General features: G+C 61.0%; 108 protein-coding genes, 3 tRNA genes and 2 pseudogenes. 49 read left to right on the top strand and 64 right to left on the bottom strand.

Annotated elements, in window-relative coordinates; all coding sequences use genetic code 11:
• Positions 1-39: 39 nt before the first annotated feature.
• A complete protein-coding gene (locus EN859_RS11670; protein WP_189501879.1) occupies positions 40-324 on the bottom strand; it encodes a hypothetical protein in 285 nt (94 codons plus the stop codon).
• Between the two features lie 262 nt (positions 325-586).
• On the opposite strand from EN859_RS11670, the gene EN859_RS11665 reads away from it, so the two are divergent.
• Positions 587-1600, top strand: coding sequence for a ribonuclease Z (locus EN859_RS11665; RefSeq protein WP_127851414.1), 1014 nt, complete (start codon positions 587-589; stop codon positions 1598-1600).
• Here EN859_RS11665 and EN859_RS11660 read toward each other — a convergent pair.
• Positions 1588-2062 (bottom strand): annotated as a pseudogene (locus EN859_RS11660) (metallophosphoesterase). The gene EN859_RS11665 and the pseudogene EN859_RS11660 sit on opposite strands and share 13 nt — an antisense overlap.
• A gap of 605 nt (positions 2063-2667) precedes the next feature.
• Positions 2668-2916 (bottom strand): hypothetical protein, encoded by a 249-nt coding sequence (locus EN859_RS11655; RefSeq protein WP_127851415.1) that lies wholly within the window; start codon positions 2914-2916, stop codon positions 2668-2670.
• A gap of 235 nt (positions 2917-3151) precedes the next feature.
• On the opposite strand from EN859_RS11655, the gene EN859_RS38075 reads away from it, so the two are divergent.
• On the top strand, positions 3152-3313 hold the full coding sequence (locus EN859_RS38075) for a hypothetical protein (protein WP_189501876.1): 162 nt from the start codon (positions 3152-3154) through the stop codon (positions 3311-3313).
• A gap of 59 nt (positions 3314-3372) precedes the next feature.
• On the opposite strand, the gene cysN is transcribed toward EN859_RS38075, so the two are convergent.
• The 4 genes from cysN to EN859_RS11635 all read right to left on the bottom strand — a co-directional run bounded on the left by cysN (position 3373) and on the right by EN859_RS11635 (position 9730).
• Complete coding sequence (gene cysN, locus EN859_RS11650; protein WP_127851416.1) at positions 3373-5280, bottom strand: sulfate adenylyltransferase subunit CysN; 1908 nt, start codon at positions 5278-5280, stop codon at positions 3373-3375.
• Positions 5280-6185, bottom strand: coding sequence for a sulfate adenylyltransferase subunit CysD (cysD, locus tag EN859_RS11645; RefSeq protein WP_127851417.1), 906 nt, complete (start codon positions 6183-6185; stop codon positions 5280-5282). Before cysD ends, cysN begins: the two co-directional genes overlap by 1 nt.
• A gap of 135 nt (positions 6186-6320) precedes the next feature.
• On the bottom strand, positions 6321-8141 hold the full coding sequence (locus EN859_RS11640; protein ID WP_245525539.1) for a nucleoside-diphosphate sugar epimerase/dehydratase: 1821 nt from the start codon (positions 8139-8141) through the stop codon (positions 6321-6323).
• Between the two features lie 641 nt (positions 8142-8782).
• Positions 8783-9730, bottom strand: a complete 948-nt coding sequence (locus tag EN859_RS11635) for a glycosyltransferase family 4 protein (protein ID WP_189501874.1) — start codon at positions 9728-9730, stop codon at positions 8783-8785.
• Positions 9731-9739: 9 nt separating this feature from the next.
• On the opposite strand from EN859_RS11635, the gene EN859_RS11630 reads away from it, so the two are divergent.
• A complete protein-coding gene (locus EN859_RS11630; RefSeq protein WP_245525538.1) occupies positions 9740-11446 on the top strand; it encodes a glycosyltransferase family 4 protein in 1707 nt (568 codons plus the stop codon).
• Positions 11447-11622: 176 nt separating this feature from the next.
• Positions 11623-13098: a pectate lyase gene (locus tag EN859_RS11625; protein ID WP_189501872.1), complete on the top strand. Its 1476-nt coding sequence runs from the start codon at positions 11623-11625 to the stop codon at positions 13096-13098.
• A 169-nt stretch (positions 13099-13267) separates the two neighbouring features.
• Here the strand turns inward: EN859_RS11625 and EN859_RS11620 are convergent, their stop codons facing one another.
• The 8 genes from EN859_RS11620 to rfbF form a co-directional block, all read right to left on the bottom strand.
• Positions 13268-14629 carry a UDP-glucose/GDP-mannose dehydrogenase family protein gene (locus EN859_RS11620; RefSeq protein WP_127851421.1) on the bottom strand — a complete coding sequence of 454 codons (1362 nt, stop codon included), beginning with the start codon at positions 14627-14629 and terminating at the stop codon, positions 13268-13270.
• A gap of 72 nt (positions 14630-14701) precedes the next feature.
• The gene (locus EN859_RS11615) at positions 14702-15142 is read right to left on the bottom strand and encodes a GtrA family protein (protein ID WP_189501870.1); all 441 of its coding nucleotides are present in this window, start codon (positions 15140-15142) and stop codon (positions 14702-14704) included.
• Complete coding sequence (locus EN859_RS11610; protein WP_127851792.1) at positions 15142-16134, bottom strand: glycosyltransferase family 2 protein; 993 nt, start codon at positions 16132-16134, stop codon at positions 15142-15144. The genes EN859_RS11615 and EN859_RS11610 overlap by 1 nt, the downstream gene beginning before the upstream one ends.
• A complete protein-coding gene (locus EN859_RS11605; protein WP_127851423.1) occupies positions 16134-17141 on the bottom strand; it encodes an NAD(P)-dependent oxidoreductase in 1008 nt (335 codons plus the stop codon). The genes EN859_RS11610 and EN859_RS11605 overlap by 1 nt, the downstream gene beginning before the upstream one ends.
• Positions 17142-17238: 97 nt before the next feature.
• Complete coding sequence (locus EN859_RS11600) at positions 17239-18465, bottom strand: class I SAM-dependent methyltransferase (RefSeq protein ID WP_127851424.1); 1227 nt, start codon at positions 18463-18465, stop codon at positions 17239-17241.
• Between the two features lies 1 nt (position 18466).
• Positions 18467-19720, bottom strand: a complete 1254-nt coding sequence (locus EN859_RS11595; RefSeq protein ID WP_127851425.1) for an aminotransferase class I/II-fold pyridoxal phosphate-dependent enzyme — start codon at positions 19718-19720, stop codon at positions 18467-18469.
• Entirely contained in the window at positions 19711-20859 is a 1149-nt protein-coding gene (gene rfbG, locus EN859_RS11590) for a CDP-glucose 4,6-dehydratase (RefSeq protein ID WP_127851426.1), read from the bottom strand. The genes EN859_RS11595 and rfbG overlap by 10 nt, the downstream gene beginning before the upstream one ends.
• Positions 20840-21682 (bottom strand): glucose-1-phosphate cytidylyltransferase, encoded by an 843-nt coding sequence (gene rfbF / locus EN859_RS11585; RefSeq protein ID WP_127851427.1) that lies wholly within the window; start codon positions 21680-21682, stop codon positions 20840-20842. Before rfbF ends, rfbG begins: the two co-directional genes overlap by 20 nt.
• A gap of 526 nt (positions 21683-22208) precedes the next feature.
• Here rfbF and EN859_RS11580 point away from each other — a divergent pair.
• Positions 22209-23813, top strand: coding sequence for a hypothetical protein (locus EN859_RS11580; RefSeq protein WP_127851428.1), 1605 nt, complete (start codon positions 22209-22211; stop codon positions 23811-23813).
• Positions 23814-23898: 85 nt separating this feature from the next.
• On the opposite strand, the gene EN859_RS11575 is transcribed toward EN859_RS11580, so the two are convergent.
• From EN859_RS11575 to EN859_RS11560, 4 genes are read right to left on the bottom strand one after another with little or no spacing between them, the layout of a single operon-like run.
• Positions 23899-24972, bottom strand: a complete 1074-nt coding sequence (locus EN859_RS11575; RefSeq protein WP_245525536.1) for a sulfotransferase domain-containing protein — start codon at positions 24970-24972, stop codon at positions 23899-23901.
• A gap of 25 nt (positions 24973-24997) precedes the next feature.
• A complete protein-coding gene (locus EN859_RS11570; protein ID WP_127851429.1) occupies positions 24998-26104 on the bottom strand; it encodes a glycosyltransferase family 4 protein in 1107 nt (368 codons plus the stop codon).
• Between the two features lie 26 nt (positions 26105-26130).
• The gene (locus EN859_RS11565) at positions 26131-26808 is read right to left on the bottom strand and encodes a response regulator transcription factor (RefSeq protein ID WP_127851430.1); all 678 of its coding nucleotides are present in this window, start codon (positions 26806-26808) and stop codon (positions 26131-26133) included.
• Positions 26805-27512: a sensor histidine kinase gene (locus EN859_RS11560; RefSeq protein ID WP_189501868.1), complete on the bottom strand. Its 708-nt coding sequence runs from the start codon at positions 27510-27512 to the stop codon at positions 26805-26807. Before EN859_RS11560 ends, EN859_RS11565 begins: the two co-directional genes overlap by 4 nt.
• A 575-nt stretch (positions 27513-28087) precedes the next feature.
• On the opposite strand from EN859_RS11560, the gene EN859_RS11555 reads away from it, so the two are divergent.
• Genes EN859_RS11555 through EN859_RS11545 form a run of 3 tightly spaced genes read left to right on the top strand, consistent with a single transcriptional unit; the run spans position 28088 to position 31601 of the window.
• Positions 28088-29227 carry a glycosyltransferase gene (locus EN859_RS11555; RefSeq protein WP_245525535.1) on the top strand — a complete coding sequence of 380 codons (1140 nt, stop codon included), beginning with the start codon at positions 28088-28090 and terminating at the stop codon, positions 29225-29227.
• Positions 29227-30087 (top strand): ATP-binding protein, encoded by an 861-nt coding sequence (locus EN859_RS11550; RefSeq protein ID WP_127851795.1) that lies wholly within the window; start codon positions 29227-29229, stop codon positions 30085-30087. The genes EN859_RS11555 and EN859_RS11550 overlap by 1 nt, the downstream gene beginning before the upstream one ends.
• Positions 30084-31601 carry a pectate lyase gene (locus EN859_RS11545; RefSeq protein WP_245525534.1) on the top strand — a complete coding sequence of 506 codons (1518 nt, stop codon included), beginning with the start codon at positions 30084-30086 and terminating at the stop codon, positions 31599-31601. The genes EN859_RS11550 and EN859_RS11545 overlap by 4 nt, the downstream gene beginning before the upstream one ends.
• A 40-nt stretch (positions 31602-31641) precedes the next feature.
• Here the strand turns inward: EN859_RS11545 and EN859_RS11540 are convergent, their stop codons facing one another.
• Positions 31642-32931, bottom strand: coding sequence for an O-antigen ligase family protein (locus tag EN859_RS11540; RefSeq protein WP_127851432.1), 1290 nt, complete (start codon positions 32929-32931; stop codon positions 31642-31644).
• Positions 32932-33242: 311 nt separating this feature from the next.
• Here EN859_RS11540 and EN859_RS11535 point away from each other — a divergent pair, with 311 nt between their 5' ends.
• Entirely contained in the window at positions 33243-35354 is a 2112-nt protein-coding gene (locus EN859_RS11535; RefSeq protein ID WP_189501866.1) for a hypothetical protein, read from the top strand.
• 43 nt (positions 35355-35397) lie between these two features.
• Here the strand turns inward: EN859_RS11535 and EN859_RS11530 are convergent, their stop codons facing one another.
• Positions 35398-36585: a glycosyltransferase family 4 protein gene (locus EN859_RS11530; protein ID WP_245525533.1), complete on the bottom strand. Its 1188-nt coding sequence runs from the start codon at positions 36583-36585 to the stop codon at positions 35398-35400.
• A 176-nt stretch (positions 36586-36761) separates the two neighbouring features.
• Between EN859_RS11530 and EN859_RS11525 the strand changes: the two genes are divergently transcribed.
• The 9 genes from EN859_RS11525 (at position 36762) to EN859_RS11485 (ending at position 46430) form a co-directional block, all read left to right on the top strand.
• Positions 36762-38039 (top strand): polysaccharide biosynthesis/export family protein, encoded by a 1278-nt coding sequence (locus EN859_RS11525; protein WP_189501863.1) that lies wholly within the window; start codon positions 36762-36764, stop codon positions 38037-38039.
• A gap of 122 nt (positions 38040-38161) precedes the next feature.
• A complete protein-coding gene (locus tag EN859_RS11520) occupies positions 38162-38788 on the top strand; it encodes a sugar transferase (protein WP_245525532.1) in 627 nt (208 codons plus the stop codon).
• Positions 38785-39702, top strand: a complete 918-nt coding sequence (locus tag EN859_RS11515) for a formyltransferase family protein (protein WP_127851436.1) — start codon at positions 38785-38787, stop codon at positions 39700-39702. Before EN859_RS11520 ends, EN859_RS11515 begins: the two co-directional genes overlap by 4 nt.
• Before the next feature lie 155 nt (positions 39703-39857).
• Entirely contained in the window at positions 39858-40736 is an 879-nt protein-coding gene (locus EN859_RS11510; RefSeq protein ID WP_348632921.1) for a sulfotransferase, read from the top strand.
• Positions 40737-41083: 347 nt separating this feature from the next.
• Positions 41084-41803 carry a PIG-L deacetylase family protein gene (locus EN859_RS11505; protein WP_127851438.1) on the top strand — a complete coding sequence of 240 codons (720 nt, stop codon included), beginning with the start codon at positions 41084-41086 and terminating at the stop codon, positions 41801-41803.
• 23 nt (positions 41804-41826) lie between these two features.
• Positions 41827-43131: a DegT/DnrJ/EryC1/StrS aminotransferase family protein gene (locus EN859_RS11500; protein WP_127851439.1), complete on the top strand. Its 1305-nt coding sequence runs from the start codon at positions 41827-41829 to the stop codon at positions 43129-43131.
• Positions 43079-44041 (top strand): ATP-grasp domain-containing protein, encoded by a 963-nt coding sequence (locus EN859_RS11495; protein ID WP_127851440.1) that lies wholly within the window; start codon positions 43079-43081, stop codon positions 44039-44041. The genes EN859_RS11500 and EN859_RS11495 overlap by 53 nt, the downstream gene beginning before the upstream one ends.
• Before the next feature lie 17 nt (positions 44042-44058).
• A complete protein-coding gene (locus EN859_RS11490) occupies positions 44059-44802 on the top strand; it encodes an HAD family hydrolase (RefSeq protein ID WP_127851441.1) in 744 nt (247 codons plus the stop codon).
• 347 nt (positions 44803-45149) lie between these two features.
• Entirely contained in the window at positions 45150-46430 is a 1281-nt protein-coding gene (locus EN859_RS11485; RefSeq protein ID WP_245525531.1) for an oligosaccharide flippase family protein, read from the top strand.
• A 79-nt stretch (positions 46431-46509) separates the two neighbouring features.
• Here the strand turns inward: EN859_RS11485 and EN859_RS11480 are convergent, their stop codons facing one another.
• Positions 46510-47637, bottom strand: a complete 1128-nt coding sequence (locus tag EN859_RS11480) for a glycosyltransferase (protein WP_281015608.1) — start codon at positions 47635-47637, stop codon at positions 46510-46512.
• Between the two features lie 509 nt (positions 47638-48146).
• Between EN859_RS11480 and EN859_RS39200 the strand changes: the two are divergent.
• Positions 48147-48256: pseudogene (locus EN859_RS39200) on the top strand (four-carbon acid sugar kinase family protein); the annotation flags it as partial.
• Between the two features lie 19 nt (positions 48257-48275).
• Here the strand turns inward: EN859_RS39200 and EN859_RS11470 are convergent.
• Positions 48276-49244 carry an aldo/keto reductase gene (locus EN859_RS11470; RefSeq protein WP_189501861.1) on the bottom strand — a complete coding sequence of 323 codons (969 nt, stop codon included), beginning with the start codon at positions 49242-49244 and terminating at the stop codon, positions 48276-48278.
• A gap of 329 nt (positions 49245-49573) precedes the next feature.
• On the opposite strand from EN859_RS11470, the gene coxB reads away from it, so the two are divergent.
• From coxB to EN859_RS11440, 6 genes are all read left to right on the top strand, one after another.
• On the top strand, positions 49574-50389 hold the full coding sequence (gene coxB, locus EN859_RS11465) for a cytochrome c oxidase subunit II (RefSeq protein ID WP_127851445.1): 816 nt from the start codon (positions 49574-49576) through the stop codon (positions 50387-50389).
• A 104-nt stretch (positions 50390-50493) separates the two neighbouring features.
• Positions 50494-52263, top strand: a complete 1770-nt coding sequence (gene ctaD, locus EN859_RS11460; RefSeq protein ID WP_127851446.1) for a cytochrome c oxidase subunit I — start codon at positions 50494-50496, stop codon at positions 52261-52263.
• Complete coding sequence (locus EN859_RS11455; protein WP_127851447.1) at positions 52260-52964, top strand: cytochrome c oxidase subunit 3; 705 nt, start codon at positions 52260-52262, stop codon at positions 52962-52964. The genes ctaD and EN859_RS11455 overlap by 4 nt, the downstream gene beginning before the upstream one ends.
• A 13-nt stretch (positions 52965-52977) precedes the next feature.
• Positions 52978-53700 (top strand): heme-copper oxidase subunit III family protein, encoded by a 723-nt coding sequence (locus EN859_RS11450; protein ID WP_127851448.1) that lies wholly within the window; start codon positions 52978-52980, stop codon positions 53698-53700.
• 9 nt (positions 53701-53709) lie between these two features.
• Complete coding sequence (locus EN859_RS11445; RefSeq protein WP_127851449.1) at positions 53710-54111, top strand: cytochrome C oxidase subunit IV family protein; 402 nt, start codon at positions 53710-53712, stop codon at positions 54109-54111.
• Positions 54112-54231: 120 nt separating this feature from the next.
• Positions 54232-54705, top strand: a complete 474-nt coding sequence (locus EN859_RS11440; RefSeq protein ID WP_127851450.1) for an aminoacyl-tRNA deacylase — start codon at positions 54232-54234, stop codon at positions 54703-54705.
• 54 nt (positions 54706-54759) lie between these two features.
• On the opposite strand, the gene EN859_RS11435 is transcribed toward EN859_RS11440, so the two are convergent.
• The 5 genes from EN859_RS11435 to tig all read right to left on the bottom strand — a co-directional run bounded on the left by EN859_RS11435 (position 54760) and on the right by tig (position 59835).
• Entirely contained in the window at positions 54760-55572 is an 813-nt protein-coding gene (locus EN859_RS11435) for a DUF2189 domain-containing protein (protein WP_127851451.1), read from the bottom strand.
• A 377-nt stretch (positions 55573-55949) separates the two neighbouring features.
• Entirely contained in the window at positions 55950-56885 is a 936-nt protein-coding gene (locus tag EN859_RS11430; RefSeq protein WP_127851452.1) for a heme o synthase, read from the bottom strand.
• A 220-nt stretch (positions 56886-57105) separates the two neighbouring features.
• Complete coding sequence (locus EN859_RS11425; RefSeq protein ID WP_127851453.1) at positions 57106-57486, bottom strand: cytochrome c family protein; 381 nt, start codon at positions 57484-57486, stop codon at positions 57106-57108.
• Between the two features lie 187 nt (positions 57487-57673).
• Positions 57674-58198: a hypothetical protein gene (locus EN859_RS11420; protein WP_127851454.1), complete on the bottom strand. Its 525-nt coding sequence runs from the start codon at positions 58196-58198 to the stop codon at positions 57674-57676.
• A 164-nt stretch (positions 58199-58362) separates the two neighbouring features.
• A complete protein-coding gene (gene tig, locus EN859_RS11415) occupies positions 58363-59835 on the bottom strand; it encodes a trigger factor (RefSeq protein ID WP_127851455.1) in 1473 nt (490 codons plus the stop codon).
• Between the two features lie 342 nt (positions 59836-60177).
• On the opposite strand from tig, the gene EN859_RS11410 reads away from it, so the two are divergent.
• Positions 60178-60262 (top strand) — tRNA-Leu (locus EN859_RS11410).
• Positions 60263-60270: 8 nt separating this feature from the next.
• Here EN859_RS11410 and EN859_RS11405 read toward each other — a convergent pair.
• Together EN859_RS11405 and EN859_RS11400 are read right to left on the bottom strand one after the other, a co-directional pair.
• Positions 60271-60852, bottom strand: coding sequence for a GDYXXLXY domain-containing protein (locus EN859_RS11405; protein ID WP_127851456.1), 582 nt, complete (start codon positions 60850-60852; stop codon positions 60271-60273).
• Positions 60849-61967 carry a DUF2157 domain-containing protein gene (locus EN859_RS11400; RefSeq protein ID WP_127851457.1) on the bottom strand — a complete coding sequence of 373 codons (1119 nt, stop codon included), beginning with the start codon at positions 61965-61967 and terminating at the stop codon, positions 60849-60851. The genes EN859_RS11405 and EN859_RS11400 overlap by 4 nt, the downstream gene beginning before the upstream one ends.
• Before the next feature lie 236 nt (positions 61968-62203).
• Here EN859_RS11400 and EN859_RS11395 point away from each other — a divergent pair, with 236 nt between their 5' ends.
• The 8 genes from EN859_RS11395 to EN859_RS11360 all read left to right on the top strand — a co-directional run bounded on the left by EN859_RS11395 (position 62204) and on the right by EN859_RS11360 (position 65340).
• On the top strand, positions 62204-62344 hold the full coding sequence (locus EN859_RS11395) for a DUF1127 domain-containing protein (RefSeq protein WP_006335194.1): 141 nt from the start codon (positions 62204-62206) through the stop codon (positions 62342-62344).
• A 49-nt stretch (positions 62345-62393) separates the two neighbouring features.
• A complete protein-coding gene (locus tag EN859_RS11390; protein ID WP_127851458.1) occupies positions 62394-62534 on the top strand; it encodes a DUF1127 domain-containing protein in 141 nt (46 codons plus the stop codon).
• A 594-nt stretch (positions 62535-63128) separates the two neighbouring features.
• A complete protein-coding gene (locus EN859_RS11385) occupies positions 63129-63398 on the top strand; it encodes a hypothetical protein (RefSeq protein WP_135913529.1) in 270 nt (89 codons plus the stop codon).
• A gap of 193 nt (positions 63399-63591) precedes the next feature.
• A complete protein-coding gene (locus EN859_RS40245; RefSeq protein ID WP_135913528.1) occupies positions 63592-63720 on the top strand; it encodes a quinolinate synthase NadA in 129 nt (42 codons plus the stop codon).
• Between the two features lie 145 nt (positions 63721-63865).
• Positions 63866-64192: a hypothetical protein gene (locus tag EN859_RS11375; protein ID WP_127856087.1), complete on the top strand. Its 327-nt coding sequence runs from the start codon at positions 63866-63868 to the stop codon at positions 64190-64192.
• A gap of 70 nt (positions 64193-64262) precedes the next feature.
• Entirely contained in the window at positions 64263-64508 is a 246-nt protein-coding gene (locus EN859_RS11370) for a hypothetical protein (protein WP_127856088.1), read from the top strand.
• 135 nt (positions 64509-64643) lie between these two features.
• Complete coding sequence (locus tag EN859_RS11365) at positions 64644-64925, top strand: hypothetical protein (protein WP_127856089.1); 282 nt, start codon at positions 64644-64646, stop codon at positions 64923-64925.
• Positions 64926-64965: 40 nt separating this feature from the next.
• The gene (locus tag EN859_RS11360; protein WP_127856090.1) at positions 64966-65340 is read left to right on the top strand and encodes a hypothetical protein; all 375 of its coding nucleotides are present in this window, start codon (positions 64966-64968) and stop codon (positions 65338-65340) included.
• A 165-nt stretch (positions 65341-65505) separates the two neighbouring features.
• On the opposite strand, the gene EN859_RS11355 is transcribed toward EN859_RS11360, so the two are convergent.
• Positions 65506-66198, bottom strand: a complete 693-nt coding sequence (locus EN859_RS11355) for a TylF/MycF/NovP-related O-methyltransferase (RefSeq protein WP_127856091.1) — start codon at positions 66196-66198, stop codon at positions 65506-65508.
• Between the two features lie 254 nt (positions 66199-66452).
• Here EN859_RS11355 and EN859_RS11350 point away from each other — a divergent pair, with 254 nt between their 5' ends.
• The 5 genes from EN859_RS11350 to EN859_RS11330 all read left to right on the top strand — a co-directional run bounded on the left by EN859_RS11350 (position 66453) and on the right by EN859_RS11330 (position 69624).
• Positions 66453-66743, top strand: coding sequence for a hypothetical protein (locus EN859_RS11350; protein ID WP_127856092.1), 291 nt, complete (start codon positions 66453-66455; stop codon positions 66741-66743).
• A gap of 9 nt (positions 66744-66752) precedes the next feature.
• Entirely contained in the window at positions 66753-67388 is a 636-nt protein-coding gene (locus tag EN859_RS11345; RefSeq protein ID WP_127856093.1) for a site-specific integrase, read from the top strand.
• 147 nt (positions 67389-67535) lie between these two features.
• Positions 67536-68945 carry a methylenetetrahydrofolate--tRNA-(uracil(54)-C(5))-methyltransferase (FADH(2)-oxidizing) TrmFO gene (gene trmFO, locus EN859_RS11340; protein WP_127856094.1) on the top strand — a complete coding sequence of 470 codons (1410 nt, stop codon included), beginning with the start codon at positions 67536-67538 and terminating at the stop codon, positions 68943-68945.
• Between the two features lie 72 nt (positions 68946-69017).
• Positions 69018-69320 carry a type II toxin-antitoxin system ParD family antitoxin gene (locus EN859_RS11335; protein ID WP_189501859.1) on the top strand — a complete coding sequence of 101 codons (303 nt, stop codon included), beginning with the start codon at positions 69018-69020 and terminating at the stop codon, positions 69318-69320.
• On the top strand, positions 69292-69624 hold the full coding sequence (locus EN859_RS11330; RefSeq protein ID WP_127856095.1) for a type II toxin-antitoxin system RelE/ParE family toxin: 333 nt from the start codon (positions 69292-69294) through the stop codon (positions 69622-69624). The genes EN859_RS11335 and EN859_RS11330 overlap by 29 nt, the downstream gene beginning before the upstream one ends.
• An 8-nt stretch (positions 69625-69632) precedes the next feature.
• Here EN859_RS11330 and EN859_RS11325 read toward each other — a convergent pair whose 3' ends face one another.
• From EN859_RS11325 to yajC, 6 genes are all read right to left on the bottom strand, one after another.
• Positions 69633-70580: a sterol desaturase family protein gene (locus tag EN859_RS11325; RefSeq protein ID WP_189501858.1), complete on the bottom strand. Its 948-nt coding sequence runs from the start codon at positions 70578-70580 to the stop codon at positions 69633-69635.
• Positions 70580-71008, bottom strand: a complete 429-nt coding sequence (locus EN859_RS11320) for a hypothetical protein (RefSeq protein WP_127856097.1) — start codon at positions 71006-71008, stop codon at positions 70580-70582. The genes EN859_RS11325 and EN859_RS11320 overlap by 1 nt, the downstream gene beginning before the upstream one ends.
• An 85-nt stretch (positions 71009-71093) precedes the next feature.
• The gene (locus EN859_RS11315) at positions 71094-72002 is read right to left on the bottom strand and encodes a phytoene/squalene synthase family protein (protein ID WP_189501856.1); all 909 of its coding nucleotides are present in this window, start codon (positions 72000-72002) and stop codon (positions 71094-71096) included.
• A gap of 2 nt (positions 72003-72004) precedes the next feature.
• A complete protein-coding gene (locus EN859_RS11310) occupies positions 72005-72394 on the bottom strand; it encodes an Mth938-like domain-containing protein (RefSeq protein ID WP_189501854.1) in 390 nt (129 codons plus the stop codon).
• A gap of 10 nt (positions 72395-72404) precedes the next feature.
• Complete coding sequence (gene secDF / locus EN859_RS11305; RefSeq protein ID WP_127856099.1) at positions 72405-74957, bottom strand: protein translocase subunit SecDF; 2553 nt, start codon at positions 74955-74957, stop codon at positions 72405-72407.
• Positions 74958-75008: 51 nt separating this feature from the next.
• Complete coding sequence (gene yajC / locus EN859_RS11300) at positions 75009-75347, bottom strand: preprotein translocase subunit YajC (protein WP_127856100.1); 339 nt, start codon at positions 75345-75347, stop codon at positions 75009-75011.
• Between the two features lie 273 nt (positions 75348-75620).
• Here yajC and EN859_RS11295 point away from each other — a divergent pair, with 273 nt between their 5' ends.
• Positions 75621-76496, top strand: a complete 876-nt coding sequence (locus EN859_RS11295; protein WP_127856101.1) for an ATP-binding protein — start codon at positions 75621-75623, stop codon at positions 76494-76496.
• Between the two features lie 175 nt (positions 76497-76671).
• Here EN859_RS11295 and EN859_RS11290 read toward each other — a convergent pair whose 3' ends face one another.
• From EN859_RS11290 to EN859_RS11230, 13 genes are all read right to left on the bottom strand, one after another.
• Positions 76672-78231: a peptidoglycan DD-metalloendopeptidase family protein gene (locus EN859_RS11290; RefSeq protein ID WP_127856102.1), complete on the bottom strand. Its 1560-nt coding sequence runs from the start codon at positions 78229-78231 to the stop codon at positions 76672-76674.
• Between the two features lie 177 nt (positions 78232-78408).
• Positions 78409-79056, bottom strand: coding sequence for a protein-L-isoaspartate(D-aspartate) O-methyltransferase (locus EN859_RS11285; protein WP_127856103.1), 648 nt, complete (start codon positions 79054-79056; stop codon positions 78409-78411).
• Entirely contained in the window at positions 79053-79811 is a 759-nt protein-coding gene (gene surE / locus EN859_RS11280) for a 5'/3'-nucleotidase SurE (RefSeq protein WP_127856104.1), read from the bottom strand. The genes EN859_RS11285 and surE overlap by 4 nt, the downstream gene beginning before the upstream one ends.
• Positions 79811-81115, bottom strand: a complete 1305-nt coding sequence (gene serS / locus EN859_RS11275; RefSeq protein WP_127856105.1) for a serine--tRNA ligase — start codon at positions 81113-81115, stop codon at positions 79811-79813. Before serS ends, surE begins: the two co-directional genes overlap by 1 nt.
• 108 nt (positions 81116-81223) lie before the next feature.
• The gene (gene tatC / locus EN859_RS11270) at positions 81224-82099 is read right to left on the bottom strand and encodes a twin-arginine translocase subunit TatC (protein WP_127856106.1); all 876 of its coding nucleotides are present in this window, start codon (positions 82097-82099) and stop codon (positions 81224-81226) included.
• Positions 82096-82833 carry a Sec-independent protein translocase protein TatB gene (gene tatB / locus EN859_RS11265; protein ID WP_127856107.1) on the bottom strand — a complete coding sequence of 246 codons (738 nt, stop codon included), beginning with the start codon at positions 82831-82833 and terminating at the stop codon, positions 82096-82098. The genes tatC and tatB overlap by 4 nt, the downstream gene beginning before the upstream one ends.
• A 29-nt stretch (positions 82834-82862) precedes the next feature.
• On the bottom strand, positions 82863-83084 hold the full coding sequence (locus tag EN859_RS11260) for a twin-arginine translocase TatA/TatE family subunit (protein WP_095087696.1): 222 nt from the start codon (positions 83082-83084) through the stop codon (positions 82863-82865).
• A 180-nt stretch (positions 83085-83264) separates the two neighbouring features.
• Positions 83265-84032, bottom strand: a complete 768-nt coding sequence (scpB, locus tag EN859_RS11255) for an SMC-Scp complex subunit ScpB (RefSeq protein WP_127856108.1) — start codon at positions 84030-84032, stop codon at positions 83265-83267.
• The gene (locus EN859_RS11250) at positions 84029-84829 is read right to left on the bottom strand and encodes a ScpA family protein (protein ID WP_127856136.1); all 801 of its coding nucleotides are present in this window, start codon (positions 84827-84829) and stop codon (positions 84029-84031) included. Before EN859_RS11250 ends, scpB begins: the two co-directional genes overlap by 4 nt.
• A gap of 60 nt (positions 84830-84889) precedes the next feature.
• A complete protein-coding gene (gene nagZ / locus EN859_RS11245) occupies positions 84890-85909 on the bottom strand; it encodes a beta-N-acetylhexosaminidase (protein WP_127856109.1) in 1020 nt (339 codons plus the stop codon).
• A gap of 129 nt (positions 85910-86038) precedes the next feature.
• The gene (locus EN859_RS11240) at positions 86039-89569 is read right to left on the bottom strand and encodes an SPOR domain-containing protein (RefSeq protein WP_127856110.1); all 3531 of its coding nucleotides are present in this window, start codon (positions 89567-89569) and stop codon (positions 86039-86041) included.
• 103 nt (positions 89570-89672) lie between these two features.
• Positions 89673-91430, bottom strand: coding sequence for an arginine--tRNA ligase (gene argS, locus EN859_RS11235; protein WP_127856111.1), 1758 nt, complete (start codon positions 91428-91430; stop codon positions 89673-89675).
• A gap of 61 nt (positions 91431-91491) precedes the next feature.
• Complete coding sequence (locus EN859_RS11230) at positions 91492-92706, bottom strand: deoxyguanosinetriphosphate triphosphohydrolase (RefSeq protein WP_127856112.1); 1215 nt, start codon at positions 92704-92706, stop codon at positions 91492-91494.
• 73 nt (positions 92707-92779) lie between these two features.
• Here EN859_RS11230 and erpA point away from each other — a divergent pair, with 73 nt between their 5' ends.
• From erpA to EN859_RS11210, 4 genes are read left to right on the top strand one after another with little or no spacing between them, the layout of a single operon-like run.
• On the top strand, positions 92780-93127 hold the full coding sequence (gene erpA / locus EN859_RS11225) for an iron-sulfur cluster insertion protein ErpA (protein ID WP_127856113.1): 348 nt from the start codon (positions 92780-92782) through the stop codon (positions 93125-93127).
• A gap of 2 nt (positions 93128-93129) precedes the next feature.
• Complete coding sequence (locus tag EN859_RS11220) at positions 93130-93519, top strand: VOC family protein (protein WP_127856114.1); 390 nt, start codon at positions 93130-93132, stop codon at positions 93517-93519.
• Positions 93520-93526: 7 nt separating this feature from the next.
• A complete protein-coding gene (xth, locus tag EN859_RS11215; protein ID WP_127856115.1) occupies positions 93527-94321 on the top strand; it encodes an exodeoxyribonuclease III in 795 nt (264 codons plus the stop codon).
• Positions 94322-94378: 57 nt separating this feature from the next.
• The gene (locus tag EN859_RS11210) at positions 94379-94681 is read left to right on the top strand and encodes a hypothetical protein (protein ID WP_127856116.1); all 303 of its coding nucleotides are present in this window, start codon (positions 94379-94381) and stop codon (positions 94679-94681) included.
• 188 nt (positions 94682-94869) lie between these two features.
• On the opposite strand, the gene EN859_RS11205 is transcribed toward EN859_RS11210, so the two are convergent.
• From EN859_RS11205 to EN859_RS11165, 9 genes are all read right to left on the bottom strand, one after another.
• Entirely contained in the window at positions 94870-95706 is an 837-nt protein-coding gene (locus EN859_RS11205) for a tetratricopeptide repeat protein (protein ID WP_127856117.1), read from the bottom strand.
• The gene (gene ilvD, locus EN859_RS11200; RefSeq protein ID WP_127856118.1) at positions 95693-97417 is read right to left on the bottom strand and encodes a dihydroxy-acid dehydratase; all 1725 of its coding nucleotides are present in this window, start codon (positions 97415-97417) and stop codon (positions 95693-95695) included. Before ilvD ends, EN859_RS11205 begins: the two co-directional genes overlap by 14 nt.
• 294 nt (positions 97418-97711) lie before the next feature.
• Positions 97712-98947: an OmpP1/FadL family transporter gene (locus EN859_RS11195; protein WP_127856119.1), complete on the bottom strand. Its 1236-nt coding sequence runs from the start codon at positions 98945-98947 to the stop codon at positions 97712-97714.
• A gap of 358 nt (positions 98948-99305) precedes the next feature.
• Entirely contained in the window at positions 99306-102089 is a 2784-nt protein-coding gene (locus EN859_RS11190; RefSeq protein ID WP_127856120.1) for a valine--tRNA ligase, read from the bottom strand.
• 268 nt (positions 102090-102357) lie between these two features.
• Positions 102358-103197 carry a PopZ family protein gene (locus EN859_RS11185; RefSeq protein ID WP_127856121.1) on the bottom strand — a complete coding sequence of 280 codons (840 nt, stop codon included), beginning with the start codon at positions 103195-103197 and terminating at the stop codon, positions 102358-102360.
• 312 nt (positions 103198-103509) lie between these two features.
• Positions 103510-104895: a TolC family outer membrane protein gene (locus tag EN859_RS11180; RefSeq protein ID WP_127856122.1), complete on the bottom strand. Its 1386-nt coding sequence runs from the start codon at positions 104893-104895 to the stop codon at positions 103510-103512.
• 182 nt (positions 104896-105077) lie between these two features.
• The gene (locus tag EN859_RS11175; protein ID WP_127856123.1) at positions 105078-105752 is read right to left on the bottom strand and encodes a protein-L-isoaspartate O-methyltransferase; all 675 of its coding nucleotides are present in this window, start codon (positions 105750-105752) and stop codon (positions 105078-105080) included.
• Positions 105753-105840: 88 nt separating this feature from the next.
• A tRNA-Cys gene (locus EN859_RS11170) sits at positions 105841-105914 on the bottom strand.
• 425 nt (positions 105915-106339) lie between these two features.
• Positions 106340-106609, bottom strand: a complete 270-nt coding sequence (locus EN859_RS11165) for a hypothetical protein (RefSeq protein ID WP_127856124.1) — start codon at positions 106607-106609, stop codon at positions 106340-106342.
• A 222-nt stretch (positions 106610-106831) separates the two neighbouring features.
• On the opposite strand from EN859_RS11165, the gene EN859_RS11160 reads away from it, so the two are divergent.
• Positions 106832-106906: transfer RNA gene (locus tag EN859_RS11160), tRNA-Asn, on the top strand.
• A 554-nt stretch (positions 106907-107460) separates the two neighbouring features.
• Here the strand turns inward: EN859_RS11160 and EN859_RS11155 are convergent.
• On the bottom strand, positions 107461-107820 hold the full coding sequence (locus EN859_RS11155) for a hypothetical protein (RefSeq protein ID WP_127856125.1): 360 nt from the start codon (positions 107818-107820) through the stop codon (positions 107461-107463).
• 567 nt (positions 107821-108387) lie between these two features.
• On the bottom strand, positions 108388-109053 hold the full coding sequence (locus EN859_RS11150) for a metalloregulator ArsR/SmtB family transcription factor (protein WP_127856126.1): 666 nt from the start codon (positions 109051-109053) through the stop codon (positions 108388-108390).
• A gap of 121 nt (positions 109054-109174) precedes the next feature.
• Between EN859_RS11150 and EN859_RS11145 the strand changes: the two genes are divergently transcribed.
• From EN859_RS11145 to EN859_RS11135, 3 genes are read left to right on the top strand one after another with little or no spacing between them, the layout of a single operon-like run.
• Positions 109175-109906, top strand: a complete 732-nt coding sequence (locus tag EN859_RS11145; protein ID WP_127856127.1) for an MBL fold metallo-hydrolase — start codon at positions 109175-109177, stop codon at positions 109904-109906.
• On the top strand, positions 109903-111183 hold the full coding sequence (locus tag EN859_RS11140) for an MFS transporter (protein WP_127856128.1): 1281 nt from the start codon (positions 109903-109905) through the stop codon (positions 111181-111183). The genes EN859_RS11145 and EN859_RS11140 overlap by 4 nt, the downstream gene beginning before the upstream one ends.
• Before the next feature lie 16 nt (positions 111184-111199).
• Positions 111200-112003 (top strand): nucleoside phosphorylase, encoded by an 804-nt coding sequence (locus tag EN859_RS11135; RefSeq protein ID WP_127856129.1) that lies wholly within the window; start codon positions 111200-111202, stop codon positions 112001-112003.
• A 301-nt stretch (positions 112004-112304) separates the two neighbouring features.
• Here EN859_RS11135 and EN859_RS11130 read toward each other — a convergent pair whose 3' ends face one another.
• From EN859_RS11130 to EN859_RS11120, 3 genes are read right to left on the bottom strand one after another with little or no spacing between them, the layout of a single operon-like run.
• Positions 112305-112790: an SRPBCC family protein gene (locus tag EN859_RS11130; protein WP_127856130.1), complete on the bottom strand. Its 486-nt coding sequence runs from the start codon at positions 112788-112790 to the stop codon at positions 112305-112307.
• The gene (locus EN859_RS11125; protein WP_127856131.1) at positions 112787-113110 is read right to left on the bottom strand and encodes a metalloregulator ArsR/SmtB family transcription factor; all 324 of its coding nucleotides are present in this window, start codon (positions 113108-113110) and stop codon (positions 112787-112789) included. The genes EN859_RS11130 and EN859_RS11125 overlap by 4 nt, the downstream gene beginning before the upstream one ends.
• A 26-nt stretch (positions 113111-113136) precedes the next feature.
• Entirely contained in the window at positions 113137-113613 is a 477-nt protein-coding gene (locus EN859_RS11120) for an NUDIX domain-containing protein (RefSeq protein ID WP_127856132.1), read from the bottom strand.
• Positions 113614-113930: 317 nt separating this feature from the next.
• Here EN859_RS11120 and EN859_RS11115 point away from each other — a divergent pair.
• On the top strand, positions 113931-114168 hold a 238-nt coding region (locus EN859_RS11115; RefSeq protein WP_281015604.1), incomplete at its 3' end, for a phosphoribosyltransferase family protein.

The following is a 114168-nucleotide window of genomic DNA, read 5'->3' as shown; positions in this document are numbered from 1 at the left end:
GACAACGGCCTACGTGGTTCGCGGTCTTGCAACACTGAATCAATCCGCTCTCGAATTCGAAACCGACGGAAACGTGAGATCAGGAGACATCGGACCGTCAAAGTCCATCAGTAGACGGAGGCCACCCGGATTGGGCTGTCGGGGGACATTATCCGACGTCAGTTCACCCCGATTGAGTCTTGCGATGGCTTCGTCGGCTTCGCTTTCGTCAAGGCCGGAAAGCGGCAAGCCGTCAATCATGACGGCTTCCTCGCTGTCGCCGTCATAGACCTCCCAGAGGCCGTCCGGATCCTGCCGTTTGTCGTAAGTGGTTGGCATGGTCACTCCGCAAGGCGATCTAATCTGGCTTCACCGGTTGCCCCAAACAACTCAGACCGCCAGCGGTTGTTCCCGATCACAAGTGCGTTGTGAGAGAACGCAGAGGATGAAGAAGCGTTCAGACTGGCTTGGCTCACTCGCCACTTCCTCCGTCATTTCGACGAAATCCGCCGGAACTCTTATCGGCAGCGTGCGGTTAGAGGGGATCGACGGAAGGTCCAGGTCGCGTCCAAGTGGCGAAATTCCAAAATAGCATTGGGTGGCTTCAATGACGTTGCTGGTTCAGCCACGTCTGGTAAACGAACCCTTCTCGGATGCGGGGCTTCTTCTGGACTTCCGGTTCGGCAGCCGGGCGGTGCTCTTCGATATTGGCGATCTGTCGCCGCTCTCGCCACGTGAAATCCTACGCCTCAGCCACGTGTTCGTATCACACATGCACATGGATCACTTCGCCGGCTTCGATCGGCTTCTGCGGTTATTTTTATACAGGAACAGCACGGTGCATTTCTTCGGCCCGCCTGGGTTGACCGCGGCCGTTGAAGCCAAGCTCAACGCATACACTTGGAATCTCCTCGACGATCATTCCCACGACTTCACGATAATCGCCTCCGACTGGGCGCCGGCCGGATTTCTTCATTCTCGCCTCTTTCGCGCGCAATCAGGCTTCGCTCCGAAGGACTTGCCGCCGATCCCGGCTGAAGGAAATATCCTGCTCGATGATCCCGATTTCCAAATTGAAGCAGCAATGCTCGAACACGGCGTTCCATGCCTCGCATTCGCGTTTCAGGAAAAGATCCGGGTCAATGTGCAAAAACGGCAACTGGAGGCATTGGGTTTGCCTGTCGGACCTTGGTTGAGCGAAGCCAAGCGCGCGATCCGGCGCGGAGCCGATCCGGAAACGACGCTCGCCCCAACGGCGGATCAACGTATCTCGGTCGGCGAACTCCTCGCTGCGGAGGCTTTGAGGACTGGCCCTGGACAGCGGATCGTCTATGCGACCGATCTCGCATTCAATGAAGCAAATCTTGAGCGTGTGGTTGCACTTGCGCGCGGTGCGGGCCAATTGTTCATCGAAGCAGGCTTCCTGCACGAAGATCGCCGGCTGGCTGACGCGAAGCGGCATCTCACGGCAGCCGAAGCCGGCACAATCGCCAGGCTTGCCGATGTTGGGCATGCCGTGCCGATGCACTTTTCGCCCCGCTATATCGGACGCGAGAATGAGCTACACGCGGAGTTCAGGGCAAATCTTATCGCCGAAAGCGCTCCTGATCACTCGCCTTGAATATCTTGGCGAGCCGTCCGTCGACGTCGGCTTGCAAGGATGGCGGAAAGGGTGATCGGACGAAAATCCCAGCGATCGACGCCCACGTCATACTGGCGTGTAAGCGGGCTCAGTCTGCCGTGGGAATGGCCATGCAGATTGATCGATCTCTTGCCAATCTGGTGTCAGTTCCTTGTAATGTTGTGTACTGGTCCAGCCTGACGCGTCGATTGTCGCAGCGCTATCATTGTTGCCGATGATCAAATGCTTCCGGCCCTGAAGAGACGACAATAGCGAAGAAACAAACTCGGCCGATCCCTTGGCAAAATCGCCGAGGTGCCAGATCTCGTCGTCCGGGCTCACAGTTTCGTTCCAGAACGAAATCAGCGTTCGATCGTGCTCTGCCAGCGAGCCGAACGGGCGGCGATCGATACGCAGAATGCGGGGATCGTTGAAATGCGTATCGGCCGTGAAATAGATCATGATCAGGAACACGAAAATCACCACCGGCGCAAATGACAGGCCGCGAGATCAGCATAGTAGGTCTCCGTCAGGGTTGCATCGCTCCATTGCGATAGTGATCCCAACGAGAGTTTTTTGGAGAGTTCCGTTGGACAGAAATCGTGATCAATGGGTGCCAATGAGGAGGCATCACCTACCTCCTGATGGATGCGGTCGATGGCAACGCTGCAGCAATACTGATGCGAGTCCGCCAATAGCCGCAGTTTCTTGACTCTTCCTTGGAACAATATCCGCTGGTGAGGGTTGGAATGCAGTCGTTCTACTCGACGACTGGAAAGCCGTTCGCTCGGCTTTCGGATCAGAGGCCCCGCGCTTCCTCCCCGCGGGGCCTTTTCTTCCGCTGCTACGACTTTCACGGATTCGTGCATTCCGCTTTCGATCCTCCGTGGATCAACTCGGATCAAAGTCGCTCGCGGCCGAAGCCGATGGGTTTCTCTCATCGATGTCACTGGCTTATGGCAAGACGGCTTGCGCCTGATATTCGCCGACGCTGATTTAACGCGTGGGGAAGCCACCAGCGCTAGGGACGTTCGTCACCGTCTGGCTCGGCTGCAGAACGTCGTCGCTCATGGCTCGTCGATATCTTGCTTCGAGGGGTTGCGCGAAATAGCGCGTTCCTCGTCGTCGTCAGGCAGCGCTTCGTCGCTATCCTGGTAGGCATTGTCGTCGTTTTCCTCGGGCAGGTCACCGCCCTTCTCGTCGCCATTTCCCGGCCCGCCATCGGGCAGAATCTTGGCGCCTTTGACTGCGTCCCAATCCTGCTGTTCGATTGTCGGACATTCGGAGGTATCGTCCGGTTTTTTGCGCGGTGCCATCAGTTCCTCCTATGCGTCGGTCGCATCGCCCGATGCCTAAACTCTATGGACCGTCGCGTAGTTCCTCCACCGAGCCGCCAGATCGTTTCTTGGGCCGATCGAATGCAGCTCGACCCTGCCCCGCTGCCGGAATTCACCCCGATCCGGCCGCCACTGCGGTCTGCTGCTCTGCCCGGCAGCGGGCTATCACTATGTTAGGGCAAGCTGCGACGAGCATTTGCATAGCCGCAGCAGCATGCGTGTGCAGAAGCGAAATTTACTCGATCACTTCGTCGGCGAGGCGCATTTTGCCGAGGTGCTCGGCCGTCAGTTACCCGAGATCCAGAAGCCGCCCGATGAAACGGACGTGTTCTGCCGAGCTTTGAGGAGCATCATCCTAAGCCGGCGCTGCCGGTGATGAGGACCCCGTATGTCAGCCAACAGTCCGCGTTCGGTCGATGCCTATGGCAGCGGCGTTCAGGAATAGCCGCCCCTGCGCAGCCGGACTTCAAGCACTTCGACCAGGTCTTGCGGCGAATGGCCGGCAGTCTTCAGGTGGATGTCGGCGTTCTGCGGCGCTTCATAGGGAGAGTCCACGCCGGTGAAGTTCTTGATCTCGCCATTCAGCGCTCGCGCGTAGAGGCCCTTCGGATCGCGCTTCGCACACTCCTCGAACGGCGTATCGACGAAGACTTCGACAAACTCGCCCGGCTCCATCAGCTCACGCGCCATTTGCCGCTCGGCACGGAACGGCGAGATGAATGAGACCAGCACTATCAGCCCGGCATCCGCCATCAGCCGCGCCACCTCGGCGACACGTCTGATGTTTTCGACGCGATCGGCCTCAGTGAAACCAAGATCGCGATTCAGCCCGTGGCGGACATTGTCGCCGTCGAGGATATAGGTGTGCTTGCCAGCGTCATACAGCTTCTTCTCGAGCAGATTGGCAATGGTGGACTTGCCTGAGCCCGACAGCCCGGTGAACCACAATACCGCCGGCTTCTGACCCTTTAACACAGCGCGCGACTTCCGATCGATGTCGAGTACCTGCCAGTGCACATTCGTGGCTCGGCGCAGCGGATGCAGGATCATGCCGGCCGCGACCGTCGCATTGGTCATACGGTCGATCAGGATGAATGAGCCGGTGTTGCGGTTCTCGCCGTAGGCGTCGAAAGGGATCGGCGCTTGCGTTGAAATGTTGCAGACGCCCACCTCGTTCAGTTCCAGGCCTTTCGCCGCCTGATGCGAGAATGTGTTCACGTCGATGCGATACTTGAGCTCCGTCACTGTGGCGCCCGCCTGGCCGGTCTCGGTGTGCAGAATGTAAGAGCGACCGGGCAGCAGCGCATGTTCATCGAACCAGATGATATTTGCCGCGAATTGGTCGGCGACATTTGGGCGCGCCATCGGTGCAACCAGCATGTTGCCGCGCGATACCTCGACCTCGTCCTCCAGCACCACGGTCACCGCCTGACCTTCGACCGCACGCGCAAGATCGCCGTCATGCGTGACGATGCGTTTGATGCGCGAAACCTTGCCGGACTGGGCGACGACGACCTCGTCGCCCTGCCCTATCGAACCCGCGGCGATCGTGCCGGCGAAGCCACGGAAGTCGAGGTTGGGCCGGTTCACATACTGGACCGGGAAGCGGAAAGGCGCGCTCTGCGGGATCGCGTCGACGACGATCGATTCGAGATGATCGAGCAGCGTCGGCCCGCAATACCAGCGCATCCGGTCCGAGCGCTTGGTGACATTGTCGCCGTAGCGCGCCGACATCGGGATTGGCGTAATCGAGGCAAAGCCGAGGCTCGAGGCGAAGGCAGCGTATGTCGAGGCAATCTGCTCGAACACCTTCCGGTCGAAGCCGACGAGATCGATCTTGTTGACGGCAAGCACGACGTGGCGGATGCCAAGCAGAGAGGCGATGATCGAATGCCGCCTGGTCTGCACAAGCACGCCCTGACGCGCATCGATCAGCACGACCGCGACATCGGCCGTCGAGGCGCCGGTCGCCATGTTGCGGGTATATTGCTCATGCCCCGGTGCATCGGCTGCAATGAATTTGCGTTTCGGCGTCGCGAAGAAACGGTAGGCGACGTCGATGGTGATACCCTGTTCGCGCTCGGCCTCGAGCCCGTCGACCAGCAGCGCGAAATCGATGCCGCTGCCGTCCGTGCCGTGCTTTTTGGAGTCGCGTTCGAGCGCCGCAAGCTGATCGTCGAAGATCAGCTTGGTGTCGTAGAGCAGCCGACCGATCAGTGTCGACTTGCCGTCGTCGACCGAGCCGCAGGTGAGAAAGCGCAGTAGCGACTTCTTCTCCTGCGCGGCAAGATAGTCGCGGATGCCATCCGAGCCGGTGATTTCGTTTGCTCTGATGTGCCGCATCAGAAATACCCCTCGCGCTTCTTCTTTTCCATCGAGCCGGCCTCGTCGCGGTCGATGAGCCGGCCCTGCCGTTCGGACGTGCGCGCGGTCAGCATCTCGCCGACGATATCCTCGAGGCTTGTCGCGTCGGAATCGATCGCACCGGTCAGCGGATAGCAGCCAAGCGTGCGAAAGCGCACCATGCGGTTCTGGATAACTTCGTCCTGTCGCAGCTTCAGGCGATCGTCATCGACCAGGATCAGCATGCCGTCACGCTCGACCACCGGCCGTTGCTTGGCGAAATACAGCGGAACGATTGGGATGTTCTCCTGCAGGATGTATTGCCAGATATCGAGCTCGGTCCAGTTGGAAAGCGGGAAGACGCGGATCGATTCGCCTGATGCGATGCGGGTGTTGTAGATCTTCCACATTTCCGGTCGTTGGTGCTTCGGATCCCAGGCGTGCTGGGCGTTGCGGAAGGAGAAGATGCGCTCCTTGGCGCGCGATTTCTCTTCGTCGCGTCGCGCCCCGCCGAAGGCGGCGTCGAAGCGATATTTATCGAGAGCCTCGCGTAACGCGACGGTCTTCATGATATGGGTGTAGTTGTTGGAGCCGTGGTCGAACGGGTTGATGTTGCGGCGCACGCCGTCCTGATTGGTATGAACGAGCAGCTCGAAACCGAGCTTTGCCGCCATCTCGTCGCGAAAGACGATCATCTCGCGGAACTTCCAGGTCGTATCGATGTGCAGGAACGGAAACGGTGGCCTGGCGGGATAAAAAGCCTTCATCGCCAGATGCATCAGCACGGACGAATCCTTGCCCACCGAATAGAGCATGACCGGATTGGCGAAGTTGGCGGCAACCTCGCGGAAAATGTGGATAGCCTCGGCCTCCAGGCGTTGAAGATGGGTGAGGAGAACTGACACGGTCACTCTTCTTCAAATTGCCTGATCCTTCAGGCAAGCTGCGATGCGATTTGCCAATACCGGATACCCGAAGCTGCCGCGTGCAATCCTGCGCCGATGTTCGGCTCGGCCCAATGTACCCCGTCGCGTTCGGGCTTACGTTTGAAATTCCCTGTCGGTCGTCGACTTGTCGATCGTCGCCCCCTGCAACTGGCTTTCTCCGGCACGAAAGCCCGGCAGAATGCGACGCATCGTGTCGACGACAGCCGCCGTGTTGCCGTCCGAAGCGAAGGTGTGCAGCCGTTCGAATGTATCGTAGAGCACAGGCAGCGGCACAGGCTTCGGCACGGCGCCGAAGACTCCCGGGACCGGTGGCGCGACGCGCTCTTCGCTCTCGTCAAAAAGCTCCTCGAACAGCTTCTCCCCGGGCCGGCGGCCGATGATCTGGATCTGCACGTCGCGGTCAGGTGTGAAACCGGCGAGGCGTATCATGCGTCGGGCAATGTCGATGACCTTGATCGGCTCACCCATATCGAGAACAAAGATTTCGCCGCTTCCGAGTTTCTTCTCAACCGCGTAGGCGGAGGCTTGCAGCGTTAGCTCGACGGCCTCACGGATGGTCATAAAAAAGCGCTTCATTTCCGGGTGAGTGATCGTGAGCGGCCCACCGCGCGCAAGCTGACGCTTGAACAAGGGGATGAGTGAGCCGCTCGAGCCGAGCACGTTGCCGAAACGCACCGTCACAAACCGTGGGCCAGCGATCTCGTTTGCGCATTCCAGGTCGAGCGACTGGCAAAAGAGCTCGGCCAGCCGTTTGGTGGCCCCCATCATGTTCGGCGAATTCACCACCTTGTCAGTGGAAATCTGCACCATGCCGACAGCGCCCCAGCGCCTGACCGCCTCTGCAACATTCATCGTGCCGCAAACGTTGGTGAGTACCCCTTCGCACGGATTGAGTTCCACCATCGGCACATGCTTCAGCGCTGCGGCGTGGAACACAAGCTCCGGTTTATGCTGAGCAAATATGCTGTCGAGCCGCCGCACGTCGCGTATGTCGCATAGATGCGCCGACCGTGGCACGGCGGAAAATTTTTCGGCGAGATCAAGGTCGATCGAGTAGAGGTTGAATTCGCTGTTGTCGACGACGACCAGTCGTGACGGGCCCAGCGCTGCTACCTGTCTTGTCAGCTCGCTGCCAATCGATCCGCCGGCACCAGTGACGAGCACGCGCCGATCGCGGATGAATCGTTGCAGTGCTGCGATATCGAGCGCCGCCTGGGGCCGCTCAAGAAGATCGGTGAGTTCGATCGGCCGCAATTCGAACGCGCTCGCGGCGTGGGTTTTGCGCAACTCCGTGGCAGGGTTCAGCCGGGAGACGACCATGCCCATTCTGTCGGCCTGCTCGATGAGCCGCTCTGCCGTCTCGCCTTTGAACGATGACAGCGGCGCGGTGAAAATGAGATGCCGCGGCTTTTGCTTACGACTCTCGAGACCGGCGATTACCGCCTCGAACTCATCGGTGGTGCCAAGCACCGGCACGCCTCGGAGCATTGCACCGGTCTCGGCAGGTGAATCGTCGAGAAAGCCCACGGGGAGGTATGTGGAAGTGCGATCGCGCTGGAGCGCGCGCAGGTAGAGATCGGCTTCCTGGCCGGGCCCGACCAGTAGGACCGGAACCTGCGAACTCGGATCAGCCACTGTTCCGCGTGATGTCGGCGCTAGAGCCTTGAGGTCCTCCTGGCGGAAGGTGATGCGGACGCCGGCCAGCAGGGATGTGAGAACCATGATCTCGATCGCGATAATCGAGTGGGGAATGATCGCAAAGCCGGAGTACAGGAAAATGGCAGTCATGAACGTCAGCGAGGCGATCAGGATCGCCTGCAGCAGAACGATGTAGTCCGGTATGGAGGCAAATTTCCATTTGCGTTTGTAAAGACCGGCCGTCGGAAACGTGACGGCGCAGATCGCCACGAACACAGGGATCGATCCGGCGAGAGACTTGGCCGCTTCGAGATCGGAAAAGAGCACCTGGGGTCCGAGGCGAAGCCAAGCAGCAAGCAGCAGCGCAAACGCGCTGAGTACGAGGTCCACGGCAAACAGATTTCGATTGCGGATCGTCGATCTCACAATCGCTGCGATCCTTGATCGTATCTCTCGATAGGAGAATCTGCTGCCCCGTTCTCCGATCGGGTGCGCCCCTGGCGCCAAACGCGCGTCACCAACCAAGGTTGAGCTGCGGGACCATTTTGACACCAGATTGCTGTCCGTCATTGTCAGCCCATCGCCAGTTTGCTCGAGATTGGTCGACGCTCGAAACTGGTCGACCCCGCCTGCTCCGGTGAGAAGCACCGTCGCCGAGGCCTGTCCGCCAGCCTCGCAATCATCCTGGGATAATGGTCGGCTCTTGCAAAGAAGCGCGAACCGCAGCGCGTGTCAGTTAAACCCCTCGACCGCTTCCGACTGTGCGCATAGGGCCCTCTCCCGGGCGACGCCGCTTGTCGGGCCTCACCTCCCTTGCCGGCATCCGACGCAGTCAGTGCCAAAGATTGGTCTTAAGGGAATCCGCGCCAGAGGTGGAAGGGCATCGCAAGCCCAACTGCCAGGGGCATCGAGTCCGCTCAACTCATGAACGGCTCTTGCTCCATTTTGTCGCGCAGGTAGCCTCGAGGCCTGACGAGCCGCTGATAGATCGCCGTCAATTCCCCGACATGGGTTTCAACACCATAAGTCGCAAAGGCACGATCGCTGGCAGCTGCGGTAATTCTGCTGCGGAGTTCGGCATCGGTCAGCATCGAGTAGACTGGTTCCACGAAACATTCGGGCCGGTCCGGCGGCACGAGGAAGCCTGTGACGCCATTCTCGATTGCCTCACGATTTCCTCCATCATCTGTCGCCACAACCGGCGTTCCAAGGAACATCGCTTCGATCAAGGTCCTGCCGAACGGCTCGCGGACGGCCGTCACAAGCAGCACGTCCACGGCCTGCATCCAGGGCTCGATCGGATGACGAAACCCCATAAGCCGGATGTGCTTTCCAATGTTGAGTTCCTCGGCGCGCTGCATCACCATCTGATCGAGCTGCGGCGTCTCCATTCCGGGCACGCCGAAGAGCAGGCCCATTACCGGCAGGTCCGGATAGCGTCTGATGAGGGCAGCAACCGCTTCGACGAAGCCGATCGGTCGTTTGCGGTCAATCAACAGCCCGAAATAGGCCAGGAACCGGGTCTCCGCGGCACAGCCGAGTGTCTCGACAAGCATTGCGCGCGCGCGCGTCCTGCCGGTCGCGGTTGGCCGGTCAAAGGGACTGTAAACAACGGAGAGCTTTTGCCCGACACCGACAATCGGCTTTCGTGGCCTGGAGAAGCGTGACACCGTTACAATGTGGCTTGCCGCCAACGGTGCCAGCAGATTTATGCCAAACGCGTCAGGATCGCCGCGATGATGCCAAACCTGACGGGCTCCCGCGAGCCGGGTTGGTAGCGCCCAGACAGCATGGATCCTGCCGTCATTGGTGTGGACGAGGTCCACACCGTGCTTTCTTAGCAACCGGCAGATCGGCGCCGCCATGCGGAAGGCGTGGCCCAGCACGCGCAACCTGATTCCGCCAGACGCGGCGTCTGGATCTCGGAGCAGAAACGCAGCGTCCGGAGCCCTGACGAACGGAACGCCGCGATCTGCGAGATAGGCTGCGACGGGCCCGTCGACGACATGGAGCGCAACGATTGGCGTGACAAGTCTCGGGTCCAACCCTTCGATCAGCTTGATCGCGGAGATGTGGCTGCCACCGAGTTCGTCGCCGATGAAGGGGAAGCAGACGACGATTGGTGCGCTACGCATAAGAAATTGTCCGGTGGGTCGGCCGCCTGCCCGCGTCTTCAGCCCGAACGCCTTCCGAAGGCGAACAGATATCAGCATCACATCACCAATGGGCTTTTGTTGCACGGTTTTCAGGTCAGGAAAATCAGCACTTCCATCACGCGGAGCTCATATGATAGCCATTTCAATGGGAAGGGGTTGCTGTGCTGGCTAAATTCACAGTCATTCGCCGACGTGCTGCGTCGGCTTAGGGGTTTCGAGCCGACGCGCCCATTGCACAGGCCGGAAATGGCGTATTGTGTCGATGGGCTTCCGTCGGGCGACGCACCAGCAGGCCAATTGGAGGAGCAGCCGGCAGGTCGGCGGGTTCGCGTTGCCATCGTTCTTCCGGGCCTGGGCGTAGCGGGGGGCAGCGAACGTGCCGCAAGTCTTATTGCCAACAGTTGGGCCGAGCGTGGCTGGCATGTGACGATCATTACGCTCGAGCGGACCGGCACACCTGCCTACCACGCAATCGCGCCCAATGTGGAAATCGCGCGTCTCGGCCTTCCCCCTGATCGCACCGTTTGGTTCCGCGCCGCATCGTCCTTTGCCGATCGCGTGCGGCTCCTTCGCAGAGAATTCCTTCGTCTTTCTCCTGATGTTGTTATCAGCTTTCTCACCCGCACGAACGTCCTGTCCGTTTTGGCAGCACTCGGCACAAACATCCCGGTCGTGGTGTCGGAACGCAACAACGCTGAGATGCAAGCTTTCGGTCCGGTCTGGACAGTATTACGCAGATATCTCTACCCACGAGCTTTCGGCCTCGTGACAATGACCAAGGGAGCGATGGAACAATTCCCATCCGAACAGCGCGCCCGCAGCTGGGTTATCCCTAACGAAGCCAACCTGCCTACCAGTCTCCGCAAAAAATCTGGACAGAAGATTCTGGCCGCCGTTGGACGCTTGGTGCCTCAGAAGGGATTCGATCTCCTTCTTGAGGCTTTTGCCGGGATAAGCGGATCCCACCCCGATTGGAGTTTGGTGATCTGGGGTGATGGGCCAGAACGCGCACGGCTTGAGGCGAAGCGCGATGAACTCGGCCTTCACGGCCGTGTGCATTTGCCCGGGGTCACGGAGCGGCCAGGTCTTTGGATCGAATCCGCCGGCGTTTTTGTTCTCTCCTCGCGCTACGAGGGCTGGGGAATCGTACTTCTGGAAGCCATGGCGGCGGGATTGCCGGTTGTGTCCTTCGACTGTCGCTTTGGTCCGCGTGAGATGATCACCGACGAAGAAGACGGACTTCTGGTGGCGAACGGCGATATCAATGCCTTGTCCGTCGCGCTTTCCCGGCTATTGGATGACGGGTCCCTGCGCCGGCGACTTGGCGGTGCCGCAGCAATTTCAGCCCGTCGCTTCACGCACCCGCGTGTAATGGCCGGGTGGGACCAAGTCGTTCAGTCCGCCCTTGAATACAACAAGCAGTAAGCCGAACGCGTGCTGCAGACGCGCCGGTGCCGGACTGCCATTCGGAATTCCTGCAAGGAATTTCCTACAAGCGGGGACGACGGGGCATAAATGCCCACTACCTGCCCAGGCTTCTCATGATCCATGGCGTCGGCTAAGATCACAGTCGCCGGGTGGTGATGCCACAGAGCGCGAAGATGAGATTTTTCGGCTGGGCTTCGATGGCGCCCGATAAGGGCCTACGTGCAGTCGGCCTGGCAGCGGGGATAGCGCTGTTCGTCCTGCCAACCAGGGTGGAACCTGCATCCGCAGCCGCCGGCCCCGATCCCAACTCGGTCGCCGCGGTGGAGAAGATAGCCGATCTTTTCGCCAAGCATTTGGCGATCGGCGGCGGTTTCGTTTACGCATACTCGCCCGATTTTTCAATTCACCGTGGCGAAAGCGGGAAGGTCGAAGACGGCGTGGTCTGGAACCAGCCGCCCGGCACCCCGGGAGTTGGCGGCGCGTTCCTTCGGCTCTACGAGTTCACGAAGGATCCGCGCTGGATGGCGGCAGCAGCTGCCGCTGCCCGCGTCACGATGGACGGGCAACTGCTCTCGGGCGGCTGGTACAACTTCACCGACACGGCGGCCAGCGCTCGCGCAAGATGGTGTTACCGAACCACGGTCGCAAACGACGATGCATGTGAGCGGATCGATGGTAACAAGGAGCGCAACAACGGCACGCTCGACGACAACATTACCCAGAGCAATCTCGGCTTCCTGATATGGTACGACGAGGCTTCGCAGGGCCGCGACCCGGCTGTGAAGGACGCGATCAAATATGGCCTCGATCGGCTCCTGGAAGCGCAATATCCCAATGGAGCATGGCCGGTCTTCCTGGGCCGTGTGTTTCCTCACCGGCTATTCGCAGCGGCTTGGCGTGCGCGGCTGCCTGCGACCTGGTCGCGAGAATGGGTCAAGCCACCAGGCTCCGCTTTGGTTGTGAATGACCAGCTCATCAGGGACGTGATACGCCTTCTGCTCACGGCTGAGCGGTACACGAAGCGCCAGGATCTGCTGGCTGCCGCGATGCGAAGCGGTGAATTCCTGCTGGCATCGCAGCTGCCTGGCCCGCAACGCGGCTGGGCGCAGACCTACAATCTCGATCTCGAGCCCATATGGGGGCGAAAGTTCGAGCCGCCGGCGGTTGCGTCGCGTGAGACAGCCGGCGCGATCCAGGCGCTTCTGCAACTCTATCTCAGAACTGGAGAACAGCGCTACCTCACGGGTGCGACCGAAGCGGCGGAGTGGCTGCGCAAGAGCCGGCGCCCGTCGGGCGACTGGACGCGCTTCTACGAGCTTGGATCCAACCGGCCGCTGTTTGTCGGGCGCGACAACAAACTGACATATGACGACCGTGACCTGCACAAGGGATATGGTCTGGCTGGAGAGTTCGGCATTCCGGAAGTGCTCAATCTGGTGGACAAGGTGGTCGCAGGCGAGAGGCCCGATGTGTTCAATGGTTGGGATTGGGTTTTCGAACCGACCCCCTCCCATGGCGATGAATTGCGTCTCGCTACCAGTCAAGCAGACAAGGATGGGCGCATCATCGAGGACGGCTGGATCCAGAGCAGCACGTTGGTCCAGGCCGTTCGGGCACTAGGGCGACCAGTTGATGAGAGAGGCGAGTGAAGGTGGCAACGAGGCTCTCTCCGACTGCCGGCCGGCGCCCTCCCCTGGTTGCCTGGATGCAAGCGAAGCCGCTCACCGGTTGATGGTTGGGAGCTGATACCGCCAAAGCTCGGTAGAGGACGGCTCGCGTGGCGGCGGCACACGCCATGTCCCGCCGATCGTTATCAGTTCACGCAACCGCTTCCTGCTCGGAGGGCGAAACGTTCGTAGGTGCAGGACCCGTCCTGGATGCAGCACCTATCCTGAAATAGGCGAAACCGTGACTGGTGACTTCGTCCGCCGAATAGATGTTGCGGAAATCGAGCATGATCGGCGTGGCGACGAGTTTGGCCAAACGTTTGAAATCCAACGCGCGGAACTGTTCCCACTCGGTGAGGATGCAGATCGCGCTTGCATTCTCTGCAGCGTCGTAAGGGTTCGAGCGAAATGCGACATCGGACCAGAGCATCCGGGCCTGCTCCATCCCCTTTGGGTCATAAGCCTGAATATGCGCCCCCGCGTCCTGAAGCGCTTGAATGATGGAGATCGATGGAGCCTCCCTCATGTCGTCCGTGTTTGGCTTGAAGGTCAAACCGAAAATGGCGATCGTCTTTCCGCGAACGTTACCGCCCACGGCCTCGATGATACGGCGCGCCATTGCCCGTTTGCGAGCATCATTGATGGCGACGGTCGTTTCAACAAGCCTCACGGAGCTGCCGTAATCCTGGGCGGATTTGATCAATGCAACAGTGTCCTTGGGAAAGCATGAACCACCGAATCCTGGTCCGGCATGCAGGAACTTCGATCCGATCCGGTTGTCCGACCCAATGCCCAGCGCCACCTCCTGGATGTCGGCGTTCACCTTTTCACAGAGGTCTGCAATCTCGTTGATGAAAGTGATCTTCATGGCGAGAAAAGCGTTCGCTGCATATTTGATCAGCTCCGCAGACCGGCGAGAGGTGAACAGCACGGGCGACTTGTTGAGGAACAATGGTCGGTAGACTTGCATGAGGACCTGGCGGGCCAGGTCGCTCTCCACTCCGATGACGATCCTGTCGGGGTGTTTGAAATCCTGAATTGCTGCGCCCTCACGCAGGAATTCCGGATTCGATGCGACGGCAAAATCCGCGTGTGGACACTCTTCACGGATGATCCGCTCCACCTCGTCGCCGGTGCCGACCGGCACGGTCGATTTCGTTATGACAACCGTCGAGCCTCGCAGGGCGTGCGCGATCTCGCGCGCGGCCTCATAGACATGGCACAGGTCTGCATGACCATCACCGCGTCTGGAAGGCGTCCCGACAGCGATGAATACGGCGTCTGCTTCTCCGACCGGCCCAGCAAAATCGGTCGTAAAGGTAAGACGTTCGTCCTGCAGATTGCGGACAATCAATGATTCGAGCCCGGGTTCGAAGATCGGTATGTCCCCGCGTTTCAAAGCGGAAATCTTGAACGCGTCCTTGTCGATGCAAGTTACGGTGTGGCCGAAATCAGCCAAGCACGCACCCGAGACAAGTCCTACATAGCCGGAACCAATGATTGCGATTTTCAAGCTGACACCTCACGCATGGATATATTGCCTGATATCCCGGCGATGGTCGGATGACTGCCTGCTCTTGTCAGGTCAGGAAAACCACCAACTCCTTTTGTTTTGCGGAACCTCAGCCACATTAAAGACCCACATGCGCGCGGCGAGATAGTTCCAGCCAAAGACGATCGGCACGCTGATGAGTTTGGCATCGATGGCTGGGATGACAGTCGTGAGGAAGGCCACAAGCACGGTGGAGATCAGCAGGCCGGTCAACGTGGACAGGACAAACTTCAAAGCCTGCAGACGGCTCCCGTCGACGCCGAAAGTCCATGAGCGATTGAGGACGTAGCTCAGCAGAATTCCGCAAGAGTAAGAAAGAAGGTTTGCGAGTGCTGGTGGTGTGGTTGCCGCCGTGAGGGTCGCAAAAAGGATCAGATCCAACGCGGTTGTGATCGCTCCCACCGTGGCAAATCGCAGTAGAGTCCCCGTGCTTTGAACAAAACGATTGTTATTCGCTGCGGCAAGCCTGATCACTATTTCACTTTCAGCTTCGAGCTCGTCAGCACGTGCAGGTTGCGATGCTCTGCATTCAGTGTCTGCTCTATGATTGTAACGGGTCGGCGCTTGGATTGCATGAATATCCGACCGACATACTCACCGACAATTCCAAGGAACATTGCGTTCAATGCGATGGAAAGCAGCAGCAGGAGGGCTATCGTCGCAAAACCCCGCGGCCATTGCTGTCCAAACAGCAGCCAGCCGACGAGGTAACCGAACACGAGAAGCGAAGTCACCGCTCCGGCAATCAGGCTCGTGATCGACGCCAGCCGGAGCGGAACGAGGGAATGATTGAGGATGGCGTCCACTGCCAGCGCCACCATGGCCCTCAGCGGGAACTTGCTTTCGCCCGCGATGCGGCCCTGCCGGTCATATTCGAACCCAACCTGGCTAAAGCCCATCGCGCTGATCAGGCCGCGCAGATAGGGTGATGTATCTTCGACACTCCGCAGTTCGGTGAGAATGCGGCGATCGACGAGGCGAAACTCGCCTGCGTTGAGTGGCAGGTCGTCCTCGCTGAGCGCATTGACCAATCGGTAGAAGATCCGGCGGATCAATGCGGTTGTCCAACTGTCTTTCAGCGACCGACGGACACCATAGACCACCTGATTTCCCTGGCGCCACAGGGCCAGCATCTGTGGAATGAGGTGGGGCGGATCCTGGAGATCGCAGTCGATCTGAACGGAACAGTCGCCGTTCGCCGCCTTGTAGGCGGCCAGCAGTGCGCGCTGATAGCCGATATTGCGGCTGAAACGTATGACGCGTACGCGACGATCCTCAGCGGCGATGCTTTTCAGGATGTCGAAGGTGCGGTCGGTTGAATGGTTGTCGGTGAAGATGATTTCGTAGTCATAGCCCGGGAGATCGCGAAACGTGTCCACGATCGCCGTGTAGGCCCGACGCACGTTTGCCTCCTCGTTCAGAGCCGGCACAAGCACCGAGACTGTGAAAGGCCCTGAGTTGGACATCATGTTACTCCTAACCCTCTATGCTTCGGCGAGACGGTTGTCGCCGCCATTCCAGACTGCCCTTCATGGACTGCGCAATCCCGGTACCAGCGCACCGTCCGCCTGATCCCGTCAGCAAGCATGATACGAGCCTGCCATCCCAGCAGGGTGCGCGCGCGCTCAGGCGAACCGCGAAGGTCCGCCGCTCCCGAGGGCGGGCTGCCGTCGCCATACTGGACAAGGTGCGCCTCGGCACCGGTTTGCTCGACGACAAGCTGTGCCACCTCGCGCATTGTTGGCGCCACGCCGCTGCATATGTTGACCAGTGTGGGCTTAGACATCGGCATGGCGGCCATTCGCTGCAGCGCCTCTACCACCTCGTCGACAAAGATGAGATCGCGTCGGTCTGCCGGCCGGCGCACGAGCGAATTCTCACCGGCAAGGCATCGCGTGATAAGAGATGGCACAAGGTAATCGGTGGACTGGGAAGGACCGTAGACCAGAGCCAACCGAGCCGTGGCGACAGGAAATGGAAGCCGGGGCTGTAGCGCCGCGACATAGTGGGTCGCGGCGACGAGGCCGGCACTGTAGACCGTGATCGGGGCTTCACGCGCCTCCTCCTGATAGGGGATAGGCGCCAATCCATACTCGGCAAGCGACCCGGCCCGGATCAGGTAATCGGGCGGACTGCGGGTGGTGGCCGCCGCGCCCAACAGCGTTATCAGGTTATAGAGGTCTTCCTGGACGTTCTCCTTGGCGTCTTCAACAGAGGTATGTTGCGGGCGGCGTGGGTTAGCCGCCAAGTGGTAGATGACGTGCGGTTCGGCGTTCCTGAGACAATGCTTGAGGTCCACTTCCGAGCACAGATCGAAGCGATGGCGTGAAATGCGGTCACCGAGGTGCTCGAGCCGCTCATCATTGGAGCCGGCACGAACAACGACGTGGACTTGGTGGCCAGCTTTGAGACAGGCTTCAGTCAGATGCGAGCCGACGAAGCCGGCGCCTCCGGTGATGAGTATCCGCGACATCGCATCTACTCCAGGACAGTCCACCACTTGTTACGGCTTGAGGTCGTCAATACCTGCATCCGGCAGCCAACCTCTTTTCCGACCTCCGCGGACCCGTTCAATTGACGAGAACAGGCGTTGGCAGCGGAACGAGAAACCGTCCGCCATGTGCAGCGAAGTCCTCTTGCTGCAGTCGTATCTCGTCGAAGAAATTCCAGGCGAGGACCAGCAGCACGTCGGGCCGCTCCGCGTCGAGCAGCGCTTCCGGCGAGCGAATGGGAATCTTCATGCCGGGCGAAAAGAGACCTTGCTTGAGCGCATTGCGATCGACGAGATAGTCGAGATTGCCGGGTCCGATCTTGAAGAAGTTCAATAGGGTATTGCCTTTGGCGGGCGCGCCATAGCCGGCAACCTTGAGACCTTGCGAATGAAGGTCGGCCAGGATCGCGTTCAGATCTAGCCGCACCTTGTCCACGCGGGCTGAAAAGGCTTGATACGTCTCGATCGACAACATGCCGGCGTCGCGCTCTTCGGCCAACATCTCTGGAACGATCGGCTTCACGGAGGTAACAGCAGCAGCTCGTCTCAGGAAGACGCGCATCGAACCGCCGTGGACACCGAGACGGTGCACATCGGCCACCACGAGACCGAAGAACGCACCGAGCTTGACCAGTGAGAGCAGGCTGAACTCCGAAACATGTTCGTGGTAAATCGTGTCGAACTCGTTCTTCTCGAGGAGTTCCTTGGCCCAGGGTACCTCGATCACCATTACCCCGTCGTCGGCGAGCCACTGGCTGACGCCAGCCATGAAATCGTGAAGGTTGCCGATGTGGTTGAAGGTGTTGGTGGTGACGATCACTGCCGCCCGGCCATGCTTGTCCACCAGATCCTTGGCCGCCGCGTCGGAGAAATACCCGACCTCTACTTCAACTCCGCGCGTCAGGGCGACTTCAGCCAGGTTGGCGGCCGGATCGACCCCGACAGTCCTGCATCCGAGCTTGTTGCAGGCCGACAGCAACAAGCCGTCATTGCAGCCGATGTCCACGACCAAGCCGGAATTGGCTTCGTTCTTCAGGATCTCGGCAAGTTCGGCGAAGTGGCTGTGCATCAAAGTGGCGCTGGAAGGAACGTAGAGGTAGTGCTCGAAGAAGCCTTCCGGCACCTGGTCGGCCACCTGGATCAACCCGCATTCCAAACACACCTGCGTATCAAGCGGATAGGCCGGCTGGTTCTTTCCAACGTCTTCCGCACGCACGAAGCTGTTGGCGGGCGGATGGTCGCCCATGGGAAGGAACATGTAGGGATTTGGAGCCAGACAGGTGCGGCAGCCAGTGAGGAGGGTCATTTCAAACTCCGATCGATGCCTGGGAAAGAGGTGCACGAGCCACTCGCTGTTTGACGGCGCGCGTAGCCGCGAAGCTTTTGGCGAACTCCCTGAACGACTCGTGGATATGGTCGAGTTGTTCAGCGTTCAAACCGTGGTGGCAGGCAAGCAGTATGCCGCCGCGCATGACGTCGTCGGCAACTGGATAGCCATCGGGCGCAGCCCGATATTTCCTCCCGGCCATCGCCGGTTGCCGCAGGATGTTGCCGGTGAAGACCGGACGGGTCTGGATGTCCCGTTTTTCCAGGAATATCTGCATCTCCCGACGCGTGAACGGGGCGTCGCGTCGCACGGTTAGTGGGAAGGCTAGCCAGCCCGTACGAGATCCAGGCAATTGCCGTGGCAGAACAAACCAGTCGCTGTAGTCCTTGAAGAAGGCGTACTGCTTGGCGAAGTTCCGCTCGCGCGCGGAGATGTTGCGCGCAAGCTTGTCGAGTTGCACCAGCCCGAAGGCGGCGCCTATCTCCGACGGCTCGACATTGAAGCCGAGTTCCTCAAAGACGAACTTCGCATCATATGCGAAACCGTCGAGCTCGACGTTGAAACGGTTTTCGATCGTCTCGGAGTCGACGAAGAGCGATGACGTCCGGCCCCATGAGCGAAGCAGCAAGGCGCGACGGGCTAGCGCGTCGTCATTGACGCAGATCATTCCGCCGTTTCCGGCGGCGGTGATTACGTGCGAACCGTAGAAACTCGTTGTACTTATGTCCGACCGGGTGCCGGTACTCGTCCCGTGCAGCGTCGCGCCGAGCGTGTCGGCGCTGTCTTCAATGACAATCAAGCCGTGTTTGTCCGCAATGGCGCGGATACGGTCCCAGTCCGGCAGATTGCCTATGAGTGACGGAATCATCACCGCTCGCGTCTTGCCCGATATGCTTTGTTCGATGGCCGCGACGTCGATGTTGTAGGTCCCCTCGACGACGTCCACGAAGACCGGGACCAGACCTGCCCTTATGATGGGCGCAACGGTGGTGGCGAAGGTAAGCGCCGGCGTAATGACTTCCGCACCAACAGGCAGGTTGAGTACTTCGATCGCCAGGTAGTTAGCCGACGAACCGGAATTGACCATGATGCCGTGGCGTTTGGCAAACAGCCACGCGACGCGCTGCTGCATGGCCCGCACCTTGTCCCCCATCTGGGTCGATGAACGGAGAACGCCAACAACTGCAGCAATTTCCTCTTCGCCAAAAACGGACTGTCCGTAGTTTACACGCATGCAGGCACCCCTATGCTGGGTTCAGTCTCGGAAGCCTTCTCGCGGCTGACTGACCATGCCGCGGCGTATTCGGCGATCTGCTGCTGCGAGAACTGCCGAATTGAACTGGGGTTCTGCTGGTATCTCAAATGCCACTCGACCGTCATCGAGACGGCCTCGCCAATGGACAACAGCGGCTTCCAACCAAGTTCGACGTAGGATTTCGTACTGTCGAGACGAAGGACGGCGGACTCCGGCGGCTCGTTGGCGCGTTTCTCCACCATGTAGCGGGGCGCGCCTCCATTCCACTTCTCGACAACCAGATCTGCCAAGGTGATCACGTCGACGGCCGCATCCCTGTCGCAGCCGAAGTTCCAGCCTCCGGCGAAAGCTGACCCGGTGTCGATCAACCGGGCGGCAAGCATAAGGTAGCCCCGCACCGGCTCCAGCACGTGCTGCCAGGGACGGACATTCCTTGGATTGCGTATTCGGGCAGGAGAACCAGTCTCGGATGCGCGCACCAGGTCGGGAATCAACCTGTCGACACCCCAGTCTCCTCCGCCGATGACGTTGCCCGCACGAACGGTTGCGAGTTGCGGTCCGTCGCGATTGTTGAAGAACGAGGAACGATATGCTGCGGCAACCAGTTCGGCGCAGCCCTTCGACGAACTGTACGGGTCGCGGCCGCCCATTGGATCAAGCTCGCGATAACCCCAGACCCATTCGCGGTTCTGGTAGCATTTGTCACTGGTGACCACGATGATGCCACGCAGCGAAGGCATTCGGCGGGCTGCCTCCAGGACCACAGCCGTCCCGATGACGTTGGTCATATAGGTGCCGATTGGATCCTCATACGACGCCCTGACGAAAGCCTGGGCGGCCATGTGGATGACAAGATCGTAGTCCTGGCCTTCGACAAGCTTTTGAAAACCTGTCTCGTTACGGATGTCGCCGTTGCGGCTGTCGATGAGCGCCTCGAGGCCGACCGCAGTGCAGAAAGAACGCTCTTGCGGCGGCAGTGCAACGCCCACGACTGTAGCACCAAGGCGGCGCAGCCAGAGGCAAAGCCATCCGCCCTTGAAACCGGTATGCCCCGTGACCAGCACGCGACGGCCGGCCAGTGCGTCTCTCAGATATACTTCATCCACGAATGCGGCCACGGCCTTCACCTGCTATGGACGGCGTCAACGACCCAACGGAAGACAGTTCGCCCGGTGCGAATTGCAGCCATGGCGGCTCGTCGGATTCGCATAGCCCATCCAGGTAGTCGCGATCGCGTACCGTATCCATTGGATGCCAGAACCCTTTGTGCTTGTAGGCAAAAAGCTGGCCGTCTCGCGCAAGATTGGTGAGTGGTGACATCTCGAGCGGTTCATCCAGCCCAGGAATGTAATCGAGGACACCCGGCTCGAAGACGAAGAAACCACCGTTGATCCAGGTCTCGTGCTTGCGGACCTTTTCGGTGAACTCGATCACCTGGTCGCCTTCGATCTCTAGATTGCCGAAGCGCGCCGGTGGCTGCACGGCCGAAACCGTCGCCAACCGCCCGTGCGAGCGGTGGAAGGCAAGCAGTGCCTCAAGGTCGATGTTACCGACACCGTCCGAATACGTTACCATGAAGGTATCGCGGTCGAGCCAGTCGCGTAGCCGCAGCAGGCGGCCACCCGTCATGGTCGAAAGGCCTGTGTCGACGACCGAGACATTCCAATCGAGTGGCCGGGTCGGTCGCAGGATCATCGAACCGCTTCCCAGAGCCACCGTGAAGTCCGCTGTGGACAGATGGAAGTTGTGGAAAAAGGCCTTGATCGACATACACTTGTAGCCGCCAGCGACGATGAAGTCGTGAAAGCCCCAGTGGCTATAGATATCCATGACATGAAGTATGATCGGGCGTCCGCCGACCTCCACCATCGGCTTTGGAACGCGGGTGGTTTCCTCGGCCAGGCGAGAGCCAAGACCTCCGGCCAAAAGAACAACTTTCATGACGGACCTCGCGCGTCTCGGCGGCCCGTTTGCCAGGCCGTCATTGCCAGCTTGCTACATGCTCTGAGCGCTGGCGTAGTATGACACGTCAGTGCCGCGGAGCCGGATTTACTTGAAGTTCGAAGTAAAGCCACAGAATCAGACACCCTCGGCCGGATGAACCGAAACCCATCGGCCGGCGCCGAAGCAGATTTGCTCCGGGTTTGAAACATGAAACAATATCAGGAGGTCGGCAAGTTGCCGGCTGTCAGGCTAATCCTCGCCGCTTGCCGGGTTAACACCGTCTGGTTTTCCAGAAAATATCCGGGCTGTTCGGCATTTCAGATGCTAAAGCTGAAAGGTCGCGACCACGCTGGATAAGGCGGGTTCCAGGCAGGCCGAAGCAGGTCGACGAGACGGGTTGTCCATGCAGCATGCAAGGTTCGCGATCACATCGATAGTGCTGGTTCTTGTCGGCTGCGTTTTCAGGGCGAAGCGCGGCGTCGCTTTCGCGAGCCGAGCAATGGCCACTTGCTAGGAAGCTGCCATGCACAAATCCGTTGAGCGTATCGACACCAGGACATCCCCACTGGTCTCCGGGTCGATTGCCTTTCTTTCCGTCTTGTTATTCGCGTGTCTGGCGGTTCGAATCTTGAACTACGAACTACGCCTAGATGAAGAGCTTTTCGTTCCACCCATCCGGTTGCTGGAGAACCATCGACTATACCTAGACTTTTTTTACAACCATCCGCCCGGATCCGCGTGGTGGTTCTATGGGGTCAGAAAGCTGACCGGATCCGACTACCTGCTGCTTAGCGGTCGCCTCGGGGTCTTGGCAGGATGGCTCTTATTGGCGGCAAGCATCGGCATCGTCAGCTTCGCCCTGACGCGTTCCGGGGTGGCGAGCTGGTGCATCGTGGTCCTGTCACTCGCAAACGAGCTCTTTCTGGCTCAGACCGGTGTGGCGGCAACGAACAATCTGCTGCCCCTGCCCTTCCTGTTTCTCGGGCTTGGGCTGTTCATCCTCGGCGTAAACCACGACCGTACCAAGCCAGTCCTGGTTGCTTTGGCAGGGTTTTGCCTGTCAGTTGCCGGGGCTTTCAAGATCAGCGCGGTCGCATTCATTCCGCCGGTGGCGATCGCTGCCTTCCTCATGCCGCGCCCGGAGGGCATCCGGCACCGCGTCATGCAGGTGGTTGTCCCATTGACGGTGGGCGGGCTGGTAGGCGCCTTGCCCATTCTCACCTACCTCATAGCCGATCCCGCACGGTTTCTTGCGCATGTGCTGGGCTATCACCTCGGCCCGCACGCCCAGTATTTTCAGATGCTCGGGGCGGACGACGATCACATCACCACGCTTTCGGGCAAACTCAAGCTGGCATCGGGCATCTGGCTGGACGGCTCGGTAGCCGTTCCGCTCGCCGCGCTGCTGACGCTGCTCATCACGACGCAGCGTTGGACCGTGGACAGGCGTCGCGGTCACTGGTTGCTGCCTTCGGGTTCGATGGCCATCGTGCTCGGGGCGCTTGTCCTCGCAATCGTGTTCAGTTTCATTCCGACTCCAAGTTACCCGCAGTATTTTGCCCCACCGCTCGTTTGCTTGCCGCTGGCCCTAGCGCTTCTGTTCGCCAGGCTCATGCCTGATGCTCGCAAGAACGTGCAGCCTGCCCTCACGGCCGCCACCATTATCGTGTTGGCGATGGCAGCACCGCGTTTGGTGCAACATCTGGGCACGGTTATTCGGCCGGAAAAGTGGACTGTCATGCGCGTTCACGCCGAGGGTGTCGCCATCGCAGAGCGTCTCGCCGCAGCTCACGTCAGCGGCAAGGTCGCGACCCTGTCGCCGATCTACCCGCTTGAAGGCGGCCTCGACGTATATCCCGAACTCGCGACGGGGCCATTTGCCTATCGAACCGCCGATATTGCCGCGCCTGAGACAGCCAGGTACTACCGCATGACCTCATCCGCGCAAGTCGGTGCACTTCTCGATGCTGATTCGCCGGCAGCGCTCTTGCTCGGGTTCGATCAGACCCTTGAACAGCCGCTGCTCGCCTATGCGAAGAAGAACGGCTATGCGCCCGTGCCCGGTTTTGCGATTACAGATCGATATGGCACCGGGACCCTGTACGTCCGGTCCGGCGCGGCAGAATGATCGCTCGGGCCGCTGATCGCGGTGACCATGCGGATTTCGGGATCGGACTGAGCGGCAACGACCTATGCCGTTGTCCCTCAGGCGATTAGCAAGCTGCGAGCGGCAAACCCGTGCTCGCTAACAGTTTCTTCGCCGCAAGTGTCAGCTCGCGGGCGCAAGTCCCTTCGATCATGGCAATCTGTTTGACGTCGAGGTAATCTGCAAATCCTCCAACCTGGCCACGCCGCATTCTCAGGCTTTCGCTGTCGCTTCGGTCGTAATCGTGTGCGGGCAGTCCCATCGATCTCTCCTGCTCTTGCATGGAGCTGAACCGGCTCGCCTCCACTGCCCTCGCAAGCTCGGGCAAGTTGATCTCACAGCCAAGGAATGACAGAACCTTCGCCGTTTCGTGCTCTGTGTTCGAGGACAAATTTTCATAGCTGAGAACGTGCGCCCTACGGGCCGCGACCCCTGCCGACCAGCCGTTCAGATATCGAACCAGCGACGGTAGTCCGTGATCCCGATCGCTTATGAACTGCCCGATATCCCCTTGGAACCTATGCTTCTGGCGGGTGGCATGGAAGTACGCCGAGACGATCAAGTCGCGTGGATCGCGCACCATGAATATCACTGGGCGATTTAGGAACAGCCGTCTTTGGTGACCCAAGTGGCTTACCGGAACCAGGGGCAATTTTGGTCGAAATTGACCAAACGCAAATGCAGGGAATCCCCTGACGGGATCCATGTCGAAATTCGGCAATACCGTGAACATGCTGTGGAGGTCGACGTCCAACCCCAGGCCGAAGGCGCGCGCGAAATAGGTTGAGAGTATGAACCGAAACCAGGTGCGGCCGGATTTTGGATAGGAAACCAGGACGGCATCTGACCTGGCGGCAACAGATGCCAGACGGATCGAGTTGGTTGTGCGGCGCCAAATGCGTTTCGCAAGATTTGCCTTTGCCATTTTGTCAAACGACCGCGCTGTAGGAACTGGTGCTGGAACGCCGTTCCAATCGGCCATCACGCGGCCGAGGGAATCGCGCTGGGCCGTCAAAGATGCATTGCTGTCTGATCGTTCTCCCAAACGCTCATCACCAGCAACGCCGGCAAGTGGTCGAGCATGCGCATCGACGTCGCGACACTTGGCGAGGCGGTCGTCATTACAACCATCCGTCACCATGTCACGAGGCTCTTCCCATGCTGCATCAGCCCTGCACCGGCAGATTGACCGCCCGGCCTTTCACGACGTTCGAGATTAATTCGTCCCATTGCGCAAAGACGGCCGACTTGGAGTAACGCGCCGCGACAAGAGGGCCGGACGCCGCCAATTTCTGCCGCAAGGGCTGGTCGATTGCGACACGTCGAAGTGCTTCGGCAAGCCGATCGACGTCCTCCGCCGGAACCAGCAGACCGGTGCCCTCGGTGCGCAGTATATCGGCGGGGCCCCACGGACAATCGAACGCAACAGTGGCCATTCCAGCCATCAGCGCCTCGAGAAGGACGTTCGGAAATCCTTCGAAGCGTGAACTCAGGACGAAAATATCCCCGACAGAAAGCCAGCCTACGGGCGAGTTCGTAACGCCTGGCATCCGAACACGGTCCGCAATCCCTAGGCCCCTCGCCTGTTGCTCAAGAGCGGCCCGCTCCGGTCCTTCGCCGAAAATGACCAGCGTGACCATTGGCAATTGGCGGGCGACGCGGGAAAACGCTTCGAGCAGAAGATCGAAGCCCTTCTGTTTCTCCAACCTGCCGACCGCGACGAACCTTGTTCCACCACCTGAAGATCGGGAAAAACCTTCAGGCGGCGTCACAGGGTTCGGAATAACGACGGCCTTTGCCTTGAGACGGTCCGGCAGGAAACTGCGAGCCAAGTTGGTCTGCATGACCAGTCGTGAGGCACAGCGCGCGATAAAAGGAGCAAATAGCCGCCAAAAAGGGCTCATGCTCTGCACCCTGTAGTTGTTGCGTTCCGAGATGATCGTCGCCGTGTCCAGGCCAAGGGTTGCAACTCCCACCAGGATATTGATCTTTGTCAGGAAGGACACGACAAGATCGGGCTTGAGGGCTCGAAGCCGCCGCCGAAGCTCGATCAGCTTGAATGCCGTTGCACAGATACGGCAAGAACCTCGCCACTGGGGTATTACTTCTATTTTTATGGAGCTATCGTATGGAAAGTATGATTGCGGGCGTTCAGCATTGACCGCAATCACGTGAACTGAATCTTTGTTCTTGTCGCGGTGGTGCGCGAGCAGATTTACAATTTTTTCTGCGCCACCAGCACCTAAGCCAGAGAGAACAAATACTATTCGCACTGTGCAATCCGATTTAGGCGCGAAGCTTATTGCTTTGCATCTTCTGTGACATTCATCCACCCATGGGTAACGGCAAAGTGGACGATTTGTGCCCGCGAGTGCAGGTTGAGCTTTTCGGCAGCTCGCGCCTTGTAAGTCTCGATCGATTTTACGCTGACCGCTGCCCGCCAGGCGATCTCCTTGTTGGAATAGCCAAGCGCCACCATCCGCAACACCTCTTGTTCGCGCTTGGTGAGCTCTGTTTCACCCGTGAAAGCACCGATAGCCGAGTCCTGCCTGGCAGATGAGGGCGCCAACTCGCCGGCGGTGGCGGGATCCAGAAACAACCCTCCCAACATAGCGGTCCTGATTGCCAGCAGAAGGTTCTGGCTCGCCGATCGTTTCTGAACGAAGCCCTTGGCGCCAATGTGAAGAGCCTGCTGTACGTGAGTGCGCTCTTCATAGAGGGTCATCATGACTATGTGCGCGCGAGTTCCTTGCGCGACAATCCGTTGGGCGAGCACGAGCCCGTTCATATCAGGCAGTGACACGTCCAGAACAATCACGTCAGGATCTGTTTCCTGTATCAACGTCAGCGCGTCGGCTCCGGTGTTGGCATCCCCGACGCAGATGATGTCGTCCGACGCTTCGATGAGCGCCCGCGCGCCAGCCACGACCACTGGATGATCGTCGACAACGATGGTGCGTATTGGTGTCTTCGTCATTGCCGGGTACCCGTCCGCTGATATGAAGAGTTGATGAGCGGAATTGTCGCGACGATGCGCGTGCCTTTGCCGGCGAGATGGCGAACCGAGAAGTTTCCTCCAAGTTCCGCGACCCGGTCGCGCATGCCGTTGATGCCGCAGTGCTGCCCTACGCTTCGAAGCGACGAACTCGGTGGTTCGCACCTCGTCAACCCGTCATCCTCGATTTCCAGCCCGAGCATCTGAGGTTTCAGCTGCAGACGGACATTGACCAGCGAAGCTTGTGGTGCGTGCTTGGCGACGTTTGTCAGAGCCTCCTGAACAATTCGGAACACTGCTTCGGCAGTCGTGTCGTCAAGATCACTGCCATCGGTCATTTCGCGGTCGAAGCGAACGGCGATCCCAACTTCACGCTCCCATTGCAGCACCAAATCCTCAAGCGCTGCGACAAGGCCACTGCCACGCGGAACGCCGCAGCGCTCCCCGGCACAGATCCCCCTCACTTCGTCGCTGAACTGCTCCAGTACCGTGCGAAGATCGCGCAGCGCGGCGTGCGTGGTCGGCTCGCTTGTATACAGCTCGAGAGCCGCCAATCGGAGCATGATGCCGACAAAATACTGTCCGGCATGGTCGTGCAGGTCACGTGCTATTCGCCGGCGCTCCTGCGCGGCCGCTATCGCACGAACCATCTCCAGCATGCCATTGGAATTCTGGCCGATCGCCACGGGGGCGACGTCACCGGCGCAAATATACGAGCCGGTAGCAGGCGCCTTGTTGCTGGTCGCCTTTCCTGATCGCGCAGGAGGCAGCCGGCTCTTCAATCCGTATGGGCCATATTGTGGTGAGAAACCCTTAGAGCCGGGTTTCAGAAGATAGACTTCGGTCTTGTGTTCGCTCCGTTGGCGACGCGGGCCAGGATTGTCAACCTGCCCCTCCCCGTCGCCAGCGCCTACGCTAGCAAGCCACTCCATCACACACCTCAGCTTAGAACTGACGGTCCCCCTCAGCCTACAGCCGAAATTCAGATAACAGTTTAAAGATGAACTGCCGCAACAGCCCGTTGCAGCCTCGCCCCCGACGTTTCCCCAAGCCTTACCGGTTTCCCGCCAATACGCTTAACAAGGTTTCAATGCTTAATGAGGCTACACTAAAATAGGCATCATTGCAATGAAGTGAGAGTTCAGCGGATGCCACCCACGGATTTGCGGCATCCGCTGTCAGGCTTTTCATCCTCCTAGGCATGGCTTCAGTCAGTTAGTGTTTTGGCCGAGCGAGGTCGCCTTGTTGCGTGCAGTTTAGAATGGAGTTGGCCGGCGGGATGATCATGCATGTCATCACGAACTATGCCGCAAACGCCGGAGCTGAGACGATGCTGTCGAGGCTGTTGCGTGCCACGGACGACAGAGGGTTCGTCGTATCGCTGATTGATGTCTCGGACCGCAACCGGCTGCTGGCCGGCGACGGAGTGCAAGTTGAGCAGTTGGGAATCCGTTCTCCGGGGCGGGCGGTCACGGCGGTCGTCGATCTGGCCCAGCTCATTGCGCGGGAGAATCCGCGAGCAATTCTCTGTTGGATGTATCATGCGATGGTCGCCGGCACTTTGGCCCAGCGTCTATCTCGGAAGTCGGTGCCGGTCTTCTGGAACGTTCGCCAATCCGCAGAAGATCTGGCCGCCTTGTCAGCCAGCACGCGTGTGGCGCTGGCCATATCGCGGCGACTTTCCCATCTGCCGGCTGGAATCATCTACAATTCGTCCCGATCGTTGGACTTGCATCGGCGCCTCGGTTTTTGCCACCGGAACGTCGAAGTGATCCCCAACGGCTTCGATGCTGTCGCCGACCCGCCGCCGATCAGCCGTACGCGTCAAGTGCTTGGTATCGCCGCCCGGTTTCATCCGCAAAAGGACTACGAGACCTTCTTCCAGGCAGCGGCCCTACTGTCGGCGCGGCGGCCAGACGTTCGTTTCACCGCCGTGGGCGCCGGCCTTCACCAGGACAATGCAGTTGTGCGCGAGATGCTCGTCGCGTCCGGGCTGCCGGCGGCCTCCATCAAACTTCAAGGCGAGATGGACGACATGGATGCTTTCTACCGGAGCATCGATGTCCTGGTTCTCTCGTCTCGCACGGAAGGCTTTCCGAACGTCGTCGCTGAGGCGATGAGCTACGGCAAACCGGTGGTGACAACCGACGTGGGAGACGCCGCAGCGATCGTTGGTGAGACGGGAGTTGTTGTTCGGCCGGGCGATGCCCAAGCCCTTGCGGCTGGAATGAGCCGGATGCTCGACCTTACTTCGGCGGACTATGCCGCACTCTCAAGAGCGGCCCGACAGCGGATCGGCGAGCACTTTTCCCTGACGCAGGTTGCGGGTCGCTACCACAGGTTCCTCGAATGTTCACAAGCGGCGGCGCAAGGCGCTCCGACATCGAGGGTCTTCGGGTGATGACGGTGACAGCGAGACAGTTCTTTTCGGCCGCATCGGCTCCCATCGATCCGGCGGAAGAATGCAAATTTTTCGCCAGTCTAAAAATGCGCAACGGCACGTTCAAGCTGACGCGACCCTCACGCTTTGCAGATCTCGAGGCGGTGGTCGGCTCGGTGATAGGCGGCCGGTCAAAGTCCCTTCGGCAGGTGCTCGACGTCGGTGCGTCGATCGGGTCGACGACTGTCGAGCTCGCAGAGTTTCTGTCGGCTCTGGGTGCTTCGCCTCAAGTGATCGGTACCGATCTTTTCGTTGAAGCGCATCTTGTCGAACTCGCACCAGCCTTTCGCATTCTGTCGGATGCAGACGGCTGGCCGCTACAATACGATGTCGCCGGTCTGCCGGTGCGCGCCTGGATTCGGCGACTTGACTACTTCACCATGGCCATTGCGCCACGACTCCTGGCCGTCGCCTTGCTGCGCCCGCGCCTGCGCCGGATGATCGCCGAGGCGAGGACCATGCCGGTCAGAATGGCGAGCCGGGCGCTCGCGGGACGGAATATCGAGCTTGTCGAGAACGACATCCTCGTGCCGACGCCGTCCTTCGTCGGCCGGTTCGACTTCATCCGCGCGGCTAATATTCTAAACACCGGCTACTTTCCGGCCGACCAGCTGAACACAGCGATCTCCAACATCCGATCCTACTGTCGCGGACCAGGCGCTTTCGTCCTGATCTTGAGATCAAGAGGATCGATGCATGACGGCACTCTGTTCGAACTTGGTGCGGAAGGGGGATTCCACGTACGGGCAAGAGTCGGCGCCGGGTCGGAGATCGAGCCGTTGGTTCTCAACAACGAGCAAGGTGCGGCAGGCAGGCCATGATCGGCAGCGGCGATCTCCACTTTCTCAGATATCTGGCAGCTGGAGCTGGTCTTGCGCTGTTTGGAATGATGACCTTCTACGCGCTCGATCTGCTGTCGTTTGGGCAGTTGCCAGGACCTGGCCTGTGGGACAGCAGCCTGACCAGCTCAAGCCGGCTCCTTCATGCGTTACCGAAGCTGCCGGACGGCAGGCAGCGGGCCTTTCCCACGGCAGAGGGCTTTGGAGCGGCCGCAAAGGGCGGGCGCGGAGGACAGGTGTTCTTCGTTACCAACACCGCCGAGAGCGGCGCGGGCTCGCTTCGAGCCTGCATCGACGCGGCAGGACCACGAAATTGCGTGTTTCGTCTCAGCGGCACGATCACGCTGGATAAAACGTCGCTCGTGGTTAGCAACCCCTACCTCACTATCGCCGGGGAGACGGCGCCAGGAGAAGGCATCGCGATCCGCAATGGGCCGCTGCAAACGCGGCCGTCGCTCGAGATAATTACGCATGACGTGATCGTGCGGCACATACGCCTTCGCCCCGGACCTCATGAGGTCGCGACGTGTTGTTCGGGCGCCCTCGGTCTCTACGGCAAGGATGCAACAAATATCATCATCGACCATGTGTCGGCGAGTTGGGGATCGGACGAAACCGTCGACTCGGAGGATGCGAGCTACTTTACCTTCCAGTGGGGCTTCGTCACCGAGCCGCTTCTGGATGGTGGGCCAGGAAAGCACAATCGCGCTCGCAATATGCTGCTGACCAAGGGCGGCAACATCTCCGTCCACCACAATCTGTTCGCCCTCGGCAAGTTTCGCAGTCCGCAGTTCCAGATGAGTGGACCCGGGGCAGTGGCCGACGTGGTCAATAACGTCCTCTACTCGCCGATCTGGGGCTACGTCATCAGCTTCAGCGACCGCTGGGCTGCAGTCCGCGCAAACGTCGTCGCCAACTATAAGATCGATGGCGAGAAGGAAAAGGAAATGGACGACCACCTCGTCCACCTGTTTGCTGAGGGCGGCAAGGGCTTTTCGATCTTCCTGGCGGAGAACGTCGACGAACCCTATCGCCCCGACACCGCCGCAGCGGAAGACCAGGTAATTGAGGAAAACATGCGCGATTTCACCGCGTCACAGCCTTTCGCCGTGGCGAGCGTCCGGACCACTTCAGCGCCCCAGGCCTACGAGGACGTGCTTGTCGGCGCTGGGGCAACCCGGCCGGCACGCGATGCGGTCGATCTGCGGATGGTTGATGCCGTCCGCACAAGGTCGGGCGCGTTGCTGGAGACGAACCCTGGAACGGTAGGCGGATGGCCGTCGCTCGCTTCATCGCTTCCACCGCTCGATGTGGATCGCGATGGAATGGCGGACGCTTGGGAGCGGTCGGTCGGACTATCCCCTACCAATCCGAGTGACGGTGCAAGTGACCTGGATGGCGACGGTTGGACCAACTTCGAGGAGTATCTGCATGAACTCGCGGGCGACGGCGCTGGCATGCGCGGGACTAAGACATCTGTTGGTTCGGCCTCGTAACCCGGGTCGCCTTAACTTTGAGAGCGACTGGCCTGTCGCATCAATAACCATTTCGACTCGGGTGCGGAGGGCGCCGACGTCTCGGCCCCTCGTTGATGAGACTGATAGCCGGAGCAAGCGAGAGCAGCACCGGAACGGCCCAGAAGCGACCGTAGACATGCGGTACAGCGTTTACCAGCAGTGTGAACAGCGCCACAGTCGAAAAGCCGCAGATTGCTTCAGAGTGGCCGCCTCCACTGCGCCAGGCAATCGCGACCGTGATGGCGGCGCCGGACAGCATCGTCAGGAACCCGACCAGGGCCAAGAAACCGCCTTCGTTCCAGATCAGCAGATAAAGATTATGCACAGGCGCATGCCACGCACTGATCTCGCGATACTGATCGGCCCCGCTGCCAAGCAACGAGCTATCTCCTCCGAGGCGGATGGCTTCCTTGATCAGCAGCATCCGGTCCGCAAAGGTGCCGGCCTCGTCAAGGTTTCCCGTTTCGAGACCGACCAGCACCCGTTTCTGAAAGACGGCCGGCAGCAGTTCGACGACCCCCGGCATGCTTATGGCAGCCCACAGCAGCAGACAGCCGATCGCAACCAGAAGGATTCGTTTTGCCGTCAGCGATGCGAGGGTGAACACGCCCAGCCCGAACAACATGCCGTAAAGCGCTGTGTTCGAGCCGGTCAGCATGATGCCATAGCCGAGCAGCAGCATCACGATCAAGGCCACAACGGGATGGATCGTCCGCGTCGCAGCCATCGAGAGCACCATCGGAACGGTAAGGGCGAACAGGCTGCCGCACTCGTTCTCCCGCTCCACAAAGCCCTGCAGCCGACCGGAGCCGCTTACAAAAGTCGTATTCGTCTCCCTGACGAAATCAACGACATAGATTCCGTGCAGGATCATAACCACCATCGAGGCGACGAAGACCTTCATCAGGACGTCGGTCTCGCGCCAGGGGCGGCCAAGAAGAATGAGCGGCAAGAGAAAGTAGGCGAACAGGTACTGCATCGACAGGATCATTCCGCGGTCGACAACACCTGCGAGCAGGCTGCTGGCCAACAATGCTCCAACCATGGTGACCAGGCCAAAGAGCCAATAGGCGGTACCAGGGCCAAGCGCCTTCGGCTTGATCGTCCCGTTGATGACCATCGCGCCAATGCAGAGACAGGCGAACGCATCGCCCGCCGTAAAATAGAAATCGGGCAGCCTCAGCACGTTCATCGGGGCAAAAAATACCGCCGCGCATGCGAGCCAGAATTCAAGCCGACGCAGCGCTGTCCTCGACGACGGGATGCCGTACTTCAGCGTCGATCCCGACAATTGCTCCGCTTGCGACATGGCAGTCCTCTCACATCGGACGACTTTGCTTCTGCGTGGATAGCATACTTATGAATATAAGAATAGATAGAATATAAACCTGACATGACAAATGAATTTTCCTACGCTTTTGTAGCGTGAAAAAGAAATGTTTGGGCAATCGTGGGCGTGTTATGGACAAGTTGAACGAAAATAGATTCGGAATTGAGATCGACTCTCCGAATGTCATACACGCGCCGAGAGGTACGGCCGGCATTGTCGGTGCTCGCGAGACGATAGCACTCGTGAGTCGAAGGAGATACTTCGTCCTCTTCTTTGTTCTGGCGAGTTTCGTGCTGCTGGCCGTCGCGGTTCTCTCGATGCGCGACAGGTATACCGCTGCAGCGGCGCTGGTCCTGGAGCGAAACAACTCGCAAATGCTCGAGGCTGTAACTCAGTTGGACAACGAGCAGCGTGATCGCTCCGCCATTGAGACAGAGATGGATATTATTTCCTCTCGCGTTTTCGCGGGGCGCGTGGTCGACGCGATGAACCTGGTCGAGCATCCGTGGTTCAATACCTATCTCCCGGCCTCCGCTGACGACGAGCCGAGCACATTTCCCGGTAATCTGTTCGCTGCCGTGAAAAGTACGGCAAAGGGGCTCCTTGGGCTTGGCGAGCCGGATGGCCCACGAAAACTGCCGAGCCTATCCGTGCAACGCGACCGCGCCATCACTTCACTCCTCGGGGTTTTGAGCGTGACGCGAAATGGAGAGAGCCTTGCTGTCACGGTACGCGTAAGCAGCCCGGATCCGGAACTCGCGGCAGCGCTCGCCAACACTGTGGCAAATGTCTATGTCGACTGGTCGCGCGAGCTCAAGAAGCAGGCGATGAGCGACGCGGTCGGTTTTCTGCGCGAACGCGCCAACCAGGTCGCATCTAGGATCGCCGAAAATGAACGCGAAATCACGAATTTCAGCGGCCTGAACCAACTCGCGTCCGACGAACGCGACGATCTGGTGCGCAAGCGCATCGACGAGATGAATACGCAGTTGACCGCCGCGCGAGTCGAATTGGCGGGGATCCGCGCGAGCAGGGAACAGGGGCAGCGGGTTATCGCAGGCACAGGAGACCTCGAGGGGACTTCGCTTGAATCGCCATTGTTGACCACCCTGCGCGGTGAGCAAGCCCTCCTGGCACGCCAGCGCGCCCAATACGCGTCGAATTTTGCCGCAAGCCACCCACAGATGGTTGAAACGGATGCGCAACTCGCCAGCGTCGCCACAATGATCAGCGCTGAGATCCAACGCATCGTCGACGACCTCGCCGGCAAGGAGAAGGTGGTCAATGGCCGCGTGCAGCAACTCGAAACCCAGATCTCCGAAATGCAGGCAACGGTCCGCCAGCGCAGTCTCGCGGAGATACGATTGCGCGAGTTGGAGCGCGACCTTCTGGCCGACCAGAAACTGCATGATCTGGTAGTGGCGCGTCTTGGCGGCCTTGATCCGTTTGCGGAAGTCGCCAAACCAAGCGCGCGGGTCGTCTCGGTGGCCGAGGTGCCGACAACGCCTTCGTTCCCACAAAGGGGGCGCCTTCTTGCCGGCGGCACCGTTGGCGCGACCGTCCTGGCGGTGATTCTGGCGGTAGTACTTGAAGCGACCGATATTCGGATAAGGTCGGGGCAGCGCATTGGTCAAGTCGTGCAACTCCGTAACCTGGCAAACATACCGAAGGGCCAGAGCTCATGGTTCAAAAGCCGGGCGCATATCCTGATGCGGCTGATTAGCACGCCTCGCTCGACCAATGCAGAAGCATTCCGTTCGCTCTTCCTCGCCTGTCGCGCGCAGTTCACCGGGGCAAAAGCGGTAATCCTTGTCACCGCTCCGCTTCCCGGGGACGGGACCACGTCGGTCGCGCTTGGATTGGCCTTCTCGGCTGCAAGTGACGGGGTCAGGACACTTTACGTCGATCTCGACCCTCAATCGTTGCGCGTCGCGATGGCTTGTTTTGATGAGGCGGAGCATCCCTCGGGCACTGCGATCGAGGGGATGTACGCGCCGACCGACGCCATCCGACCCGTCCCAGGCCTTGATCATTTGGACACGCTCATGTCCGGGAAGCGTGGCGGTCATCAGGCCCAGCCGCTGATGGAGTCGGAAAACGTACGGCTTTTGCTCGCGAAATTGCGAGCGTCTTACGATCTGATCGTCATCGACGCCGCCCCGGTGCTGATCGTCGAGGATGCCAACTGGCTGTCGCCTTTTGTGGATGCCGTCCTGTTGGTGACCCGATTTGGCCGCACCACGGAGCACGAGCTGATCGGGGCAGTTTCGCGCCTGAACATGAACCGGGCGCCGCTGATCGGGACGGTGCTCAATTGCGTCGACCCACACGGGCGCGCGATCCAGGAGCCTCTCGGCGCGGTGAGCTATCCCACGCAGGCAAGGACGTACTTCATCAGCTGACTCTCATCGGCTGTGGAAATCGGAAGAGACAATGCGGACATCATCAGGCGTCAGTCGTCTTCAAGAGCATCATCTCCCGCAGAAGGAGCTGGTTCACGGCTCTCGCGTCAAAACGGGTACGTGCGATCTCAAGCGAGCGCTGCCCCATTCGTTCGGCAAGTGCCGGGTCGTCGATGAAGCGCTTCATCGCAGCAGCAAGCCCTACCGGATCACGCGGCGGCACGATGAAACCATTCTCTCCCTCGATTACCGTGTCCCGGCAGCCGGGTGTGTCCGTGGTGATGATGGCCCGGCCAGTCGCCATTGCCTCCATGATGCTGCGGGGAATGCCTTCGCGATAGTAGGACGGCAGGACAAAAACCGTAGACGCCGAAAGGTAAGGCCGGACGTCCAGGGTCTCCCCAAGATAGTCAATTACTCCCTTGGCCGCCCAGCGATCCAACTCGTCTCGCGAAACCGCCAGCGGACTTGGATCAATCGGGCCAAGGATGTGAAACCGAGCCCTGGGGTACAGCAACCGCAAAGACCGCGCGGCCTCGATGAATTCGAAGACGCCTTTCTCCCGGATCAGGCGAGTCACCATCAGGAACACCGGGTCTCCGGCTGGCACATCGAAAGCGGTGAAGCGATCGAAGTCGATGCCGGATCCTGGCACAGGGACTATTCGGGCAAAGTCGCTGACCATTCGACCGGAACGAACGTCGGAGGCGTCGGCCTCGTTATAGACGAACACCCGGCCGCCCCCGTGCAAGGCAATGCGGTACATCCAGGTGACCATTCGCCGGATCAGCGAGAGGCGCGGGTTGTTGGCATTGTCACCGAAGATGTAGCCGAGCCCGGTAATAAGTGCATGACGCTGCCTCACGCCGGACAGCCGCGCGGCCGCAAGCCCATAGATGATCGGCTTCATCGTATAGCTGAGGACCACGTCCGGTTCGAACTTGCGAAATGCCGACCAGAGCGCAGCCAGCGTCCACAGATCCTGGATGGGGTTGAGGCCGGCTCTGGCCATCGGGATGCGCACGAAGGCAACCCCGATATCGGCCAACGCATCGACAGTCGGCTGATGGTACTCGGGCCCAAACGCGACGACCTCGTGCCCGTTCCGCACCATCGCCTGGAGCAGGCGGAACCTGAAGTTCACCAGCGAGATGGTGTAGCTGCAGACGACGGCAACCTTGTACGGACCCATCTTCCGGGAAAGAGCACCGATATCGGCTTCTCGCACCATAGGGTTACATCTCTCAGTTCCTGTCGGCGAATGCCGGGTTCGAACCCGACCGCCGCCCGGACCAGCAGTCGGAGAGTCTCGATACTGCTCGCAGTCCATCATAGTGGTGACACGCACTTACGTGTAAATCAAGTAAAATCTTCAAGTTCATCTTGTTTTTCCGAGAGGAAATGATCATGCTTCGGCGAAGCTCAAGCAGAATAGAAGTCTTGCGGTGTATTATTTGCATCGCGTTGCTTTTTTTAACATCAATTTTATCGCCAAGCAAGGCGGGGGCAATCTCGGAGAATGACTTTCCACTGGCTCCCGGCGACACCGTAAAGCTTGATATTCTGGATGATGACAAAGAGCCGATGGATCTGCCAGTCGCCATGGACGGGTCGATCCAGGCACCGTTCCTGGGAGCTGTGCCAATCGCCGGGCTTACGGTTTCCGAAGCCTTGGCTGAACTCAACCGCCGCTATGTAGCGCAGCGGATTTTTGTCGTTCCAAAACTTGGATTCTCCGTCGCGGCATACCGCCCCATTTTCGTCGTCGGAGACGTCCGGACGCCCGGCTCCTACCCCTTCCAGCCGCAGCTCACGGTGCAGAAAGCAATGGGGCTTGCCGGCGGTCAGATCGCCACGGATCCCGCGGAAGACCCCGTGTTGGCGCGCGCGCGCCTGCGTGGAGAACTGGAAACGACCGAAGGTAACATCATCCGCGAGGCGTTGGCTTATGCAAGGCTGACGGCCCAGCTCGCGGAACGCAGCGACATTCTGCCCGAAGACATTCCAGCGACGGCGCGTGACTATGTAAACGGTCCTCTGGCGGAATCGGTACGTGAGGTCGAACGCCGGATAGCGAAGGCCGACACTGAAGGCTTTGCGGCGCAAAAGGCGGTTCTTTCAGCGCAGATAGCAGAGGCGGAGCAAGGGCTCTTGCTGCTCAATCAGCTACTGGAAAATGCGAACGAGACCATCAAGATTGGTCAAGCCGATGTCGAGCGAGCGCAGGAGCTGCGCAAGCGCGGCATCAACACACAAACAGATGTATCCAATGTTCAACGCATAATGTCCCAGGAGGAAGACCATCAGCTTCAAGTGTTGACGAATATTTCCCAGGCACGAAGGGATATCGGGCTGCTAAAGAGCAGGCTCGTCGAGATCTCGCAGACACGCCACGTAAACGCGCTGGTCGACCTCCAGACACATAACGTCAGTCTCGCCGCCCATCTTGCTTCACATCGGACGACGGAGCAGCAGCTCGTTCTGATGTCGAGCATGACGGCCGAGGAGTTGGCCAAGAACAAGCAGGTCGTGCTCGACTTTACGATCCGCCGAGGCATCGGCGCCGACGTTGTCGACATACCGGCAACGGTAACGAGCGTGCTGGCTCCTGCCGACGTGCTGGTGGTCCGGATCCGCAGCGCTGACGATGCGACGGTGGCCGCCCTGCCGGTGGCTCAACCCTGACAGCAGCGCTGAGTTGTGAGTGTGCATCTCGATCCGCAAGCCAGGGTAACGCCACGATGATTGCCGGCATAGAAAAGAACGCGGAGTTGCAGTCGCCCCGATCGGCTTTGAACGTTAGAATTATGCAACGCACGGCTGCTCTCCTGGCCCTGCTTGTCTTCGCTCTGCCGGCAATGATGACAGCTGCTCTCATCTGGTTTTCGCTCGGGCGCCCACTGTTATTTCGCCAGGTGCGCAGCGGCCTCGGTGGACGCTCGTTCACGCTTGTCAAATTTCGGACGATGCATGACATCCGCGATATCAACGGGCAGCTCCTGCCTGATGTCGAACGCGAGACGGCGTTGACGCGGCTCATTCGCGCCGTGCGGTTTGACGAAATTCCACAATTCCTTGCAATCCTCGCCGGCGAAATGGATTTCGTCGGCCCGCGACCGCTGCAGCCAGCCACCATGGCGGCCTTCGGCCCTTTGGGAATGGTACGCTGCCGGGTGAGGCCCGGCCTCACCGGCTGGGCTCAGGTCAATGGCAATACCCGGCTTTCCGACACCGAAAAGCTGGCGCTCGACATTTGGTACATCGATCATCGGTCCATCGCTCTGGATGCACGAATCCTGCTCTTGACCGCGGCAACCCTGGTGCGCGGCGAAAGGACAAGAGCAAATCATATCGCGGCGGCACTGGCTCATCTGCGCGCCCGCTCGGATGGTGTCGCCGCTGGCGACCGGTTGGCCAGGAGAGCGGCGCCATGAGGATCGCATTCGTCGGAGCCGTCGAAGGTTCCGCTATCGCACTCGACGCACTTGTTCGGGCCCGGATGGCCCCCGGCCTTGTGATCACGCTGGCGCCGGAGGCGGCATCTCGACATTCCGATTTTGTCGATCTCACACCGCTAGCCAAGGCGGGCGGTAGTGAAATCGTCTATGCAACCAACGTGAACGGACCCGCCGTGATCGAGGCGCTGCGACGTTTCCAGACGGATCTGGTGCTTGTGATAGGTTGGTCGCAGATTTGCGGCGACATGTTCCGTTCGATTGCCCGTATCGGCAATATCGGCTTCCACCCCTCGCCTCTGCCGCGAATGCGGGGCCGCGCAGTGATCCCCTGGACAATCCTTCTTGGTGAGGAGTCGACTGCCGCATCGTTGTTCTGGCTAGACGGTGGCGTGGACTCCGGGCCCATCCTGCTTCAGGAGCCGATCGCAGTGGCGGTCGACGAGACAGCTCGGACCCTGTACGTCAAGCAGACGGACGCCTTGGCGCGCATGTTGCCGGAAGCGGTAAAACTCGTGCAGTCGGGCAAGGCACAACGGATCGACCAGGATCACAATCGTGCCACCTATTGCGCCAAACGGACACCCGACGATGGGCTGATCGACTGGCGCGAGTCGGCTGAAACGATCCTGCGTCTCGTCCGCGCCGCGGGCGAGCCTTATCCAGGCGCCTTCACGACCTGCGGAGGGAGCAGGCTTGTTGTCGAAGTGGCGGCGCCATTCCCTGACTCGCATCGCTATATCGGCATACCTGGCCAGGTGCAGTGTTACACCGCGGAGGGATTCACGGTTCGTTGCGGCGACGGCAAGTGCATTCACATTACTCGATGGAGGCAAGATCAGGCTGCTGGCAAACCACGCGTGCATTCCAAGCTTGGAGCAAGCATCTCATGACCGACAGCTGCAGAATCTCAAATTCACACTGGTGATCTGATTGCTGAAATACCTGGGTTGGTGAGGGAATCGCCGGGCTTGCTCAGCTGAACACACGGTGGCTGTTAGGACGGCCACCAAAGGGCGATACGAAAGAGGGGGATCACTACGTGTTGATGAAAGATATCGATTTCCTGATCATCGGCGCAACCAAGAGCGCAACAACCTGGTTGCAGAGGTCGCTGCAGGCCGACCCGCTCGTCTCCATGCCATCTCCGGAATTGCATTACTTCAGCCGGGAGTTCAGCAAGGGAGACGATTGGTACCTTTCGCAATTTCCGCCGCATGCAGACACGCTCACTGCCGGCGAGAAATCCAATTCCTATCTGGAAGACCCTGAAGCAGCCGACCGCATCGCCTCGAAACTGCCGGACGTGAAGCTGGTGGTACAGCTTCGCAATCCGGTCGAACGCGCATATTCGGACTATTGCATGTGGTACCGGCGTGGTGAGGTCGGACGCGATGTTGAGAGCTACCTTGATCCACGCAGTTCGCGCAATGCGCGGTTCGTCAGTCTCGGATTGTATGGCCGTCAGTTGCGGGCCTACTACGATCGGTTTCCATCGGATCACATCCTGGTTACCTTTTACGAGGCGGTGCTGACCGAGCCCGAACAGCACCTGGCGACGGTCAGGAGCTTCCTGGGGCTGCCTGCCGAACAATCGGTCAGCTTCATTCCAGGCAAGGTCAAGGACAAGAGCACCCCAATGCTGCGCCCGGGACTGCGTCGCTTGTTCCGCCCGGCAAAATCCGTGGTGGCTCCATTCCGCGACAATCCCTTCTTTCGGAAGGTACACGCCGCGTTTGCGACCGAGATCCGTTACAGCCCATTCCCCGACAGCGTCCGCCAGCGTCTGACCGATCACTATGCGCCGGACGTCGAGGAACTCGGTCGCCTGATTGGCCGCGACCTGACGGCCTGGCTGCATCGCCCTGCTGGTCGGCGAACCGTGGCGTCGAGAATCAGCAGCGCGGAAGTGCTGCGCGAAACCTAGCGTGGCGAATCCGAAATCTAGTGTGATTTTGGATTGAAGCTCCTGAACGCTGACGTGGTGAAAATAGCAGGAACCTCAAATCCACCACACCAGCGCATGACGTCCAGTTGAACGCGCGACTGCCGGGAGTGTCAGACGCTCAGGTTGAACCGTGCCGTCGCCCTGCCTTTTGTTTGAGCAGCGGATTTTCCAAATCGGATCCCACTTTGGATCCGATGCTCTTGCCGCGCAAAATCCGCAGCGGTCGAGGGCTTTTACTGACACGATCTGCGCTTCGCGCGCCTTTGCGGGCGTCGCCGGCTGGCCCAGGATCAGCACGGCAACAGCAGGGGCTGGCGTGAGGGCGTATGGAACAACTTCGTGCTGATTCTTTCAAATCCAGCAGGCTGGAGGTCTTCGGGCGCACTCTGGTGATTGCGCCTCACCCCGACGACGAGACTCTTGGCGCCGGCGGCACCATTGCCAGGCTCGCAAGGGCCGGACACGAGGTAACCGTTGCAGTCGTCACAACGGGGCGACCGCCGGAGTTTTCCGCATCGCATGTCGCCAGAGTCCGCTCCGAAGCTGAGCAGGCCCACGCTATTCTCGGTGTCAAAGAGACGCTGTGGCTTGATCTGCCCGCGGCCCATCTCGTCGAAACGCCGCGTCACGCCCTCAATGCCGTGCTGCGGGAAGCCGTCGTCCGAACCGAGCCCACTACGGTTCTGGTGCCCTTTGTGGGTGACGTGCACATCGATCACCAGTTGATCTTTCAGTCGGTCATGGTGGCAGCGCGACCACATCAGGCCGCGTATCCGACGATGGTCCTCGCTTACGAAACGCTGTCTGAGACCAACTGGAATGCGCCCTATCTGACCCCAGGTTTCCATCCCAACGTCTTCGTGGACATCACTGACACCCTGGACCTGAAGCTGCAGGCGATCGCGGCCTACGGTTCCCAACTTCGGGCCAGCCCGCACGAGCGATCGATCGAGGCGCTAAGGGCGCTCGCGACACTTCGCGGCGCCACGGTGCATCGTCCAGCCGCGGAAGCGTTCGTGCTCGTTCGAAGCGTAGTTCTTCCCTGACCATCCCGTTTCCAGGAGCCGACATGAACATCCGGCACGACAAAAAAGACATAGAACAGACAACAGCCTACAACTGGCCTCAATACGACGAAGAACAGATCAAGGATGTCGTCGAGGTTCTTCGATCCGGCAAGGTTAATGCCTGGACCGGAACCAAGGTCCGTGAATTTGAACAGGCATATGCGGCATTGCTTGGCCGCCGGCACGCGATTGCGCTTGCCAACGGCACAGTTGCGCTCGACGTCGCGCTTCACGCCATCGGCCTGCAGCCGGGCGATGAAGTCATCGTGACGCCGCGGAGCTTCGTCGCCTCCGCGTCCTGCGTCCCGATGGCAGGGGCCGTGCCGGTCTTCGCTGACGTGGACCCGGAGAGCCAGGCTATTACTGCAGAGTCGATTGCGGCGGTCCTGACCCCGCGGACGCGTGCCATCATCGTGGTTCATCTGGCCGGATGGCCGGCCGACATGGACCCGATCATGCGTCTTGCCAATCAGAACGGAATTGTTGTGATTGAAGACTGCGCCCAGGCACACGGAGCGGAATATGCTGGACGACCTGCGGGGAGTTTCGGGCACATTGCGGCTTTTTCGTTTTGTCAGGACAAGATCATCACCACAGGCGGTGAAGGCGGATTGCTGGCCATGGACGACGACGGCATCTGGGCTCGGGCCTGGAGTTTCAAGGACCATGGCAAGACGCATGACTTGCAGTCCGGCAAGGTACATCCGGTCGGTTTTCGATGGCTTATCGAAACGTTCGGCTCCAATTATCGGATGACGGAGATTGCGGCCGCCATTGGCCTGCGGCAATTGCAGCGACTTCCCTCCTGGCGGGCTCAGCGAGCCGCAAACGCCGCCTTGCTGATTGACGCGTTTCGAAGCTTGCCGGGCCTGCGAACACCCGAGCCACCACTGCACATTCGCCATGCATGGTATCGCCTCTACACATTCGTGCAGCCGGAGCGGCTAAGACGTGGCTGGAACCGGGATCGGGTTATGAGCGCGATCAACGCCAGTGGTGTGGCCTGTTACATGGGCAGTTGTCCGGAAATCTACCGGGAGAAAGCTTTCGTCGATTCCGGCTTCCGGCCAGCCGGACGGCTTCCGACGGCTGCATTGCTAGGCGAGACCAGCCTGGCGTTTCTGGTCGACCCTTGCCAGAACGCCGTTTCCCTGCAGCGGGTAGCTGACGTCGTGGCAAACGTCATGCGCGATGCCACGAGGGAACTGGAGCCGCCAGTGAGCAGGGGAAGGCGTTGGGTCGGGGTCAAGAACAATGCACGCAACCGTATTGGTTTCGTCGGCGGGCAGGCGGGTCGGGTTGATTGAGTGCTTCCGCCGCTCGGCGGCGGCAGCCGGCATCGACCTCGACGTGCTTGCATGCGACATAGAACCTGAACTGAGCGCCGCATGCTACGCTGCGGACAGGGCATTTTCCGTTCCCCGATGCGATGACCCGGCCTTTGTCGATTCGATGCTCAAAATCGCTATCGACGCCGGAGTCGACCTCGTGGTGCCGACCATCGATCCGGAACTGGCTCCGCTCTCGGCGGCGTCCGACCGGTTCGGTGCCGTGGGAACGCGTGTTCACGTCAGCCCGCCTTCCGTGATCGAGGTGGTGCGCGACAAAGTGAGAACGTCGGAGGTGCTGGCCGCAGCTGGCGTTCCGGTGCCCTGGACTGCTTCGCTCGACACTGCGCGTGCAGCAGCCGATCGACTCGTCTGGCCGCTGTTCCTGAGGCCATCGGGGGGCAGCGCAAGCCGTGGCATCAAGGTTGCTTACAGCCCCTCGGACCTGCCCGCTGCCCCCGACGAACCGATGATGCTGCAGCAGCTTCTGGTCGGTCCGGAATACACGGTCAATATGTTTGTCGACAAGAATGGCGAGTTGCGCAGTGCCGTTGCCCACCAACGGCTGCGCGTCCGTGCCGGAGAGGTCGAGAAGGGGCGAACCGAGCGCGATCCGATGTTTCGGGCGCTGGCGGAAGGCGTATCGCGCGCATTGCCGGATGCCCGTGGTGTTCTCTGCTTTCAGCTGATTGTGGACAAGATGGCTGGGCCGCGTGTGTTCGAGATCAATGCGCGCTTCGGCGGCGGTTATCCCCTCGCCCATTTCGCGGGCGCCGAGTACACGCGCTGGCTGCTTGAGGAAACCGTCGGACTGCCTTCTACCGCGCACGATGGATGGCGCTCCGGTGCGCTCATGCTGCGTTATGACGCTGCCACGTTCGCCGGTTGACCAAAGGGGCTACTGGTATGCTGCCGATAAGAGTGATCTTCGATCTTGACGATACTCTCTATTTGGAGAGGGACTTCGCGCGAAGCGGCTTTGCCGCAGCCGGTGACTGGTTGCACCGAGAGCTCAACATCCCTGGGCTCGCCGAAACCTGCCAACGGATCTTCACGGCCGGCCGCCGGTCGCGCGTCTTCAACGAGGCACTCGAACTCCTTCGGGTCGAAGCCGATCCGGCGCTTGTCGACCTGCTGGTCGATATCTATCGGACGCATGAACCGACGATCGCCTTGACCGCCGACGCGGCGCGGTATCTTGCCTGCCGGCCTCGGGACTTCCTTGCCGGCCTGATCACCGATGGTCCGAGCGGTACCCAACAAGCGAAAGTGCGCGCACTTGGGCTCGAACGCGCATTGGACTTCATCGTCTATACAGACGCGCTGGGTCACGGCTACGGCAAGCCGCATCCGCGCGCCTTCGAACTGGTCGAAGCCTGGGCCGCGCCCTATGGCCTGCCGCTCGCATATGTCGCAGACAACCCATCGAAGGATTTTGTCACGCCGCGGGAACGTGGCTGGTGGACCGTGCAGCTGGACCGGCCGGAGAGGGTTAACCATTTCACGGCGCCAAGTGCTGCGCACGAGGCGCATACTCGGATCACCAGCCTGGACGAGCTCGATGCCTGTCTCGACGATCTGCAATCCGCCAGCGGATCCATCCGAACGACCAGCCATCGGCACGCCGGCGCCTTGGTCGCCTTCCGGTGAGCGAACTGTTGGATGATTTCTCCGGTACCTGCGTCGAGCGATTTTCCTGTCAGGTTTTTCCTGTCAGGTTTGTCCAGTCGTTTGGGCTTGTCGTGATCGATATCATGGCACAACACCACCGCAGCGCGGGACGCGCCATTTGACAACGATGGTTCGATGCCCACCCAAGATACGGATGCAGCCTGATACAGAGTTGTCGTTTGTGGCCCCGACAGTCACCGCGACGTCCAAAGAACAGGCCAAGGAACAGGCCAAGGAACAGGAATGAGGTGCGTCGCATGTTCCTAGGGGCCTCTGTTCAAACGCTCGGCCGGCGTGCGCGGCGCTTCTGGCGCGATGAGGCGTCCTTGCGCACGCGCCTCGTAAATATCAGCCATCTTCTTACCGGCAACCTAGTGGGTTCCGTCGTTGGAATGCTGGGCTTCCTGGTTACCGCGCGGGCGCTTGGCGCAACGGACTATGGTGTTCTCGCCCTCACATACAGTTACACACGCGCGGTCGGACTGATCGTCGGATTCCAGTCATGGCAGCCTCTCATCAAGTACGGCGCGGAGTTGAGCGGCGAGGAACACCTGGACGACTACCGCTCGCTGTTGAAGTTCGGTCTGGTCGTCGATATTTCAGCGGCCTTGTTGTCCTATCTAGTGGCGATCGGGTTCGCTCTGCTGTTCGGGCCACTGGTGGGCATCGGCGGCAATACGATCGAACAGGTAATCATCTATTCGACTGTTCTGCTCTTTCAGATAAACGGGTTGCCGACGGCCGTATTTCGACTTGCGGGGCGCTTTCGACTTTTGGCCTACGGATCGGTTGTCGGCGGCATTGCGCGGCTGGTTCTCTGTGCCGCCGGGCTTCTGGCCGGCATGGGCCTGCTGTACTTCGTGATCGTCTGGACCCTGACTCAGGTTCTGGGCTCCGTCGTCGTGCTTGGCATGGCTCTAGTTGAAATTCGGCGCCAGGGAATGCGCCGCTTCATAAGTGCCCCGCTGAAGGGGGTGACGGAGCGTTTCAAAGGGCTTTTGAGTTTTACCATCGGCAGCAATGTCGAACTTACCGTCCGCTCCAGTGCCAGTGAATTCGACACGCTCCTTGTCGGCGCATTTACCGATCCGGCCGGTGCAGGTCTCTACCATATTGCCAAACGGCTGGGCCGTCTGGTGGTGCAAATCGGCGTTCAGGTTCAAGCAGTCCTTTATCCGGATGTGGCGCGCCTGTGGGCACAAGGCGACTTGGCCATGTTTCGCCGCACTGTGCTTCAAACCGAGATCATGCTCGCAGTCTTTGGCCTCGCCATGGTGGTAGGTACCGTGCTTGGCATTCAGCCGGTTCTTGACTGGACGGTTGGGAAGGCGTTCGCCGGGGCCGGCCCATTGGCGATGGTGCAAATGATGGCTGTTGCCATCATAATGAGCGGCAGCGCCTTGCGAACCGCACTTTTCGCCATGGGCAGGCAGCTTGCCGTCCTCAAAGTTGTGCTGGTGTCCACGCTGATGTTTCACGCGACTGCCCTAACGATGATCCCGTTGATCGGGGCAATGGGCGCAAATATCGCCAACGTGGTGATGGGTATCGTCGGGTTGATAGGTCTGCTGCGGGTCTATCACTCCGCCTTCAGTGCTGAATCGTAAAATTTGTCCCCCAGTACCGCCATCGAGTATGCCGCCACACAAGGCGGACGGGCCGCGGAGAGAGGCCGATGGTGCATGTTCACATCTGCTTTGGTTTCAACAACCGGCCTTCGTGCAATTTCTGATAGAGAGCCACGTGACTGTCGACGTATCGCTGCAACGAAAAGTTCTCAACAATGCGGCGCCGTGCCCTCGCCCCCAATTGGCGCCGCGCATCGCGACCGAGGTCGAGCAATCTTCTGAGCGCCGCCGCGAGGGCTTTGGGATCGCGGCGCGCAACGACTTCGCCGGTGTCACCGACGACCAGGGCGCAATCGCCAACGTCTGTGACCAAAGATGGTACGCCGCTGGCCATCGCTTCGGCAGTTGCCATCGAGAAGGTCTCACCCCAGGCTGAAGATATTGCGTGGATGTCCAAGCCCGGAGCGATCGCCGGGATGTCGTCACTGGCACCCAATGTACTGATGCGATCATCTATGCCCAACTGCTGGGCTGTTTTGATCACGACGCCGTCTTCGTGCCCGGCTCCAACAAAGAGGCCGTGGATGTCATACCCTTCGGCCAACAGCTGGGCAAAAGCCTGAACCAGCGTTGCCTGATCCTTCATCGGATGAAATCTGCCAATGCTGCCGATGATGACGCGCTGATCGGGAATGCGAAGCCGCTGTGCGAGCGCCAATTTTGCACCTGGGAAGGCGGGCTGAAACTCCTCGCAGTCGATCCCGTTGTGGATGACAACGCGGTGACGCGGATCAAAACCGACGGCCTCGTGCTGTTTGGCTGCAACGTATGAGCTGTATGTGATGGCGCTTGCCTGGTTCGAAAGACGCGCCGAAAGACGGATAAGCTTTTGGGTCAAGGGCTTCTCGACTGCAATGTCATATAGTGAATGATGAACGCTCCAGATAATGGGGGCGTTGAGATGCCCGATCCGGCAACCGATACTGGCAGCGATATTGCCATGGTACATCCAGCCGTGCACCAGCTCGGGTTTGATCTTCTGAAAAATACGGTTCAAACTGCGCACTGACGATAGCGAAAACCGGCCTTGCCGCATGCTCAACGAATGGACGCTCGCACCGGCGGCGGCGACATGGACCTCAAGCGGTCCGGGCGTCATCAATGAAAGCACCGCCGCGCGGTAATTATCCTGCCCCAGGCAGCGCAGGAAGCGCGCCAGCATGTACTCCGCACCACCGACGTTCAGACCGGTGATGCTATGCAGGACCTTCGCGACGGCGCCCTCCCTTTCCGACCATCGGTTCGGTTATCCGACTGTACGCTGTAGAGATTGCTGCGAGTGCCGTTTCTTCGCAAGGCCGAAAATTTGATGTCTTGCGTTTGCAGTCGAGCCGGAAAGGTGACGGCGCTATGTAGACACACCATCGTCAGGATTTTGCGATCTCGATCAGGCGATCCGTCAGCTCAGGGGCCGGAGATCCGGGTTAGTGGCGGATCTGCTCAGCATCGTTTCGAGACAGATCCAGCTTCCACCCCAGCGCGTTTGCGAGGCTGTCGCCATCCTTCAGCGGCGGGTCCTATAATTTGTTGGAACTAAATTAGGGGTCGGTGACGTTTCGTAGGTGGCGGCGGCCGGGCGGGTAAGGTTCCCCCTCTCCACTCAGCCGTTGTCGACCCGTCGCCGGAATTCCTCCGGCGGCGGGTACATCGGTGGCGGAAGCGCTGCTGGAAGAACAGGGCGCACCGCTAGCCCCGGTTTGCCCCGCCCCGCCAATGGCCGCGCGCTCCACAACTGACATCTTTTCGCCGGCGACCGCTTGCTCAGCGAATCCAGCATGGAAACCCATCCGCTGACGCCGATGAGCGGCCCCGGATCGGCTCTCATCATCGCAGCCGCAGTGCATCGATCGCGCCGATCTCCTCCGGCGAGAGCGGACCGGCCGCCTCGGCATCGAGGCATTGACGCAACTCTTCGCGATTCTTGACGCCGAGGACGAGCGTGTCGACGCCCGGCATGGTGAGGGCGTAGCGGTGTGCGATGATGGCCGGGTTGCCACCCCACGCTTCGCACAGACGCCTGAAGGGGGCGGCGCGGCCGAAATCCACGGCCTCGGGATGATCGGGTTCGAGCGGCCGGTCGAACGCGTTTGTAAGCGCGCCGGCCTGCACCGCGCGAATGCCCATTACGCCCACGCCGTTGTTTTGCGCCGTGGCAATGATCTCACGCGGTCGCGCCGGTGTCCGCAGCCGGGTCAGGCCGCCCGGGCTGTCGAGGAGATTGGCGACCGCTTGCACCGCCTGTGGGCGCTGCGTGTGCTCCAGTGCCCGGATTATCGTGTCGGGAACGCCCACCCCGGTGATGCCCCAGGCGCCGATCAGGCCCTCCTGCTGCAGCCGCTCGAATGCAGGCACCACCGCGCCGCGAAAGAGCGACCATGCGGTCGCGAATTCGGACCGGCGTTCGTTGTCCACCGGATAGACGAAGTCGTCCGGGCAAATCTCGTTGTGGAGAAAAAACAGATCGACCCGCTCCAGCCGCATGGCCGTGAGGCTCTGCTCGAGCGAGGCACGCAAGCGCGGATAGACCTCTTCGGCCGGCGGCGAGCCGATGCCACACTTGGTCGTGATCCTCACACCATTTGGCAGATGGCCGCCGAAGGCCTCGCCGATCAGCGCCTCGCAAACTCTGTAGCCGGGGGCGGCATCAATGACATCGATTCCCGAATCGACGGCCATCTTCAAGGTGGCAATGCCTTCTTCCCGACTGGTGTCGCCCCAGACCTGGCCGATGCCACCGCCGCCGAGGGTGAGTCGACTGACCTCACCGATCGTGCCGAACTGACGTTTTTCCATTTTTGCCATACCCCGTCTTGGTGAGCGGTAAGCGCAGGCCGGCTCCGGCCTGCGCATCTGACCATCGGTGTTTGCAATCGCGAGATTTTGCGCGGAGCCCGCAACACAGTCAACGATGGGAGGACATCATCATCGGCAGAACGACAATCCCAGCACAAAGGGCCTGCACCGATCGGATCTCGAACATAAAGTCCACGACCCTCGAAAAGTGGCATCTGTGCCCATCACACAGTCGGCTCTAGAATTTCGATCGCAAATCAAGCTATGATGCCCTTGGTATTTCCCGGGACGGCTTTGCGCCCCTTTGAAATACCGGGGAGGAACGGGACATGGCCGTTGCGCTTGTACTCGTTTTGGTAGTTGTGGGCTCAGTGTTGTTCCACTTCCTGAGCCCATGGTGGTGGACGCCGATTGCCTCAAACTGGGACTATATCGACAACACCATCATCATCACTTTTTGGATCACCGGCGTCGTCTTCGCCGCCGTGGTTCTTTTCATGGCCTATTGCATCTTCCGGTTCCGTCATCGGGAAGGGAGCCAGGCCGCGTATGAACCGGAGAACAAGCGGCTCGAATCGTGGCTGACGATCGTCACCGCACTCGGGGTCACTGCCCTGCTGGTTCCGGGCCTGTTCGTCTGGAACCGGTTCGTCAGCGTTCCAGGCGACGCAACCGTCGTCGAAGTCATCGGCCAGCAATGGCAATGGAGCTTCCGCCTGCCCGGCAAGGATGGCAAGCTCGGCACATCCGACACCCGCGACGTCAGCGCTGAAAATCCGCTGGGCGTGATGCCCAAGGATCCCAACGGCCAGGACGATGTCGTGGTCGAAGCGGCCGACCTGCATCTGCCGGTCGGCAAGCCGGTCAAGATGCTGCTGCGCTCGATCGATGTGCTGCATGATTTCTACGTGCCGGAATTCCGCGCCAAGATGGACATGATCCCGGGCTCGGTCACCTATTTCTGGTTTACCCCCACCAAGACCGGAACCTTCCAAGTGCTGTGCGCCGAACTTTGCGGCCAGGGGCATCCGATGATGCATGGCGTAGTCATGGTCGACAGCCAGGAAGATTATCTGGCCTGGCTTGGCCAGCAGCAGACTTTCGCACAACTGTCGGCGCCCCAGCAAACGGGCTCGGCGGAATAGACGATCAGGGAGACGAAGGCGTTAGGTTTGAAACGTCAGGTTTGAAAATTGCGGCAGGGCTCGAAACTGTCGAGTCTGGCTGAAAAGGGCACGGAGGTGTTCCGATGGTCGATATCACACCTGCAGATGCGGTCCCGCCGGCCGAAGTCGCGGAGGTCGAGCTCTACCATCCGCACAGCTGGTGGACGAAGTACGTCTTCTCGCAAGACGCCAAGGTCATTGCCATCCAGTACTCGGCGACGGCGACGGCAATCGGCCTGGTCGCGCTGGTGCTGTCCTGGCTGATGCGGCTGCAACTCGGCTTCCCCGGCACGTTCGATTTCATCACCCCGGAAGCCTATTACCAGTTCATCACCATGCACGGCATGATCATGGTGATCTATCTGCTCACAGCACTCTTCCTCGGCGGCTTCGGCAACTACCTGATCCCGCTGATGGTCGGCGCTCGCGACATGGTTTTCCCCTATGTCAACATGCTGAGCTACTGGATCTACCTGCTCGCGGTGCTGGTCCTAGTGTCGAGTTTCTTTGCGCCCGGCGGACCGACGGGTGCCGGTTGGACGCTCTACCCGCCGCAAGCCATCATGACCGGTACGCCAGGCGGCCAGGACTGGGGCATCATGCTGATGCTCGTCTCGCTGATCCTGTTCATCATCGGCTTCACCATGGGCGGCCTGAACTATGTCGTGACGGTGCTGCAGGGTCGCACGCGCGGCATGACGCTGATGCGCCTGCCGCTGACCGTCTGGGGCATCTTCACCGCGACGGTCATGGCGTTGCTCGCCTTCCCGGCGCTGTTCGTCGCCTGCGTGATGATGCTCTTCGACCGGGCGCTCGGCACCAGCTTCTTCATGCCGGCTATCGTCGAGATGGGCGAGCAATTGCAGCATAATGGCGGCAGCCCGATCCTGTTCCAGCATCTGTTCTGGTTCTTCGGCCACCCCGAGGTCTACATCGTCGCGCTCCCTGCCTTCGGCATCGTATCCGACCTGATCAGCACCCACGCGCGCAAGAACATCTTCGGCTACCGGATGATGGTCTGGGCCATCGTAGCCATCGGCGCGCTGAGCTTCCTGGTCTGGGCGCACCACATGTATGTCAGCGGTATGCACCCCTATTTCGGCTTCTTCTTCGCCACCACGACATTGATCATCGCCGTTCCGACCGCCATCAAGGTCTACAATTGGGTGCTGACGCTATGGCGCGGCGACATCCATCTCACCATCCCGATGCTTTTTGCCCTGGCCTTCATTGTCACCTTCGTCAATGGAGGGTTGACCGGGCTGTTCCTCGGCAACGTCGTCGTCGACGTTCCGCTGTCGGACACGATGTTCGTCGTCGCCCATTTTCACATGGTCATGGGCGTCGCCCCGATCATCGTGATCTTCGGGGCGATCTACCACTGGTATCCGAAGGTCACCGGCCGGATGCTGAATGAAACGCTGGGACGGTTCCATTTCTGGGTCACGTTCCTCGGCGCCTACCTGATCTTCTTTCCCATGCACTACCTCGGCCTGATGGGCGTGCCGAGGCGCTACAACGAACTGACCGACATGGCGATCATGACGGAGTCGGCCCACCACCTGAACTCGTTCATCAGCATCATGGCGTTCATTGTCGGCTTTGCCCAGATGGTGTTCCTGTTCAATCTGATCTGGAGTATCCGCCATGGCCGCGAGGCCGGCGGCAATCCATGGCGGGCCACGACGCTCGAATGGCAGACGCCCGAAACACCGCCGGCTCATGGCAATTTCGGCAAGGAGCTGCCCATCGTCTATCGCTGGGCCTATGACTACAGCGTGCCGGGCGCCAAGGAGGACTTCATCCCGCAAAACGTGCCGGGCTCCTTCGGCCCCTCCAGGGAGCCGGCATGAGCGTGATTATCGTTTTCCTGCTTGTAATCGCCGGCTTTGCCGGATGGTGGCTTTCCCATCAGCGGCTGATGACGAAGCCATGGCTCGAACAAGGTATGGCCGGGGATTTTGTCGCCTTGGACCGATCGGCGCTGCCGACCGCCAAGATCGGTCTCGGCGTCTTCCTCGCCGTCGTCGGATGCCTGTTTGCACTGTTCACCAGCGCCTACTTCATGCGCATGGAGCTGTCGGACTGGCGGGCCCTGCCGGTTCCGCGCCTGCTCTGGCTCAACACCGGCGTTCTGGTCTTGAGCAGCGTCGCGCTGCAATGCGCCTCGGTCGCGGCACGCAGGGGCCAGATCGAGAACGTCAGGCTCGGCCTTGCCACGGCGGGGCTCACCGCGCTTGCCTTCCTGATTGGACAGATAACGGCATGGCGGGAACTGACCGCCGACGGCTATTTCCTGACCTCCAATCCGGCCAACAGTTTTTTCTACCTTATAACCGGGATGCATGGACTGCACATAGTGGGAGGACTGGTGGGCCTGGGCAGAACGTCCGCCGGCGCCTGGAACGGAGCGCGGCCGGAGCGGCTTCGCCTCAGCGTCGAACTCTGCGCCATGTACTGGCATTTCCTGCTTTTCATCTGGCTCGCCATCTTCGCCCTTCTGGCCGGCTGGGCCGCGACTTTCATCGACATTTGCCGACAGTTGCTGACCTAGGAGGGCCGCGCGGATGACAGAGGCGACAGTGACGCATATCGGCCAAGCGGCGCCACGGCCTGCAGGCTTGCAAGGCATCGCCGCCGACTGGTCCTCGGATCAGCGGGCGTTCAAGAACGTGTCCTGGGGCAAGGCCATGATGTGGATCTTCCTGCTCAGCGACACCTTCATCTTCGGCTGCTTCCTGCTCTCCTATATGACCGCGCGCATCTCTACGCGGGTGCCGTGGCCTAATCCGAGCGAGGTCTTTGCCCTGCATATCGGCGGCTCGGACATTCCACTGATCCTTATCGCCATCATGACCTTCGTGCTGATTTCGAGCAGCGGAACGATGGCCATGGCAGTCAATTTCGGCTATCGCCGCGACCGCCGCAAAACCGCAATCCTCATGCTTCTGACCGCGGCGTTAGGTGCGACCTTTGTCGGCATGCAAGCCTTCGAATGGACCAAGCTGATCACGGAAGGCGTGCGGCCGTGGGGCAATCCATGGGGCGCTGCACAGTTCGGTTCGTCCTTCTTCATGATCACCGGCTTCCACGGCACCCATGTGACGATCGGGGTGATCTTCCTGATCATCGTGGCGCGAAAGGTATGGCGCGGAGATTTCGACATCGGACGGCGCGGCTTCTTCACCAGCCGCACGGGCCGCTACGAGAACGTCGAGATCATGGGGCTCTACTGGCACTTCGTCGACTTGGTCTGGGTGTTCATTTTCGCATTTTTCTATCTTTGGTGAGAGGCAGACATGGCTGAAGCAACCGCAAACGGCCTGGGGCAACACCAGCTGCACGTCGCACACGCGCATGATGCGGCGACCGGCGTCGCCCATGCGGAGGTTCATCAGGAGCACCCGATCAAGCTCTATCTGGTGGTCTGGGCATGGTTGTTCATCCTCAGCACCTGCTCCTATCTGGTCGATTATTTCGGCCTCCACGGCTATCTCAGATGGTCGCTGATCCTGATCTTCATGATGCTCAAGGCAGGGCTGATCGTCGCTGTCTTCATGCACATGGCCTGGGAGCGGCTGGCGCTGATGTATGCGATCATCCTGCCGCCGATACTGGTATTGGTGTTCGTGACAATGATGGTCTTTGAAGCGGACTACACGCTTCTTACCCGGATGGTGTTTTTCGGGGCTGGGCCCTGACCCCGGCTGCCCTTGCCTTGAAAGAAACGACAGTTGGTCCATTTCTGTTGATACAGGAAACGGCGGGAATCATGCCCGCGTTTCCACACGCGTCGCGAACGCCAGCAAGGGACGCCCAAGATGACCATCGCAAACAGACTGAAAGACTTTATCGACGGGAAAGGAATTTCCTACGACACCGTCGAGCATCACCGCACGGCCACAAGCAGACAGTCCGCCATTGCGGCACATGTGCCCGGCAGCATTATGGCCAAATCGGTGCTCGTTCACCACGACCATGGCTATGCGCTGGCCGTGGTTCCCAGCACGCACAGGATCGAACTCGCCACACTGCAGGACGTCATGGACAGGCCTCTTGGACTTGCCTCCGAAGATGAGGTGGTCTCGCTGTTCGGTGACTGCGACGTCGGCGCCATCCCGCCGATCGGCGCGGCCTATGACGTGCCGGTGATCCTCGACGAAAGCCTCGGTACCGCCCCCGACATCTACTTCGAGGGCGGCGACCACAGGACGCTGGTGCATGTAAGCGGCAAGGATTTCCGCGACCTGACCATGGACGCACGCCAAGCCCGCTTCAGTCACCCGGCTTACTGAAAATCAACCTGCCAGCACCGGCACCTCGCCGGTGCTGGTCTAACACGCCGGGTTTCAACTCGCCGGTCTGGAAGGCGCTTCCACGACCTTGCGATAGACATGCCAGGTGGCATGACCGAGAACCGGCAGCACGACCGCCAACCCGGCGAATATCGGCAGCGAGCCGATGATCAGGGCGACGGCGACAATCAGTCCCCAGACGGCCATCACGACCGGGTTGGCCAGAACCACACGCACCGACGTATGGATGGCTTCGTAGGCACCGACATCGCGGTCGAGCAACAGCGGGAACGCAACAACCGTGGTGCACAATACGACCGCGGCGAAAACGAAGCCGATAGCATGACCAAGCACAATCAGCGTCCAACCCCGCCCCGTAGCGAATATTCCACTGATGAAGCCGGATAGCGATTCCGGCGGCGCCGAGCCGAACAGGTGCTGGTAAAATGCCTGCGCGGTCAAAAGCCAGGCGACGAAGATCGCAACCAGCATGATCCCGACCGCCGCGATGGCCGGCAGTGCCGGAGAATTCCTGACCTCGAAGGCGTGGCTCCACGAAGCATCTAGCCCCGCTTCCCGCCTGCGGCTGATCTCATAGAGGCCGATCGCCGCGAACGGGCCGATCAGCGCAAAACCGGACACCAGCGGGAACAGCAACGGCAATGCATTGTTACCCGATGTCCACACGGCGAGCACGACGCCAACGAGCGGATAGATGAGGCAGAGGAAAACGATGTGCGACGGCTTGACCATAAAATCGTCCAAGCCACGCTTGAGCGCATCGAAAAGGTCGGAGACACCGATTTTTCGAATTCTCGTATGTTCCAGCGTCTCGCTGGCGCCTGCTATCACGTGAAAACTTGCCATGACCATTCCTCCAGACCAGGTCCGGTAAGGTCGCGGTTCCACGGTGCTGCCGTTATGCATGATTGGCCACGCAAAACCGCGACCTGCACCATGTTCAACATACTCTCTTGGTTGCGGCTTGTCGCGCTTTGTCAGAACGGACCGGCCCTGGCAGTTAATCTAGCTCTGGCGGCCTTTCTTCTATATTCTCCAAGGTGGGTTGAAGGGTGAAGGTCATGGATGGAAAGACCATTCTCATACTCGGCCTTGGCATAACTATTCTGCTGTTGCTGGGATTTTGTGCACTGCCCGCGTGACGGCAAAAGCGGCCTTGGAGAGGCAAACTTCCATAGGGCGGTTGTCGCGACCGGCCGTCTCAATCCGGGAACAGGTTTCCGTCAACCTCCGGCTGAAATAAGCGCGCGCATTACGATCGTGTCGGCAAGCAGCACGGCAAAGATCGCAAAAAGATAGAAAATCGAATAGGCAAACAGCGCCTTTGCGGGTTTCATCTCCTTGTCGGGGATGACCAGGACCTTCCAGGCATGCCAGATGAAGCCTGCGCCCAACGCGATTGAAACAATCCCGTAGTATCCGCTGGCGAATCCGAGGACCCAAGGCAGCACGCCGATTGGCGCCAGAAACAGTGAGTAGGCAAAGATCTGTCTTCTGGTCGAAGCCTGGCCGGCCACGTTCGGCATCATGGGAATGCCGGCCGCGGCATAGTCGCCAACCTTGAACAGGGCGAGTGCCCAGAAATGCGGCGGCGTCCAGAGGAAAATGACCAGAAACAGAATGAGGCTTTCAATCCCGATCGCGCCGGTGGCCGCCGCCCACCCGATCACTGGAGGAAGAGCGCCTGCTGCGCCGCCTATGACGATATTCTGCGGCGTCGAACGTTTCAGCCATATCGTGTAGATGACGACGTAGAAGAAGATAGTGAAGGCCAGCAGCGATGCGGCAAGCCATCCCACCAGCACGCCAAGCGTCATGACCGAAAGTGCGGAAAGCACAAGGCCGAAACCGAGGGCTTCCCCTGGCGTGACGCGGCCTGATGGGATCGGCCGTTTTGACGTGCGTGACATCAACGCGTCTATGTCGGCGTCGTACCACATGTTGAGCGCCCCGGCCGCTCCTGCGCCAATTGCAATTGCGCCGATTGCAATTAGGGCGATGATCGGATTCATTACGCCGGGCGCCACCATCAGGCCGACGAAAGCGGTAAAGACGGCAAGCGCCATGACCCGTGGTTTCAAAAGCGCAAAGAAATCACCGGCCGTCGCTTCCGAGAGGCGGATGCCGGTATCCTTGAGGCCACTTTCCCTAGTCGACATTATTTTGGAAGACCACCGATGGAGACAGGCAGCTTAGACTATGATGCCTGAAAGTGGAACTGTTTTTGGAAAAGATCATGGTCAAACAAGAAGTTGGGCCTATCCGATTCTATCGGGATGGGTCAGCCGCTGGCCGGCGGAAGAACCGGATTGCTTCCGGCCGAACAACCCGCGTTACTTCCGGTGGAAGAACCGTGTTACTTCCAGTGGAAGAACCGTGTTACTTGGAGAATTGCTTCAGATAGGCGATGACGTTGGCGACGTCCTCGTCCTTCTTGAGGCCGGGAAACGCCATCTTGGTCCCTTTGACCATGGCCTTGGGGTCGTGAAGGTAGGTCGTCAGCGTGGCTTCGTCCCATTTGACGCCGGACTTTCCGGCCTCGGTCATGGCTGGCGAATAGCTGAACCCCGGATGCGTGCCGGCCGTTCGGCCGATGACGCCGTTCAACGACGGACCGATCTTGTTCTGGTCCTTGTCTGCGACGTGGCAGACCTTGCACTTGGTGAAGACCTTCTCACCCGCCGCGGCATCCTGTGCCTGCGAGGGGCCTGCAATGAAGGTCGCAACGGACATGACGGTGAAAAACACAGTTGCGCGCATGGCATTTCCTCACTGATCGCCAATTTATCTTGGCTGATCTGCGCCTGCCAACGCATCAATCCGCTGACATGCACTCTTTGTATGACAAACGGAATGTCCGCTGCCGTTTATGGAGTTGCGGCACCTGCATACCACAGAATCCAGGCCGCAGGTAGAGGTCAACCATGCAAAGGCTTACCGGCTGGAATCAAGGCAAATCCGTGTTGCAGGATCCGGCTATCTGGCCAACCGCCTTATCAAGCCCGGTTAGGTCGAAGTCGGCCTCGCCGCGCCCCGACAGCAGGCCGAAGCGCCAGGAAAGCAGCAGCCGGCTTGCCGCAACCAGTCGCCTGACGCCGTCGGCGCCGTCCCTGACGAGCATCCTGCCGCGAGTCCCGACAGACCAGCTTTCGTTGATCTTCTTACCCTGGTCGACCGTGATCGATACGGTGATCGTCCGGCTGGCGGAGACGGCATCGTTCAGCTGCAGCCACTCGCTCCAGCGCGGTTCGCCGTCCGCCCGGCAGGCGATGGTCAATATCGGGCTGTAGCTCAGGGCGCCGCCGCCGGTGATGAGCTTGTTGGTGGCGTAGAGCGAGGCCGTGACCAGACCATCGCTGCCGGTGTCGAACCGCCAGTTGTCAAGAACACTGTCGGCCTGGGCGACATCGCAGACCGAAACAAGAAGCAGCGCCGTGGCAACCACGTCGCCCATTTTGACGAACAGCCTCAACGATCCCTCCAGCAACCCTGCACTTTGCAACAGAGCGCAGATAATGATCAAAGTTTCGTATCGCCACCCTGCCTACCGCCATTGCGCGCGACTCTGTTGCTACAGCGGCACATATGAAAAAGGCCGCCCGGGGGCGGCCTTTCACAATTCAACAGCATGGCGTGCTATTCGGCGTCCTTGGCTGCCTTTTTCTTCGGCGCCGCCTTTTGCTTGGGCTCTTCCGCGTCGTCGGCCTTCTTGGCGTCGGCCTTCTTCGCACTGGCTTTCTTGGCCGGCTTCGCCTTGGCCGTCTCGCTATCCTCATCGTCGGCCATCAGCTCTTCCTTGCTGACCTTGACGTCGGTGACCGTGATCTGGCCGAGCAGGTGGTCGACCACCTTCTCCTCGAACATCGGCGCGCGCAGCGTATTCAGCGCTTCCGGGTTGCTGCGGTAGAATTCGAAGGCTTCCTGCTGCTGGTTGGCCGGATAGCGGCGCACCTGCTCGAACAGGCCGCGCTGCAATTCCTCGTCCGTCACAGTGATGCCGGCCTTCTCGCCGATTTCGGCGAGCACCAGGCCAAGGCGAACGCGGCGCTCGGCAAGCCGCATATATTCGGCACGGGCCTCTTCTTCCGTCGTCTCCTCGTCGGCGAAGGTGCGTCCGGCAGCTTCGAGATCACGGTTGACCTGGCTCCAGATGTTGTTGAACTCGGCCTCGACGAGCTTCGACGGCGCCTCGAACGAATAGGAAGCATCCAGCTGGTCGAGAAGCTGGCGCTTGACCTTCTGGCGTGTCATCGAACCGAACTGGTTCTCGATCTGGCCGCGCACCACTTCACGCAGGCGCTCCAGCGACTCCAGGCCGAGATTCTTGGCCAGCTCGTCGTTGATCTCCAGCGCGCCGGGCTTGGACACTTCCTTGACGGTGACGTCGAAGGTGGCTTCCTTGCCAGCCAGATGCGCCGCCTGGTAATTTTCCGGGAAAGTGACCGTGACCTGCTTCTCGTCACCGGCCTTGGCGCCGACGAGCTGGTCTTCGAAGCCGGGAATGAATTCCTTGGAGCCGAGCACCAGCGGCTGATCGGTGCCGGCGCCACCGCTGAAGGCGGTGCCGTCGATCTTGCCGACATAGTCGATCGTCACGCGGTCGCCTTCGGCGGCCTTGCCGGCCTTCGGCTCGTAAGTGCGCGCCGATTCAGCAACACGCTTGACCTGCTCGTCGATCTCGGTGTCAGGCACGTCGAACACCTGGCGCGTCACCTTGATGTCGGAGAAATCCTTGATCTCGATCGCCGGAATGACCTCGTAGTTCAGGCGGAATTCGAAGTCGGCGCCGCCGGCCAGGATCTTCTCGGCCTCTTTCTCGTCCTCGGTCATGATCACTTCGGGCTGCATGGCGGCCTTTTCGCCGCGCCCGCTGATGATCGAGCGGGTTGAGTCGTTGAGGATCTCGTTGACCACCTCGGCCATGAACGACTTGCCGTAGACCTTGCGCAGGTGCTGTACCGGCACCTTGCCGGGACGGAAGCCGTTGATGCGGACCTTGTTCCTGGCATCGGAAAGCCGCGCCATCAGCTTGGCTTCCATGTCACCGGCCGGCACGGTGATCTTGATCTCGCGCTTGAGACCGGAGTTGAGCGTTTCGGTGACCTGCATCGTAAAACCTTTGTTTTCACCAATGAGGCTGCCAAACGGCTTCTGCCGTCACAGCCTGCCGGTGTCATCTTGCCGGAAATGGCTTTTGGTACGGAACCTGGCGGCTTGACCGCTAAAGCGGCTCAAATCCTTTCCAAACTGCGCTCCAAAATGTGAATAAGTCTTTGTTTTTCCTACTTCTTATCACATTCTGCAGAAGCGGATCGTCGCGTCCCGTCACATTCGACACGCCTTTTGTCACAGGCGAGGCCAATTTTCAACCATCTTCGCGTCTGAGCGAACGTCCGTCATTTGGGCTGCGACATTGACAGAATGATGGCTACATGGGATTTGCCGGGCTGCGCGGATGTGGCGGAATTGGTAGACGCCCTGGATTTAGGTTCCAGTGCCGAAAGGCGTGGGGGTTCGAGTCCCTTCATCCGCACCACAATCTGACTAGTAAAGCGGCTCCTCGAACAGCGTCTTGTCGCCATCCGTCAGCGCCTTGATCTGTGCGGTGCCGTTGGCAGCGATCGCGACGCGGATGCCGAACGGCCGCACCCGCATATCGCTCTGGATCGCCATTCCCTCGCCTTCCGGCAGATAGAAGCGTTCGATGCCGTAGTCCGGCGCGATCGTCCTTCCTTCGCTAAGGTCCCAGCCTTCGGCCACATGCCCGGCGATATCGGCTTCGTCGGATGCTGCCGGCGTCGGCGCCTGACCGAACCATGCTGCGGTCGGCCCCCAATAGCCGTCAGCGCCTTGCTTCAGCCTGACCACGATCGACGTATCGTCGCTCGACGGCTTGCCTGTCGGGATGTTGGCGATCAGCTTCACCGGTATGCGCGATATCTCGTAGCCGAGGGAAATATAGTCGCCGCGCATGAGGTCGCGCGGATCGATCGGCTCGACCTTCAGCAGCACTTGCCTGCCGTCGCGCAGGATTGCCGCCCGGCCAGCGATGATCCAGCTCAGGAAGCCGATCTGGACGAGCGCCAGCACCAGCGCCGAAATAACCAGTCTTTTCCCGGTCATCATGCGGCTGCTCCTTCTGCGCGAGGGGCGTTCATGCGTTTTTCGATGCGGATGATGACAAGGGCAAGGATGCCGAGAAGCACTGCCGCCGCAAGGAAGAAGCCTGCAGTGTCGAGCATCGACTGCAACATCACCACGTAGATGATGGCGAGTTCGAAGGCGAAGCCTGCATAGGCGACCCAGCGCAGGCCCCTGCTCTCGCGGCCACCCAGCATGATCGCCGCAACGATGCCAGCGAGCGCAACGGCCGAGGCGGTGGCAAAGCCGCTGTCGTAGGTGCTTTTACCTGCGAGTTCGAACTGGACCATCGCCAGGCCGGTGAGAAAACCGATCAAGGCATGCAAGGGCAGCCGGCCGCCAAGCTGTACGACCTTGTCGACGGGCTCGCTGGCGAAGATCGCGGCCACGAAAAGCAGCGCCGAGGCGGCAACGAGCGGGACTGCGACTTGGAGCGTGTCGTGATCGATGGCGAACAGCACGAGATAGAAGATGATCGACAGGATGATCAGGTGCCGCGCTGCCTGGCTGCGGGTCCAGAACGAGATGGCAAACAGCACAAGCGCCATGACGACGAAAAGACGCGGAAATTCTGTCTGCCGGAAATAGTCGAACCCCTTGAGGACAAGCCAGGCATCGGCGATGCCGACGGAAGCAACGGTCAGCGGGCTCGAGCGCAGCGCGACCGCCGCCAGAGCCGTACCGGCGCCCCACGTGATCAAGGCCGAGGCCTCGTCGCCCGACAGATGATACATCTGGCCGATCAGCGCGATCGATCCGCCGAACGCCGCCGCTGCCACGATCCACAGCGCCTCGCCGATCGCCGCATGGTCGCGTGTCTTCAGCACCGCACCGCCGACATAGCCGGCGAGGATAATGGCGAAGAGTGCGGCGACCCGTGCCAGTCTCGGGATGGTCTCCCAGTTGGCGGCGACGAAGATCAGGATGGCGGCGCCAAACAGCAGCGCTGCCATCATCGCCAGGATCGAGCCGAAGCTCAGCGATCTCCGTTCATTGGTCTCGACGTCTCGCGTCAGCGCATCGGCTGTCCGTGTGTCGATCAGGCCGGCCTGCTGCCATCGTGCGATATCCGACCTGACCCGTGACGCATAGCTCGCCATGCCCTTCTCCCCCAGCGTGGTCTTTTTTTCAGCCGATCCGGCCAAGCCGTTGACGCAACGGCATTTTCTGATTCGGGTTTCTTTGTGTCGAAGACCTGGAACGCGCACTGATGTTGCATTGCACAATTTGCATTGCTGCCATGCACCAATAGCGCTTTTAAATCGATATGAGCCCACCTATCTTCATGGCGTACACAAAGACGGAATGATCCGAAGAAAGACGAAACGAGAATACCATGAACCTGATCCGCAACTATCGCAACTGGCGCCGCTACCGGGACACCGTTTCCGAGCTGAGCCGCCTGAGCAACCGTGAACTGACCGACCTCGGCATCAGCCGCAGCGACATTCATTACGTCGCCCGCAAGGCGGTCTAATCCCTTCGGACCGCAAATGGTCCGAACCAGTTTTTGAGAAAGAACGACAATGAACCTGATCCGCAACTATCGCAACTGGCGCGTTTACCGCGAGACGGTTACCGAACTGGGTCGCCTCTCGAACCGCCAGCTTCATGATCTCGGCATCGTCCGCGACGAGATCAAGACGGTCGCCCGCAAGGCGATCTAACCAGGAATTTCGCCAGGGTCGACCTCCTCCCCGACCCTGACGAATACGGTCAGCCTTCACCTCCTCCCGAGGGTTGACCACAAAAACGGCGCCCGCCGGACCTCCTCCCCCGGCGGGCGTTGTTTTCCAAAAGGGTTTCGCCCCCTTTCATCAGGCGAAAGCAATTTCGTCAAAGCCGACCTCCTCCCCGGCGATGGCGAATACGGTCGATCTTCACCTCCTCCCGAGGATCGACCAGCAAAACGACACCCGCCGGACCTCCTCCCCCGGCGGGTGTTGTTTTTTCAAGGGCGAAAATCCTTTTGTTTCAAATGGTTTGGCGTTTTTGCCAAGAAGAACAAAACGGGTATTGTGGGGCCAAAACCGGTGTCCCGTGGTGAAAAGCCCCACCGAAGTTCTGCAGATGTTCCGCCGCCACAAGCCATGGGCGGATCGTAGCGGGATCGGAGAGCAGCGTGTTTCCCTGCGACATGATCCTTGATCGGATCAGGTTCTATAAGTCTGCACTTTCCGGTTGAAATCCGGTTGTACGGCCCGCATAAAAGGACACGCCAATTTTCCTTTAGCCACCATCCGGGACCGACGGTATGAGCTATGAGGACGCCGCATGACGGCCCCCAAATCAACAAGCTGCTGCGGGTCGACCAGATCTGGATGGCCCTGTCAGTCGATGACAACGGCACCGAGGGCGTCTGCGCGGTCCTGGTCGACGACGCATGGATGCCGCTCGTGGCGGCGGACAAACAGCGGCTGCCCTTCCTGCAGCAACAGGCGGCGATAATCGCCAGGCGCGACCAGCGCCTTGTCCGCATCGTGCGCCTGCACGATCGCGAGGAGGTCAGCCAGGTCGACGGGAGGCAGTGATGGCGGGAAGCCGCCCGCGCGTGAAGGTCACCGACCAGGAGCCGGAATGATGAGCTACGTCTGCGCCCACTGCCTCGCCGAAAGCCGGAACCCGAACGACCTCAAGAACCTTTAATGCGGCCGCTGCCACCGCTTCGCCGACCGCGATACCGCCGAAGAGAGGGAAGCCAAGCTGAACGCCGATCTGGACTGGATGCTGCGCCGCTACCCGGCGGAGCATGTGCTGGCAGTCCTGCGGAAATTCGGCCAAGAGATCACCGATCCCGACGAGATCGCCCGCATCGAGCGCATGTTCGACCCCCGCAAGGATCGGCTGCATTGAGCGCGCCGCTGCGACGGTGCCGCGTGATGGCGGAGCCGGCATCATCGAAAGCAACGAAATGTAGACGCCGTGCCGTTCGCTGAACCGTCAAGCGCCCTTGCGGGGGCGAAGCTTTTGAAGTTCAGTGAGCGTAGGGGGAACCAGCATGCGCAAGATCCATATTTTCGCGGCGGCCGCTACCATCCTCATAAGCGGCTGCTCCGGTTCGGGCCTCGGGATGCCTGGCTCGCCTGCTTGGTTTGCCACCACCCCCCAGGCGGAACAGGCCACCTATTTCCGGAACCGATGCGTTTCCTACGGCTTCGAGCCAGGAACCCCAGCCATGGCCCAATGCATCCAAAACGAGTCCATTTCGTCTCGGGGCAGGGCATCCGCCAGAGCAAATGCGGCCTTTACCAACATGCAAAACAGTCAGCCAAAAACGACGACGTGTAATCGCTTCGGCAACACTGTGAACTGCACGACATTTTGAATTTCAGGCAAGTGCATTCTCTATCGTCCCAAGTGGGTTCGATTCGGAAGCCGGAACGTTGGAGACGTAGGTGGCAAATAACATGCAGCTCACTGTGGCATTTGGCAGCGATAAGAGTGCCAGCACAGCCGCTATGGCCCAGGTATTCATGGAGCGCTTCACAGGTGAGGTTGCCAGCATTGAGATGTTGCGCGGTCTTGCAGGGCCGAATGATACATTTCAGTTTATCACGGATTGGAAGGGATGGATCGCGTTGGCTATTGTCCTTGCTCCGTTCTGGAATGGTTACGCGGGTGCAGTTGGAACGGATGCTTAGGAGGAAACGAAGTCTCTTTATGAAAAGTGGGCCGGACCAGACAATTTTATTAAGGATGCGGGTGGGTTCACCGCACTCCTCGAAAAACTCAAACGAGATCAAGATGAGGGCGTAGCCATCATATTTGCACTGCGGATGAATAACGATGACTTTAAAGGTCGCAATATTGGCATTGAGATTACCGACGTCACCCCGGAGAGCATAGCGCGGGCCATTGCTATACTTGCGCGAGCAGGCAAATCCATAACCCAAGCCATCGAGGAGAACGGTTACAAGGATACTGACGTCGAAAACAGTGATTGCAGCGGAGCGATCAAGATACATGCGGATGGGAGCACAGAAATCTCCGTCTTTACCGGGCAAGGGCATGACAGTGTAGTGCTGAAGTTCGATCCGTCTGGCCAACGGATCGAGTGATACCAACGGTCCGTGGGCTGGCGCTGCAGCGCAGACACCAATGCTTTTGACTGCGCTAGAAGATCCGCAAGCTCCTTCCGCATCGCGATGGCGGTCAGCAAGCATGCCATCGGTGCCCCCGGATGACGCCTTGACATGCTTAGCAGAGCAGAAGGACGACCGGTTTAATGCGACTGGGTTGCTGCGTGAGGCTGAGGAAATGACACTGTTTTCGCAAGATATCGATGACAAGACTGAGGCGATGGTTGACGAGTTCGTTCTATCGATTGGGTCCGACGAATTGCCCGCAAGAGCTGTGAAAGAAGCGATGATGAGCAAGCTCACGTCCGCTTTGGCGGCCGGTAGAGCGCGCGACGCAATGCTCGTCGGGTTGGTCAATCTCGTTCTGCTGCTACTGATCCTGATCTTCAAATAAGCCGCTTCCACCCATATCTGCCCGCTGCATACACTTGCAGCCACTAGTGGTGAAAGCCTGACGCTTGGTACCCAACGCGCAGGGCAGCTCAGGGTGGAAAGCGGACGCTAGATTCCGCTGATGGTGCCGCTGCACCTATTCTGACGCGCTCGCCACTCTTGGTATTCAGCCATTCAGTCCGGTCCGGCGCAGGATGACGTTTCCTCCGTCTTCGAATGCGAAGTCAGGACGAGCCTGCAGGAACTCGTCTGTCGCCGTTCGGCATCCTCCGTAGTCATGATAGTCATCGATCAAGATGACCCCTCGCGGAGTTATCCGGTCTGCCAGGCTATTCAGGCAATACGTGACCGGATCATACCAGTCGCAATCGATATGGGCGAAGGCGATCTTCTCTATCCCTGCCGCCGGGAGGGTATTCTCGAATAGTCCTTTATGCAGGCTGACCATCGACCCGTCGACGGTGAGGCCATATTTCGTGAAGGAACGGCAGACTTCATCATAAAGATTCTCGCGATAGCCATAGTAAAGATCGTCGCCGATTCCCTTGGATTCCCCGCTCGCGATCGTCTTGTAACGGTCCCTTGCTTTCAGGTCGTCCTTCGCCGACTTAGGTGGAGGTATCATTCCGAAAACGTCGAAGCCGTGAAAGCGGCGTCCATGGCGGCTTGCTTTCTTGGACAGAATGATGGCGCTTCCCCCCAGGGCAATGCCGAATTCGGCTATATCGCCAGGCACGTTCTCTTTCAGAACCTCCTTCAATGCCATCTCGAGACGTCTCAGCCTCCAAGGCGAAAGGTAGGTGAGGCGCTCTCGCCGCACCGACCGCGCCGTGGCACTCAATCGGGAGGCGTCAAGCATGTGGCGCGTACGCCAGATAACAGAGCTCAAAGAGGGCACTTTTCCTCCCGACAGCCTCCGCTCCCCTCCCATTATCGATTCGCCCGTCCCGATGTGCAACCGCCTGGCTAAGCAAACCGTTCACATTTTGCCGCTGGCGACCCGCAAGGGCGTCGATCTGCCCACTGTCAATATGACGGTCGCCAACGCATGCACCCGCTATTGGGAGGACAAGAACGCCGATGTCGTCGACACCGACAAGCTGGCGTGGTCGCTTGGCTGGATCGAAAAGCATTTTCGGCAGGACGACGCGGCTCGTCGATATCGGCGACAACGACATCGCCAAGATGGTCGCCAAGCGGCGCGGCGAACCGCGCGTCAATGTCGCCAAGCTGACCGCCGCCAAGCGGCGCGGCAAACCCTGTGCGGACGACCGGCCCGTCTCCAAGGCGACCGTCAACCGCACGGTCACGGAGCCGATGCGGCAAATCCTGACGCGGGCAAGGAAGGTCTGGAAGGTGCCGGTGCAGCAGATCGACTGGGCGGTGCACATGCTGCCCGAATGACAGGAGATCGTGCGCGAGGCATCGCTGGATCAGGAAGCGGCGATATTCACATCGCTCAAGCGCGGCTATGACGCTGCGACCTTCTTTGCCTTTCGCATGGGAGCGCGGCTTGAGGAACTCCTGAACCTCGACTGGCCGCATGTCGACTTTTTCAATGATCGCCTGACCCTCGACGGCAAGGGCGACAAGAAGCGCACGGTGCCGATGCCCAGCGATGTGCGGGCGCTACTATGGGGCCTGAAAGACAATCATCCGGTCAAGGTGTTCACCTATGTCGCCGCCTACACGCGCCGCGCGACAGCCAATTCACCGGCCACCGTGCGCGGCCGGCATTACCCGCTGACGGCAACCGGCTTGCAGGAAGCCTTCGGGCTTGCCACGGCAAAAGCAGGGATCACGGCGTTCCGGTTCCATGACACGCGCGACACTGCGGCCAGCCAACTGCTGCGCGCGACCGGCAATCTGCGGCTCGTCCAGAAGCTGCTGGGCCACGCCAAGCTCACCACGACCCTGAAATACGCGCAGGTCACCGACGACGATCTGGCGGTGACGATGGAGCGGACGAAAGCCCACCGTGACGAACTCGTGGCGAAAACCCCCACCGAAATCCCCACGGAGAGCCCCCAGAAGGCCACCAGTGATTGAAATAAAAGAAATATTTAACGGATGCTCACAGGACCTCCTCCCCCGGCGGGTGTTGTTTTTCAAGGGCAGGCCTTCCCCGACAGCGGTTATTGCTCTCCCTCGCTGCGGCAATTGCAATCGTCGCGCCAAGCGACTATCTCGGCGCTCATGAGCAAGAAACCCATTCACGTCATCGGCGGCGGCCTCGCCGGTTCCGAAGCGGCATGGCAGGCGGCGGAAGCCGGCGTCCCGGTCGTGCTGCATGAAATGCGCCCTGTTCGCGGCACCGACGCGCACAAGACGGATGGGCTGGCCGAGCTTGTCTGTTCCAATTCCTTCCGCTCCGATGACGCCGAAGCCAACGCCGTCGGCCTTTTGCATGCCGAGATGCGGCTTGCCGGTTCGCTGATCATGAGCGCCGGCGACGCGCATCAGGTGCCGGCCGGCGGCGCGCTTGCCGTCGACCGCGACGGGTTTTCCGAGGCAGTGACCAGGAAAATCGAGGCGCACCCGCTCATCACCATCCAGCGCGAGGAAGTGCCCGGCCTGCCGCCGGCGGACTGGGACCAGGCGATCATCGCCACCGGCCCGCTGACCGCGCCGTTGCTTGCCCAATCGATCGCCGAGGCGACCGGAGCCGATGCGCTCGCCTTCTTCGACGCCATCGCACCGATCGTGCATTTCGACACCATCGACATGGGTACCTGCTGGTTCCAATCGCGCTATGACAAAGTCGGGCCGGGCGGCACCGGCAAAGACTACATCAACTGTCCGATGGACAAGGAGCAGTACCTTGCCTTCGTGCAGGCGCTTGTCGACGGCCAGAAGACCGAATTCAAGCAATGGGAAGGCACGCCCTATTTCGACGGCTGCCTGCCGATCGAGGTGATGGCCGAGCGCGGCGTCGAGACGCTGCGCTATGGCCCGATGAAGCCGATGGGGCTGACCAACGCACACAATCCGTCGGTGAAAGCCTATGCGATCGTTCAGCTTCGACAGGACAATGCGCTGGGCACGCTCTACAACATGGTCGGCTTCCAGACCAAGCTGAAGCATGCCGAGCAGGTGCGCATCTTCCGCACCATTCCGGGGCTGGAAAACGCCGAGTTTGCCCGACTCGGCGGCCTGCATCGCAACACCTACATCAATTCGCCGACGCTGCTTGATCATTCGCTGCAGCTGAAGTCGCGCCCGGGCCTGCGCTTTGCCGGCCAGATCACCGGCTGCGAAGGTTATGTCGAAAGTGCCGCCATCGGGTTGCTTGCTGGGCGCTTTGCCGCCGCCGAAAGGCTCGGCCATGCGCCGTCGTTGCCGCCGCTCACCACTGCCTTCGGCGCGCTGCTCAACCATATCACCGGCGGCCATATCGTTTCCGACGACGAGCCGGGAAAGCGCTCCTTCCAGCCGATGAACGTCAATTTCGGCCTGTTCCCGCCAGTGGAGGCGCCGAAGGCCGAGGGCAAGCGCCTGCGCGGCAAGGACAAGACCGTCGCCAAGCGGCGAGCGGTGACGTCGCGCGCGCTGGCGGATTGCCGCGAATGGCTGCACCTGCCCTCGCGGGCGGAGGCGGCGGAATAGCAGCCTTATCCGTTGTTGTTGACAGGCCGGGGAGTAGGATACTATCCTACTCTCCGCATGTGGAGCAACTCCATGGAACCCGCCGAGAAACTGTCTGTCACCGTTACGCCCGCCATGGCGCGCATGATCCGTGAAAAAGTCGAAGACGGCTCCTTCGGATCGGCGAGCGAGGTCATCCGCGCCGCACTTCGCGCTTTCCAGCGCGAAGTGGAAGAACACGCCGAGCGCATGGCGTCGATCAGGGCGCGCGTGAAGGCATCGATAGAAGATACCAGGCCTGACGTTCCGCTGGACCAGGCAATCGCGAGAGTAAAAAATCGGATTTCGGAACTGGCGAGAGAGATCGATGATCCAGCGTCTCGCCGTAGTTCTTAGCGAAGGCGCGCTCGCAGACCTGGAATCGATTGCCGCCTATGTTCTCGACCGTAGCGGGAGCGAAGGCGTCGCCAACAATTTCATCGACCGGATCAAAGTGCGTTGTGGAAGTATCGGCAATGCGCCTCGCGGCGACCGGTCGCGTGACGACATCGTTCCGGGATTGCGAACGGTTCCGTTCGAGCACTCCGCTATCATCGCCTACATTGTCGACGACGATCTCGTCCGCATCGTCAACATCTTCTACGGCGGCCGCGACTACGAGACGCTGATGCGCGATGGCGGATCGAGCGAAGCATCGTGATGGAGTAGCTATTCTGCCGGCTCGGCCCCGGCCACCGGCAGTCCCGGCTTGCCGGCTTCGCCCGGATTCCTTCTGACATAGGCGGTCTTCAGGCTCTCGGAGGTTTCGCGCGAGCCGTCATGGCTCCAGCCCGGCGGCTTGATCAGATAGTTGAGACGATCGCGCAGCGTCAGGCCGGGCGCAAACGCATCCCCGAACATGCCGATCCACTCGTGGAACGCCACTTTCAGCGGATTGAAAGTGCCGAGATTCCTAACGATGCCGTAGCGCGGCCGGTCTTCCTCCAGTTCTTCGACGAAGGTGCCGAACATGCGGTCCCAGATGATCAGTGTGCCGGCATAGTTGGCGTCGAGGTAGCGCGGATTGGTGGCATGGTGGACACGGTGATGCGACGGCGTGTTGAAGATGAATTCGAACCAGCCCCACATCTTGCCGATCGTCTCGGTATGGATCCAGAACTGCCAGACCAGGTTGAAACCGAAGGTGAAGGCAATCACCGCCGGATGGAAGCCGAGCAGCACCAGCGGCGCCTGCAGCACGAACATGAAGGTGAATAGGCCCGTCCAGCTCTGCCGCAGCGCCGTCGACAGATTGTAGTGCTGGCTGGAATGATGGTTGACGTGCTCGGCCCACACCCAGCGCACGCGGTGTGCGATGCGGTGATAGACGTAATAGCGCAGATCATCGAGCAGGAAGGCCGCCACTAACACCCAGATCGACAGGCCGAGATTGAAGACGCGGAACTGCCAGAGCCACAGCAGTGCCCAGTAAGACACGACGCCAAGCAGCCCGGCGACGACATTGCCGGTGCCCATCATCAGGCTGGTCAACGTATCGCGGGTCTCGAACGATCCCTTGGCGCGACCTGTGCGCACCAGCCACAGCTCGATCAGGATCGCGGCGACGAAGAACGGGATGGCAAGCTGGGTGACCTGCGGAAAATTGTAGTCGTCCATCACGCAGCCTCCTTGATCTGGTTTCGCCGTCCAAGCGCGGCCACGACAGCCTCGCCGTCGGCTTTGTCGGCGAAGGTGAAGCGCCCGCCCTTCCAGGTGAAATCGGCAAGCCGGAGCGATATCGCGCCGGCACCGTCGACACTTAAAGCCGCAACGTCGCGCGGTGTGACGATGCGCGTCAAAAAGCAGTCGCCGACGCTGTGGACGATCCCGCTGCGCCCTCGCCCGAGATCGAGAAACGCCGTCCTGGCGTCCGCCGTTAGGCGAACCCCCGTCGCCATTTCGTCGGGAAAATCCTCGGCGAAGCGGTTCCGTGCCTGGTCGGCACCGGCGAGCGTCGCTGTCTTGGTGCCGCCGGTAAGGTGCACGGCAAGGACCGACAGCGCAACGCCGAAGACGACGATTGCGACCAGCACAGGCAGGCTCATGGGATAGGCATCTCCTCCGGACCGGCCGCGTCTTCGGCGGCATTTTCTTGGCCCGAAAAGACTCCTAGCACGGTTGACGTTTACGTCAAAGGGGCGGCCAGCCTCGCGTCGCGCGACGGAATAACAGCCAATGCCGGCGCAAGGCCGAGAGCCGCGCCGCGCCATGGAGCGGTGAATGACGAGAGCCCACCATCTTGCTGAGATAGGCGCGCGACAGGGCCAGCGGCAGGAATGCGGGGCGTAGCGAAACCGGTAGCGAGGGTGCGCCCTGCTCGAAAGCAGCCAGATGTTCCCGCGCCAGCGCGATCATCGCGGCCACAGCATGTTTGGCGCCGGGCCCGCCATCGCCTGTAATGAATTCTTGCGGCGACGACCCTGCCGCCGCCAGGATGTCGGCCGGGATGAAGCATTGCCCGCGCTTGCGGTGCAGCGGCAGCAGGAGCAGCAGGCCGGTCATCGCCTGCGCGCAGCCTGCCCTGCCGGCAAGTTCGGCAAAACGCGGCGCCTCGACAGGATCAAGAGCCATCGCCGCAAGCTGGATCAGCGCCCCTGCCGTCTCGCCGCAATAGCCTTCCAGATCGGTGCGCGACGGCATCGGATCGTCGTAAAGATCGAAAATGCGCGCTTCGAGCATGTTCTCGAACGCAATTTTCGGCAGGCGGTGGACGGAAATCGTCGTTCTCAGCGCGTCCGCAACCGGATGGCCGACACTAGCTCCATCCCCTCCGGCCCCCCCCTCCGCGGCCCCCTCCTCCGCGGCCCCATCCTCCGCGGCCCCATCCTCCGCGGCAATGACGTCGCGCCACCACTGCAGCCGCACTTCTCCCGGCAACGCCTCATGGATGCGGTCGCGGATGCCTGATATCTCTGCATTGAAGGCGTAGAGCGAAAACAACGCGCCGCGCTTGTCCTCAGGCGCATAGAGTACTGTGAGATAGCGGTCGTGGTCAGCGGCACGCACCGTTTCCATGACGATTTTGGCGTCATCGGCCACGATCAGTCTACGGCGATCAGCGCAGCAGCCACCGCACGGTCTTCCGCAAGAAGAACGTTGTAGGTCCGCACTGCCGCACCGGTCGACATCGGATCCGCCGAAATGCCCGCCGCTTTCAGCGCAGCGCGCAGCGCCGCCGGCAACGGCCTGAGATCCTTGCCGGCGCCGACCAGCAGGATTTCGACCTGCTCGGCCTCGGCCAGCAGCTTGCCGAAATCCGCTGCCGTCAGCGTCAGCGGATCAGCCGGTTCCCAGCCAAAGATGCCGGACGGCAGGCAGAGCAGCGAGCCGCGATGCGACATGTCGGCAAAGCGGAACCCGCCATTGCCGTAAGCCTCGATCGGTACACGGCCGGGGAAATGCGCCTCGCGTATGACGATGCCTTTTGCCACGGCTGACGCGTCAGGTCGCCACGGCCTTGCCACCGCCGACCGGTTTTTCCTCATCGGACGTGGCGGCTTCCGGCCGCAGCTTGAACAGGATGAGCAGCGGTGCGGCAATGAAGATCGATGAATAGGTTCCGAAGACAACGCCGAACAGCATTGCCATCGTGAACGAACGGATCACTTCACCGCCGAATAGCACCAGTGCCAACAGCGCCAGGATCGTCGTCACCGAGGTCAGCGTCGTTCTCGACAGCGTCTCGTTGATGGCGTTGTTCAACAGTTGCGGTAGCGGCATCCGTTTGTATTTTCGCAGATCCTCGCGGACACGGTCATAGACGACGATCGTGTCGTTCAGCGAATAGCCGATGATGGTGAGGATCGCTGCCAGCGACGACTGGTTGAATTCGAGCCCGCTGATGACGAAGAAGCCGATCGTCATGACCACGTCGTGCACAGTCGCAATGATGGCGCCGACCGCGAACTGCCATTCGAAGCGGAACCACACATAAACCAGGATACCAAACAGCGCGACAAGCATGGCGATGGTGCCTTGCTTGGCGAGCTCACCTGAAACCGTTGGTCCCACAACTTCGACGCGGCGGAAGTCGTACTGGTCCTGCAACTCGCCACGCACCTTGTCGATGACGGTCTGTTCGGCGTTCTCGCCGCCCTCCTGGGTGCCAACGCGGATCAGCACATCATTTGGATCACCGAACTGCTGCACCTGTATCTCGCCGATGTTGAGTTCCGACAGCCGTCCGCGGATGTCGGCAAGATCGGCCGTGCCAGTCTTTGACTGCACTTCGATCAGCGAGCCGCCCTTGAAGTCGATGCCGTAGTTAATGTCGACGGTCATGAACAGCACGAGCGACAGGATCGAAAGCACGCTCGACAGCGCGAATGTCCAGCGGCGGATGCCCATGAATGGGATTTTCGTACCGGGCGGGATGAAAGTCACCGGCGCCCGCGGCAGTTCCTTCGGCCGAGCGCGGCGCAGCCAGATCGACACCAGCAGACGGGTGAAGGTGAAGGCGGTGAAGACGGTGGTCAGGATGCCGATGGCGTAGGTGATGGCAAAACCCTTCACTGGCCCGGTGCCGAGCCAAAACAGCACCACGGTCGCGATCAGCGAGGTGACATTGGAATCGACGATAGTCGCCAGCGCTTTCGAAAAGCCGGTGTCGATCGCCTGGATCACCGAACGGCCGTTTCGTCGCTCCTCGCGGATGCGCTCGTAGATGAGAACGTTCGAATCGACCGCCATGCCAATGGTCAGCACGATACCGGCGATGCCCGGCAAGGTCAGGGTGGCGCCGAGCACCGACAACAGCCCGACGATCATCGCCACGTGCACCGCCAGCGCGATGTTGGCGAGGAAGCCGAGGAAGCCGTAGGCGACGAACATGAAGGCGACGACGAGGATGGAGCCGATCACGCCGGCGACCTTGCCGGCATGGATGGAATCCTGGCCGAGGCCCGGGCCGACAGTGCGCTCTTCGATCACCGTCAGCGTTGCCGGCAGCGCACCGGCGCGCAGCAGCACGGCGAGGTCGTTGGCGCTCTCGGCGGTGAAATTGCCGGAGATCTGGCCGGTGCCGCCCATGATCGGCTCGCGGATCTGCGGCGCCGAAATCACTTGGTTGTCGAGGACGATGGCAAACAGCTTGCCGACATTCTGCGAGGTCGCCTGACCGAAGCGCGACGCTCCCTTTGAATCGAAGCGGAACGAAACCACCGGCTCGTTGGTCTGCGAATTATATGTCGCCTGTGCATCGACGAGGTTCTCACCCGAGACGATGACGCGGTTCTCGATCAGATACGGAACCGGCGGATCGTCCTGCGAGTAAAGCACCGAGGACCCCGCCGGCGGACGGCCGTTGAGCGCATCCTGAACCGGCATCGACTGGTCGACCATCTGGAAGGTCAGCTTGGCGGTCTGACCGAGGATATCCTTCAATCGTTGCGGATCCTGCAGACCCGGCACCTGGACCAGGATGCGGTCGTCGCCTTGCCGTTGCACGATCGGCTCGGTCGTGCCGAGCTCGTTGACGCGGCGGCTGACCACCTCGATCGACTGCGTCAGTGCTGCCGACGTGCGATATTTGATGCCGGCATCGGTGACGGTGAATTTGAGCAGACCGGGCTGGGAATCATCCAGCGTCATCTCCTGGATGGAGCCGCCGCTGAACAGGCCGGCAGCAACCGGATCGGTCAATGTCTTCAATGCTTTCTTGGCGGCATCGACCTGATTGGCATCGGTGATGCGGACCTGCACGGTCCGGCCCGAGCCGCTAAGGCCGGTGTAGCCGATCTTGGCGTCGCGCAGCAGAGTCCTGATCTCGTCCCGCGTCGTCTCCAGCCGGTCCTTGATCAGATCGTTCGGATCCATCCTGAGCAGGATGTGCGAGCCGCCCTGCAGATCGAGGCCGAGCGTCATCTGCCGCTTCGGCACCCAGTCGGGAAGCTTGGCGAGCGTGCTGGCAGGGAAAAGATTGGGCGCAGCGAGGATCACGGTGGCGGCCACAGCCAGCCAGATCAGGATCATCTTGAAGCGCGAAAAATAAAGCATTGTGTGTGTCCGTTCAGGCGTACAAGCGGCTGCGTTCCGCCTTCAACTCAATTATTTCTTGGCGTTCTGGTTCGCCACCGGCTCGCCCTTGACGCGCACGTCAGCGATCGTCGAGCGCAGCGCCGTCACCTTGGTGCCGCCGCCAAGATCGACCTCGAGCTCGTTGTCGTCGATCACCTTGGTCACCTTGCCGACGAAGCCGCCGCCGGTAACGACCGTATCGCCGCGGCGAACTGCCGCCAGCATCTCGCCGCGCTTCTTCAGCTGTGCGCGTTGCGGCCGGATGATCAGAAAATACATGATCACGAAAATCAGGACAAACGGCAAAATGCTGATGAACATATCGGGCGAAGCGCCGATGCCTTGGGCGTATGCCGGTGTAACGAACATCAAGACACTCCTGAATGTTGAAAAATGGCCATAAAACGGCCCCGTGAAATTTGGCGGGAATATAGTCGGTAAAGTTGCCAATGCAACTGCGTGCCCGGCATTTCAGCCGCTTTTCCGGCTGGATCGACCATGTTAGAGCTTTAACCCAAAAGCGGAACGCGGTTTTTGGAAAAGACCATGCGCAAACAAAAGGTTGGAACCGGTTTTTATCTCGCCGGAATCGAGTAGACACCCGCTTGACGCGCTCCCGAATGCAAAACAAAAAGACAAGATATGGCCGACAGCACCTTCGATGCCCTCAACAAGAAGCTCGACCGCCTGATCGAGGCGGTCTCCCGCCTTGCCCCTTCGCCGGTGCCGGAAACCGATCTTGCCGGGGCCGATTGCTTCGTCTGGCAGGCCGATCCGGGGTATCTGGAGCCGGTGCACAAGGTCAACCGCGTCGACATTGGCCTGATCCGCGGCGTCGACCGCGTCCGCGACATCTTGGTCGACAACACCGAGCGCTTTGCCTCCGGCTACGCAGCCAACAATGTGCTGTTGTGGGGCGCGCGCGGCATGGGCAAGTCGTCGCTGGTCAAGGCGGTGCATGCCACGGTCAACGCTTCGACCAAGCTCAACCTGCCACTCAAGCTCATCGAGATCCACCGCGAGGACATCGACACGCTGCCGAAGCTGATGGGCTTGCTGAAGGCAGCACCCTTCCGCTTTATCCTGTTTTGCGACGACCTGTCATTCGACCACGACGACACGTCCTACAAATCGCTGAAGGCAGCGCTTGAAGGCGGCGTCGAGGGCCGCCCGGCCAATGTCATCTTCTATGCCACCTCGAACCGGCGTCATCTCCTGCCACGCGACATGATCGACAATGAGCGTTCGACGGCGATCAACCCGTCGGAGGCGGTCGAGGAAAAGGTCTCGCTCTCCGACCGTTTCGGCCTGTGGCTCGGTTTCCACAAATGTTCGCAGGACGAGTATCTCGACATGATCGACGGCTATGTCCGCTATCATGACCTCGCCATCGACCCCGAGACGCTGCGCGCCGAGGCGCTCGAATGGGCAACAACGCGCGGCAGCCGTTCGGGCCGTGTTGCCTGGCAATTCACCCAGGATCTTGCCGGCCGGCTCGGCAAGCCGCTCAAGGATTAGACCATCACCCCGAACCGACGGTCAGCACAGCAAATTGGGACTCGGTTTTTGCTACGCTGATCTTCAGTTCGGAAAGATGGGCCGGACAAAAGATTGAAAAAGCCCGCCCCTTGCGGAGCGGGCTGAGCCGGCAGGCCGGACTGGAGGTCAGGCGGCCGCAATTGCTTTTTTTCTTCTATTCGAGATAGCCCGACGGATCGACGGGGGCCGAGTTCTTGCGCACTTCGAAGTGCAGTTTCGGCGAGTCGGTCGTGCCGCTCATGCCGGAAAGCGCGATCTCCTGGCCGCGCTTGACCTTCTGGCCGCGCTGCACCTCGATCGAGCTGGCGTGGCCATAGACGGTGACCAGCCCGTTTTCGTGGCGCACCAGCACCGTGTTGCCGAATTCCTTGAGCCCGTCGCCGGCATAGATGACGACGCCGTTCTCGGCCGCCTTGACCGGCGTTCCTTCCGGCACCGCGATGTCGACGCCATCCTTGCCGCCACCGAAACTGGAGATCACACGGCCACGCACCGGCCAACGCATCTTGCCGATGCCGGTGGCATTCGGCGCCACCGCATCCTCGTCCTCGGCCTGCTGGATGACCTTCGCATCCTTCTTCGGCGGGGTGTAGGAGGCCAGCGTTTCGGTCGGCGTGGTCTTCGCCGCCGGCTGGGTGGTGGCAGTCGTCACCGGATCGACCGATGCCGGCTTGGCGTTGGCGACCGTTGCGGTACCACCGGCCGGAACTTTCAGCGTCTGGCCGATCTTGAGCAGGCCGTCCTGCATGCCGTTCGCCTGCTTCAGCGCAACGACGCCGACGCCGGTCTTCCTGGCGATGGCCGAAAGCGTATCGCCTTGCTGGACCGTGTAGGTACCGCCGGCGCCGGCCTTTGGCGCGGCCGAAGCCACTTGCGATGCAGGCTTGCCATCCTTCGGCTGGTTGGCTGCGGCCGAGGCATCCACCTGCGCGGCGGACTTGCCATCCTTGAGCTTCGGCTGCTGCGGCAGCACGGCCACCTTCTCCGGCGCATTGGCCGGCAGATCGTGCTTGGTGTCGTTCGAGGGCTTGGCGTCGGCAACTTTCGGCACAAGTTGCTTGCTCGAGTAGGCATAGGCCGGGATCACGAGCTTCTGGCCGGTCTTCAGCCCCTTGGTCGCGCTCAGCCCGTTGACCTTCATGATGGCATCGGCGGGCACGCCGTAGCGCCGCGACAGGCCGGAAATGGTCTCGCCGTCCTTGACGATGATCTCGGTTGCATGCGGCGCACCGGCGGCGCTCGCGGCGCGCGGCGCATCCGGCTGAGCCTGCTTGAACGGCTTTGTCGCCGGGGCGACGGTGCCGGTGGTTGTCCTGTCGACATGCGAAGGCGCAGGCGCCATGACCGGGGCCGAGGCAGCGCGTGCAGGATTTGAGGCAGGCGCGAGTCCCGGCGCCGGCTGGCTGACAGGCGGCAATTGCTGGACCAGAACCGGCTCCAGGCTGGAACGGCTGACCGACTGGGTATGGCTGCCGTTGACTGGCGCTGCCGATGCCGGAGCTGCCGATACCGGAGCGTCGCCCGGATAGGGCTGGTCGATGTTCTGCTTGTCGATGATGGCGCGCTGGTTGTTGGTCGAGGAGGTGAAGACGTCGTCGACACCGTTGAACCGCGCGACCTGGGAGCTGCATCCCGCTGCAGCACCTGCGATCATGAGGACGGCGCAGCCACGCGCCAGATTGCGCCTATTTGCCTTCAAAACACTGAATTGCATCGCACTAACCCGCACAGACCCGGTACAAACTGTGCCTGATTAAAGCGCGTTAATGTTACTGGTCGGTTAAGCCTCTAGAATCAGACGCAAATTTTCTTAAAATATTTCGAGACCGAACTGCAGGGTGCATTCGGGGTACCGGAGCCCTGCGCAGGCTGGCTGGATATCTGCAGATTTCTAGATGACTGCGGCGACGCTACGCAGGATCGGCTGCAGGCGGACGTTGCCGATATCCTCCCGCTCGAAGCGGCTGCCGACCTTGGTCAGCTTGGCCAGCACCTGTTCGCCCTCTTCTGGCCCGATCGGCGCGATGACGATGCCGCCGCTCGACAACTGGTCGAGCAGGAAGCGCGGCAGGCTGTCGAAGGCCGCCCAGGCGACGATACGGTCGAACGGCCCCTCATTGGGTAATCCGTTGGAGCCGTCGGCCTGGCGCACGATGACATTGCCGATGGCGAGCGCCTCGAAGCGCTGCCTGGCCTGTTCGGTCAATGTCTTGTAGCGGTCGATGGTAACGACCCGCGACGCAAGCCGCGACATCACCGCCGCCGTGTAGCCCGAACCGGTGCCGATCTCGAGCACGCGGTTGCCCGGCTCGATGGCGAGTGCAGCGATCACCGCCGCCTGCAGGTCGGTGCCCTCGATCGCCTCGCCGCACTCGATCGGCAGCATCCCGTCCGACCAGGCAATCGAATGAAACTGCGCGGCGAGGAAGCCACGCCGCGGCGTTGCCTCGAAAGCGGCGATAAGCGCCTTCGGCACGGCACCGCGGCCACGCAGGCGAAGCAGGAAGGCGGCAAACCCTTCACGGTCATCCATATTCATGAAAGTGCCTTGGTCAGCTGATCGCGGATTTCATGGGCGGTGAGATCGAGCTGCAGCGGCGTCACCGAGACCAGGCGGTTGCGCATGGCATGAAGGTCGCTGCCCGTCTTGCCCTCGACTGGCTGGCCGCCGAAGCGCAGCCAGTAGTAAGGCAGGCCGCGCCCGTCGCGGCGCTCGTCGACCCACAGGCTATGAACGAGCTTGCCCTGCGATGTGACCACCGTGCCGGCGATCTCTTCCGGCAGGCAATTCGGAAAATTGACGTTGAGCAGCACGCCGTCCGGCAGGGGCATCGCAACCAGCTTCTTGAGCAGCGCCGGTGCCAGTGCCTCCGTGGTCTCGTAGGGAACCACGCGATCCTCGCCGAGATAACTGTAAGCCTGGCTGAGTGCGATCGAGCGCACGCCGAGCAGCGCGCCTTCCATGGCACCTGCGACGGTACCGGAATAGGTGATATCGTCGGCGATGTTGGCGCCGGAATTGACCCCGGACAGGATCAGGTCGGGTGCTGCGGGCAGGATCTTCTTCACACCCATGATGACGCAGTCGGTCGGCGTGCCGCGCACGGCAAAGTGCTTTTCGCCGATCTTCCTCAGGCGCAGCGGCTCCGAGATCGACAGCGAATGCGCATAGCCGGACTGGTCCTGCTCCGGCGCCACCACCCAGACATCGTCCGACAGCGTGCGGGCAATGCGTTCGAGCGATGCCAGGCCCTCGGCATGGATGCCGTCGTCGTTGGTCAGGAGAATGCGCATTACTTCGATTCGATCTTTTCCAGACTGCCCATGTAAGGCCGCAGCGCTTCAGGAATGGTTACGCTGCCGTCCTCATTTTGGTAGTTTTCGATGACGGCAATAAGAGCGCGGCCAACGGCGGTGCCCGAGCCGTTCAGCGTGTGTACGAAGCGGTTGCCCTTGCCGTCCTTATCCTTGTAGCGGGCGTCCATGCGCCGCGCCTGGAAATCGCCGCACACCGAACAAGACGATATCTCGCGATAGGCGTTCTGACCCGGCAGCCAGACCTCGATGTCGTAGGTCTTGCGCGCGCCAAAGCCCATGTCACCGGTGCACAGCGTCATGGTGCGGAACGGCAGGCCGAGCCGCTTCAGCACTTCCTCGGCGCATTGCGTCATTCGCTCGTGCTCGGCGAGCGAAGACTCCTGGTCGGTGATCGAGACCAATTCGACCTTGTAGAACTGGTGCTGGCGCAACATGCCGCGCGTGTCGCGCCCGGCCGAGCCCGCTTCCGAACGAAAGCACGGGGTCAGCGCCGTGTAGCGCAGCGGCAGTTTTTCATGCGGCGTAATTTCCTCGCGCACGAGGTTGGTGAGCGGCACCTCGGCGGTCGGGATGAGCCCAAGCCTGCCGTCTCCATGCCGGGCGAAGAAGAGGTCTTCCGCAAACTTCGGCAATTGGCCCGTTCCGAACATCGCCTCCTCGCGCACCATCAGCGGCGGCTGGATCTCCTCATAGCCATGTTCGGTCGTATGCAGATCCAGCATGAACTGGCCGAGCGCACGTTCCATCCGCGCCAGCTGGCTCTTCAGCACCGTGAAGCGCGAGCCCGAGAGTTTGGCCGCACGCTCGAAATCCATCATGCCGAGCGCTTCACCAATCTCGAAATGCTCCTTCACCCAGTTCGGCAGCGTCGGCACCTTGCCGACGATGCGCTTGACGACATTGTCGTGCTCGTCCTTGCCGACCGGAACGTCGTCGAGCGGCACATTGGGCAGCACCGCCAGTGCATCGTTCAGCGCCTTGTCGAGCTCGCGTTCGCGCGCCTCGCCGTTCTGGATGAAGGCCTTGATCTCGCCGACCTCGGCCTTCAGCTTCTCGGCAAGGGCCGCGTCGCCCGAACGCATGGCATTGCCGATCTCCTTCGATGCAGCGTTGCGGCGCTCCTGCCTGGTCTGCAGCTCGGTCAGGTGTTCGCGCCGTGCCTCGTCCCTGGCGATCAGATCATCGACCGTGGACTGCGCATCCTCGCTCGACCACGAGCGCTTCACCAGCGCCTCGACAAGGGCCTTCGGGTTGTCGCGAATCCATTTGATGTCAAGCATGGTCTGAACGCTCCTGAGCTAGGCCAGAGGGCGTAAACCGCATCCTTGATCGATGCAAGACAGGGCTCGGCGGCGGCTGTCTTTTTCCGATGACGCGAGCGCCACAGCCTACGAAGGAGCCTGCGTCGAGGATGCGTCCGCCGCCTTTTCAGCCACCTCTTCCCCAGCAGGCTGCTTCTCGCGCGCCAACCGATCCCGCTCCTGGCTGCGCTCGATCAGCCGCGCCGACCAGATGGAGACCTCGTAGAGAAGAATGGTCGGAACGGCCAGGCCGATCTGGCTCATCGGATCGGGTGGCGTCAGCACCGCCGCCACGACGAAGGCAATGACGATCGCCCATTTGCGCTTCTCGGCCAGCGCTTTGGACGACAGCATGCCAACCCGCGTCATCAGGCTAGTCACCACCGGCAACTGGAACACGAGGCCGAAGGAGAAGATCAGCGTCATGATCAGGCTGAGATATTCCGAGACTTTCGGCAGCAGCGAAATCTGCACCTGATCGTTGGTCCCGGCCTGCTGCATGGCGAGGAAGAACCACATCACCATCGGCGTGAAGAAGAAATAGACCAGTGACGCGCCCATCAGGAACAGGATCGGCGAGGCGAACAAGAATGGCAGGAAGGCGTTGCGTTCGTTCTTGTAGAGACCAGGCGCGATGAATTTGTAGATCTGTGTGGCAATCAGCGGAAAGGCAATCACCATGCCGCCGAACATAGCGAGCTTGACCTGGGTGAAGAAGAATTCCTGCGGTGCCGTGTAGATCAGTTCGACCTTGTGCGGGTCGAGCCCGGCCCACTGGGTCGCCCATTTGAACGGGATGACCAACAGGTTGAACAGCCGCTTTGCGAAGAAGAAGCAGACGAGGAAGGCGACAAAGAACCCGCCGATCGACCAAATCAGCCGCCGGCGCAGCTCGATCAGATGCTCCATCAGCGGAGCCGACGACTTTTCAATTTCGTCCTTTTCGCTGTCCGAAACGCTCACTTGGCGGCTCCCGCCGTCTTCTTGGCTGCCGGCTTCTTCACCGCTGCCGGCGCGGGCTTTGGCTCAGGCTTTTTAGCGGCGATTTTCGCCGCAGCCGGTTTGGCCGCCTTTGCCGGTGCAGACTTGACCGCCGCAGCGGCCGGCTTGGCCGGTGTCTTCGCGGCAGGCGTTGCTTTTACCGGAGCCGCATCTGTCACAGCAGCAGGCGCCGCGGCCCTGACTGCTTTCGCCGACTTGGCCGTCTTCTTCGCTGCCGGTATGTTTTCCGGCGCGACCTCCACCGAACTGTCGGTCATCTCAGGAAAGATCGGCGCCGCCGGCACCGCTTCCGGCGCATTGACACCGGGCAGCACCGTCGCACCATTCTTCAACGGCTCTGCCGACTGCGGCGTCGAAGCGGCAGGCGTGGCTGGATCGACGGCCGGCTTCGGCTTCATCACCGCGTCGACGCCGGAGCGAACTTCGGCTGCCGCCTGCTCGAACGGATTGAGCTGTCTGCGGATCTCGGCTGTTGGATTGAGGCTCCTCAGCGAGTCGACCGACTTCTTGACGTCATCGAGCTCGGCCTCCTTCAGCGCCTCGTTGAATTGTTTCTGGAAGTCGGCTGCCATAGTGCGCAACTTCGCCGTCGTGCGACCGAAGGTGCGCAACATATTGGGCAAATCCTTCGGCCCAACGACCACGATCATAACGATCGCGATCACCAGCATCTCGGTCCAGCCGACTTCAAACATGGCTATCTGTTCCGACTAGAACCTTGGGCTCAGCTCTTGCTGGCCTTTTCCTTCGCCGCCGAAACGGTTTCGTCGGCGCGGTGCTCGACGGTGCGCTTGTCTTCGGCAACGTCGTCGTCGGCCATGCCCTTCTTGAAGCTCTTGATGCCCTTGGCCATATCACCCATCAGCTCTGGAATCTTGCCGCGGCCGAACACCAAAAGCACGATGACCAGCACGATCATCCAGTGCCAAATCGAAAATGAACCCATAGCAAATCTCTCTCGAACGGTTTCCCTGGCGATGATCTATGCGTTTTCGCGTTGGGATTCAAACACAACTGCGAAAGAGTTTATGAACGGGTGGCAGATGTCACGCATTTTCAGCGTGATAGCCCGCTACGAATCCGCGCATCCCCCTCACCGAGGGTCGCGTGGGGCGCAGCGCCTGGGTCAATCTTCCGTGACGCGCGGCGTCAGCAGGCCGAGTTCCTCAAGGTCGATGTCGGTCAGCGGATCCTCGTCGTCGGTTAGCGCATCGGGATCGGCTGGCGGCAGCGGCATGGAGAAATTCGACGGCATGCGGGCGGAAAGCAGCCCGGCGCCCTTCAGCTCCTCCATGCCGGGAAGATCGCGGATCTCCTCCAGCGCGAAATGGTCGAGGAAGCTGTCGGTGGTGCCATAAGTGACAGGACGGCCGGGCGTACGGCGCCGGCCGCGCATCCTCACCCATTCCGTCTCCATCAAGGTGTCCAGCGTGCCCTTCGAGGTTTCTACGCCACGTATGTCCTCGATCTCGGCGCGCGTCACCGGCTGGTGATAGGCGATGATCGCCAGCACTTCGAGAGCCGCGCGGGAAAGCTTCCTTTGTTGGACGGTATCCCGGCTCATCAGGAAGGCAAGGTCCCCCGCGGTGCGGAACGCCCAGGCGTCGCCGACGCGCACCAGGTTGACGCCGCGCCGCGCATAGATCTGCTGCAGGTCGGCCATCGCCGCGGCAATAATGATGCCGTCGGGCAGGCGTGCGGCAAGCTGCTTTTCGCTGACCGGCTCGGCACTGGCAAACACGATCGCCTCGGCCATGCGCACGGCTTCCGCCATGTGCAGCCTCTCGCCAGGATTCTGAGCTGAGTTCTGGGCCGAATCCTGGGCAACAGTGCCGTCTTCGGCTTCGTCGTCGACCTTGAACGGAATGACCGAAGCGTTGGCGCGTTCGCTCATGATGCCACCTCGACTGCCTTGATGCCTTGTGCGCGGCCGCGCAGATAGAGCGGCGCGAACACCTCGTCCTGCCGCATTTCCATTTTGCCTTCGCGTACCAGTTCGAGCGTTGCGGCAAAGGAGCTGGCTATCGCGGTGCGCCACTCTTGCGGAGAGCTCAGATATTCGATCAGGAAACTGTCCAGTGCCGTCCAGTCGCGAAGCGTCCCGATCAGCCTGGTCAGGATATCGCGTGCGTCCTTGAGCGACCACACTCCGCGCTTGGCGATGGTCACATTGTTGATCGCCTGCTTCTGGCGCTGCGTCGCATAGGCGGTCAACAGATCGTAGAGCGAGGCCGAATAGGCGTTGCGCTTCTCGATGATGACCATTTCCGGCATGCCGCGAGCGAACACGTCACGGCCGAGCCGGTTGCGGTTGACCAGCCTCGCCGACGCATCGCGCATGGCTTCCAGCCGCTTCAGCCGAAACTGCAGCACCGCCGCCAGTTCCTCGCCGCTCTCGCCTTCCTCGCCGGGCTGCTTGGGGATCAAAAGCTTCGACTTGAGGAAGGCCAGCCACGCCGCCATCACCAGATAGTCGGCGGCAAGCTCGAGCCTCAGCACCCTCACCTTCTCGATAAAGGCCAGATATTGCTCGGCCAGCGCCAGGATCGAGATGCGCGCCAGATCGACCTTCTGGTTGCGCGCGAGATGCAGCAGCAGATCGAGCGGCCCTTCGAAGCCAGCCACGTCGACGACCAGCGACGGGTCGCCGGTCAGCCGGGAATCGTCATTCTCGGCCCACAGACGGTCCATCGGTGCGGCCTTCGCAGCCTTGCTGTCCAATGTTTCCGCCACGTCCCGTTTTCCTCTGGTCTAGGCCACCGCATCGAAATAGGTGGCAAACTCGGCGCGTATCTCGGTTTCATCAGCCCGATCGCGGTTCTTGATATAGGTCAGCGCCCGCTCCGCGCGCTCCTGCGACTTGCCCTCAAGCCCCGTCGTGCGCGACGCAATACCGGCCATCTCCTCGAAAACACCGTTGCAGTGAAGGACCAGATCGCAGCCCGCCGCAAGGATCGCAGACGCCTTTGTCGGGAAATCCCCAGAAAGTGCCTTCATCGAGGTGTCGTCGCTCATCAGCAAGCCGTCGAAGCCGATTTCGCCGCGGATGATCTCGTCGACGACCTTGCCGGACGTCGTCGCCGGGTTCTTCGGGTCGATGGCGCTGTAGACGACATGTGCCGTCATCGCCATCGGCAAATGGTTGAGCTCCCTGAACGGGGCAAAATCATGCCGCTGCAACTCGCTCATAGACGCATCGACCGTCGGCAGCTCGAAATGCGTATCGGCAAAGGCGCGCCCATGACCCGGAATATGCTTCATCACCGGGAGCACGCCGCCCGACATCAAGCCCTCCGCGGCGGCGCGGCCGAGCTCGATGACGGCGCGGGGCTCCTTGCCGTAGGCGCGCGCGCCGATGACGTCGCTGGCGCCCTCGATCGGCACGTCGAGTACCGGCAGGCAATCCGCTGATATGCCATAGCGAAGCAGGTCGAAGGCATGCAGCCGCGCCATCAGCCAGGCGGCGCGGGTACCCGCGTCATGGTCGTTTCGCCACAGAGCGCCAAGCGCGCCGCCGGCCGGGTAGTTCGGTGCCAGCGGCGGCCGCAGCCGCTGCACGCGGCCACCTTCCTGGTCGATGAACACCGGCGCGTCCGAGCGCCCGACGCAGTCGCGCATCGAAGCGACCAGATCGCGGATCTGCTCGGTCTCGCTGATGTTGCGCGCGAACAGGATGAAGCCCCAGGGGCATTCGTTGCGATAGAAATTGATTTCGTCGCGAGTGAGCGATTTCCCGGCGCAGCCGAGGATCATGGATTTTGATTCGGTCATGGCCAGGAGTTTAGAGCTTCACGCGGCCAAAGGGAATCACCCCACACCGCGTGCTTGAACTATCCCCTCCGACACGGAAAAGCCGGCACGCGCCGGCTTTTCCGCCCGAAGCTGGAGATTTTGAAGGCGCTACCTCGACACGAAGCAGTTGCCGCCGGCGGCCTTGTAGCTGGTGCACAAATTGATCGCATCGTTGCGCGACTTTGCCGGAACGCGGACGCGATAGAAGGTGCCCTTGCCGGCGATCTCGGCCTTGACGATGCTGGCGGTGTGGCCGGAAAGCACGCTGCCGTAGCGGCGCTGCAGATCCTGATAGGTCGACTGGGCGCTCTCGACCGTCGGCTGAGAAGCGATCTGCATCGACCATGAGCCACCGCCAGTTGAGGCCGTCGCCGGATCGATCGAGGCAACCTGGTCGGGCTTGACCTCGCCGACTACGTCGACCGGCTGGTCGGACGGCCGTTGCGGCGCCACCGGAACCCTGGCCGGCGTGTTGGCGGACTGGGCGTTGCCAGACTGGGCGTTGGCTGACTGGGCGTTGGCAGGCTGGAGCTTGGCTTCAACCTTGGGCGCGGCTGCCGGCTTGGCGGCAACCGGCGGCTTGGCAACGTCCGGATCAGCCGTTTCCGTGTTGGCCGTTTCGGACTTGGCTGGTTCGGGCTTGGTGGTTTCAATTTGACCGCCGCTTGCCTGGCTGACGCCCGACTGATCATCTGCCTGATCGGTCGCGAGCGGCGGCACGGTTCCAGTCTGCTCTTCGGCCTCGGCCGCCGGAGCCACATGCTGCGGCTCCGGATCGACCGGCTCGGCAGCCGCAACCTGCGGGGCCGCGGGCACCGGATCCTCGCGTGCAACCAGCGAACCATCGGGCTTGACCACCATGGTTCTCACCTTGCGCGGCGCAACGGCGATAACATCGGAATTCATGCCCTTGTCGGCTTCCTGGAGGACCTGCGCAATGCGGTCCTCGGATTTGGGGACCGGCGCGGCAGCGACATCGGCGTTACCGGCCGCGTCCGTGCCTTGAGCAGCATCGGTATCATCTGGAGACAGATCGACGACACGGCTCTCCGGTTCCTTGGCAGCCACATCCACCGGCTCTTCGATGTTGGTGACCAGTTTTTCCTGAACAGGCTCGGCCGGTTTCGTGCCCTTGACCACCGCGTCATAGACCTTGTTGTCCTGGTTCGGCACGACGGTGCCGCCCGGATTTTCCGGCTTGACCTTGATCGGGGCGTTGTCGGCCTTGACGATCACCGGGGCTTCGCCGCCACCCTTGCCGCCCAAGGACAGTGCAAAGGCGCTGATGCCGCCGGCAATCGCCACCGCGCCGACGACCGCGGCGATCAGCAGGCCGCTCCTGCGCGGCTGCCTTGCCGCATCGCTCTCAGCCAGGCCCGGAACGGACATGGCTTCGTCCAGATCGGGATCGTAGTCGAGTTCGTCGACGGCGAAATCATCCGCCTGCGAAACCGGCCGGCTGCCGGGCAAATCGTCGGCGTCGAAGCCGCTTGCGGCATAGGAACTGGCCGCCGCATTGGCGGGCACTGCGGCCGGCTTCGCCGCATAAATGGGCATTTCGCTGCGTTCGGGCTGATAGCCCGAGTTAAACCCTGGATCCGAGCTGAACCCGTGGCTCGACTTGAATCCGGAATTGTAGGATTCGTCGTCATAGGCTGCGCTGCGCGCAGGCTCTGCAGCCACCTCCGTCGCATTCATTTCGGTGAGAAGGCTGGCGAACTCGGCGTCAAGGTCGTCATAGGCGGGCGCCGTCGGCTGGTCCTCCTCGAAGTCGAGCTCCGGAATGTCAAGATCGTCGGCGACCGCGACCACACGCTCCGGCACGTCGACCGTCTCGACGTCGGGCATCTCGTCGTAGCGCTGGGGCTGTTCATGCGACGTTTCAGCCGGTTCCGCATAGCCGGAGGCGTCCTCGACCGGCTCCTCATCGAAATGCGGCGCTGAAGAAGCCGGTTGCGCCGAGGCCGTCGGCTGGCCCGCAAATGACGGCTGCGACTGTGGGACCGGCGTCACCCGGCTCCACGAACGGGCCGGTTCGGGCGGCGTCGAGCGCGCTGTCGACCAGTTTGGCGAGCGTGCAGTCTCTTGCTCGGAGGCGGCCTGCTCAGCCGGGCCGGTCTGCGCGCCGTCATCCAGGTCTATGCCTTTGGCGAAGGCGGTATCGAAAGCATCGTCATCGAAATGGATATCGTCGGCAGAATGGGTTGCAGGTGCTTCCTCTTCGACTCCGAAATCCTGGCCCTCGAGCTCATCTGCAAGACGGTCCTCGAGATCTACATCAGCAGCCTGAACCACCTCTTGGTGCGGTGGCTCCTCGGAAGGCTCCTGCTCGTCGAGGCTCCAATCCAACTCGCCGTCAGGATCGGTCGACCGGCGGGCGGCCTCTTCGATCGCCGCGACTGGTTGCTGAACCGGTTCGGGCTCCCTGGCGACCGGAACCGGCCGTGCGCTCATGGCGCCGAGCAGCGCATTCAGCTCGTCTTCCAGGCTCCGTTCGCCTGCGGCAGAGGCAGCTGCTTCCGGCTCGACCGCAACGGCGGCGGGCGCCGTCGACTCGTCCGCGACGGCAACGATCTCGGCAGCCGGCTCTTCGGCAACTGGCTCAATCGCACCAATCTCGGCAGCCGGCCCTTCGGTTTCCTCGGCAACCGGCTCTACCGCAGCAATCTCAGCAACCGGCTCTGCGCTCTCCTCGGCAAGTGCATCGCCAGGGTTCAGGTCGAAATCATCGTCGAATGCATCTTGTGCCGAAAGCTCGGCAACGTCGTCCTCTGCCTCAGCGGTTTCGGCAGACATTTCGTCGGCCAGCGGTTCATCGATGTCGGCCGGCTGCTCGCCACGGACTTCGAAATTCATATCAACATCGGCCATTGTTTCATCGAAATGGCCAGAAAAGTCCGCATCGGAAATCGAGTGGTCGCCATAACCAACGGCTTGGACCTGCACAGGATAGTCAGCAGCGGCCGGACCGGCCTGATGGTCATCCGCCGGCAAGTGGTCGTCGAGCATCAGCTCATCTTCGAGCGAGGTCGAGACGGCATGGTCGAAATCGTCGCCGAATGCGGCCTCAACGGCCGGCGCGGCAACCTCGACTGTGATGCCATCTTCGGTCTCGTCGGCTGCTTCGTCATCGAGTTGGAAGCCCTGATCGAGCGACCGAGAGAGCTCGTCGTCCATCGACAGGTCGTCGTCGAGCGGCGACACGTCTTCGAGCGAACTGGCAACCGCATTGTCGAAATCGTCATCGAAGGCGGCGTCAGCGGCCGGAGCCTGAACTTCCTTGGCGCCGGCGGTGAAGTGATGGCCGACTTCGTGCGCGTCATCGAAAAAGAAATCCTGTTCGAACGAAGCGGCAAACTTGTCATCCGCGGCAACGGCCTTGAAGGCCGGCTCGCGAACCTCGGCAGCGGCCTCACCGGCGTCGGCGCCGAACTCGCCCATCAGTTCCTTCTCGAGATCGATGTCGAAATCGCCCTCGTCCGTGGGCTGGTCGGCCGGCGCGGCCTTCCGGGCGGCGGGCGCCTGCGGCTTAACCGGCTGACGCGGGTCGAAACCCATGATCCTGGTCAGTTCCGCGAACGGATCATCGTCGGCGATGTCGTTGTGGTCGGCTGCTCTCAGCTGGGTTCTGTCTGCCATTATTGTTCCCGAACTCGCACTCATTCGGACGCCATGGACGTCGCGTAGGGTTGGCCCTTACCAGCGCAATGTGGGCAAAAGGTGACAGGTTTTTTAGTCAAACCTAACGCATTTCGGTGGGCGCATCGGCTCCAATCAGCGTCAGACCGGACGTCAAAACATCCGAAACAGCCTGCACCAGCCCTAGCCTGGCATGGGTCAATTGTCGGTCGTTAACCTTAACAAAACGTAAGTCGGGATTATCGGTACCCCGGTTCCAGTGTCCGTGGAAGCTGGAGGCAAGATCGTAGAGGTAGAATGCCAGCCGGTGCGGCTCCAGCGCAAGGGCCGCGGATTCGATCAGTCGCGGGTATTCCGCCAGCTTCCTGATCAGGCTGATTTCGCCCTCGTCGGCCAGCAATGCTGTCGCGGCGGCCAGCCGGTTGCGGTCGAACTTGGCCTCGCCCAGTTGCTCGCTCGCCTGCCGGAATACCGAATGGCAGCGCGCCGAAGCATACTGCACATAGAACACTGGATTGTCCTTCGACTGCTCTGTCACCTTGGCAAAGTCGAAATCGAGCGGCGCATCGTTCTTGCGATAAAGCATCATGAAGCGGATAGGGTCGCGGCCGACCTCCTCCACCACTTCGCGCAGCGTCACGAAATCGCCCGACCGCTTCGACATCCGCACCGGCTCCCCGTCGCGGAACAGCTTCACCAACTGGCAGAGCAGCACGGTGAGCTTCACCTCGTCGCCGGCAATCGCCCGCGCCAGCGCTTCCAGCCGCTTGACGTAACCGCCATGGTCAGCGCCCAGCACATAGATCAGGTCGACGAAGCCGCGATCGACCTTATCCTTCAGATAGGCGACATCGGCGGCAAAATAGGTGAAGGTACCGTCCGACTTGATCAGCGGCCGATCGAGATCGTCGCCGACCGCGGTCGAGCGGAACAGCGTCTGCTCGCGATCCTCCCAGTCGTCCGGCTTCTCGCCCTTCGGTGGCGGCAGCTTGCCCTTGTAGATGTGCCCCTTCAGTGTCAGGTCGTTGATCGCCGAGCGTATCTTCTTCGCATTGTCGGCATGCAGCGTGCGTTCCGAGAAGAACACGTCGTGATGCACGTTGAGCAGCGCCAGGTCATCGCGGATCATCGCCATCATGGCGTCGATCGTGCGGTCCTTGACGATGGCAAGCGCCTCGTCCTCCGGCATCTGCAGCAAAGAGTGTTCGAATTCCTTGGCCAGCGCCTGACCGACCGGAATGAGATAATCGCCCGGATAGAGACCTGCCGGTATTTCGCTGATCGCCTCGCCAAGCGCCTCGCGGTAGCGCAGCATGACCGAGCGGCCGAGCACGTCGATCTGCGTGCCGGCATCGTTGATGACGTATTCTTTGGTCACGTCGTAGCCGGCGAAGGCCATCAGGTTGGCGAGCGTGTCGCCGACCACCGCGCCACGGCAGTGGCCGACATGCATCGGCCCGGTCGGGTTGGCCGAGACGTATTCCACATTGGCCTTCCTGCCGCCGCCCACAGTCGAGCGGCCGTAGTTGCGGCCCTCGCCGAGCAGCTTGGTGAGATGCGCCTGCCAGAACCCGTCCTTGAGCTTGAGGTTGACGAAGCCCGGGCCGGCAACGTCCGCTGCGGCGATATCGGCGTCGGCGCGCAGCGCCTCCGCCAGCCTTTCGGCCAGGGCGCGCGGATTCTGGCGGGTCGGCTTGGCCAGCACCATCGCCGCGTTGGTCGCCAGATCGCCATGGCTGGCGTCGCGCGGCGGTTCGACGGCGATGCGCGATAGGTCCGGCGAAGCGCCGTCCCCGTCTTTCAAATCAAGCGCTTGGACGGCTTTTATGATTCGCACGTTGAAATCGGCGAAGATGTTCATTGGTGTGCTCTGGCGGCTTTGTTGGGAATCCGGCTCGTTGGCCGGCAAAATCGCGCTCGCCCTAGCTTAATTCAGGCGTATGGTCAAATAACCGCCGATGCTCCTTCAGCGCATAGGTGTCGGTCATGCCCGCCAGGAAATCGGCGACGCTGCGCGCCTTGATACGGTCATCGGCCCGGTCGAGCCCCTCGCGCCAGCCGTCCGGCATGGCGCGCGGATCTGCGAAATAGGCATCGAACAGGTCCCTGACGATCTGTTCGGCGTCAGTGCGCACACGCATCACCTCGCTGTGCCGGTAGAGATGCCGGTAGAGAAAGGCTTTCAATTCCTTCTCGGTCGCCGCCATGCCGGCGGAGAAGGTCACCATCGTCTCGCCCGCCGCCCTCACCTGATCCGCGCTCTCCGGCTTGATGCGCGCGAGATTGGCGGTGGTGGAAACGATAACGTCCTCGACCATCATCGTGATCTGCCGCCGCATCAGCTCGTGACCGGTGCGCACGGCGTCGAGCGCCGGATAGCGCGCGCGCACACCTTCGAGGATCGACCCTGGCAGCGTAACCTTTTCCAGCATCTCCAGCGTCAGGAAACCTGATCTCAGCCCATCGTCGATGTCATGGGTGTTGTAGGCGATATCGTCGGCGATCGCCGCGCATTGCGCCTCGATGCCGGCGAAGCGGTCGAGTTCGAGGTCGTGCAGTTCCGAATAGTCGCGGATCGCCTGCGGCACCGGTCCCTTCAAGCCCTTCCCCCTAGCGTCCGTCAGCGGCCCGTTATGCTTGACCAGGCCTTCCAGCGTCTCCCAGGTGAGGTTCAGCCCATCGAATTCGGCATAGCGCCGCTCCAGCCGGGTCACCACGCGCAGCGACTGGGCATTGTGGTCGAAGCCGCCCCAGGCGGCCATCTTCTCGTTCAGCGCTTCCTCGCCGGTGTGACCGAAGGGCGTGTGGCCGAAGTCGTGCACCAGCGCCACCGCCTCGGCCAGATCCTCGTCGCCGCGCAACGCCCGCGCCAAGGCGCGGGCAATCTGCGCCACCTCGATCGAATGCGTCAGGCGGGTGCGGTAATGGTCGCCCTCATGCGCGACGAACACCTGCGTCTTGTGCTTCAGTCGGCGGAAGGCCGTCGAATGGATGATGCGGTCGCGATCGCGCTGGAACGGCGTGCGGGTCGGGCTCTCCACCTCGTCGAACAGCCGCCCGCGCGAGCGCGCCGGATCGCTGGCATAGGCCGCGCGCGGCCGATAGCCAAATCCGATGTCGCCCAACTCATTGGTCATGACCGATGTCGCAGTTGACTTGCCCCCTCGCGCTTCATACCTATCATACGAAACCGAAAGCAAGGTGACGCCGATGGGCGCGGATGCCAAAACTGCCATGAAGGTCGAGATGACCGACGCCGCCGCGAGGCGGATTGCCAAGATTGTTTCAGGCGAAGCCGGCAAGACGGCGCTGCGCGTTTCGGTCGAGGGCGGCGGCTGTTCCGGCTTTTCCTACAAGTTCGATCTGGTCGACACGTGCAACGACGATGACGTCGCCATCGAGAAGGACGGCGCCACCGTGCTGATCGACAACCTGTCGCTGGTCTATATGGGCGGCTCGGTGATCGATTTCGTCGACGACCTGATGGGCCAGTCGTTCCAGATCAGGAACCCGAATGCGGTCGCTTCCTGCGGCTGCGGCACCAGCTTCTCAATCTAGAAATGCCTGCCATCGGCGCGGTCCGTCAGGTCGCGCTCTCGGCCGGGCGCGATCTCGATGCGACGCTGAAGTTCTGGCGCGACGTGCTCGGCATGAGCCTGCACGCCCGCTTCGATCCGCCCGGCATCGCCTTCATCATGGCCGGCGACGTGCGCCTGTTCTTCACCGACGGTATACCGGCCGGCACCGTCTATCTCGACATTGCCGGTCTCGACCATTTCCACACCTCGGCAAAAGCTGCCGGTGTTCCCTTCACCGCGCCGCCGACGCTCGTCCATCGCGATACCGAAGGCCAGTTCGGCCCGGCGGGGGAAAGCGAATGGATGGCCTTCCTAAAGGACCCGGCAGGCAATACGATCGGCCTCGTCGAACGCCTACCCGCGGAACATTGAGGCCGTCATGAAAATCGTCACCTGGAACATCAACGGCGTGCGCGCCCGGCTCGGCAACCTCACCCATTGGCTGATGGAAAGCGAGCCTGATATCGCCTGCCTGCAGGAGATCAAGACGGTCGACGATCAATTCCCGCGCGCCGAGGTCGAAGCGCTGGGTTACAACGTCGAGACCCACGGCCAGAAGGGCTTCAACGGCGTCGCCATCCTGTCGAAACTGCGCTTCGACGAGGTTAATCGCCGTCTGTCGGGCGATGACACCGACGAGCAGGCGCGTTTCATCGAGGGCGTTTTCTCGACCGACAAGGGCGCGTTGCGCGTCGCCTCGATCTACCTGCCCAACGGCAACCCGATCGATGACGAGAAGAAGTTTGCCTTCAAGCTGTCTTGGATGGCACGGCTCGAACGCTGGGCCGAGGAACGGCTCCGTCTGGAAGAAGCGCTGGTGCTCGCCGGAGACTACAACGTCATCCCCGAACCCATTGATGCGAGATTTCCGGAGAACTGGCTGGGTGACGCGCTGTTCCAGCCCGAGACGCGGCAGGCGTTCCGCCGGCTGAAGAATCTCGGCTTCACGGAGGCCATCCGCTCGGTCACCGACGACACCGATGTCTACACCTTCTGGGACTATCAGGCCGGCGCCTGGCAGAAGAACAACGGCATCCGTATCGACCACCTGCTGTTGTCGCCGGAAGCTGCCAACCGCTTTTCCTCGGCCTCGATCGACAAACACGTACGCGCCTGGGAAAAACCATCCGACCATGTGCCGGTGGCGATAGATCTGGCGCTGCAGCCGGCTTGATCTGGTCGACGGAACCCTCATATCGCCACAAAGCGCGCGTTTGATGGGAGCGTCATCATGGCGGCTGGGGTTCCCATGACTATCCGATCCGTTTTCTGCTTGATCGCCTTGGCATTTGCGACGGTGGCACCGACGCCGGCATTTGCCGATCAGGAATGCCTTGCCAACGGAAAATCGTTCCAGGTCGGCCAGGTCGCTTGCCTGACGCTTGCCGGCCAGAGCCACCTCGCCCGCTGCGAGATGGTGCTCAACAACACCTCGTGGACGAAGGTTAAGGACAGCTGTCCGCAAAACACGCTGGCGCCGCACAGCATGCCGATCTCGATACCGGCACCAGGCCTCGCGCCGACCGAGAACTGATTTTTGGTCGTGTCTTCCCTTCTCCCCTTGTGGTGGATCGGCGCTTAGCGCCGAGACGGAAGAGGGATATTCCAGCTTGGTGCCAACTTACCCCCTCACCCGGATTGCCAGCCGATTTGTGAAGGACGGGCAATCCGACCTCTCCCACAAGGGGCGAGGTAAGAAACGCCAGCGCGCAGCAACCTTGCCTACTGGTCGCCGCCACCCTTGGTGAGGATGTCGTCGGCCAGCGAGATGGCGGTGCGGCGATCGGCTTCGCCAGCAGCGGCAAACGCCTCTTCCTGCATGCCGCGGATCCACGGCTGGTCGGCCGGTGAGGCGCGTTCGAGCGCCGCGGTCATCATCGCCAGCCCACGAACGATCTTGCCGCTCTGGAAAAGCAGGTGGCCGAGCGTCGCCTGCGCGCCGGCATGGCCCTTTTCCGCGGCGAGTTGGAACCAGCGTCCGGCCTGCTTGATGCTGGCTTTGACGCCGCCCTCGCCCTTCAGGAACATCTGGCCCATCTCGAACTGGGCATTCGGATTGCGGTAATTGGCGGCGGCGCGCATGTAATATTCCTGGGCCGCCACCTCGTTCTCGGTGATCGGGCTGCCGGGAATGCCCTTCCTCAGATAGTCGCCCAGTGCCACCAGCGCGTCCGACACATAGCTTTCTTCCGGCGAGCCTGGTTCGACGTCCTGGTCGACGATCTCGCTGAAGAACTTGAACGCCTCGTAGTCGTCACGCGCCACGCCGTCGCCCTCGGCATACATGCGTGCAAGCTTCCAGGTGGCGCCGATCTGGCCGTTCTCGGCGGCATATTTATAGGCTTCGACCGCTTGGTCCTTGTGACCGCTCTTGTAGGCGGAGAAGCCGAACTGAAACACCGCCCACGGGCTGGATTGCGGCTTCACCCCGGTCTTGTCGTCGAACACCTTGTCGTCGAAGGCCATGGCCTGGCCCACGGCGCCCAAGGTCGCGCCAAAAGTGGCGATCGCGACCAGTGCCGAAAAGACAGACGACCTCAACAACTCAGATATCCGCATAGCAGTGAGTTTCTTTCGCACCACCCGGATGGGTGACCGCGCCGTCGCGGGCGGGCCCTACCGTTTGTGCATATTTCCAGATCGCGCCCGACTGATAATCGGTCTTGCGCGCCTTCCATGCCTTTGCCCTCGCCACCAGTTCGGCGTCGGACAGCGCCACCTCGATCGTGCCGTTCACTGCATCGATCGAGATCACGTCGCCATCCCTGAGCAGCCCGATCGGGCCACCCACGGCTGCTTCCGGCCCGACATGGCCGATGCAGAAACCGCGCGTCGCGCCTGAAAAGCGCCCGTCGGTGATGAGGGCTACCTTGCCGCCCATGCCCTGGCCGTAGAGAGCCGCCGTCGTCGACAGCATTTCCCGCATGCCGGGGCCGCCGCGGGGACCCTCGTAGCGGATGACGAGAACCTCCCCTTCCCTGTAGTTGCGGTGCGTAACCGCGTCGAAGCATTCCTCCTCCGAATCGAAGCACCGGGCCGGGCCCGAGAATTTCAGCTCCGACATGCCTGCGACCTTCACGATCGCACCTTCGGGGGCAAGGTTTCCCTTCAAGCCCACAACGCCGCCCGTCTGGGTAATTGGTCTGTTGGCGGGACGGACCACATCCTGGCTGTCATTCCAGGAAACGTGCTCCATATTTTCGGCCAAAGTACGGCCAGTCACGGTCAGGCAACCACCGTGCAGATAGCCGTGATCGAGCAGCGTCTTCATCAAAAGCGGAATGCCGCCGGCCTCGAACATGTCCTTGGCAACATATTTGCCGCCGGGCTTGAGGTCGGCGATGTAGGGCGTCTTTTCGAAAATCCTGGCGACATCGAAGAGGTCGAACTTTATGCCGGCCTCATGGGCAATCGCCGGCAGATGCAGCGCCGCGTTGGTCGAACCGCCAGTAGCCGAAACCACGGTCGCAGCGTTCTCCAGTGCCTCGCGCGTGACGATGTCGCGCGGCCGGATGTTCTTTGCGATCAGTTCCATGATCTTTTCGCCGGAGGCGAAATTGAAGCGGTCGCGCATCTCGTACGGCGCCGGCGCCCCGCAGGAATAGGGCAGCGCCAATCCGATCGTCTCGGCAACGGTTGCCATGGTGTTGGCGGTGAACTGAGCGCCGCAGGAGCCGGCCGAAGGACAGGCAGCCTGTTCGATTTCAAGCAGTTCGGCGTCGCCGATCGTGCCGACCGAATGCTGGCCGACCGCCTCGAACACGTCCTGCACTGTGATCTGCCGGCCGCGATAGCTGCCGGGCAGGATCGAGCCGCCATAGATGAAGATTGACGGCACGTTGAGCCGCACCATGGCCATCATCATGCCGGGCAGCGACTTGTCGCAGCCGGCAAGGCCGACCAGTGCATCGTAGCAATGGCCGCGCATGGTGAGTTCGACCGAATCGGCGATGACCTCGCGCGACACCAGCGACGACTTCATGCCCTGGTGGCCCATGGCGATGCCGTCGGTGACGGTGATGGTGCAGAATTCGCGCGGCGTGCCGTTGGCGGCCGCCACGCCCTTCTTCACCACTTGCGCCTGGCGCATCAACGAGATGTTGCAGGGCGCCGCCTCGTTCCAGCAGCTTGCGACGCCGACCAGCGGCTGCGCGATCTCGGCCGCCGACAGCCCCATCGCATAGAGATAGGAGCGATGCGGCGCACGAGCCGGACCGACGGTCACATAGCGGCTGGGCAGCTTGGCCTTGGAGATGACTTTGGCGTCCATACTCGTCCTTGCCGCGGGCGGCCTGCCCCATCGCCGAGCCTTTTGGCACGCGTCCCGAGACAAGTTCGAGGTGCGCCGGGTTTATGGCGGGAAATGGGCAATGTGTTTGGCCGACCCTGCAGCGCAAGGGTTGCTCCAAAACTGTTGCCAAAACGTCACAATTATTAGGAGTGACGGTTGTGCTGCGCATCTGCAACGCAGACGCGCGCCATCATCATGGAGGACGCAGCCGGCGAGTTTGTCTGAACAAAAGGCCCGAGAAGTGCGCGGCCTTTTTGTTTAATTTTCAGAGGCTTAGAACTTGATCTTAACACCGCCAGAGATGGCCGTGACTAGGTCGTTGCCGAAGTCGTAGCTGACGTCGGTGCCGGCTACATATCCATTCTCGTCGGTCAGAGTCCCTGAGTGGCCGCTGGTCAACACGCCGATCGCTCCGGCCAGACGCAATTCGATATTGGGGCTCGGGGTGTAGGCGACGCCACCGCCCAGCGTCCATGTATCGCTCTGGGAACCAAAACCGTGCGACGTGCCGCGGTCCCACGAGATCTGGGCAGCACCGCTCCACTGGTCGTTGAACTTGTGGCCAATGCCGGTGGTGACCGTCCAGCCGTCGCGGTACATCAGGTCGAGCGAGGTCAGCCTGATTGGCGAGGGGGAAACAGTCGTACAATCCGCAAGGCCCTTGGTCGCCTGCGAGCAGATCGGAACGCTCTGCAGGACACTCCAATTGACCCACTTGATCGAACCGAAGGCAAGCCAGCCAGGCGCGATGCCAGACTGCAACTTCAATTCCACTACATCCGGCATGTACTGTGTTGAGCCATAGATCGGGATAACGACCCCGCCAACATTGGTCAGATCCAGCGTCCCCGAAATATTGTCGAGCTTGACCTTCGAATTGTAGACGAGGCTCGCGCGCAGCGCGATGTCCGGGATTTCGTAAGCGATGCCGGCGCGCCAACCCCAGCCGCTGGTCGACAGGTCGACACGGCCGGTACCTTGGAAGTCGGGAACGAGCGGTGACACCAAGCTTTCTTTGAAGCCGTAGACTTCCTGGTAGAAGACACCACCGATGAAGCGGACCTGACCCTTGCCAGCATCCATCTTGTAAGAACAGGTCGCGGCGTAGTTGTCGCTCTTGATGTCGGTTTCCATGTTAGACTGAGCACCAGCCCACAAACCTGGAGCCGTATGCGCGCCCCAGGGCCGTGAATAGTCGAGCATGCAGTCGACCCCCTTGACGACCTCAGCCTTGACGCCAATCCGCGGCACCCAGTAGCTCTCGCTGTCGCGTGCCGAACTCCCCAAAGCCGTAACGTCTCCGTCGAACGGATTGGTGTCCACCGCATTCTTGAGTTTGCGCTCCGGCATCACATAGGTCGCTTCGGCTTCGGTAGCGAAGGGCGCCGGATCGAACAAAAGGTCGATATCGTAGCCGCCGCGCTCAATGCCGCCGGCATGCGCCGTCCCGATCAAAGCCAGCGAAAAGCAGCCCGCCCCCAGCAGCGCTTTCAGACGCAAATTGTTCATGAGTGTCCCTCCCCGAATACAAGTTGATCAAGCTAGAACCAATTCGGGTTAACGGCGCAACAACGAATTCACGGGGCGTACATGTACACCTGGGCCGAACGCAATTTCGACAAAGTGACGGCCTCGCCGGAAGGTCGGGAAATAGCCCTTTGGGCACAAATCGTCGGAAGAAATCCGCAAAATTCGCAAAAATAGCTCAAAAATAGCCCATTTTCGTGGGCATCCGCCCCCATTGTTACATTATGGCAACAATAGGGCTAAAACTTCCGTTTACGTCAAAATTAACGCTGCGGAATGCCCTGTTTTGAGGCAAAGGAATGGCCCCGAAGCGGCTCCCCAGGCTTGCGCATCCGGCGGCTCAACCGGCGTCGCGCACTCGTGTCAGCGCCACCGAAAGCTTCTCCTGCGCATCGCGATATTCGGTGAGTTTTTCGCGCTCGGTCTCCACCACTTCTTCCGGCGCGTTGGCGACGAATTTCTCGTTCGACAGCTTCTTGTGCAGGCGGGCGATCTCCTCGGTCACCTTGGCCAGTTCCTTCTGCAGCCGGGTCGCCTCCGCGGTTAGATCGATCAGATTGCCGAGCGGCAGGCAGACGGTCGCCTCGTTGAGCACGATCTGGGCGGAGCCCTTGGGTGCCGCCTCGGCCAGCGAGATATCGCCGACCCGCGCCAGCCGCTTGATCGCCGAGTTCTGGCGTTCGAGCCTTTCGCGCGTCGCCGCATTTGCGCCGATCACCACCAGAGGCGCGATCGCCGCCGGCGGCACGTTCATTTCCGAGCGCACCGAACGGATGCCGGAGACGAGATCGACCAGCCAGTTGATGTCGGCGGCCGCTTCCGCATCCTCGAAGTCCGGCGACGGCCAGGCGGCGTGGCAAAGCAGCGAGGCGCGCTCCTTGCCTTCGCCCGCGGTCTGCGCCCACAGTTCCTCGGTCATGAACGGCATCATCGGATGCAGCAGCTTGTAGATTTCGTCGAGCACGAAGGCGACGCAGGCCCGGCTCTCGGCCTTGGCCGCCTCATCCGTGCCCATGAATACCGGTTTCAACAGCTCCAGGTACCAGTCGCAGAACAGGTTCCAGACGAAGCGGTAGGCCGCAGTCGCCGCCTCGTTGAAGCGGTACGAGGTGATGCCGTCCGTTATGTCGCGCGCGGCCCGCGTCAGTTCGGTCAGGATCCAGCGGTTGACGGCAAGCTTGGCGTCGCCCAGCCAGAAATCGTCGTTTCTGGCGACTTCGTTCATCTCGGCAAAGCGTGTCGCGTTCCACAGCTTGGTGCCGAAATTGCGGTAGCCGGCGATGCGCGCCGGGTCGAGCTTCACGTCGCGCCCTTGCGCTGCCATCACCGCCAGCGTGAAGCGCAGCGCGTCGGCGCCGTACTCGTCGATGAGCTCGAGCGGATCGATGACATTGCCTTTCGACTTCGACATCTTCTGCCCGTTCTTGTCGCGCACCAGCGCGTGCATATAGACGGTATGGAACGGCTCCTCATCCATGAAATGCAGGCCCATCATCATCATGCGGGCCACCCAGAAGAAGATCAGGTCGAAGCCGGTCACCAGCACGTCGGTCTGGTAGTAGGTCTTCAGCTCCGGCGTCTCGTCCGGCCAGCCAAGCGTCGAGAACGGCCACAGCGCCGACGAGAACCAGGTGTCGAGCACGTCCTCGTCGCGGGTCAGGATCTCGCCCGGCTTGAAATTCTCCAGCTTGTCCTCGACCCAGGCCTTCCACGGGCCTTCGAGCGCCAGGTAATACTCCACCGCGGCACTAAGAGCCTCCTCCTCCGTCTTCTCGACGAAGACGTGCCCGTCCGGCCCATACCAGGCGGGAATCTGGTGGCCCCACCAGAGTTGGCGCGAGATGCACCAGGGTTCAATGTTTTCCATCCACTGGAAGTAAGTCTTCTCCCAGCTACCGGGTATGATCTTGGTGCGGCCTTCGCGCACGGACGCGATCGCCGGCCTGGCGAGTTCGGCCGCATCGACGTACCACTGGTCAGTCAGGAACGGCTCGATCGGCACGCCGCCGCGGTCGCCATGCGGCACGGTGTGGCGATGCGGCTCCACCTTTTCGAGGAAGCCGCCCGCTTCCATTAGTTCGACGATCCTCTTACGCGCGACGAAGCGGTCGAGCCCGTTGAGCTCGTCCCAGATCGCCTGCCGTTCCGGCGTCACCTCCAGGCCGGCGAGGAACTCCTCATTATCCTTGAGGTCCACCGCCGCTTCGACGGTGAGGATGTTGATCGCCGGCAGCCTGTGGCGCTTGCCGACCTCGAAGTCGTTGAAGTCATGCGCCGGCGTGATCTTGACCGCACCCGAACCTTTTTCCGGATCGGAATATTCGTCCGCCACGACCGGAATCTTCCGGCCGACGATCGGCAGCACGACGTTCTTGCCGACCAGATGCCGGAAACGCTCGTCGTCGGGATGCACCGCGACCGCCGTGTCGCCCAGCATCGTCTCGGGGCGCGTCGTCGCCACGGTGACGAAGGTCTTCGGGTTTTCCGGATCGAACTTTGCGCCCTCGACCGGATAGCGGAAGTGCCAGAGATTGCCGTTGACCTCCAGCTGCTCGACCTCCAGGTCGGAGATGGCGGTAAGCAGCTTCGGGTCCCAGTTCACGAGGCGCTTGTCCTTGTAGATCAACCCTTCCTTGTAGAGTGTGACGAACACTTCGAGCACGGCCTTGGACAGGCCCTCGTCCATGGTGAAGCGTTCTCTGCTCCAGTCGGCCGAAGCGCCGAGCCGCTTCAACTGGTTGAGGATCGCGCCACCGGACTCGGCCTTCCACTCCCACACTTTCTCGATGAATTGTTCGCGCGTCAGGTCGCGGCGGTGGATCTGCTTCTCCATGAGCTGGCGCTCGACCACCATCTGCGTGGCGATGCCGGCGTGGTCCATGCCCGGCTGCCACAGCACGTTCTTGCCGCGCATGCGCTCGAATCGCACCAGAATGTCCTGCAGCGTGTTGTTGAGCGCGTGGCCCATATGCAGCGAGCCGGTGACGTTCGGCGGCGGGATGACGATGGTGAACGCCTCCGCCCCTTCCTCGGCGCCGGCGCCGGCGCGGAACGCGTCCGCTTCCTCCCAGATTTTGGCGATCTTCGGCTCGACGGTCTTGGCGTCGTAGGTTTTTTCGAGCATAGGGAAACGGTCCGCGCTGTCCGGGATTTGTGGTCCCGGTGTAAATCCGAAGGTTGTTGGCAAGTCAACCGCAGGCGAGCGGCGGACGTCATCGGCTAATAGGTAGCGGCTCGACAGCTCAAAGCAACACTGAAGCGATGCTCAATCGCAGCCGTCCTGCCGACCATCAAGCTCCTCGCCTTTGCTCATCGGCTGAGAGCGGCTGAGCCGGCGCTTCAACGAAAACGCCGCCCGAAGACGGCGTTTTCTGCGATCGATGCCGGAACCGCTATTGCGCGCCGCGCGCTACGCGCTCTATTTCCTCGCGCACCAGCCGTTCGACCAGCGTCGGCAGATTGTTGTCGAGCCAGTCCTGCAGCATCGGCCGCAGCATCTCCTCGGCCATCTCGTCGAAGGTCTTCTTGCTACGGCTGGCGAAGGCATCGGAAAGCTCGCCGAAGGCTGCGGCAACCTGCCGGCCTGCGTATTCGGAAAGGATCGCCGGACGGGCGGACGGCGCATCGGCGGCAGGTTGACGGGCCAATCCGCTGCGCGAAGGCGTCGGCTCGAACGCGGAATCGTCCGTCAACTCGTCCTCGGCAATCTCGACCTCCGGTGCGCTCGGCGGCCGCATCTCGGCCCTGTCCGGTTTTGCCACGTTCGCAGTCCTTGCGAGGTCGCCCACGGCGGCGATCTCGCGCCGCCCGTCGGCAACGACGGTATCGCTTGTCTCCGGGATACGTGCGGGCGCATCTGCTCTTGCAGCCCAAGCCGGCTCGGCGGCGATCGTGGCACTCACTTCCGCAAGCGTCACCGGCGCTTTCACCGGAGTTGCAGCAGCGGTATCTGAACGCACCGGCGCCTCCGCGCGTGCGGCTGCCGGCTCAGCCACTTGCGCCTGCACCTCCGCCAATTGGACTGGCCTCCTGGCATCAGCTCCGGCTTGCAGCTCGGCGCGGAATGCATCCACATCCGGCCCGGCGGCCGGCGCCGGCTGGAGATCCTGGCGCAAATCGTCTGCGTCACCCGGCTGCTTGCGGCCGGTATCGCTGTCCTCGATGATCCTCCTGATGGAAGCCAGTATCTCTTCCATGGAGGGTTCGCGCTGCGCGCTGCTTGCCGTCGCCATCGTCACATCCGCCGCCCTTGTGACCAGTTGCAGATTTCCTGTCCGGCAAGGCCGGATTCGAATCATGGCGACAGCGTAACCGACGGATCGTCATCCGAGAATCCCCAATCTGGGGACATGCTGGATTTCAACAGATTAGAGCGCCCGCATCTTCACGACGCGGCGCTCCAACACATTGAATCCTAATGCATGTCGCCCAAAAAGTGCGTAGCGGTTTTGGGACAACGACATGCACAAAAAGAGGCTTGAAGCGCGTCGCATTAATGGCTCTGAATGCGACGCGCTTTAGACGTATTTGAACTGCTGGCGCGATCAGCGGCCATCCGGCGTGCGCAGGCCAATCCACTTGTCCTTGACCGCGTTGTAGTGCTCTTCAGGCCTGTACTTCGTCACATTCAGGGCGAGGCGGTCGACCGACAGACGGCCGACCGCCGAGAGAATGGCATAGCTCGCCACCACCACGTCGCGTTCGGCGCTGGCAAGGTTGATCTTGGCGGTGATGACGGTGGCCTGCGCGTTGAGAACGTCGAGCGTGGTGCGCTGGCCGACGTTGCGTTCCTCAATGACGCCGTTCAAGGCCAGTTGTGCGGCGGCGACCACCTGCCTGTTGGCCGCAACGCTTTGCTGAGCGGCGGTATATTGCGTCCATGCCGAAGTCACGGCCTGGCGCACGGTATCGCGCTGGACGTCGACCTCGATCCTGGCCTGGCCAAGCGATTCCTTTGATTGGCGAACCAGTGCCGAAGTGCGGCCGCCCGAATAGATCGGCACGGTCAGCGTCGCGCCGATATTGGCTGAATTGGTCGTGCCATCCTGCGTCGAGCCGAATGGCACGGTCTTGCGATAGGAGCTCGAGACGCCGGCGGAAGCGGAAAGCTGCGGCAGTAGCGCACCTTCGGCCGACTTCACCGAAAACGACGCTGCATCGACCAGGTGCTGGGTGGCGAGGATAGCCGGATGCTCGGCCGACGCGATCGCTATTGCCACATCGAGGCTCGACGGCAGCAGTTTCGCCAAGGGCGCCGCCGGCCTGAGCTTGCCCGGCTCGTCGCCGACGATCTGGTGGTAGGTCGCCGCACTTGCCAGCGCCTGCGCGCGCGCGGCACTCAACTGCGCCACCGCGGAGGCGCGCGAGGCATCCGCTTGCGCAACGTCGGTGCGCGTGCCTTCGCCAACCTCGAAGCGCGAACGCGCCGCACGCGCCTGTTCGGTCAGGAACTGCAGGTTCTGCTCGGTCAGCACAGCCACCTGCCGGTCGCGAATCACGTCCATATACGCGCTTGCCGCATTGAACAGCGTGTTCTCCTCGGTGTTGCGCAGGCTCTCGACCGAGGCGCTGACCTGCGCTTCGGCAGCCGCGACATTGTTCCTCGTCTGAAAACCGTCGAACAGGGTCTGATTGATCTCGACGCCGAAGTTGCCTGTGGTCAAGCGGATGGTCCGGTTCAGCCTGTTCGAATGGCTGCTGGAATAATCGATGCTCCCCGAACCGGTGATGGTCGGGCGCCAGCCCGACTTGGCGATGGCTACGCCCTCGTCGGTGACGCGAGTGCCGGCGCGGGCCGAATTCAGCGCAGAATTGTTCTGGTAGGCCTTTGCAAGCGCGCCCGTGATGGTTTCCGCGGACGCCGCCAGCGGAAAAAGCGCGGTCGCGGAAACGAGGACGGCGACAAGAAGACGTTTGCGTAGAGACGGCACGATATATCCCTCATTCGTTATCCACGGCAACTGCGCCACGCCGGCCTCTCTTGTTCGAGCAGCCGGCGTCGCGTTTCGAATTCCTTGCTGTCAGCCCCCAGAACTCCCCGGTTGTGCGGATCAGCAACGATTGTTCAAACGCAAGCGAACATGACAACGTCTTGGCTGCAAGGCAAAATCACTCAGAACTCGAACGCGCTAATACGTTCAAATCCGGGTAGTGGCTTTATTGCCGCATTAAATGCCCGTCTTCCCGTTACAACCCCCCCAGTCTTAAAAAACAGTCGAGCCACACCCGAATTCCCCTGGCCCTCGACGGCCACGAGTCGACCGCCCTCGCCGAGCTGGTCGAGCAGCGATGCAGGCACCTCCCCGACGCTGCCGCCGACGAAGATCACGTCGTAAGGCGCCTTGGCGGCATGACCTTGCGGCAACGGCCCGGTGACCACGGTTACATTGTCGCAGCCCAGCATCGAAAGCGTCGACCTGGCGGTTTCCACCAGTGCCGGATCGCTCTCCAACGCCACCACGGACCGTGCCAGCCGCGACGACAGGGCCGAGGAATAGCCGGTGCAACAACCGACATCGAGCACCGAATCGCTTGCGCCGATCCCGGCCAGCTGCAGCAGCTTGGCGAGCGGTGAAGGCTGCATCAGGAAGCGCGCCCCGCTGCCATTGGAGGTGCCGGAAATGCGGATATCTTCGTCGATATAAGCCAGGTCGCGCTGATTTGCTGCGACAAAGGCCTCACGCGGCACCGACAGCATGGCCTCCAGCAGCGGCGCGCTGGTCACGTCGGTGGTGCGGATCTGGCCATCGACCATCTTCACGCGGCGTTCGGAGAAATCAGCGTTCATGTCCCAACCAATCCGCTTCCCGCGCCAGGACGGCGTTCATTACGACCGGAACCAAGGCTCTGCGCCAATGCGCGAGAGCCCGGGCAACTGGAGGCCTCGCCCGGAATCGAACCGGGGTGCAAGGATTTGCAGTCCTCTGCGTAACCACTCCGCCACGAGGCCTCATTGCTCCCGGCGTTCCACCCGGTTCCAATAGGTTGCGGCGAAAATGCCGTCAAGCGGCCATGGTGCATTCCGGACTGTTTCCTCCAACCGGGGTGCCGCGTGTCGAATCGTTGAGACGCATGCTCAGTATGGCACTCATTATGTTAGCCAATTGTTAAGCATGGAATACCGCTGGATAACGACGAGGGGTCGCCACGCGCCGGGCAACGGCAGACCTTTTCGCACCGATTGTCACGGCTGAGCTGCAAAGAGCTTGCGCGCCCGCCTCCACATCGAGGGGGTGTAAGCCGCCTTTCGCCGCGCGACCGTCTGGCTTCGGCCGCCGCCAGTTCAAGGAGATTTGCCAGGGCCTGGAAGAAAGCCCAAGGGATATCGAACCTGGGGGCCCGCAAGCGCCATGGCGGCTTTCCAGGCCTTGCGCGTCAATCCGAACCGTTCGGCCTGCGCCGCCGCTGCCACCACACGACAAGCCGGCGCCGGTGGCGGCGTACCAGGGCGAATTCGTAGGAAAGCACCAGCAGCCCGATCGGAACCATCCAGAAGCCCAGGATAGGCAGGAAGCCGAGGATGCCGCCGAGGATCAGCGCGATGCCGATCGCGACCCTGAGGCCGCGCGAACGCGGCATGGTGAAGTCGCGGCCGAAGACCGTGATTTTCCGCGCCGGTGCGTCGTTGTCGCCTGCTGCAGTCATCTCGAAGCTTGATCCGGTTCCTGTGAGTAAAGCCATCTGCCGGTACAAGCCGCAACCGCTTTTTTCGGTTCCACGGCCGTGGCGGGACAGCTCATATGAGGGTGTCCGCCGGCGATTGCCAGAAATCGCCGCATGAAAAAGCGTCGAAAAAATACGAAATGCTTCTTTGCAAAGCCGAAACGGGTTTGCTATAGGCTGCGCCACTCACATGAGAGCCTCTGTTCCCCGGTAGCTCAGTGGTAGAGCAACCGGCTGTTAACCGGTTGGTCGCTGGTTCGAATCCGGCCCGGGGAGCCAATCTTTTCAAAGACTTAGCGAAACCGCCATCGAACTGAGCAAGCGCTCAACGTACGCAATAGGTACGCTTACTGCCCCTGATTGCGGTGAATCCGTCGGGAGGTGATCAGCTAGGGCCGCCGTTGATTCTCTGGCGTTTCCTGCGACTATCGGCAGGCCCTGCCCCCGCCACCCTGAGGCAGCGGCCGCTTCGCCGCGAGTGCCGCGGTTAGGAATTCTTATCGCCGTTTGGATTTGGTGCCGGTGCCTCTCGCACATCTCGCGGTGGCGGGTCGACATGTTCAGGCTCTGGCGATGCTTCCTTGTCGCGACGACGGACCGGTGTCTTTTTCGGGTCGATCCTCGGTGGTGGATCTTTGATTTGGTTTTGCATATCCAGTTTCCTCCGCCCCTGCCGGCCGCGGGAGCTAGGCACGGCCCGGACCTGATGTAGCAGCAGATTTGAGGGGACAATCGCTGCAACAGAGAAACCGGATCGCCAGTCTCTTGTTCCCTTGTGCCCGTTAAAAGGCTCGCCACCGTGAGGCAGCGGGCTTGGGCGGGGCGCTCGCTGATTATTTATAGAACCAGCGATCCCGACTAGGCCCGCTTGCGTCGTTTAGAGTGAGGCCCAATAACAGACCCAACGCGGCGCCGAGCATGAAGGCCGTTGAAACCGTCCCAGGATTTTCTTGGACGGCACCCGAAACCGACTGAGCCCCGGTCCGGAGCGCCTGAGCAGTCCGGCCGGCGCGATCGGCAGCGCTTTCATACCAGCCTGCTGCCACCTCTTCTGCATCTTCGGCGCGCTCGGCCAGGGTCCGATTGATCTTGTTGATCTCGCGCTTCAGCTGCGCCACTTGCTTTTCAAGGGCCTCCTGAGCCTTGCGCTGCGTTGGCCTAACAGATGCGGCTTCGTTCTGGTCGTCGGCCATTGTGATCTCCTTTAGTGGGGGGAGATCAACGATCAGCCGCGGCGGTAGGTTCCTAGGCAGAAGTGATAAGGCCCGCCACCGCGAGGCAGCGAGCCTTAGGATGCGCAATCTGTGCCTCAGTGCCGTTCAGTCGGTCCTTTAAGGAACTCAACGAAAGCTTCAGAGATTTTGTCGCTCGGTGTTGAAAAATTTGCGTGTCGCGACTGAGACAACCAAGGCAAAGATGTCGCTGCCTATGCGGCGCACTACGTCGACATAACGAACAGCGAAGGTACTGGCGCGAGGCTGAGGAAGTCGCAGGTACCGGCACACACCCTCCCGACGGCGAAGCTGGCATGATCGAAAACAATGATATGTAGAAGGCCGGCCTTCCGCGATCGCGGAATTACTTGTCTCGCGAGCGGTTGCTATTTTCGCCTTGCGGCTGACCCCAACGCCGCCCGGCCGGCGCCACCTCAGGCAATCCCCGCCCATTGCGGGCGCCGGCTACCCCTCTCGCTGAACGGCTACCCTCAGGCGGTGCAGTCGAGCGGCTGCCGGGCATCGCCATCCGACCAGCGGATCGACTTAAGGACCCGTCTCGACCTGGAGCCCTGCCGCCCGCCATTCCGGCAGTCCGTCTTCCAGCCGCCGCACCTTGAACCCCCGTGCGCGCAACACTGCAACGGCTTCGAATGACATGACGCAGTAGGCGCCGCGGCAATAGGCGACGATCTCACGATCGTGCCGCAGATCGGGCAGCCGGGCCTCGAGGTCGCTGAGTGGTACGTTGAGGGCGCCGGGCAGATGCCCGAGTGCAAACTCATCCGGCGGCCGCACATCAATCACGGTGACCAGCCCTTCGCGGATTCGCTCGGTCAGCTCCGCGCGTGTCACCGCCTCCATCTCGTCTCGCGCCTGAAAGTAGCCGCGCACAATGCGCTCGACTTCCGCGAGCTGGCGCTCGGCCACGACTCTGATCGAGGCGAACAGCGTCAAAACAGTGTCGTCCGCCAAACTATAATTCACGAATTTGCCGGCGCGCTCGGCGGTCACGAGGCCGGCGCGTCGCAAATGCTGCAAGTGTTGGGAGGTGTTGGCGATCGGCAGACCGACCTTCGTCGCCAACGCATCGACGCTGCGCGGCCCTTGCGCGAGTTGCTCGATCAATTCGAGGCGCTGCGGATGGCCGAGCGCCTTTGCCACGCCGGCGAACTGGGCATAGAGGGCCTGCTTCGGATTTCGGATTGACATGGGCTTCGCGAAATCGCTAAATCATTCAACGTAATTATTGAATGACAGCAGCGGTTCGCCTTGTCAAGTTGTCGCGCCTACTCGGCCGACCGCTTGCCCTTGGTGCGTCGGAGAACGCCAAATGATTCTCAGACAATTCCTTCACACCGATCCGGTCGCAGTCTCTTATCTCTTTGGCTGCGGCGGCAAGGCATCGGCGGCCGTCGTCGATCCGGTCGGCGACGTTCAACCCTATCTCGATGCAGCCAATGCAACCGGCATGCGCATCCTCTATGTCATCGATACGCATATCCATGCTGATCATGTCTCGGCTGGTAGAGCCCTCGCGCAGGCCGCTGGCGCGGACTACGTGCTGCATGAGAGTGCCGCCGCCGACTTTCCATTCCGCCGGGTCAAGGACGGCGAGGTGCTTGAACTTGGCAGTGTCACCGCGCAGGTCATGCATACGCCCGGCCACACGCCCGAACATATCGCTCTGCTGGTGACCGACCGCACGCGTGCCTCAGAGCCGTGGTTCGTGTTGACAGGCCACACGCTGATGGTCGGCGATCTCGGCCGCACCGAGCTCGCCTCGAGCGCCGAGGATGGCGCGCGTTCATTGTTCTCCAGCGCGCAGCGCCTCAAGGATCTGCCCGATCATGTCGAGGTATTGCCAGGCGCCTTCTCGGGATCGGTGTGCGGGCGCGCGCTCAGCGGCAAACCAACCTCGACCATCGGCTTTGAGAAGCGCTTCAACAAGGCATTTCGCATAGGGGATGAGGACGAATTCGTCGCTGCCATGGTGGCCGACATTCCTCCGCCGCCGCCGGACGCGGCGCGCACCCGCGCCCTCAACGCCGGAACCGCACCGTGAAGGAAGCCGGCGCTGTGCCGTGCGTTGCCCAAGGGCTCAGAGCCAACTGGCAGCAGTTTTCGCTTCTGGTGCTGATCAACGCCTTCGTCGGCGGTATGGTCGGCATCGAGCGCACCGTCGTGCCGCTTATCGGCTCGGAAGAGTTCGGGATCGCCTCGACGACGCTGGTCGTCTCCTTCATCGTCAGCTTTGGCGTGGTGAAAGCCTTCGCCAATCTCATCTCTGGGCAACTCGCCGATACATGGGGCCGCAAGCGCGTGCTCGTTCTCGGCTGGCTGTTTGGGCTGCCGGTGCCCTTCATGATTATCTGGGCTCCGAGCTGGGGCTGGATCATCGCCGCAAACGCCTTGCTTGGCATCAGCCAAGGGTTTGCCTGGTCGATGACGGTGATCATGAAGGTCGATCTTGTCGGCCCTAAAGGGCGGGGCATGGCGGTCGGCCTCAACGAGTTCGCCGGCTACTTCGCCGTCGGCATCACGGCCTTTCTCACCGGTTACCTCGCCGGGCAATACGGTCTGCGCCCGGTGCCGATTTATCTGGGCGTAGCATACGCCCTGCTTGGAACCATCCTCTCGCTGGTGCTGGTGCGCGACACGCGGGACCATGTACGGGCGGAGATGGCCGGGCATGGCAAAGAAGCCTCGCCGATTTCCTTCCGCGAGGTGTTCGCTCTCACCACATTCCGCGACCGCAACCTGTTCGCCGCCTCGCAGGCTGGGCTGGTCAATAATCTCAATGACGGCATGAGCTGGGGCATTTTCCCGCTGTTCTTCGCCGCCAACGGCCTGGGCATCGAGCGCATTGGCATCCTGAAGGCCGTCTACCCTGGGGTGTGGGGGCTGTTGCAGGTCGTCACTGGCCCCTTAAGTGATCGCTGGGGACGCAAGGGCCTGATAGCGGCGGGCATGTGGATGCAGGCCGGCGCCCTGCTTCTCACGGCCTTCACCCGTGACTTTGGTTGGTGGCTGGCAGCGAGCGTCCTGCTCGGGCTCGGCACCGCTATGGTTTATCCGAGCCTGATCGCGGCCGTGTCAGACACCGCGCATCCCGCGTGGCGTGCTCGCTCGCTCAGCGTCTACCGGTTCTGGCGCGATCTTGGCTACGCTATCGGGGCGCTCTCGGCGGGTGTCATCGCCGATTTCTTCGGCCTGGCCTCGGCGATCGCAGCGATTGCCGGTCTGACCTTTGTATCGGGCGTGATCGTGGCGGTGCTGATGCAAGACCGCCCAACTGGCACGCCGCTCGTCAACGCCGAAGTTGGAGGGACCGCCCCGTGAACGCTCGCGTGAGGGAATGAGCTCGATGTCCGAGAAAGACACGCCGCCGATCCTCACCGGCAAGCATTACGCCTCGCCGTCGGCCTTCACGCCGGAGAGTCTGTTACGCGAGGCGCGTCGCCAGAAGCAGGCGGCAGCGCAGCCGGTGCCGGATGTGTGCCTGCTCGATCCGGACGGCGATATCGTCCAGCACCTGAAAGCCGCTGGCAGTGTCCGGCTACATGAAGGCTGGGTGTGCTATCACACGGACCTATATCTGTTCGAGCCCGCAGGACGCGCCTTCGGCGTCGTTGGCTGCGCGGTGGGATCGTCGTTCGCGGTGCTGGTTGCCGAGGAGCTTTTTGCCAGTGGCTGCCAACTGCTCGTTAGCATCACCTCCGCCGGGCAGATCACGCCCGTCCGAACACCGCCCTACTTCATCCTGATTGACCGCGCGCTCCGCGATGAAGGCACCAGCTATCACTACCTGCCGCCATCGCGGTTCAGCGCTGCGCCGGAAGGCGTTCTCGAGAAGCTCGCCGGCAGCATTGCCGATTTGCGCTCGCCGGTGCTTGTCGGCGCGACCTGGACCACAGACGCGCCGTTTCGCGAAACGCAGGCCGCGATCGATAGTATGCGCGCTGAGGGAATTCTGGCGGTCGAGATGGAGGCGGCGGCGCTTTACGCCTTTGCGGCCGCGCGCAGGCGCAGTGTCGTATGCTTTGCGCATGTGACGAACCAGATGGGTCAGATCGACGGGGATTTTGAGAAGGGCGAAGCCGATGGCGCAACGGCTTCGCTGACTCTTTTCGATCGGACGGTGACGCTGCTCGGATACTGACTAAGCAGCTACCTGCTTTGCGTAGCCGGCGAGAAGCGTGCCCCAGTCGGGCTTTGTATCGAAGGTCTTGCGAATGGCTTCGGGCCAATCGACTGGAGACGCCAGTTTCGCATTCTCACGCAATTTCGTAGCCCACTTGAAGAATAGAGCCCCGTAGGTTGAGCGAACATAGGCTTTGCTGTTTGAGCCAAGTTTCGTACTCATCCTTTGGCAGGCAGTTGCCCCTATGTGAAGCACGATTGCCCATGGCGCCGTACTGTCCGAATCCAGCCTTGTTCTTGCGTTCTTACGGATGCAACCGTCAGGCCTGACGGGCCAATAGGTCGGCGAACCGCTGCAGGTACAGCGGCCAACCTTGATCACCGGCAACACCATTGCGCACGCTTTCCCAGCCTTCGCCATGGCGTTCTAGGTTTCGGTGCTCGATCTCGACGCGGGTACGATGCGCTGTCTCGGCGGTGAACCGCACTTCCCACTCACTGGTCTTGTCCAGATCGGTCTCGATCTGCCATTGCGGGTTGATGTTCCAGCTCAGGAGCACTCGGTTGGGCGGCTCGTAGGCCAGCACGCGTGCCCAGCGGCACTCACTGCCGTCGATGCCACGGTCATAGAGGTAGCCGCCAACCCGAGGCTCGAACACCGTCTCGGCGACCTGGACGGCGAGCAAGTTGTGCTCGGCGGGCTTGAAACTGCCAAAGTCCTCGGTGAAGGCCTTGAAGGCGCGCTCGATCGGCGCATCGACGGTGATCGATTTGCGTACCGGCGCGAGCTTGATCGTCGCTGTCATTTGTCTCTCTCCTTCTGCTTGCTGTCATTGATCTCTTTGCGAAAGGCTTCCAGCGCATCGCCCCACATGTGGTCAAGCCAGGCGCGCATCTGCCCAAGTCCGTTGGGATCGATATGATAGATGTTGCTCGCGCCGCGCGGTTCGGAGCGAACCAGCTGCGCCTCTTTGAGCACCTTGAGGTGCTGCGAGATCGCCGGCTGTGACACCGGAAGAGCGCGGGTCAACTCCGCGACAGACCGCGGCCGCGCGGCGACCAGTTCGAACACCGTGCGGCGCGTCGGATCGGCGAGAGCAGCCATGCCCGCATAATCATAAGACATGCCTTATAATAAGCCAAAACTTATCATCAATGCAAGTCTGGTTCGCGCCTGACGGACGCCACAAGCCGGTCGAGAAAAGGCCGCTGGCCGACAAGCATCTTTTCCCGAGCCATATCCAGGCCGAACCATTCGCCGCGATCGATCTCGGGAAAGGACTGCATGCGACCGCTGCGCGGTGGCCATTCCATCTCAAACACATTGCTTCGCAGAGCGCTGGCGTTGAAATCGGCTTCGGCACCGAACGCCGTAATGAGCTTGCCGCCGCGCTGGCGCAGCTCTCCCAACGGCTGCAACACTGCGTCGATTTCCCAGCCCGTTTCCTCGGCGAACTCACGACGTGCCGCGGCTTCGGTCTGTTCATCGTCGCCATACTCGCCCTTTGCAATCGACCAGGCGCCGAGATCGCGCTTTTGCCAGAACGGACCGCCCGGATGGACAAGCAACACCTCCAGCCCGTCCGCCGACTTGCGGTAAGGCAAGATGCCAGCACTTCTTTTCGCCATCGCCTCAGCCCTCCTTCGTGCAGCATATCATTGCACCCGTGTCCTCGAGCGGCATCCCGAACCTCCCGGCGCAAAAAACACCGAACTGTTCGCGATGTCTTCGCACAAACACCAGGGGGCCAGCACTTTTTTTGCCGGAACCCTTCGGCGACGCCTGTGTTTGAATGCAAGAAGCGCGATTCTTTTCTCAGCGTTGAAGCCAGTTTTCGGCCACGATGACGAAGTCGATTTCAACACCGCGATCAATGCAGTGTTCAAGCTCCTCGAGCGCCATATATCGCATGCGAGTTCGTCAACTCTGGCCGGCGGATTGACCGATGTTCCGCAATCGCGAAGAGGCAGGAGAGAAGCTCGGCATCGAACTGGGCAAGCTTCAACTGCACCAGCCTGTTGTGCTGGCGCTGCCGCGCGGCGGCGTCCCTGTGGCTGTGGAGGTGGCCAAGGCCCTTGGGGCGCCTCTCGACCTGCTCATCGTCCGCAAGGTCGGCGCTCCGGGCAATCCAGAACTGGCCGTTGCCGCGATCGTGGACGGCGATCCCCCCGATGTGGTGCTCA

Source organism: Mesorhizobium sp. M00.F.Ca.ET.216.01.1.1 (genome assembly GCF_004010325.2).
Classification (GTDB): domain Bacteria; phylum Pseudomonadota; class Alphaproteobacteria; order Rhizobiales; family Rhizobiaceae; genus Mesorhizobium.
Note: the sequence above shows the minus strand (reverse complement) of the source record. Positions and strands in the feature narration are given on the sequence as shown.

Excerpts from the sequence above, each read along its gene's own strand:
- EN859_RS11665 (WP_127851414.1), top strand. The coding sequence starts at position 587 with ATGACGTTGCTGGTTCAGCCACGTCTGGTAAACGAACCCTTCTCGGAT.
- EN859_RS11655 (WP_127851415.1), bottom strand. The coding sequence starts at position 2,916 with ATGGCACCGCGCAAAAAACCGGACGATACCTCCGAATGTCCGACAATC.
- EN859_RS38075 (WP_189501876.1), top strand. The coding sequence starts at position 3,152 with ATGCGTGTGCAGAAGCGAAATTTACTCGATCACTTCGTCGGCGAGGCG.
- cysN (WP_127851416.1), bottom strand. The coding sequence starts at position 5,280 with ATGCGGCACATCAGAGCAAACGAAATCACCGGCTCGGATGGCATCCGC.
- EN859_RS11635 (WP_189501874.1), bottom strand. The coding sequence starts at position 9,730 with ATGGCGGCGCCGATCTGCCGGTTGCTAAGAAAGCACGGTGTGGACCTC.
- EN859_RS11625 (WP_189501872.1), top strand. The coding sequence starts at position 11,623 with ATGAGATTTTTCGGCTGGGCTTCGATGGCGCCCGATAAGGGCCTACGT.
- EN859_RS11610 (WP_127851792.1), bottom strand. The coding sequence starts at position 16,134 with ATGTCCAACTCAGGGCCTTTCACAGTCTCGGTGCTTGTGCCGGCTCTG.
- EN859_RS11605 (WP_127851423.1), bottom strand. The coding sequence starts at position 17,141 with ATGTCGCGGATACTCATCACCGGAGGCGCCGGCTTCGTCGGCTCGCAT.
- EN859_RS11600 (WP_127851424.1), bottom strand. The coding sequence starts at position 18,465 with ATGACCCTCCTCACTGGCTGCCGCACCTGTCTGGCTCCAAATCCCTAC.
- EN859_RS11595 (WP_127851425.1), bottom strand. The coding sequence starts at position 19,720 with ATGCGTGTAAACTACGGACAGTCCGTTTTTGGCGAAGAGGAAATTGCT.
- rfbF (WP_127851427.1), bottom strand. The coding sequence starts at position 21,682 with ATGAAAGTTGTTCTTTTGGCCGGAGGTCTTGGCTCTCGCCTGGCCGAG.
- EN859_RS11580 (WP_127851428.1), top strand. The coding sequence starts at position 22,209 with ATGCACAAATCCGTTGAGCGTATCGACACCAGGACATCCCCACTGGTC.
- EN859_RS11575 (WP_245525536.1), bottom strand. The coding sequence starts at position 24,972 with ATGGTGACGGATGGTTGTAATGACGACCGCCTCGCCAAGTGTCGCGAC.
- EN859_RS11565 (WP_127851430.1), bottom strand. The coding sequence starts at position 26,808 with ATGACGAAGACACCAATACGCACCATCGTTGTCGACGATCATCCAGTG.
- EN859_RS11555 (WP_245525535.1), top strand. The coding sequence starts at position 28,088 with ATGGAGTTGGCCGGCGGGATGATCATGCATGTCATCACGAACTATGCC.
- EN859_RS11550 (WP_127851795.1), top strand. The coding sequence starts at position 29,227 with ATGACGGTGACAGCGAGACAGTTCTTTTCGGCCGCATCGGCTCCCATC.
- EN859_RS11545 (WP_245525534.1), top strand. The coding sequence starts at position 30,084 with ATGATCGGCAGCGGCGATCTCCACTTTCTCAGATATCTGGCAGCTGGA.
- EN859_RS11540 (WP_127851432.1), bottom strand. The coding sequence starts at position 32,931 with ATGTCGCAAGCGGAGCAATTGTCGGGATCGACGCTGAAGTACGGCATC.
- EN859_RS11530 (WP_245525533.1), bottom strand. The coding sequence starts at position 36,585 with ATGGTGCGAGAAGCCGATATCGGTGCTCTTTCCCGGAAGATGGGTCCG.
- EN859_RS11525 (WP_189501863.1), top strand. The coding sequence starts at position 36,762 with ATGCTTCGGCGAAGCTCAAGCAGAATAGAAGTCTTGCGGTGTATTATT.
- EN859_RS11520 (WP_245525532.1), top strand. The coding sequence starts at position 38,162 with ATGCAACGCACGGCTGCTCTCCTGGCCCTGCTTGTCTTCGCTCTGCCG.
- EN859_RS11515 (WP_127851436.1), top strand. The coding sequence starts at position 38,785 with ATGAGGATCGCATTCGTCGGAGCCGTCGAAGGTTCCGCTATCGCACTC.
- EN859_RS11510 (WP_348632921.1), top strand. The coding sequence starts at position 39,858 with ATGAAAGATATCGATTTCCTGATCATCGGCGCAACCAAGAGCGCAACA.
- EN859_RS11505 (WP_127851438.1), top strand. The coding sequence starts at position 41,084 with ATGGAACAACTTCGTGCTGATTCTTTCAAATCCAGCAGGCTGGAGGTC.
- EN859_RS11500 (WP_127851439.1), top strand. The coding sequence starts at position 41,827 with ATGAACATCCGGCACGACAAAAAAGACATAGAACAGACAACAGCCTAC.
- EN859_RS11495 (WP_127851440.1), top strand. The coding sequence starts at position 43,079 with ATGCACGCAACCGTATTGGTTTCGTCGGCGGGCAGGCGGGTCGGGTTG.
- EN859_RS11490 (WP_127851441.1), top strand. The coding sequence starts at position 44,059 with ATGCTGCCGATAAGAGTGATCTTCGATCTTGACGATACTCTCTATTTG.
- EN859_RS11470 (WP_189501861.1), bottom strand. The coding sequence starts at position 49,244 with ATGGAAAAACGTCAGTTCGGCACGATCGGTGAGGTCAGTCGACTCACC.
- coxB (WP_127851445.1), top strand. The coding sequence starts at position 49,574 with ATGGCCGTTGCGCTTGTACTCGTTTTGGTAGTTGTGGGCTCAGTGTTG.
- ctaD (WP_127851446.1), top strand. The coding sequence starts at position 50,494 with ATGGTCGATATCACACCTGCAGATGCGGTCCCGCCGGCCGAAGTCGCG.
- EN859_RS11455 (WP_127851447.1), top strand. The coding sequence starts at position 52,260 with ATGAGCGTGATTATCGTTTTCCTGCTTGTAATCGCCGGCTTTGCCGGA.
- EN859_RS11450 (WP_127851448.1), top strand. The coding sequence starts at position 52,978 with ATGACAGAGGCGACAGTGACGCATATCGGCCAAGCGGCGCCACGGCCT.
- EN859_RS11445 (WP_127851449.1), top strand. The coding sequence starts at position 53,710 with ATGGCTGAAGCAACCGCAAACGGCCTGGGGCAACACCAGCTGCACGTC.
- EN859_RS11440 (WP_127851450.1), top strand. The coding sequence starts at position 54,232 with ATGACCATCGCAAACAGACTGAAAGACTTTATCGACGGGAAAGGAATT.
- EN859_RS11435 (WP_127851451.1), bottom strand. The coding sequence starts at position 55,572 with ATGGCAAGTTTTCACGTGATAGCAGGCGCCAGCGAGACGCTGGAACAT.
- EN859_RS11430 (WP_127851452.1), bottom strand. The coding sequence starts at position 56,885 with ATGTCGACTAGGGAAAGTGGCCTCAAGGATACCGGCATCCGCCTCTCG.
- EN859_RS11425 (WP_127851453.1), bottom strand. The coding sequence starts at position 57,486 with ATGCGCGCAACTGTGTTTTTCACCGTCATGTCCGTTGCGACCTTCATT.
- tig (WP_127851455.1), bottom strand. The coding sequence starts at position 59,835 with ATGCAGGTCACCGAAACGCTCAACTCCGGTCTCAAGCGCGAGATCAAG.
- EN859_RS11405 (WP_127851456.1), bottom strand. The coding sequence starts at position 60,852 with ATGATGACCGGGAAAAGACTGGTTATTTCGGCGCTGGTGCTGGCGCTC.
- EN859_RS11400 (WP_127851457.1), bottom strand. The coding sequence starts at position 61,967 with ATGGCGAGCTATGCGTCACGGGTCAGGTCGGATATCGCACGATGGCAG.
- EN859_RS11395 (WP_006335194.1), top strand. The coding sequence starts at position 62,204 with ATGAACCTGATCCGCAACTATCGCAACTGGCGCCGCTACCGGGACACC.
- EN859_RS11390 (WP_127851458.1), top strand. The coding sequence starts at position 62,394 with ATGAACCTGATCCGCAACTATCGCAACTGGCGCGTTTACCGCGAGACG.
- EN859_RS11385 (WP_135913529.1), top strand. The coding sequence starts at position 63,129 with ATGAGGACGCCGCATGACGGCCCCCAAATCAACAAGCTGCTGCGGGTC.
- EN859_RS40245 (WP_135913528.1), top strand. The coding sequence starts at position 63,592 with ATGCTGCGCCGCTACCCGGCGGAGCATGTGCTGGCAGTCCTGCGGAAA.
- EN859_RS11375 (WP_127856087.1), top strand. The coding sequence starts at position 63,866 with ATGCGCAAGATCCATATTTTCGCGGCGGCCGCTACCATCCTCATAAGC.
- EN859_RS11365 (WP_127856089.1), top strand. The coding sequence starts at position 64,644 with ATGAATAACGATGACTTTAAAGGTCGCAATATTGGCATTGAGATTACC.
- EN859_RS11360 (WP_127856090.1), top strand. The coding sequence starts at position 64,966 with ATGCTTTTGACTGCGCTAGAAGATCCGCAAGCTCCTTCCGCATCGCGA.
- EN859_RS11355 (WP_127856091.1), bottom strand. The coding sequence starts at position 66,198 with ATGCTTGACGCCTCCCGATTGAGTGCCACGGCGCGGTCGGTGCGGCGA.
- trmFO (WP_127856094.1), top strand. The coding sequence starts at position 67,536 with ATGAGCAAGAAACCCATTCACGTCATCGGCGGCGGCCTCGCCGGTTCC.
- EN859_RS11335 (WP_189501859.1), top strand. The coding sequence starts at position 69,018 with ATGGAACCCGCCGAGAAACTGTCTGTCACCGTTACGCCCGCCATGGCG.
- EN859_RS11330 (WP_127856095.1), top strand. The coding sequence starts at position 69,292 with ATGATCCAGCGTCTCGCCGTAGTTCTTAGCGAAGGCGCGCTCGCAGAC.
- EN859_RS11325 (WP_189501858.1), bottom strand. The coding sequence starts at position 70,580 with ATGGACGACTACAATTTTCCGCAGGTCACCCAGCTTGCCATCCCGTTC.
- EN859_RS11320 (WP_127856097.1), bottom strand. The coding sequence starts at position 71,008 with ATGAGCCTGCCTGTGCTGGTCGCAATCGTCGTCTTCGGCGTTGCGCTG.
- secDF (WP_127856099.1), bottom strand. The coding sequence starts at position 74,957 with ATGCTTTATTTTTCGCGCTTCAAGATGATCCTGATCTGGCTGGCTGTG.
- yajC (WP_127856100.1), bottom strand. The coding sequence starts at position 75,347 with ATGTTCGTTACACCGGCATACGCCCAAGGCATCGGCGCTTCGCCCGAT.
- EN859_RS11295 (WP_127856101.1), top strand. The coding sequence starts at position 75,621 with ATGGCCGACAGCACCTTCGATGCCCTCAACAAGAAGCTCGACCGCCTG.
- EN859_RS11290 (WP_127856102.1), bottom strand. The coding sequence starts at position 78,231 with ATGCAATTCAGTGTTTTGAAGGCAAATAGGCGCAATCTGGCGCGTGGC.
- EN859_RS11285 (WP_127856103.1), bottom strand. The coding sequence starts at position 79,056 with ATGAATATGGATGACCGTGAAGGGTTTGCCGCCTTCCTGCTTCGCCTG.
- surE (WP_127856104.1), bottom strand. The coding sequence starts at position 79,811 with ATGCGCATTCTCCTGACCAACGACGACGGCATCCATGCCGAGGGCCTG.
- serS (WP_127856105.1), bottom strand. The coding sequence starts at position 81,115 with ATGCTTGACATCAAATGGATTCGCGACAACCCGAAGGCCCTTGTCGAG.
- tatB (WP_127856107.1), bottom strand. The coding sequence starts at position 82,833 with ATGTTTGAAGTCGGCTGGACCGAGATGCTGGTGATCGCGATCGTTATG.
- EN859_RS11260 (WP_095087696.1), bottom strand. The coding sequence starts at position 83,084 with ATGGGTTCATTTTCGATTTGGCACTGGATGATCGTGCTGGTCATCGTG.
- scpB (WP_127856108.1), bottom strand. The coding sequence starts at position 84,032 with ATGAGCGAACGCGCCAACGCTTCGGTCATTCCGTTCAAGGTCGACGAC.
- EN859_RS11250 (WP_127856136.1), bottom strand. The coding sequence starts at position 84,829 with ATGGACCGTCTGTGGGCCGAGAATGACGATTCCCGGCTGACCGGCGAC.
- nagZ (WP_127856109.1), bottom strand. The coding sequence starts at position 85,909 with ATGACCGAATCAAAATCCATGATCCTCGGCTGCGCCGGGAAATCGCTC.
- EN859_RS11240 (WP_127856110.1), bottom strand. The coding sequence starts at position 89,569 with ATGGCAGACAGAACCCAGCTGAGAGCAGCCGACCACAACGACATCGCC.
- argS (WP_127856111.1), bottom strand. The coding sequence starts at position 91,430 with ATGAACATCTTCGCCGATTTCAACGTGCGAATCATAAAAGCCGTCCAA.
- EN859_RS11230 (WP_127856112.1), bottom strand. The coding sequence starts at position 92,706 with ATGACCAATGAGTTGGGCGACATCGGATTTGGCTATCGGCCGCGCGCG.
- erpA (WP_127856113.1), top strand. The coding sequence starts at position 92,780 with ATGGGCGCGGATGCCAAAACTGCCATGAAGGTCGAGATGACCGACGCC.
- EN859_RS11220 (WP_127856114.1), top strand. The coding sequence starts at position 93,130 with ATGCCTGCCATCGGCGCGGTCCGTCAGGTCGCGCTCTCGGCCGGGCGC.
- xth (WP_127856115.1), top strand. The coding sequence starts at position 93,527 with ATGAAAATCGTCACCTGGAACATCAACGGCGTGCGCGCCCGGCTCGGC.
- EN859_RS11210 (WP_127856116.1), top strand. The coding sequence starts at position 94,379 with ATGGCGGCTGGGGTTCCCATGACTATCCGATCCGTTTTCTGCTTGATC.
- EN859_RS11205 (WP_127856117.1), bottom strand. The coding sequence starts at position 95,706 with ATGCGGATATCTGAGTTGTTGAGGTCGTCTGTCTTTTCGGCACTGGTC.
- ilvD (WP_127856118.1), bottom strand. The coding sequence starts at position 97,417 with ATGGACGCCAAAGTCATCTCCAAGGCCAAGCTGCCCAGCCGCTATGTG.
- EN859_RS11195 (WP_127856119.1), bottom strand. The coding sequence starts at position 98,947 with ATGAACAATTTGCGTCTGAAAGCGCTGCTGGGGGCGGGCTGCTTTTCG.
- EN859_RS11190 (WP_127856120.1), bottom strand. The coding sequence starts at position 102,089 with ATGCTCGAAAAAACCTACGACGCCAAGACCGTCGAGCCGAAGATCGCC.
- EN859_RS11185 (WP_127856121.1), bottom strand. The coding sequence starts at position 103,197 with ATGGCGACGGCAAGCAGCGCGCAGCGCGAACCCTCCATGGAAGAGATA.
- EN859_RS11175 (WP_127856123.1), bottom strand. The coding sequence starts at position 105,752 with ATGAACGCTGATTTCTCCGAACGCCGCGTGAAGATGGTCGATGGCCAG.
- EN859_RS11165 (WP_127856124.1), bottom strand. The coding sequence starts at position 106,609 with ATGACTGCAGCAGGCGACAACGACGCACCGGCGCGGAAAATCACGGTC.
- EN859_RS11155 (WP_127856125.1), bottom strand. The coding sequence starts at position 107,820 with ATGGCCGACGACCAGAACGAAGCCGCATCTGTTAGGCCAACGCAGCGC.
- EN859_RS11150 (WP_127856126.1), bottom strand. The coding sequence starts at position 109,053 with ATGTCAATCCGAAATCCGAAGCAGGCCCTCTATGCCCAGTTCGCCGGC.
- EN859_RS11145 (WP_127856127.1), top strand. The coding sequence starts at position 109,175 with ATGATTCTCAGACAATTCCTTCACACCGATCCGGTCGCAGTCTCTTAT.
- EN859_RS11135 (WP_127856129.1), top strand. The coding sequence starts at position 111,200 with ATGAGCTCGATGTCCGAGAAAGACACGCCGCCGATCCTCACCGGCAAG.
- EN859_RS11130 (WP_127856130.1), bottom strand. The coding sequence starts at position 112,790 with ATGACAGCGACGATCAAGCTCGCGCCGGTACGCAAATCGATCACCGTC.
- EN859_RS11125 (WP_127856131.1), bottom strand. The coding sequence starts at position 113,110 with ATGTCTTATGATTATGCGGGCATGGCTGCTCTCGCCGATCCGACGCGC.
- EN859_RS11120 (WP_127856132.1), bottom strand. The coding sequence starts at position 113,613 with ATGGCGAAAAGAAGTGCTGGCATCTTGCCTTACCGCAAGTCGGCGGAC.